Genomic DNA, 115343 nt, shown 5'->3' on the forward strand with positions numbered 1-115343 from the left:
CAGGAACATCTCATTCAGGTTATTACTTAATGCATCGGGCAACGGCAGCCACGGGGAAAGCAGCGCCGCGGCAATCACCACGATCAGCAAAGTCGAGCCGATCAGCGCATCGCCGTATATCAGGCGACGCGGACGGCGCTGCAGCACGGTGCCCGGAGAGATCATTTCAGCCTCAGATCAAACAGCGGGATGCGGGCATCGACGCGGCCTGTAAAGTTGAGCGAGGTGCTGTGCGCGTACAGCGTGTCTTCCCGATACAGCGGCAGCAGTGGCTGTTGTTCCGCCACACGCTGCTGAATCTGCGCTAACACTTTTTTGCGTTCAGCGGGATCGACAATCTGACGGCTGCGATCGAGCAACTTATCCAGCTCCGCATCATGCACGGTGGAGTAGGGTTCGCCGCTGCGCAGGATGGGGAACAGGGCGGCATCGGCATCCAGCGTTTGGGTTGAGCCCCACGCCAGCATGTACATCGGTGCCTGTTTTTGTGAGGCAACCTGTTGGGTATACACCGACCACTCCGGCACTTCCAGTTCGGCCTTCACGCCGATCGCCGCTAAATCCTGCACGATGGCTTGCGCTACATCGGCGCTGGCGATGTAGCGACGCGGTGCCTGAAAGCGCAGGGTAAAGCCCTTGGCGTAACCGGCTTCTGCCAGCAGCGATTTGGCTTTAGCCACATCCTGCACGGTGGCCGGAACCGCCAGATAACCAAAGTCATTAGCACCAGCCATGGTGCCGGTTGGTGTGCCGAACCCGTGCAGCAACTGCTGGGTATAAGCCTGACGGTTCAGCGCTAACGACAGCGCCTGACGCACGCGCACATCGTTCAGCGGTTTCTCATCATCTTTCAGGCCGAGATAAATGGTTAACCCGCCACCTTTAACCTGCTCAAGCGCAACATTCGGGCGATTTTTCAGCGCTGGTACCATGTCGGCCGGCACGCTTTCAATCAGCTGCACTTCGCCGGTCAGCAGCGCGGTAAGGCGCGCGGTGGCTTCAGGAATCGGGCGCCAGGTCACACGATCGATAGCAGGCTTGCCGCGCCAGTAGCTTTCATTGGCGACCATCACCACTTTTTCGTCGGGGATGAAGCTATCGAGCTTATACGCGCCGCTGCCGACCGGTTTCCGCGCGAATTCGCTGGCACCCACTTTTTTCACATAGGCTGGCGGCACAATATAGGCCGGATAGCGACTCATGCGCGTCGGCAGCAGCGGATCCGGGCCGTTAGTGTGGATCTGCACCTGATAATCGTTGATCACATCAACCGATTTGATGGTGCGAATATAAGAAATCGTCGGTGCGTGATTTGCCGGATCTAAAATACGATCGAGGGAGAATTTCACCGCTTCGGCATTTACTGGCTCACCATCGGTGAAGTTTACGCCCTGACGCAGGGTAAATTGCCAGGTTGTGTCGTTAATCGCTTTCCACTCGGTGGCTAAACCCAGCTGCAGTGACATGTCATCCGCGCGGCGCACTAAGGTATCGAAAATATTGTCTACCAGAGTGGCAGACTCTTTCAGGAAGCCGGGATCCATCGCCGTGGCAGACGTGGGCTGGCCAATGGTGAGTTCCGCTGCCTGGACAGATGGCAACAGAGCAAATAGCAACGCGGTGGTGGCAAACTTCACTGCAGGTAGTCTCATAACGTTTCCCAAAATTGCCAACGGCAAGGTAGTGAAAAGAGTGGATACTGCCAGAATCAAGACTGTGCTTATTTGTAATACATGATATATCCTATAATTCGTGATGTTGCCAATAAAACATTAAAAATAACTTACCATTTGCGAATTCCAGTAAAGGGCCTGCAACCTATGATCGAAATGGACAAAGCGCAGCGACTGAGTTTAACCGCTCAGGTGGAATCATCGCTGCGTAACGCGCTGATTGTTGGCAAGTTGAAACCCGGCGCGCGCCTAGTGACGCGCGATCTGGCCGCACAGCTCGGCACCAGCATTACGCCGGTGCGTGAAGCATTATTGCGTCTGGTTTCTGCCGGAGCTCTGGATGCCACGCCCGCAGCGGCCTTTCTGGTGCCGGAAATGTCGCGTCAGCGTTTTGAGGAGATCACCCTAATTCGTAAGCAGCTTGAAGGTTTAGCGGTGAAGGCAGCCACGCCGTTTGTGGGGAAAAAACAAATTGCTGAGCTAAAAAAACTCTGCGCGCGCTTCATGCAAGCGAAGCAGAGTGGCGTTGCGGAGGCCGCGCTGGAAGCTAACCGCGCGTTTCGTTTTACGCTGTATGGCTATGCGCAAATGCCGACGCTGGAAGCCTTGATTGAGCAGCTGTGGGTGCAGATTGGTCCATGCTTTAACTATCTCTACCCGCAGCCCACTGAGGTGGTGAACGGGCATCATAACTATGATCGTCTGCTGGATGCGTTACAGGCAGGCGACGCTATCAATAGCGAAAAGATTCTGCTGAAAGCCATTGATGATGGTGCCGAAATCCTCGTGCGCCACTACTTCAGCGGCGAAACGCAGGATTGATAGCCGGGTGATCTGCCGCCGGTTCTGCCGACGCTGTGCCAAAGAGCCGCTGACGTAGCGTGCTGTTCTGCGGCTGCGGCGTCAGCCGCCCGCGCTGCTGCAGCACCGGAACCACCCAACGCGCGAAATCGGCCAGGCTGCGCGGACTCAGCCATTGCGCCAGATTAATCCCGTCCGTTTCGCTGGCGCTCAGCCACGCTTCAATCTGATCGGCGACCTGTTCGCCACTGCCAACAAAGGTCTTTTGTCGGCCGAAGCCGATCTCCGGTTTGAACACTTCCCGCAGGGTCTTACGCGGTTCGCCCGGCGCACCGGTAATCATTTTTAGCAAGGATTGGTTGGCGTTGGTGTGCTGCCAGTCGAGTGGCGAATCAATATCATGTTTGGCAAGATCCACGCCGGTGCTGGCGGAGTAGTGCACCAGCGCGCCTTGCAGATCGTAGAGTTCGCGTAATTGCTGATAGTGAGCTTCGGCTTCCGCGGCATTTTCGCCGGTGATCACCGTTACCGCGCTGATAAATTTGATGGCATCAGGCGCACGGCCAGCCCGTTTAGCCTGTTGCTTAATCGCCTGAACCTGTTTTTTTACCCCTGCGGCATCCAGTCCGGCGACAAACACCACTTCCGCATGCTGTGCCGCGAAGTGAATACCTCGCGGCGATCCTCCCGCCTGAAACAGCACCGGCGTACGCTGCGGGCTTGGCTCACTTAAGTGGGCATCGGGCACGGTGAAGAAGCGGCCATGATGCTTTATCGCTTTCACCTGTGCCGGGTCGGTATAGATGCCGCGCAGCTTATCGCGCTGCAGCGCATGGCGTTGCCAGGAGTGCTGCCACAGCTGATAACACACCGCCAAAAACTCGTCGGCGCGTTCGTAACGCTGGTCATGTTCCATTTGTTGATCCAGTCCCAGATTGCGCGCTGCGCTATCAAGCTGTGAAGTGACGACATTCCAGGCAATACGACCGTCAGTGAGATGATCCAACGTGGTGAATTTGCGCGCCAGCAAATAGGGCTGCTCGTAGGTGGTGGAGACGGTGACGCCAAATCCTAAACGCTTGGTCACGCCAGCCATCGCTGACACCAGCAGTAAGGGATCAATCAGCGGGGACTGAATACCGTTTTTTAGCGATGCCGCGGGCGATCCATTCCAGGTATCTAATAAGCCCAACGCATCGGCAATAAATAAACAATCAAAATGATTCTCTTCCAGCAGCGTGGCAAGCGCCGTCCAGTATTCAATATCGGTATAGCGCCAGCCTTGTTCATCGGGATGACGCCACATACCGTAATTAATGTGAGAAACAGCGGCCATGGTAAAAGCACTTAAAATAATACGATTCGACGTGGACATTGTTTTTTCCTGCCGGAAGAGAGAGTGAGGAGAGTAATAAAAATAAACACGTTAGCAATGACAATATTCACACATCAACATGCACAAAACGGGATTAAATAATCCGCTAAAGCGGATAATGATTTGCTTAAAAGGCATTTAAATAATCTAAATCTGCGTGCTACCGTAATTTTACTATAAGAGATAATCAATCAATGCATTGATTATTAATGATTTATTGTTTAATTGCCTGCAACCAGTGGAAAACACCATGTCAAAAAATCAATCCGATCAGACGGTTAATCACGCGCGCCGTTTGCTGCTTAAGCTTTCTGCATTATCCTCCGCCGTTTTTATTGGCATGGGAACCTCGCTCCCGTTGCTGGCGGCTGATGAAGAGAGTCAACGCTATGGTAAAACCCTGGTAGTGGGGCAGGCTTTAGAACCCACTATTTATGACCCGAATCGCCAATATTCGTATGAAACCTACCGCGTAGATAAACATATTTATGAATCGTTGGTTGCCGAAGATTTATCGGTTCCTGCCGCTAAAGGTACGCCACCGATTATTCCTGCGCTGGCAACGCATTGGGAAGTGAATGAAAACGCCACTATTTACACGTTTCATCTGCGCAGCGACGTAGTATTTCATGATGGCACGGCGTTTGACGCTGAAGCAGTAAGATTTAATGTGCGCCGTTTTACCGATCCGCAATTTGAATATTTTGATCGTCAATCGCAGGCCACTATGGCACAGGTCTATAGCGACCTGAAAACTGTCGAAGTCATTGATGCCCACACGGTGGCCTATCATTTCAATCAACCCTTCCCGGATTTCCTGCGCTTCCTGCCGCAAGGTAACTGGGTTTCAGGCATCTTCAGCCCGGCCGCCCTGCAGAAATGGGGACAAGATGGCTTAGCTGAACATCCCACTGGCACCGGGCCGTATCAGTTTGTCTCTCGCGTACGTAACGATCATACCGAATTGCTGCGCAATGAACGCTGGTGGGGTAAAAAGCCCTATATGCAGCGCATTATCTTCCGGCCGATTCTGGATGGCAGCACCGGTATCAGCGCCTTGCAGTCTGGCCAGGTTGATATCTTGTCGCGTACCCCAACGGACGCGGTCGATCTGCTGGAACAGAGTGGATACACCGTGCATGACAGCGTGGAAGCCAATCAACTGTTCCTCGGCTGGAATTTTGCCAACAAATTTACCCGCCAGCTGGCCGTGCGCCAGGCCGTGATAAAAGCCATCGATCGCGAAGGCCTGGTAAAGAGCCTGCTTAACGGCCATGCCGTGGCGAGCTACAACATTCTTAATCGCTCCAATGAGGCGTTTCTCGCCAGCCAGAAAGATTATCCCTACGACCCCGACGGGGCAAAAAAGCTCCTGACAGACGCCGGTTTCCAGCCTGGCGAGGTCAGCTTCACCATCATTACCTACGATCAGAATCAGGCGGTGATCGAGTGGATCCAGCGCGATCTCAGCAAAGTGGGCATCAATGTGAAGGTTATCTCGCAGGAGTGGATCACTTACAGCTCGCACCTCGCCAACCTGGCTGATGAGACCGGCTTATTTACCATGGAGTGGGGCCTGATCTCACCGCAATGGCTGCGCGTGGCGTGGAAAAACTATGTGGTGAGCCGCGGCAAAGGCGAGGCGGTGATTACCGGGGTAGCACCACTCATCGATCGGGCTGCGGTAACGGTTGATCGCCAACAGGCGCTGGTGCTGTGGCAGCAGATTAACCAAAAGTTTCAGGAGCAGGCGGCTTTTGTTCCGTTGCTGGAGCTTAATCGCGTCTTCAGCAGTTCGCCGGCGGTACAAGGCTTCAACGTGCCGGCGCAGAACTTTTATGATTTAACCCGCGTGTGGTTAAAAGCATGATGCGATTGATCGCCATGCGCCTGTTGCAGGCGATACCGCTGGTGTTTTTGATCTCGCTGCTGGTCTTTCTGATTGCCAAGCTGGCGCCTGGTGATCCGATTACCAACGCCTTAGCGGGGCAGCTTTCGCAGGAATCGATCGAGCAAATCCGCCAGCTTTATGGCCTGGATAAACCGGCCGCGCTGCAATATCTGCTGTGGCTTAAAAATCTGTTTACCGGTAATTGGGGCATCTCGCTCACCATGCGTACGCCAGTGATTGAGGTGCTGAGCGGTGCCTTTGCCAATACAGCGATTCTGACCGGCGCAGCGGTGCTGCTGTGCCTGATCCCAGGTGTGATTATTGGTGTGCTGTGCGGTTTGTGGCACGGCACGCGACGCGATCGCGTGGTGATGCTGGTGGTCCAACTCGGCCACAATATCCCCATTTTCTGGTTAGGTGTGTTCGTTATCTGGCTGTTTGCCGTCAAATTGCGCTGGTTCCCGGTTTCCGGCATGTATGACATGCGTGGCGACCGGGGCCTGCTGGATCTGCTGCATCACCTTTGGCTACCGGCACTCTCCACCGCGCTGATCTCCATGCTGATCCTCGCCCGTCAGGTGCGTAACAGCGTCATCACCATTCTCAATGAAGATTATTTGCGCACCTATCGCGCGCTGGGTTATTCGCCAGCGGTGCTGCTGTGGCGCCACGTAGGCCGCAATCTGCTGGCGCCCATTGTTGGTATTACCGGCTTACAGATTGGCTATCTGCTGAGCGGGGTAATTTTTATCGAAAAAATTTTCGCCTGGCCCGGCATTGGCTCACAGCTCTATAACGCGGCGGCTGGCCAGGATTATCCCACCATTCAAACCGGCGTGATGCTGGTCGCCATCTGCTTTCTCACCGTCAATTTGCTGAGCGATCTGCTGCAGGATTGGCTCAATCCGCGTCAGCGAGGTCACCAATGAAGGCATTTTTCAAGCAACGCCTGGCGGCGGGCAGTTTACTCATTCTGCTGCTGATCGTGATGATTTCCGCGCTGGCACCGTGGCTGGCGCCTTACGATCCCCTGCAGTCGTTTACCGGTTTACGACTTGCACCGCCCGGCACCCCGGGGCATTGGCTTGGTGTTGACAATCAGGGACGCGACATGTTGAGTCGCCTGATCTGGGGCGGCCGCAGCGCGCTAGGCGCATCGATCTTACCGGTTATTGTTGCTGCGCTGCTCAGCCTGGCGTTTGGCATGCTGGCCGGTTATCGCGACTCGGCGTTCTCTGCTTTCATCATGCGCATCACCGATATGCTGTTTGCTTTTCCCATGGTGCTGCTGGCGATTGGTCTCTCCGCCGTGTTGGGCAGCGGCTATCTCACGGTGACGATCACTCTGATTTGTAGCGTGGTGCCATACCTGACGCGGGTGGTGTACAGCGACACGCGTGCAGAAGTGAGGAAGGAGTATGTCGAGGCGCTGCATGCCCAGGGCGCGAGCCATAGCGACATCCTGTTTCGTGAGCTGCTGCTCAATGTGGCCACGCCGCTGCTGGTGTACACCACCTCGCTGCTGGGCGGCATGGTGGTATTCCTGGCGGGATTGAGCTTTCTTGGCCTTGGCGTTCAGCCGCCGCAGGCGGATTGGGGGCGCATGGTGGGCGAAGGGACGCAATGGATGATCCTCGGCGCTCCGCACATCGCCACGCTTCCTGCGTGCGCCATTGTGGTGGTATCGCTGGCCTTTAACTGGCTCGGCGACGGTCTGCGCGACATGCTCGATCCACATCGTAAGGGGCTGTGATGAACCTATTAACCGTCTCGCAGCTCAAGGTGCAATTTGGCGATCAGGTTGCGGTCAAGGAGGTTTCGTTGACGCTGGCGCCGGGTGAAGTGCTGGCGCTGGCGGGGGAATCAGGATCGGGAAAAAGCCTGACCGCAGCGGCGATTCTGGGATTGCTGCCCGCGACGGCGCAGGCCAGCGGCGCGATCCACTTTAGCGGGCGTTCACTGCTCAATCAGCCTGAAAGCCTATTAAATCGGTTACGCGGCCACGACATCGCGATGGTGTTTCAGAATTCGCTATCCACGCTCGATCCCTCCTGGCGCGTGGGCAAACAGTTGCAACACAACCTGCGTCGGCTCAATCCCTCGCTGCGCGGTGCGGCTTTACGCGCGGAAGCGCTGCGCTGGCTGGAGCGCATGCATATTCGCGAAGCGCAGCACGTGTTTGATCTCTTTCCGCATGAGCTGAGCGGCGGCATGCGCCAGCGCGTGCTGATTGCGCTGGCAGTAATGTGCCAACCGTCGCTGTTAATCGCCGATGAACCGACCACCGCGCTGGATGCCAGCGTGCAATTTGAGGTGCTGTCGCTGCTACGCGAACTGCGCGGCCAGCACAATATGGCGATGCTGCTGATCACCCATGATTTTGGCGTCGTCGCCGCGCTGGCCGATCGGGTTGCCGTGATGCGTCAGGGCGTCATCGTTGAAACCGGCGTTACCCGCGACATCATTGCGCGCCCGCAGCATCCCTACACGCAAACGTTACTGGCGGCCGTGCCGCGCCCGGATTTGCAGCCGGTTAGCCCATCCGATAGCGCCATATTGTTGCAGGCCAGCGGTATCGGTCGCGACTACTGGCGACGGCAGCCCGCGCGCTGGTGGCCCCAGAAAAGCGCCTTTAGCGCGGTGGATGCCGTTGATGTGCAGATCGGGCAGGGCGAAGTGGTGGGCGTAATTGGCGAATCCGGCTCGGGAAAATCGACGCTGCTGCGCCTGCTTGCCCAGTTAATCGCCCCCACGCGTGGTTCGGTGCGCTTTGCCGGTCAGCCGCTCACGCTAGCCGATGCCGACGCACAGCGGGCGTTTCGCCGTCAGGTGCAGTGTGTTTTTCAGGATAGCCTGGCTTCCTTTAATCCCCGCCTAACGCTACGCGAGCAGCTGATCCGTCCGCAGCTACGGCTCAGCAGCGCCAGCAACCGAACGGAAGCCTTGCTGCGCGCGCAGCAGGTCTTTAGTGAAGTGGGGCTGAATCCGGCGCTGCTGGCACGCTATCCGCACCAGCTCTCCGGTGGTCAGCGTCAGCGCGCCAATATTGCGCGCGCGTTGGTGGTGAATCCGAGCTGCCTGCTGCTGGATGAGCCGACCTCTGCGCTCGATCTCTCCATTCAGGCGCAGGTAATGCGGCTGCTGACGCAGCTGCATCAGCAGCGTCAGCTCAGCTGTCTGTTTGTCAGCCATAACCTCGCGTTAGTCACCCAGTTTTGCCAGCGCATTGTGGTGATGGAGGGCGGCAAGGTGGTGGATGATTTTCCGCGTCATGCGCTGTATGCCCCGCAGCGGCACGCTGTCACGCAGCGTTTGCTGGCGGCCAATTTGTTACCGGATGCGGTTATCGATCGCGACCGGCAACGTGCTTAACCCTGATAAGGACCGATGATGAGTAACGTCAGCGCGAAAAAAACTCTGCTGTTTAACGGCTTCATAATGAATGTTGTGGGCCACGTCTCGGCCGGACTGTGGCGCCATCCTGATGACCGCGCCAGTGAATACACGTCGCTAGGCTACTGGACCCACATTGCCCGCGTGCTGGATGATGCCGGTTTTGATGCGATGTTCATTGCTGACGCGCTCGGGCAGATCGATGTCTATCAAGGCAAACCGGATGCTGCGCTGCGCACCGCCGCCCAGTCGCCGGTTAACGATCCGCTGCTGTTGGTCTCGGCGATGGCTGCGGTCACCACCCAGCTGGGGTTCGGCATTACCGTTTCCACTACTTATGAACACCCCTATCTGCTGGCGCGCAAGTTCACCACCCTCGATCATCTCACCAAAGGGCGCGTGGCATGGAATATCGTCACCTCGGTACTGGAATCAGCCGCCCGCAATCTTGGACTCGAACGCCAGATGGATCATGACGAACGTTATGAGCGCGCGCAGGAGTTTCTTGAGGTGACCTACAAGCTGTGGGAAGGATCGTGGGAAGAGGATGCGGTGCGGCGCGACAAACAAGCCCGTGTTTATACCGATCCGGCCAAAGTCCATCCTATCCGGCATAAAGGCCGCTGGTTCAGCGTGCCGGATGCGCATCTCAGTGAACCGAGCCCGCAGCGCACGCCGGTGTTATTTCAGGCGGGCACCTCCGATCGCGGCCGTCAGTTCGCCGCGCAAAATGCCGAAGTGGTGTTTCTCGGCGGCACCACGGCGCAGTCGATTCGTAACAATATCGATCGCATCCGCGCGGCGGCACGAGAAGAAGGGCGCGCCGATGAGGCCATCCGCTTTATCACGGCGGTTAGCGTCGTGGTCGATGAAACCGATGAGAAGGCGCACGCCAAATTCCAGGATTATCTCAGTTACACCAGCCAGGAAGCCGCGCTGGCGCTGTTCTCTGCCTGGACCGGCGTGGATTGGTCCGCCTGGCCGCTGGATGCCCCGTTGCAATATATCGAAACCAATGCGGGCCGTTCGGCATTGGCGGGATTAACGCGTATTGATGCTGAGCGGGTGTGGACGGTAGGCGACATCAGTGACTACATCGGCATTGGCGGCATTCATCCTACGCTGGTCGGGAGTGCGCAAACCGTGGCGGATGCGCTTGAGAAACTGGCGGATGAATCCGGCATTGATGGTTTCAATCTGGCCTATGCCATCAGCCCCGGTAGCTTTGAAGATTTTGCGCGCTGGGTTGCGCCGGAGCTGCAGGCACGCGGGCGCATGCGTCGTCCCGATGGGCGCGCACTGACGCTGCGCGAAAGATTGCAGGGCGAAGGTCAGCGCCGCCTGCGCGCCGACCACCCCGGTTTGCGTTTTAGTGATTTGCGTGCGCACCGCTACCCGGAGAGCGAGGCATGAGCCTTCATCTGCACTGGTATTTACCCACCAACGGCGACAGCCGCGAAATTGTCGGTGCCGGTGATGACTCGCAGCACATTGCCGGTATTGGTCAGGATTATCGCGCCGCCACGCTCGACTATCTGATTGATATCGCGCGCAGCGCTGAACGTCTGGGCTTCGAAGGTGTGCTAACGCCGACCGGCAGCTGGTGCGAAGATGCCTGGCTGAGCACCATGGCGATTAGCCAGCACACCGAGCGTCTTAAATTTATTGTTGCCTTCCGCCCTGGTTTTATCTCGCCGACGCTGGCAGCGCATCAGGCGGCCACGTTCCAGCGGCTCACACAGGGTCGGTTACTGATCAACGTGGTGACCGGCGGCGATCCGGTTGAACAGCGGCGCTATGGCGATCGCCTCAATCACGATCAGCGCTACGCGCGCAGCGGCGAATTTATTGCGGCGTTTAAGGGCGTCAGCGCCGCGCGCGCCAACGGGCAACCCTTCGATTTTCACGGTGAACATTATCAGCTGGATCAGGCGACGCTGCTGCCGTCACCCTGGGCGGTGCCGCCGGTCTTTTTTGGCGGCGCCAGTGCTGCGGCGCAGCAGGTTGCGGCCACCCATGCCGATACCTGGCTGACATGGGGAGAACCGTTGGATCAGGTCGCACCGCGGCTGGCCGAGGTCCGCGCGGCGGCGGCGGTACAGGGCCGCACGTTGTCACTGGGTATTCGTTTTCATGTCATCAGTCGCGACAGCGAAGAGGACGCCTGGCGTGAAGCCGCGCGCCTGCTGCAAAACGTCACGCCGCAGCGCATTCATAGCGCGCAAACGCTGCTCAGCCGCACGGAATCGGTGGGGCAGCAGCGCATGATTGCGTTGCTCAACACTATTCAGGCCGAACAGGTCACGCCGGAGAACGTGCGGGCGCTGGAAATCGCGCCGCATATCTGGAGCGGTTACGGGCTGGTACGCGGCGGCGTTGGCACCGCGCTGGTGGGCAGCCATCAGCAGGTTGCCGACCAGATTAAAGCCTATCACGCGTTAGGTATCGACCACTTTATTTTGTCCGGCCAGCCGCACCTGGAAGAAGCCTGGTGGTTTGGCGAGGGCGCCGGCGCAATTTTACGTCGCGAAGGTTTCGTTGTTTCTTCCACTTCATAACATCACCAGAGGCATATTATGAGTCACGCCAACGACATTTATCAGGGCGTCAGCGAGCAAGAATTCGCGCACTGGAAGCAGGTAGCACAGCAGGTGGCCGATCGTCTGGCCAGCACCTTACAGACGCGCGACCGGGCTAATCAGCATCCGTTTGAAGAGATCGACTGGCTGCGCCAAAGCGGGCTGTTAAAACTGGCGGTGCCGAAATCGCTGGGTGGCGGCGGCGTCGATCTGGTGCAGGCGCTGGAGATCAGCCGCATTATCTCGGCCGCCGACGGTTCGCTGGGGCAGCTCATCGCCTATCACTATTCGAACGGCGTCTGGAGCTACATCCTGGGCAATCGTACGCAGTGGGAATTCATTGCGCGCGGCATTGTTGAGCACGGCTGGTTCCAGTCCAGCATTAGTAATCCGCGCGATCCACGCCTGAAGCTGGAGTGGGATGGCGACGATGTCTTAGTCAGCGGCCGCCGCACCTTTGCCACCGGCGCGGCGGTGTCGCAAGTGATGACGATCGCCGTCTGGATTGATGACCAGCTGGTGCAGTATCAGGTGACGGCCGATCAACCCGGCATCCGCTTTAATGATGACTGGGATAACCTGGGACAACGCCTCACCGCCAGCGGCACGCTGGATTTTGACCGTGTTCGTCTACGTCCACAGGATCGTCTCACCGGGCTGGAACAGAACCCCGCCAGCGCGGTACTGCGTAATGCGTTACGTAATCAGTTCAGCCAGCTAATTTTCGTGCACTTCTATTTGGGCATCGCTGAAGGCGCGCTGAAGCACGCCGCCCACTATTTCCGTACCAGCGTAAGACCGTGGCCAGAGTCGGGCGTAGAACAGGCGCTGGATGATCCTTATCACCGCCTGAAGGCCGGTGAACTCGCCTCGGAACTTGCGGCGGGTATTGCGCTGGCGGAGAAGACGGCGCGCACCTACCAGGCCGCTTTCCATGCTGGCGATGCGTTAACGGAAGCACAGTGGGGCGAACTGGCGCTGTTAACCGATCAGGCCAAAGTGATTGCGAATAACGTGGCGCTGAAAATCAGTCATGAACTGTTTGAACTCACCGGTGGCCGCTCAACCGACAATCGCTACGGACTGGATGTTTACTGGCGTAACGTGCGCACGCACACGCTGCACGATCCGGTGAGCTACCGCATTCGTGAGGTGGGGGATTATGTGCTGACGGGCAAACTGCCCACCCCGCGCGTCTACGCGCCACCGAAAAAAGCGTAGAGCGTCGATCATGCCGCAAGTCCGTTTAATTGATGACGCGCCCACCTTATTGGCCGCCGCGCAGACGTTTCGTCATGCGATGTTTGGCCTGCCGGGCGGTGTCACGCCGCAGGAGCAGTGGGTTGAACGCTATCTGGAACCCCAGCGCGTATGGGGCGCCTGGCTGGAGGGTGAACTGGTGGGCACCACCAACAGTTTTAGCGGTGAACTGACGCTGCCGGGCGGCCAGCGCGTTTCACACAGCGCCGTCACTCATGTTGGCGTGCTGCCGCATTTTACCCGGCGCGGCGTGATGCGTGCGCTGCTGAGCGCTCAGCTGCACGAATTTCACCGGCGCGGCGTGGCGGTGGCGACGCTGCGCGCCTCGCAGGGCACGCTGTATCGTCGTCTGGGCTACGGCATCGCCAGTTGGTTAAGCAGCTATCAACTGGATAAGCGGGAGCTGCTGCAGCTGCCCGCCGTGCCGGGGCAGATACAGCTGCGACCGGCGGCGGATGCCTGGGCGCAGCAAATCGCCGTGGTGCAACGTTTTCCGTCATGGCGAGCAGGGACCTTAAGCCGCTGGCCGCAGTGGTGGGCGATGCAGCAGCATCGTCTGACGCACAGCAATCTTAACCATTATGTGGCGTTCGACGTGCAACACGGTGAAGCGCAAGCGTTTGTCCGCTATCACGCGCAACCGGATGACAACTGGCTTTACAGCCGCGATCGCACGTTGGTGGTAGACGATCTGCATGCGCCGGATGGCGACAGCTATCGCCGCTTAATCGCTTTTCTGTTGCAGCTGGATATCACCCGGCACCTGCATTTTCCTTCACGTCCTGTCGATGATCCGTTGCCGCTGCTGGTGGATAACCCGCGCGCCGTCACCGTCAGTGCGCAGCGCGATGAAAGCTGGCTGCGCATTGTTGATGTGCAGGCCGTATTACAGGCACGTACTTTTGCCACGGATGACGCGGTGATCCTCGACATTCGCGATCCGCTGCTGCCGCACAATCAGGGGCGCTGGCGCATCGCAGCGCAGGGCATCACGCGCAGTGAAGCGCAACCCGATGCCACCTTAAGCGTTGATGCGCTGGCCAGCTTAATACTGGGCGGCAGTCGCGTGTGGCAGTTGATTTATAGCCAAAACATTCACATTCATCGTCCGCACGTTGCGGAACACCTTGAACGGCTGTTTGCCGTGGCTGAGCAGCCATGGTCCGGGCTGTTTTTTTGATTGATACCAGGAGAAATGTCATGCGTAAAGCACGTTGGCCCCTCGCGGGCCAGAGTATGCTGTTGGCGTTGATGGCGACGGCCGCACTGAATGCCACGGCGGCAGAGGTGCCGCAGTCGGGTGGGACGCTGCGGATTGCCTCGCTGCAGTCCGATATCGATGCCTTTGATCCGCAAACCGGCTACTCGGTGGATTCATGGGAAATCATGCGCGCGGTAACCCGCCAGCTGGTGACCTATGCGGGATCGCCGCAAAGCCTGAAAGACGATACGGCGCTGGTGCCGGATTTAGCCAAATCCTGGGACGTCAGCGCCGATGGCAAAACCTATACCTTCCATCTGCGCGACGGCATTCACTTCGCGGGACCGACCACCCGGCCGATTGTGGCGAAGGACTTTGTCTACACCATCAAACGCTTCTGCGATCCCAATAAGCCGGTGGCCGCCGTGAACTATTTTAACCTCGCCTTCTCCGGTTTTGCTGCCTACTGCAAAGATTTTTCCAGGGTGCCGACCGGCGATTTAGCGGCCACCCAGGCCTTTATTGATTCCCATGAGATCGCCGGCGTCAGCGCGCCGGATGATAAAACGCTGGTGCTGCGCTCCGACAGCAAAAACTACGATTTCCTCAATATCCTGTCGATGAACTTCGTCACGCCGCTGCCGGAAGAGATTGTGGCGAAATACTATCCAGACTCGCCGGAGCTGCGTAAGCATTTCCCCTCCAGCGGACCTTATAGCGTGGCGGAGTATCAAAGTGGGCAGAAGCTATTGCTGAAAAAAGTGGCAGATTACAACCATGCGCAGGATCCGGCGCGCAAGGCCTATGTCGATAACATTGAGATTAGCTTCACCGGTAACAATGAAGACAGCGTCACGCAACGCATTCAGGCCGGTGATGCCGATTTGTCGCTCTATCTGGATGTGCCACCGCAGGCGGTGATCCGCCAGTACGCGATCAAAAACAGCCCTTATCTGCACGCTGCCAACAGCGGGGCCGCCAACTTCATCGCCATTAACGCCCAGCCGGAAGCGAAAAGCGCAGGCGCTACCGCACTGCGAAATCTGAAAGTGCGTCAGGCGCTGACCTATGCGGTGAATCGTGCACACCTGGTGCAGGCGCAGGGCGGGAAAATTGCGGCGCTACCGCTGGGGCAGATTATTACCAGCACGCTGTTAGGGCATGAGAACCTCGATCTCTATCCCACCGCCGATAACAAAGGCGACCCGGCGAAAGCCAAAGCGCTGTTGCAGGAGGCGGGCTTCCCCAATGGGCTGAGTTTTGATCTGGTGTATCGCGCCAACAATCAGTTCAGCACCCTGGCGGTTATTTTGAAGGAAGACCTGGCGAAAGCGGGGATCACCCTCAACCTCAATCCGGTTCCGCCACCGCAGTTTATGGCCTATCTGCAAAGTCCCGCTAATCGCTGGGATCTGGCACTGGCGCAGACCTCGCCTGATTGGCAAGGTCCGGCGACGCGCATGTTGCTGGGCGGCTGGCTGAACTCTGATGCCGCGCCGTGCGGCCGTGGCAATGTCTATGCCATTTGCTACAGCAATCCGCAGCTAAACGCGTTAGCGAAGCAGGCCTACGGCTCAGATAACCCAGGGCCAATTTGGGCGCAGGCCGATCGTTTAGTGTCCGCCGATCTGCCGTGGATTCCGCTGTTTGAGAAACGCCGCGTTGCTATCACCTCCGATCGCGTCACCCATTGGACGTGGTCATCACTGGCAACGCAGGCCGATATCACCAACATCGCCGTGAAGCCATAAGGGGAATCTATGCCGCTGCTGTGCGTTGACCAGTTAACGATTGGCTTTCATCAGCAATCACCACGTGTTCAACAGGTGAGCTTTGCCGTGGCGCCAGGGGAAACGCTGGCGATCGTCGGGGAATCAGGCTCAGGCAAGAGCCTGAGCCTGCTGGCAGTGTTGGGCCTGTTGCCGGCCAGTGCTGAGGTGAAGGGTGAACGGCTGTTTGATGGGATACGGCTTAACGATCTCAGCGCGGCGCACTACCGGCGGCTACGTGGGGCGCAGATTGGCTACATTTCGCAAGATCCGCTGAGTAATCTGCATCCGTTGAAAAGCATCGGCCAACAAATTGAAGAGGCGATTAGCGCGCATCAGCGGCTGCGTCGTAAAGCATTGCGCACGCGCGTGCTGGCGCTGCTGGAGGAGGTGGGCATACGTGATGCTGCTCAGCGCTATCACGATCGTCCTGCGCAGTTTTCTGGCGGGATGCGGCAACGCGTGATGATCGCCATGGCCATTGCGCTGAACCCTAAGCTGATCGTGGCCGATGAGCCGACCACGGCGCTGGACGTCACGGTACAGGCCAGCATCCTGCGGCTGTTAAAACGTCTGCAGCAGCAGCACGGCTGTGCCCTGATCTTTATCAGCCACGATTTACGCGTGGTGGCGGATATCGCCGATCGCGTGGTAGTGATGCAGCAAGGCCGCATCGTCGAGTCAGCGGAGAAAAACGTCCTGTTCGCCGCGCCGCAGCATTCGTATACCCGCGCGCTGCTGGCGGCGGGTTGGCATCAGTTTCCACCTCAGCCCGCGCATGTACCGGGTGAAGTGCTGTTGCAGGTTAAGGCGTTAGCCCGATCGTTTGTCCGACGCTCGCTGTGGGTGACACGGCAGCAGCAGGTGCTGCAAAACATCGCTTTTACCCTGCGCAAAGGTGAAATTCTTGGTCTGGTTGGCGAATCCGGCTCCGGTAAAACCACGCTGGGACGGATTATCGTGGGGCTCGATCGGCCGGATCAGGGCGAGATAGTGTTGAACGGTGAGATCTGGCAGCGGGCAGGGGACGCGCGCGGGCTGCATCAGCATCCTCTGCGTTACGCGGTGCAGATGGTGTTTCAGGATCCCTACAACAGTCTTAATGCCCGGCGACGCGTAGCGGATATCCTGCGCGATCCGCTGCAGCTTACCGCGCGGCGTGAAACCGGCCAGCCCCTGACGGCAAGCGCACTCCATACGGCAGTGAATCAGCTGCTGCACACCGTTGAGTTAGCCGCTGAACTGGCCACGCGCTATCCCGCGCAGCTTTCGGGTGGACAGCGTCAACGCGTGGCCATCGCCCGGGCGCTGGCGATGAAGCCGCAGCTGATTGTGGCTGATGAAGCGGTGTCGGCGCTGGATGTCACCACCCAGCATCGCATTATTCAACTGCTGATGCGTTTGCGCCGCGAGCAATCGCTGTCGCTGCTGTTTATCTCACACGATCTCTCCGCCGTGGCCGCGTTGTGCGACCGCGTGTTGGTACTCAGGGACGGTGAGATTATTGAGCAGGGCAGCAGTGAACAGATCTTCTCACGTCCACAGCAGCCGTGGACGCAACAGTTACTGGCGGCTATTCCGGGACAAGCGCGTGGAATAGCGATGGCAGAGGAGCAGTGACATGACGGAGCAATCACTTATCGATAGCCCGAGCGCGCCCGCCGCGCATCCGGCGAGGATATGGCGGCGGATCGTACAAGAAGGCAGTGCCCGCCGTGGCCTGATTATCGTGGTGCTGGTGGTGCTTGCCGCGCTGAGTGCGCCCTGGGTGGCGCACGAATTGGGGCATGGCGAAACTGAACAGTTTCGTGATACGGCGCTAAACGACATGGGGATTCCGCTTGGCCCCACGCGCGCGTTTCCGCTGGGGGCGGATGATAATGGCCGCGATGTGTTGGTCCGTACGCTATACGGCACGCGGGTGTCGCTGCTGGTGGCGATTCCTGCCACCACGTTAGCGATGATCATCGGCTTGCTGGTGGGACTGATTGGCGGCTATCGCGGTGGACGTATTGATCTGCTGTGCCAGCAGGTGATTAATCTGGTGCTGTCGTTTCCGTTTGTCGTCACTGCGTTAAGTTTGCTGGCGCTCAATCACAGTAGCGACGGCGGGGCCAAGGTCGATCCTGGCTGGGTGGTGGTGGCGGTGATTACCTTTTTCTCATGGGGCTATTTCGCGCGTCTTACGCGCGGACTGGTGCTGCATCTGCGTCATCAGGAGTTTGTTGCCGCCGCGCAGCTGATGGGTATGACGCGCTGGCACATTTTGTGGCGTGAAATTTTGCCAGCGGTATTGCCGACCGTGGGCGTCTACTGGGCGATTCAGCTGCCGACCAATATTATTGCCGAAGCCACGCTGTCATTTCTTGGCGTCGGTGTACCGGCACCGGCCGCCAGTCTGGGCAATATGATTGCCGATGTGCAACGTTCGGCGATGTATCAGGTACAACCGTGGTTTTTGGCGGCACCTGCGCTGGCGCTATTTTTTACCGTACTCGGCTTTAATTCGTTAAGCAGTGGCTTACGCAACGTGTTTGATCCTCATCTGGACCGCGCTCATGGCTAAATTTTTCGCTATTGTCTCACCAATTTTGCGTGCGGCTCTGACGTTGCTGCTGGTGCTGATTGCCGCCTTTATGCTGACACGCATTGCCTATCAGGATCCGGCGGTGATGCTGGCACCGCGTAACGCCACGCCTGAAACCATTGCGGCGGTGGCGCGCGCGCTGCATCTGAACGATCCCTGGTATCAGCAGCTTGGCTATTTCCTGTGGCGTGGCCCGGAAATTCAGGGGACAGCCGTGGGATTAATGCACTGGCCACCGGCGCTGGGCTACTCATTTCGATTCCAGATGCCGGTAACCGAGCTGATTCTGTCTAAAGCTCCGGTGACGTTGTCACTGGCATGCGGTGCGTTAGTGATATGGATGGCCATTTCTATGGTAACGGGCGTGCTCGCGGCACGCTATCGCGAGGGTTTTATCGATCGCGTCTTAGCGCTGTTTTCCTATGCGGCGCTGTCGCTGCCGACCTTTCTGAGCGGTATGCTGATTATCTTTTTTCTCTTCTATCAGCTCTCACTGCACGGGATCGACCTCTTTCCGGCGGGCGGCTATGTCGCGTTTAGCGAGGATGTCTGGCAATGGTTACGGCATTTGCTGTTGCCGTGGCTGACGCTGGCGCTGGCCGAGATCGGTATTTTTCAGCGCGTTATTCGTGCCAGCATGCTCGAAGTGCTGAATCACGATTATATTCGTACCGCGCGCGCCAAAGGCGTTAGCGAATGGCGCGTCTATTTTGATCACGCACTTAAGCCGGCGATGAGTCCGGTGCTGGTATTAACCGGCATGGAACTGGCGGCGATCATGGGCGGCGCGATCGTCACGGAGAAGATGTTCGGGCTGGATGGCGTAGGCCGGTTGGCGATTGATGCGGCGCTGGACGGGGATTTTCCGGTGGTGATTGGCACCACCATTTTCGCCGCCTGCGCCTTTATTCTGTGCAATACCCTGGTGGATATTATCCAAAAGGCGGTGTTCAGTAGCCATGTGCGTGAAGGGTGATGTCAGGGGGCATCACCGTAGCGTCATCTCAACGACATAAATCCTTCATTTCCTTCCGCTAGCTTACCGCCATTCTGATTTTTGGATTGCCGATGCATGAGCCACCTGTCGCTTCATCATATTACCAAGGCCTGGGGCGAGAAAATCGCCCTGAATGACATCAGCTTTGACGCCGCAGAAGGGAGCTTTGTCGCGCTGCTTGGCCCATCGGGCTGTGGCAAATCCACGCTGCTGCGCACCATTGCCGGACTGGAAACGGCGGAAGGCGGCACGATCCACTTCAAACATAGCGATATCACCCATCTGCCGCCGTCGCAGCGCAAGCTTTCAATGGTGTTTCAATCCTACGCGCTGTTCCCGCACCTTAACGTGCGCGAGAACCTACTGTTTGGCCTGAAAGCGCGCGGCGAAGATAAGCACACCTATGCCGCCCGGCTCGATAACGTCAGTCAATTGCTGGAGCTCGATACACTGCTCGCCCGTTTGCCTTCGCAGCTCTCTGGCGGACAGCAGCAGCGCGTGGCGCTGGGCAGAGCGGTCATCGCCAATAACACGCTGTGCTTGATGGATGAGCCATTGTCGAATCTGGATGCCAAACTGCGGCAAAGCATGCGCCGTGAAATCCGCGCCCTGCAGAAAAAGCTGGCGTTGACGCTGCTTTACGTGACGCACGATCAGACCGAGGCGATGAGCATGGCCGACAGCATTATTCTGCTCAACGATGGCCGCATTGAACAGCACGGCACGCCGGACGACCTCTATAACAATCCTGCCAGCATCTTCGCCGCGCAGTTTATTGGGGCGCCGCCAATGAACATTCTGCCGCTGCAGCAGCGGGATAATCATCACTACCTAAGTCATCTCTCGACGCCGGTGGTGGAATATCGCGCGGCGGCGCTCAGTCTGGGATTACGGGCTGAAGATATCCAACTGATTGCGCCGGAACACGCTGCACTGACCGCAACAGCGGTCGGCGCGGAATATATGGGCGCCGACACGCTGTTGGTGTGCATGCTTGCGGGAATAGCAGAACCGCTGACGGTCAAAGTACCGGGGATGCACCATTTCGCCGACGGCTGTGAAGTGGGATTGCAGTGGTCTGCCGCGCGCCAGTATCTGTTTTATAGCGCGAGCGGCAAGCGCTGCGCCCATGCAGAACCCAACATGTTTGCCTCACAGAAAAAATACGCCGTTTAACCGTTGTCATTTGCTTAAGGGAATATCATGTCTGCGATTCGTTATTCACGTTTGGCCTCTGTTTTCATGCTCTGTAGTGCGGCTTCTGCCTTCGCCGCCGATCCGGTCAAGCTGCAAATGTATTATCCGATCGCGGTAGGGGGCAAAGTGAGCCACACCGTGGATGCGCTGGTCGCTGATTTCCAAAAACAGCACCCGGAAGTGAGCATTCAGCCGGTGTATACCGGTGACTATGCCACCACCGTCACCAAAGCCTTGACGGCGTTTCGCGGTGGCAATGCGCCACAGCTGGCGGTTATCGGGGATATCGAAGCCTATTCGCTGATCGATGCCGGGGCCATCGTGGCGGCCAGCGATCTGGCAACCGGTGACGAAGGTAAAAAGTGGATCGACGGTTTCTATCCGGCGTTTCTGCGTCACATTGACGGCAAAGTGTGGGGCGTGCCGTTCCAGCGTTCTACCGTGGTGATGTACTGGAACAAACAGGCGTTTGAGAAAGCCGGCTTGAACGCCGATACGCCGCCGGCTAACTGGCAGCAGGTGGTGGCGTTCAGTAAGAAACTGACGATTAACGATGCCAACGGCGTCAGCCAGTGGGGCATCGAAATTCCCTCCACGCCAAACGGCTACTGGAACTTCCAGGGCTTGTCCGCCACCAACGGCGGTCGTCTGGATAACGGCGCAGGCACCGCCGTTAACTTCAACACGCCGGGCAACGTAGAAACCCTGCAGTGGTTGACCGATCTGGGGCAAAAAGAGCAGGTGTCGCCGAAGGGGGCGATTGCATGGGGCACCACGCCGCAGGATTTTATCAGCGGTAAAACCGCGATGATGATCACCACCACCGGTAATCTGACTAACGTACGCGACAACGCGACATTCCCGTTCGGCGTGGCGATGCTGCCAGAGAAGACCCAGCGCGGCAGCCCAACCGGCGGCGGCAACCTGTATGTATTCAAAAATGCCTCGCCAGAACAGCAGAAAGCCGCGATGGAATTTATCCGCTGGGTAACGTCGCCCGAGCAGGCGGCGCGCTGGAGTATCGCGACCGGTTATGTCGCCACTTCTCCAGCGGCCTGGGAAACCCCGGTGATGAAGGATTACGTGAAACAGGTGCCGCAGGCATTGGTGGCGCGTGAGCAGTTGAAGTACGCGCAGCCGGAACTCTCCACCTACAACAGCGTGCAGATTCAGGATGCACTGAACCACGCGGTTGAAGCAGCGGTGACTCAGGCGAAAACCCCCGCCGAGGCGCTGGAAGATGCGCAGCAGCAGGCCGATCGTCTGTTAAAGGCGTATCAATAACCATGAGTACGCCTCTCGCCGTCGCGCCGATTCGTCGTCCCCGCTTAGGGGTCAATGCAGCTGTATGGCTATCTGCTGATTTTACCGGCGCTGTGCTTTTTACTGCTGTTTACGCACTATCCGGCAGTGGCGACGGTGTGGCAGAGCCTGTTCAGTGCGGCACGTAATGGCCATCCCGCCCGTTTTGTTGGGGTGGATAACTATGTTGCGCTACTGGATGACGATATCTTCATTCAGTCGCTGTGGAATAATCTGCTGTATGCGGCGATCACCATTCCGCTGGCGGTGACGCTGGCGCTGTTGATGGCGCTGGCGGTCAATCGTCATATGCGCGCCAATGCGCTGGTGCGCACCGCGTTCTTTATCCCTTCGCTGTTGCCGATGATCGCCATCGCTAACCTTTGGCTGTTCTTCTATACGCCGCAGCTCGGTTTGCTGAATAAGCTGCTGGCGCTGTTTTCCCTGCCGGCGATTAACTGGCTTGGCGAACCAGGGAGCGCGCTCTATTGCCTGATGGCGGTATCCGTGTGGCGCGAAGCGGGCTTTTTTATGATCTTCTATCTTGCCGCGCTGCAGCAGATCGACCCACGACTCAGCGAGGCCGCTGCGATAGAGGGCGCGTCGCGCCGCTATTTCTTCCGTCGCGTGCAGTGGCCGCTGCTGATGCCGACCACGCTATTTGTGCTGATCAATGCGTCGATGAACGCGTTTCGTATTGTCGATCAGGTGATTGCCATGACCAATGGCGGGCCGAATAACAGCAGTAGCCTGCTGCTGTTTTATATTTATCGCACCGCCTTCAGCTTTTGGAATATGCCGGCTGCGGCTGCCATGACGGTGGTGCTGCTGGCGATCCTCGCCGCGCTTGCGCTGTTCAAATTTAACCTGCTGGATAAGCGAGCCCATTACCAATGAAGCCAAAGATGACGTTTGGCCGCCTGTGTTTGAATAGCGCCATTGGTTTGGCGGCGCTGCTGTGGTTTCTGCCTATTCTGGTGGCGCTGTGGGTGGCAATTCACCCAGCATCGGATCAGGCCAGCTTCGCGCTCTGGTCGCCGCTTACGCTGCAAAACTTCATTCATGCCTGGCACGCCGCGCCGTTTGCTCGCTACTTTCTCAATACCAGCCTGCTGGTGCTGATGATTGTGGTGGTACAGCTGATTCTGGCAACGATGGCCGCCTATGCGCTGGTGCGTTTCCAGCTGAAATTCTCAGGAGTGATCTTTGCGCTGATTCTGCTGCAGCTGATGATTAGCCCCGACGTACTGATTCTGAATAACTACCAGACCATCGGCGCCTTAGGGCTTCGCGATACGCTGATCGGCATTGCGCTGCCGTATTTCTCCTCGGCGTTTGCTATCTTTCTGCTGCGGCAAACCTTTAAAAGTATTCCACTGGTGCTGGAAGAGGCGGCGATTGTCGAAGGGGCCAGTCGATTCTACATTCTGCGCAAAATTTATATCCCGCTGGCGAAGCCGATTTATGTCGCGTTTGCGCTGGTGTCGATCAGTTTCCATTGGAATGATTTCCTTTGGCCGCTGGTGATTACCGATTCCGTTAACGTGCGGCCGCTCACCGTCGGCCTGCAGCTTTTTTCTGCGCCAGAGCAGGGCGTGCAGTGGGCGCTGATTGGCGCAGCGACGTTGATGACCACATTGCCGCTGCTGGTGCTGTTCCTGATTTTCCAGCGTCAGTTTATTCAATCATTTATGCGTGCCGGTATTCGCTAAGGAGTGCTTTCCGTGTCTTATCCGCATCCGCTAACCGCACTACAGCGTGAATTACTGGGTGATGTCGCTGAGCTGTATGCATTGCCAAACGTACGTTCAGCGCCGCTGAGCGACACGCTGCGTTTTGGACTGATTGCCGATCCGCAATATGCGGATATCGACCCCGACCGCGATAAACATCTCTACTATCGTCATGCGTTGCACAAGCTGCCGCAGGCGATTGATGCACTCAACCAGCAGCCGCTGGATTTTGTCGTAACGCTCGGCGATTTGGTGGATCGTCATTGGGAAAGTTATGCAGCGGTGCTGCCGCTTTATCAGCGTCTGGAACATCCGCATGCGGTGGTGTTGGGCAATCACGATGCCCAGACCATTACGCAGCATCTTAATGACGCCGCCGCGCTGCCAAAAAGCTATTACGCCTTCTCGCTGAAAGGGTGGCGCTTTATTGTCTATGACGGTAACGATATCAGTCTGTACTGTAACGCGATGAACGGCGACGATCGTGCAACAGCAGAAGCGATGCTGGTGGCATTGGCGGAGCAGCAGCAACCGCAGGCCAGGCCGTGGAATGGCGCGGTTGGAACCGCGCAAAGGGTATGGATCGAACAACAGCTACAACAGGCGCAGCAGCAGGGGGAGAACGTGGTGGTGTTTGGGCACTATCCGCTGGCACCGCATAACAGCCACAACTTATTAAACGGTAGTGAATTGGCAGAACTGCTTTCTAGTTACAACATACATGGGTGTTTTACCGGACACGATCATCGCGGCAGCTATGCGCGCATCGGTCAAACAGGCTTTTATACCCTAAAAGGGATGCTGGATGGAGCGGAATCAATCCCCTTTGCGGTGGTGGAAATCACCGGCGAGGAAGTGCGCGTCTTGGGTTATGGCGGTGAAATCAGCCATCATCATTCCCGCTGCACATAAATTGCAGGTTGTGGTGCCTGGCGTTAATTGACCAGCAATCAACACTCCCCATAACGCCCCAGGTTGCTGTATAGTCCGTTTTTTTTCGGAGGAACCATGCTGCCTACTTCATCCACACGCCTGAATAAATACATCAGCGAGAGCGGAATCTGCTCGCGCCGGGATGCCGATCGTTATATCGAACAAGGCAACGTTTTCATTAACGGCAAACGTGCCGCCGTCGGTGCACAGGTGTTTGTTGGGGATGAAGTCAAAGTTAATGGCCAGTTGATTGAGCCGCGTGATGAAGAGGATCTGGTGCTGATTGCGCTGAACAAGCCGGTAGGCATCATCACCACCATGGAAGAAGGCGAGCGCGATAACATCGGTGATTTTGTTAATCACAGTAAACGCGTGTTCCCGATTGGTCGCCTGGATAAAGATTCTCAGGGGCTGATCTTCCTCACCAACCATGGCGATTTGGTGAATAAGATCCTGCGCGCCGGTAACAATCACGAAAAAGAGTACGTGGTTACCGTTGATAAACCGATCACCGACGAATTTATTGCTGGAATGGCGGCGGGCGTGCCAATGCTGGGCACCGTCACGAAGAAATGCAAAGTTAAGAAAGAATCGACCTTTGTGTTCCGCATCATCCTCGTTCAGGGGCTAAACCGGCAGATTCGCCGCATGACCAAGCACTTCGGTTTTGAAGTCACCAGGCTTGAGCGTACGCGTATTATGAACGTCAGCCTGAAAGGCATTCCGCTGGGCGAGTGGCGTGATTTGACCGATGACGAACTGATCGATCTATTCAAACTGATTGAAGATTCATCTTCAGAAGATCAGAAAACGCAAAAAACGCAGGCGAAGAAGAAGCCGGTCACTGGCGCGAAAAAACCTGTGGCAGGTGGAGCGAAGACGGGCGAAAAAGCGGGTGCAAAGCCGGCCAATCGTCAGCGTTTTTCCCAGCCGGGCCGGAAGAAGAAAGGGCGCTGATGTTTTTGCCAAGCCGTGTGCTGAAAACACAAAGTAGAAATGGCCGGTGCTGAACGCACCGGCTAGGCAACCCGAGCCTCAGTAACAGCATGATGTACCGAGCGATCCGGTCCACTCAGCATGACAGCTTTACCGGCACGCAACCCGCGCTGGAACTGTGCCATCCGCTCTTCACTGATCCCCGCACCGCACCATAATAGATGGTGATCGTGACGGCTTTCCGAGCCATACCGCATCGGCTGTGATGTGCGATCAATTTCAACGCAAAATCCCTGACCGGAAAGACGAATCGCCTCGAGCCAAATCTCCGTTTCATCGCTCACGCTGACCACTTCGAGCAACAGCGGCATGCTTTTTTGGCGCGTTGATGCGCGTGTTACGCAATTGCTGTGGTGAGTAATGGCCTGGTGAAAACGTGCCAGGCGACGCGCTGCGCCGCGACGAGTATCGTCTCTCAGCCAGCGATTGAGAGGTTTCATCAGGATATTAATAAAGTCATCGCTACTGTAATCGCCCGCCAGATTACGTACGGTACGCGCCAGTTCGCGATCGGAACCCAATTCCAGCTGGCGCAACATATCACCACGTCGGGCAAGCCAGCCGGACGATGAACAATCCGCTTCGCCCTTTTTTTCCTGATGGATTTGCCACAGCGTCGCGCCACCGGCGGTTAATGACATCATGGCCAGCACTTCATCAACCTGATGCCTGCTCCAATCCTTGCTGATACTGTTTTCTGATATCAATCCACCGCGCAACCAGCGACGCAGATTTGCGCGGTTGGCACCGGTTAAGGCGCAGACGGTTTCAGTTGAGTAAAAATTCATAAAGAGCCCTCAGATAGAGGGTGAATTGCCGTGGACGTTAGTCCAGGATGAGCAACCATCCTGAACCTTATCTGTATGGATTACCAGTAATGAATGCGATTTCGCTAAAATAGATTGATAAGCGAAGCGCTAAATTTGCATGCTGCTCCCTCTATTCGCTTCCCGACTATTATCAATTGCGACTAGCTTAAGTTGAAAATAGCATTATGGATAAAAAATGGCTGTGATAATTTTTATTTCACGCGCCAGCAAACAGGTGCAACACAACATTTTATTATTTTTTCAGGGATATTAAGAATGAAAAAGCACCGTCTGGCTGGCCTGCTGTTGGCTTCGGCATCATTGTTATTAGGCGTCGCGCACGCCGAAGATAAGCCAATCCCATCACTCGCCGGAAAACGCATTGGTATCACCGTAGCCGGTACCGACCACTACTGGGATCTTAAAGCGTATCAGGGACAAATTGACGAGGTTAAACGCCTTGGCGGTACGCCGATTGCCTTAGACGGCGGTCGCAAGGAGTCGCAGCAAATTGCTCAAATTCAGACGCTTATTGCACAAAAGCCCGATGCAATCATTGAAACGCTTGGTACCGCCTCAGTACTTGAACCCTGGCTGAAAAAAATCCGCGATGCGGGTATTCCGTTATTTACCGTGGATACCGCCAGCCCATCCAGTATTAACGTCACCACCTCAGATAACTTTTATATTGGCGAGCAGCTAGCCTTAAAGCTGGTTAATGATTTGCGCGGCGAAGGCAATATTTTGGTATTTAACGGTTTCTATGGCGTACCGGTGGTTGCGATGCGTTATGACCAGTTAAAGGCCGTGCTGAAATGGTACCCAAAAATTAAAATTATTCAGCCGGAACTGCGCGATGTTATCCCGAATACGGTCCAGGATGCCTATGCGCAAATCAGCCAGTTACTGAATAAATATCCAAAAGGTTCGGTGCAGGCGATTTGGGCGGCATGGGATGTACCGCAAATTGGCGCCACTCAGGCTGTCGATGCCGCCGGACGTAACGAAATCAAAACCTATGCCGTTGACGGTAGCCCGGATGTGGTATCGCTGGTTAAAGATGCAAAATCCAGTGCGGCGGCGGTTGTCGCGCAGCAGCCGTACGTGATTGGTCAAACGGCAGTGCAAAATGTGGCGAAATATCTGGCGGGCGATCGCTCGCTGCCGCCAGCCACCTATGTTCCAGCGATTCTGGTGACCAAAGAGAACGCCGCCGACGCGCAGAAAACGCTGGGCCAAACGGATGGCAAATAACGCGCCGCTATTACACCTGCACGGCATCAGCAAAGCATTTGATGGCGTGCCCGCGCTGCAATCGGTGTCGCTCAGCGTACATGCCGGTGAAGTGCATGGCTTGATTGGTCACAACGGTGCCGGCAAATCGACATTAATCAAGGTGTTAGGCGGTATTCATGCCGCCGATCGCGGCAGCATTACGCTGGATGGTCAGCCGCTCACGTTGGCCTCACCCGCACAGGCGCAGCGGCAGGGGATTGCCATCGTGCATCAGGAGCGGTTACTGCCCGGTTCGTTGACGGTGGCGGAGGCGCTATGGCTCGGCAACGAACCGCGTTTGCTCGCCACGCCGTTTATCCAGCGGCGCCGTATGCGCCAGCAGGCACAGCAGCAGCTACAGCAGCACTTTGGTTTGCAGCTCGATCCCAATGCCTTGATTGCCACGTTAAGTGTGGCAGAGCAGCAGTTAGTCCAAATCTGCCGCGTATTGCAACATCAGCCACGCGTGGTGGTGCTGGATGAGCCTACCGCCGCGCTGGCACGACACGAAGTGCACGCGCTGTTTCGCGTGATTGAACGTATGCGGCAGCAGGGCATCGCGCTGATCTATGTGTCGCACTATCTCGATGAAATACAGACGTTGTGCCAGCGCGTTACCGTACTGCGCGATGGCAAAGATGTGGCGCATTTCACGGCTGAGCAGATATCGCCCAGCGCGCTAATCGGTGCAATGGTAGGGGATACGCAGCATGAACTTACGCCGCGTCAGACACGTCGTGCCGGACAGGAGGTGCTGCAGGTTGCCGCGCTTAGTGCGCCTGGTCGTTTCCATAATGTCTCCTTTACCGGCCGACAGGGCGAGATCATTGGCATTACCGGCCTGTTAGGATCGGGCGGTAAGGCGCTGATCCGAGCACTCTTTGGCCTGGAAACCGCAGTGAGCGGCTCGGTAAAACTGGCTAATGTGGCTGGCATTCCCTCATCACCCTATGCGGCCGTGAAGCGCGGTATCGCTTTTGTGCCGGAAGATCGCCGAGCCAACGGTATCGCACTGGATCTTAGCTTGCGTGACAATGTCACCTTAACCACGGTACAGCGTTTGCTGCGCTGGGGTGGTGTATCGCGTCGGGCCGAAAGCGAACTGGTGGCAAAGAATATTCAGCAGCTGGCGATTCGCACGCCTGGGCAGCTGGCGTCGTTACGCCAGCTCTCGGGCGGCAATCAGCAGAAAGCGGTGCTGGCCAAATGGCTTAACACTGGCGCGCGATTATATCTGCTGGATGAACCGACGGTGGGCGTCGACATTGCCGCGAAGGCCGCGATTTATCATACGCTGCAGCAGCTGGCCAATGATGGCGCACTCATTCTGGTGTTTTCCACCGATCTGCTGGAACTGCAAACGCTTGCTGACCGCATTATGGTACTGGCGCGCGGCGAACATGTCGCTAGCCTGGCGGCACAGCATACCAGCCATCAGGAGATTCTCTCCTGGGCTTCTGGCACTGGCGCGTTAACGGAGCATGCTTCATGAGCGATGTTACCCAATCTGGTCCTCTTGAATCCCCGCAACGTGCAAACGGTCAGCAGTGGCTGCAGCACGTTTCTTTACTGATTATTGTGCTGGTTTTGGCGGTGTTTGCCTGGCTGTCACCGATATTCCTGACGGTGATGAATCTGGGCAATGTGCTGCAACAAACCGCGGTGGTCGGTACTCTGGCGCTGGGGTTAACCCTGGTGTTAAGCGGCGGTGGTTTACAAGGCATCACCGGCGGCATCGATTTGTCGATCGCCGCCAATCTTGGCCTGAGCGCGGCGGTATTCGCCAGCCAGCTCAATGCCGGGCAGCCCATCGCTATTGCGCTGCTGTTGACGCTTTTCACTGGCGCTGCGGTGGGCCTGTTTAATGCGTTGGCGATTGTCTGGCTGGGGATCTTACCGCTGCTGGCAACGCTCACCAGTATGAATATCGCCATTGGGCTGGAAATGGTGCTAACCGGCAATGCATCGGTGCCGGCCAGCAGCAACCTGCAAAATCTGTTGCTGAGTAACGGGCCCTTAGCGGTGTCGTGGCTCGGCTGGTCATTTCTCATTCTGGCCTTTATCGCCATTGCCTTGAGCCGATTGACCTCATTTGGCCTGCGTTTGCAGGCCGTGGGCAGCCATCCACAGGCGGCTAATGCGGCGGGGATTGGCGTCAAACGCTATCAGGGGCTGAGCTATGTGTTGTGCGGTGTGAGTGCGGCCATTGCCGCGATTGCATCGGTGTCGCTGCTCAGCGGTAGCTCACCCGGCGCAAACGACAACCTGCTAATGGTGATCGCCGCTGCATTATTAGGCGTGGTGTTTTCCCGTCGTCTGGTGCCGACACTGGGCGGTGCGTTGATCAGCGCGCTGTTCCTGAGTTTAATCGCCAACGGCTTCCAGCTTATCAACGTCTCAAGTTACTGGATCAACGGCGTCGAAGGCGTATTGATTCTATTAGTAGTGGCGTTAACCGCGCTAATGCGTCGTCGCCAATCCCGGAGAACACAAGGTGTCTGACTCTCTCATATCGCCTGTCACTCAACGCCCGCGTCAGGCCGCTTTGCTGCGCGTCGCTATCGTGCTGCCCTTTATAGCGCTGCTGCTGTTCTTTGTTATTGCCGCGCCCGCTTTCGCCACGGCCTCTAACCTGCGCAGCGTGTTGCTGAATAACGTCGCGCCGCTCGCGATTGTCGCGCTGGCGATGACGCTGGTCACACGTATTGGCGCGATTGATCTGTCGGTTGGCACGGCCATCGATATTGCTTGTCTGGTATTGGTGACACTGATGCTGCATCAGGTCAGTTTGCCCGTGGCGCTGATTGCCGCGTTGGTTGCCGCGCTGTTGGTTGGTGTGTTTAACGCCTTTTTAGTCACGCAGCTGGGCGTGGAGCCGTTTCTCGCCACGCTGGGCACGCTGTTTATTGGACAAAGCGTGCAGCAGCTGTCATCAAACGGCGGGCAACCGATCTATCTGCTGAGCCAAAAGCTGCCCGAGGGCTTTTCCGCGATGGGACACGGTGCATTCCTCGCCATTCCGTTGCCGCTTTGGCTGTTATTTCTGGTTGCGCTGGCGCTTTATCAACTGCTACACCGCAGCGCTACCGGCCGATCGCTGCGGGTGATGGGTGAACAATACAGCGTGGCGCAGCACTCTGGCGTCGCGGTGAAACGGCTGACGGCAATGGCCTTTATTTTAGCCGCGTTGGTTGCGGGGATCGTCGGCTTGATTCTGGCGGCCAATGTCAAAGCCTGGGTGCCGCTGTCGGGTAATGCGTACCTGCTCAACGCCATCGGCGCCAGTTTTATTGGTGCCACGTTCGCGCCATCCCGTCGGCCCAATGTTGTAGGGACGCTGCTTGGCGTCGTGCTGCTGAGCTTTATTGCCAATGGATTACTGCTGGTCGGCTGGAATTTTTACTGGCAGCAGGTTGCCACCGGTGGATTGATTTTTATTGTGTTGGCGGTCGGCGCGTTACGCGCGCGACGTCATGCGTGATAGCGGCAAACAGGAACAGCCGGAATTTCGGCTGATCCTGTTGCTACCTTTAGCTCCAGGCATGCCGCGGCGGCGGGGTGCCGTTAAGGTAATAATTTCCTACATGGTAATACTTCCAACGCACCGGATCGTGTAGCGTGTGCGTGCGCGCGTTGCGCCAGTGCCGGTCAAGGTTGAACTCCTGCAACGTAGAACGGGTTCCCGCCAGTTCAAACAGCTTGTTGCCGGCCAAAATGGCGATTTCGGTGGTCAGCACTTTGGCTTCTGCGGTGGCGACTGTCGCCTCCGCGACCGTGGATTCGTCGGGCTGCTGCAGTGCCAGATCAATCGCTTGACCGGCGCGCCACAGTAGAGCTTCAGCTGCGTGAAGGCGGATTTTTAAATCACCCACCGCAGCCAGCGTAAAGTGATCATCGGATGCGCGCTCTTGACCACTATCAATCCAGGGCCGTGAACGCTCGCGGATAAAATGCAGCGTGTCTTCAATGGTGCCGCGCGCAATGCCGACATCAACGGCTGCCTGAATAATCTGCGAAATCGGACCGGCTGCAGTTGGGCGCTCAAAGGCTTGAAACACGGGGATCACGCGTGAAAGCGGGGCACGCACATTATGCAACAATACCGTGCCGGATGCCGTGGTGCGCTGGCCAAAGCTCGACCAGTTATTGATGATGGTGATGCCGGGCGAGCTGCGGTCGAGGACGATAAGATGGGCGCGATCCTGTTCATCAAGCGCTACCGCGTGAATGCGATGCGCGAGTAGCGCGCCGGTGGCGTAGAATTTTTCACCGTTGATCACCACTTCATCGCCATCCTGCTTAAAGCGCGTCTGAAAATCGGCAACGGTACGCGAGTTTTTCTCAGAGAAAGCATTACCCCAGCGCAACCCGGCCAGCACTTCGCTCAGTAGCTCGTGTTTCTGCGCTTCCGTGCCATCGGCAATGAGGTGCGCGACACCCGCCAGATGGTTTTGTGGCAGCTGCCCCAGCGCAGAATCCGCCGCCGAAATGATGGCGATCACTTTCGCTACCGTTACCCAGGATACACCTGCGCCGCCCAGGTTTTTCGGGATCGCCATCGCCCACAAACCACTTTGAGAGAATGCGTCTAACTCTTTAAGCGGCAGAATACCTTCGCGGTCACGCCGCGCGGCTTCACGGGCAAACTCGCTGGCCAGCCGCTGAGCAATCTCAATCGCCTCGGCATCATCACGAATGCGGTGAGCCGGCTCGGTAGGTAAGGGGACGGGCGCTTCGGCCTGTTGAGAATTAACCTTGAGGTTAGGGGTGGGACTGAGCGACATGAGAACTCCCGGTAATTACGCTATAGGGAAAAATATCATCTCATGCGCTCAGTTCACGCCATATCTCAATTGCAGCTATGCAAAGTGAAAAATGGCGTTAACACAACGGGTTACTGCGCTACTTTAACCACGGTTTTGCCGAAATTTTTGCCCTTCAGCATATCGAAAAAGGCCTGCGGCGCATTTTCTAAACCTTCAATCATGTGCTCGCGGTAGTGAATTTTTTGCTGCTCTACCAGCGGCGTCATCGCTTTGAGGAATTCAGGATAACGATCGCCGTAATCCTGGAAGATGATAAAGCCCTGCATACGAATGCGGCGCTTGAGGATGCCGCCCATGATCTGTGGTGTGCGATCCGGCCCTGGCGGTAATTCACGGCTGCTGTAACCGGAAACCAACCCGCATACCGGCACGCGTGCTGCGGTGTTTAGCAGGGGGAATACCGCATCAAAGACCTTGCCTCCGACATTCTCGAAATAGATATCGATGCCATCCGGGCAGGCCGCTGCCAATTGCTCAGCAAAGTCGTCGCGGTGATGATCGATGCAGGCGGAGAAACCCAGTTTCTCAATGGCGTAGCGACATTTCTCCTCGCCACCAGCCACACCCACCACGTGACAGCCCTTCAGTTTACCAAGTTGACCAACCGTAGCCCCAACCGGGCCGGTTGCCGCTGCAACCACCAGCGTTTCACCCGCTTTGGGCTGGCCGATATCCATCAATCCCATATAGGCAGTAAATCCTGGCATACCGAGAATACCCAGTGCCCAGGAAGGATGGGGCAAATCGCCCAGCTTCGCCACGCCGCTGCCGTCTGAAACCGCATAGCTTTGCCAGCCGCTTTGCGCCAGCACCACGTCACCTTGCTTAAAATCGGCATGTTTAGACTCAGCGACTTCGCTCACGGTGCCGCCGACCATAGGCTGATCGATCTGCGCCGGTGCGGCATAAGATTTGCTGTCATCCATGCGCCCGCGCATGTAGGGATCGAGCGATAAGTACAGAGTGCGCAGCAGGATCTCACCGTCCTTCAGTTCAGGAATGGGCTGTTCAACCAGGCGAAAATTCTCTTTTACCGGTTCGCCTTCAGGACGTGAAGCGAGCAGCCAAGCCTGGTTGCGTTGATTGGATTGCGACATTGATTTACCTCTATCAGCGTTTTTCACGTCAGGCAAGTGTAGACGAGGATACCTTTCGTAGGTTGTGTATTGATGCCGCGCTAACAGCCGCGCAGAGGATTTATCGAGTGAGCCAGCGCACAAACCTGCGCTAAAATTTTGTGCGGCGAGTTAACGTAACAACATGATTTTTATAACGTGCAGGGCATTTGCCCAATCGGTATCAGGCAATCTCCTATACCGGAGACGCTATTCAACTACCTATACCTATAGCGGTGCTTTTATCCCTACAGGTGACGCTATGACACGATATCAAGAAAAACCCACCCCCGATCAAGAGGCGCAGCGAGCAGCATGAAAAACCTATTCCGCGCGGCGACGCTCTTAGCCACCATGACCGCAAGTGTGCCCTTGCTGGCGCACACTTTCGTTTATGTTTCAGAAGCCGATGATGGCACCATTGCGCGCTACGCCCTCAACGAGCAAACCGGCGCGCTGCAACTGCTGGGCCACACCCACGCCGGTGGCAAAGTGATGCCGATGACGCTGAGCGCCGACCATAAACATCTGTATGCGGCAATTCGCAGTAAACCGCTGCAACTGGTGAGCTGGGACATTGACCGCAATAGCGGCGATCTACATCAATCTACCTCGGTGACGGCTGCGGCCAGTTATCCCTATATTAGTACTGACCGACAGGGGCGCTTTCTGCTTGGGGCATCCTATGATGGTGACGTAGTGCACGTTTATCGTCTGACAAGCGATGGCAAACTCACTGCGCCGCCGGTCGGCAGCTATAAAACCGGGCACGCGGCGCATTCGGTGATTGTGGATGCAAGCGGCGAAAACGCGTATGTCGGCAATCTCGGCACCGATCGCGTGTTACAGCTGAAACTGAGCAAAGAGGGTGACCTGACGGCGCTCGGCAACGGCTACGTCAAAACGGCTGCTGATAACGGGCCACGCCATTCAGTGCTATCACCGGATAATCGCTATCTCTATAACATTGGCGAAATGGGCGGCATCATCACGCAATTCCGCCGTGAGCCAGGCGGTGAGCTGGTTAAGGTGGCAGAAATGCCTAACGCCGTTGCCGCGCAATACAGACTTGCGCATGGACGCGAGCGTCCACCGGGCTATAGCGATACCACGCCACGCATCTGGTCTGCCGATATTCGTCTTACGCCAGATGGACGTTTTCTGTATGTCAGCGAACGCACCAGCAGCACCATTAGCGGTTATCGGGTGAGTAAAGCCGATGGGAAATTGTCGCTGATTGATAGCTGGCAGGTAGAGAAACAGCCGCGCGGGATAGCGATTACATCCGATGGTCGCTGGCTAATCGCCAGTGGTGAGAAGAGTGCGGTTATCGGCAGCTATGCCATTGAAGCAGGAAGCGGGGAGCTTAAGCGAGTGAGTGAAGCAGCCGCTGGCGGCGATGCTAATTGGGTGACGACGGTAACGTATAACTAGCCTCGTGAACGCTGCAGGTGCGCAGAAATGCGCACCCGACAGCCACTTCAGGACAACTGTTGATATTCATCATCCGTAACGGGCTCCAGCCATTCGTTGGAGGCGCCCTCGGCCGGAACAGCGATAGCAATGTGAGCAAACCAGCTATCTGCCGCCGCACCATGCCAATGCTTTAATCCTGCAGGAATGTTAACCACATCGCCCGCAACCAGCTGACGGGCTGGCTGATTCCACGCCTGATACCACCCGCGTCCCCCCGTGACCAATAAGATCTGGCCACCACCGTGATGAATATGCCAGTTATTACGGCAGGCGGGTTCAAATACCACATTACCAATGGTAACGCCTTCCGTTGTCAGCATGTTCAGGTAGCTTGTGCCGGTAAAATATTGCGCAAGCGCTTCATTTTTAGGCCCTTTTGGGAATATGCCATTGCCATCAAATTGTTCGTTCATCTTTATCTCCATTTGTGCAGCGTGGATAAAGTGTAGAGGTTGGCTGATTAAATGATAATGCGCTCAAAGCCGAATACACTTGTGAGCGCGATTCATTAATTCCTCAATGTGACAACGTCACGCAATGGGATAAATTGATTGTTTTAGGGTGCCACGACGATCAAACTTTTTCGCGCTTAGCCACAGCAGGGCTGTCACAAACCAACCGATAATCCAGGACACGTCATTACCCGCAAAAATCCAGGTTAATGAGCCATGATGTAGCGGGCTATCAATGAACGGCAACTGCACCAGCACGCCACAGAAGTAGACAATAATGCCTGCCCAATTCCAGCGAGCGTAACGGCCATGCGGTTGCGACAGCGCCGGTACATCCACTTTGCCTTTGGTAATAAGATAGAAATCGGTCAGGCTTATAGCACTCCACGGCACGAAAAAGGCCAGTAAAAACAGCAGAAAATGCGTGAAGGATTTGAGGAACGCCGGTTCGCTGATGAGGGCAATAACGCAGGAAACCGCTACCATCAGCACCACAAAGAGTATACGGCCGCCACGACTGAGCGATGTCTTCTGACGGAACCCCGAAACGATAGTCGTCAACGACATAAAACTGCCGTAAGCATTCAGCGTGGTGAAGGTAATTTTGCCGAAGCAGATGGCAAAATAGATCACCATCGCCATCGTCGCGCTACTGCCTAAACTCACGATATAGCCGACCTCATTCCCTGGAAACGCTTTGCCGGCAATGGCCGCGACGATGACGCCCAATGTCATGGATGCCTGAGTGCCCAATACGGTACCAAAGAACACCGAGCTGAAGAGTTTTTTCGCCGAGACATTGGTGGGTAAATAGCGAGAATAGTCAGAGACATAAGGACAGAACGCAATTTGCCACGATGATGATAGCGAAACGGCAAGCAGGAAATTAGCAATCGTGAAGTGCTGGTTTTGCCACACGGCGCTAAGGTCATGTGTGGAAAGCAGGGTGATAAACAGATATACAAAGGCCAGCACGCCGATAACGCTGGCCACTTTTCCCAGCTTGTGAATCACACGATAACCCAGCACCGCAATGACAACGATGATCGCGCTGAACAAGATCATACCGGTCGCATTGCTGGTATTGATGAGTTTGGCGAGTGCCTGACCCGCTAACACCGTGCCGCTGGCTGAAAAGCCGACGTACATAATACAAACCAGCACCAGGGGAATGACCGCGCCATATACCCCAAACTGCATGCGGCTGGTGATCATCTGCGGCAATCCCAGGCGCGGTCCCTGAATGGCATGCAATGACATGATCGCGGCGCCGACAACCTGGCCAACCAGTAAGCCAATAATCGACCACACAACATCGCCCCCCAAAACCACCGCCAGCGCACCCGTCACGATAGCGGTGATTTGCAAGTTGCCGCCGAACCATAACGTGAACTGGCTAAACGGATGTCCGTGGCGTTCGCTCGCGGGAATGTAATCGATAGAGCGTGTTTCTGACAGGCGCTGTTTGTCCGCGCCGCGGTAATCTGCTGCAGGTGATTCGGCTGACATAGTTTCCTCGCTGAAGCGTCAAAATGGGGTCATTTATTGTTGGTATGGTGTGAGTTATCCTGGCACTACATGTATATACATGTAGCGATATTGTCATGAGGATTGGAAACATACAACACCATCAACCATTGGAAAATGTGATGACGCGGGCAAGGTTAATAAGTTGTTAAGCGGGCAAGGTTGTGCGGAATAAGAGGGCGGAAATGTCCATGTTGAGATGACGTCGCTACGTGAATTCTGTGAAAAAAGCAGGGGGATTGTGACTGAGATTTCACGTAGCGCTGCCGACTACATCGGCAAAAATTAGCTGTTACGACCTGTTGTCCAGGGATTGGGGGCGACGTCACCTTCATTCTCCGATCTGAAATCATCCAATGAGTCCAGATAAAGCGCTTCAACTTCCGCGCGCGCCCAGGGCGTCCGTCGTAAAAATTTCAGGCTTGATTTGACGCTAGGATCGCTTTTGAAACAGTTGATATTGATAAGCTTGCCCAGCTTATCCCAGCCATAATGTGCGACCAGCGCGTTAATTTGCATCTCAAGCGTTACGCCGTGCAAGGGATCTTTGGAGCGATGATCGTTCATGGAAAATCCTTAAAAAGTTGACGGGGAAGGTTACAAGAAAGCCGGGCAAGCGGCAATCCTACGATCTTCATTACCGGTAAATCCACTTCAATGCTGTACACTTGTCGCTGTGATTTTACTAATGGACGATACGCTATGAACGACAAGAAAATGATTTCCATCGATCAGTTCACTCTTTCTGAACGTGTGGCGGTAGAAGAAGCCTATAAAGGTTTGCTTGAGAAGTATCGCCAGCGCACGGGCAAAGAGCCGGACGCGAAGAAAGAAAAAGAGTTCACGGCGGAAGCCAGACAACAGATCATGACGGCAAAGTTAGCAAAAGAGAAAGCACTGGCTGATAAAGCAAAGAAAACGCCAACGCGCAGGAAGAAACCTGAATCGCTCAAAGAGAGCGAAGTCAGTGATTTCAACTGGAAGGCATCCGTCATAAAAGGGCGCAGATAGCGCTATTGCTGCTGCACCGTTAACTGAGCAATCCGGCACCCACGTTAACCGATAATCCCAAAATCGCCAGATTGAAGATAAACGAGATGACAGATTGCAGCAGCGTAATCTTGCGCATTTCAGTGGTTCCCGTTGCAACATCAGCCGTTTGTGACGCGACGGCGATGGTGAAGGCGAAATAGAGAAAGTCCCAATAATCAGGATCGTCGGGCTTTTCCGGGAAGATCATCGGTGTGACATCTTTGCTGCGATGCAGATAGTGATGATGCGCATAATGCATCGCGAAGGAGCTGGGCAGCAGTGCCCATGAAACGACGAGCGTCATTGCTGTCAGTAATAAATGAAGCACGCGCGGCGTTCCAGTGAGATGGTGCAACGATGAGAGCTCACTCAGAATCGCCACAATGCTGACCATACAGGCAATGATAACCATGCCCAGCACTAGCGCAGCGCTTTGATCCTGCATTTTGGCGATATGCTGAATATCCTTCACTTCAGTACGCAACATGCGAAACCAGATAAAAATCAGGTACAACCACGCCAAAACATTCCAGCCAATCAACAGGCGTTGCAAAGTGCCAAGCTGAGCGGGAAGAACGTAATAGCAAATAACGCCGGCAATAATTGAGATCAGTAATCGCAGCCGAGCGAAGAGGTGAGTCGTTAGCGAAGAGCCCATGAGATAAGTTGTTCTGCGTGAGGTAGATGGGTTTAAATGTAGACGAAGGCGCTGCTAAGGTCTTGTTGTTAGCGCCAGGCTTAGCAATTATTCCGCCCGTTTGAGGCCGTTCATAGCGGGCGTTATTGAACCAATTCATGTAACTGTTATTGATGCATGAAATGCAGCGTGTTATATATCATCAAAAGATCTCTCATCGCCTGGGAGCATTCCTGTCGTGACATCCAACATCTGATCCAGCGAGGTTTCGCCTTGAATGACGATAAGATAACCATCGGCCTGAATGCCAATATCACACCGTTTATGCAATCAAGTACCGTTGCGGCTTATGTTCAGGACACGCCGAAAAAGGTACCCGGACTGTCCGATCTCCATCGGATGACAACCATTCTGCTGGGTGAAGGTGCGACAGAAGCAGCGCATATCCTTGTTGTGGGTGCCGGTGGCGGTTTGGAGCTGCTGGCCATGGCACAGGCACAGCCCGACTGGCGGTTTACCGGCGTAGATCCGTCGCCGGCTATGCTTGATATTGCACGTCAGACAACCGCATCTTATGCCGATCGAATTGAGCTCGTGACCGGCAAAGTAGACAACGCGCCACACATTCTTTTTGACGGCGCAACATGTTTACTCACGCTACATTTTCTTGATAGAAGCGAACGGCTGCACACACTGAGGCAGATTCGTCGCCGCATGAAGCAGGGCAGTCAAATCGTCATCGCTCACCATGCGGCACCAGACTCCAACTCGCTCCAGTGGTTGACGCGTTCTACCAGCTTTGCTGCCAACCCGGTAAAGGCTGCCTCGTCAGCTAAAACGATGGCTGAGCGTCTTGTGCTTTTATCTGCATCCGAGGAAGAAGCGCTTTTGCGGGAAGCTGGTTTTCTCGAACCATCGCTTTTTTATGCCGCTTTCTCATTTCGCGGTTGGGTAGCTATAGCCGGCTAGTTTCTCGTGAGAGTAGCGTGACGCACTTTATAGCGCGATAACTTGCGTCGCTACGAAACGGGCAGTGAAAGAATATAGGGCTTGTTGGCCAGCACCTGGGCGTGTGAGATAAAGATTGAGTCATTAGATTTAACATAATATACATTATGTGCACTTTGATGTAAGTGCTATTTGATAATGTCACCCAGATACGGCGCGTTTGCCACCTTTTCTGGGAGATCTCTGCTGATGCTGGTGACCATGTCGAACAAAGAACTTCACCGTCTTCCCGTCATTCAGGCTGTTATCGAAAAACGCCTGCGTCGTTGTGATGCTGCTTCACAGTTACAGCTTACTGAACGTCAGGTTCAGCGGCTTATGAACCGCTATCGCGAGTTTGGCGCTGCCGGGCTGACGAACGCGCGTCGTGGTAAACCCGGAACTCACAGGATTGATGATGCGCTGCGTTGCCAGATACTGGCGCTGCTACGTGAAAATTACGTCGGTTTCGGCCCCACACTTGCCGCAGAAAAGCTCCAGCAGCGTCACGGGATTGCGATCTCAGTTGAAACACTACGATGCTGGATGACTGCTGACGGACTCTGGATCCCGCACGCTCGCCGTCAGCCCCGAGTTTATCAGCCTCGTCACCGGCGTGACTGTCTCGGCGAACTTATTCAGATCGACGGCTCTCACCATGACTGGTTCGAAGGCCGCGCACCAAAATGCTGTCTGCTGGTTTACATCGATGACGCGACCGGTCGTCTGATGCACCTGCGCTTCTGCCAGAGTGAATCAGCCTTTGATTACATGATGGCCACGCGCGATTACATCGATAAACACGGCAAGCCGGTGGCGTTTTACAGCGATAAGCACGCAGTATTTCGCGTCAGCCAGGCCGAAACACGACGTACTGGCATGACGCAGTTCGGACGCGCGCTGCACGATCTGAACATTGATCTCATCTGTGCCAACAGCTCGCAGGCCAAGGGCCGCGTCGAGCGCGCCAACCTGACGCTGCAGGATCGGCTGGTTAAGGAAATGCGGCTGGAGAATATTACCGGCATTGATAACGCCAACGCCTGGATTGAAACGTTCATCAGCGACTTCAACCGCCGCTTTGCCAGGCCCGCCAAATACCCGAAAAACCTGCACCGCACCGTCTCGGAGAGTGGTCCGGAGCTGGACGATATCTTCGCCTGGCAGACACTGCGCACGCTCTCAAAATCACTGACTTTTCAGTACGATAAAATTATATATCTTGTTGAACCTACGGAGGAAAACTCACGCATTGCCGGAGAGAAAATCCTTGCTTTTGATTATCCGGACGGCACGCTCGCATTCCGCCACGACAACAGAATCCTGGAATATCAGATGTTCGACAAGCTGGAGTGCATCAGCCACGGGCGCATCGTTGAAAACAAAAGGCTGGGCGCAGTGCTGAAGCTCGCGCAGGAAAAGCAGGATGAGCTGGAGGCCGCAGGAAAAAGAAAGCGAAGCCAGAGTATGCCTAAGAGGCGGGCGCAGGTTCAGGCACAACTCAGAGCAATCAATCCTGTACTGGCTGAGCCGTCACTCTTTAAATCAAGCCTGAAAAAATGAGCTCACTGCCCTTTTCTCTTCATCTGAAAACAGCAAAAGTGACATTAACAAATGGGAAATGAGGGTGACATTATCAATAGGGATAGACATTGATGTTTAACGGCTAAATTCAGATGTCCGCCTCTGGATACATTGAGAAATCCGTTTAATCGTTATTTTTCCAGAGTACCCCGTCTGAGGACGCAACTAATGATGGCTTACCGTGAGCTGAAACCCGGACATTTAAAACTGATGCTCGTGAGTCAATAAGTGAATCGGTCACTATGAATGGTGACCCTACGTCGATATAGCCGGGTTTTTGTAGGGTGCGCATTCATGCGCACCTGCGTAAAAAAGCATTTTTGCTTAAGTGAGCGTCATTAGGACATTTTAGCACTGGCCTCAACGCGAATTATTAGTGCGAAGCGATAATGTTACTTTGAGACTGAGCACCTAAATCTTACCCATCAGGCTCATTAACTCCATAATTTCGTGGTTTATCCCCTACTTTTTCCCTTAACACCTGGAATGATGGATTTAAAAAAATTTACCCGCATTGTTTTTAATTCTATAATATTGGGTATTAACCGCATATTTGGATAATAAGACACAATATGATGGATTTAGCTCTTAGAAAACCCAGCGAAATTGTCAAGCTACTGTGTGAGCGACTGCGTAAAGAGCGCCTGACGCAGCAGATGACGCAGGCTGATATCGCCGCGCGGGCGGGAATTGGCGTCAATACCGTGTCAAATCTCGAATCCGGACGTAACGTGGGATTTGAAAATCTGGTGCGGGTGGCGATGGTGCTGGGACGCGGTAAAGAACTGGAGGCGCTGTTTATGCCGCAGATCGACAGTCTCGACGATCTGCTGCGCTACGAGAAGAACACCGATCGTCAGCGCGTAAAAAGGAGTGCTAACGATGGTCAGTAAAGTCGATGTTTACTACGAAGGCTGGGGTGAACGATGGCTTTGGGGAACGCTGGTCTCTTCTACCGCGCTCACCGGTCGTCCGCTGATCATGTTTGAATACAGCGCAGAAGCAGCGCGGCGCGGGCTAGAACTCTCGTCGCTTAGCCTGCCGCTAAAAGGACCGCGGCTGCGCAGGGATTTCCCCGCGCATCAGCTTGCTCTACCCGGCCCGGTTTACGATGCGTTACCCGATGGTTGGGGCATGCTGCTGATGGATCGCCTATTCCGCCAGCGCGGTCTGAATGCAGCGCGAATCGGACCGTTGGAACGTCTCACCTATATCGGCAGCAATGCGATGGGCGCAATGTCGTTTGTACCCTCCCAGCCTGAAGCGACTTCGCTGGCGGAAGATATTTCGCTGACAAAACTGGCGGCAGAAGTTCAGGAAGTGCTGGATGGCGAAGGCGGTGAATTCCTGCAGCGGCTGTTACAGATGGGCGGCTCACCTCAGGGAGCAAGGCCAAAAGCGCTGCTGTACCGCGATCCGCTTAGCGGTCATTTTACCACTGCCGCCGCCGCTGAAATGGATGCGTGGCTGATTAAATTCCCCGCCAGCAAGGAACATCCCGAAGTCTGCGCGATTGAAGCGGTGTATGCAGAGTGCCTGCGCGAATGCCAGATCGCAACGCCTGATACCGCCTACTTCTCTCTGCCAAATGGACAGGCGGCGTTCGCCTCTAAGCGGTTTGATCATCACAACGGAGTGCGGATACCGATGCAGAGTCTTGCGGCCTTTACCGGCGCAAACTATCAGATACCGGGTGCGCTGGATTACACCAGTTTCCTGCGCGCAACGCAGATCTGTACCAATGATGTCCGCCAGAAAGCATTGGCGTTTGAGCGCGTGGTGTTCAATGTCGTGTTCAACAACCGCGACGATCACCCGAAAAACTTTGCTTACATCATGACGCAAAATGGACAATGGCAGCTGGCTCCTTTCTACGATGTGACCTGGTGCGAAGGACCCGGTGGCTATCATCAAATGGATGTGATGGGCGAAGCGTTGCAAATTGGTCGTGAACATCTTTTCGCGTTGGCCGAGAAGGAAGCCGAGCTGAGTTCAGAACAGGCCAATAATGTTATCGCGAAGTGCTGTGACGTGGCGGCTCGCTTTGCGGCTAAGGCTGCCGATATGTTCCCCGGGCAAATCACCGCAGAAACATTGCGTATCATTCAGACGCGCATGGATGACAATATCAAGCGGTTACGTTATTAGCCCGCCGCTGATAAACCATCGCCGCCCTACTTGCTTCATTAATAAAAACGCGATGAATAAATCTGCCCCTTAAGGTGTTTACTCTCTATCTGCCACACTGGAGTAAAACCCATGATTCGCACCGCCTGTCTCGCTGCCGTTATATTACTGATATCTCCGGTCGCGCACGCCGAGACAAAAACGTATGCCATCAACACGCAGCAATCATCCATTGGGCTCTCCTGGCGCGCTTTTGGCCACAATTTTTCGCAGGCGCACCTGAATGGTGTGACGGGTTATATCACCCTCAATCCCAGCCAAGAGTGGCAGGATCATATAGAAGTGAAGATTCCCGTGAAAACGCTTGTGGCTTCGAATGCCTTATTAACCTATCAACTCAAGAGCGATCTTTTTTTTGACGCCCCGCACTACCCCAATATTGCTTTCAGCAGCAGTCGTGTTTCGTCACTGGGTGAAGGAAAATTTCAAATTATCGGCACGTTGTCTGTGAAAGATGTTAGCCGCCCTGTGATTCTCATCGCTAAGCTGGATAACGGCGAAATAGTAGCGCCAACCTCAAACACCATGGCTTTGCACGCCTCCACGGCGATCTCCCGCACCGCTTTTCGTGTTGATCGCTTGGTAGGTATTGTTGATGACCGGGTAGATATTGAACTCAGTATTCGTGCCCAGCGCAATTAACCAAGCCTGCCACCGCTAATGGGTGGCAGGCGCAAAGTCACTACGGTGTTATCGCCTCGCCCGTGGCAACCTGGGCTTGCTGTTTACTTTCTTCTTCCTCACGGAATTTGAGCCGATCCCATACGCGGAAGAATGGATAATAGATAACCAGTGAAAGCGTTAAATTAACCACTTGCAGCACGGTGCCGGAGATGTGCCCGCCCGTTGCCAGATAGCCGCTCACGAAAATCGGTGTGGTGAACGGCAGTGCAATCCCAGCCGGTGGCGCCACTAAACCGGTGCTCATCGCGGCCCACGACACAATCACCAATACCACGGGTGTCAGGATAAAAGGCAGGAAAAGATACGGATTCATCACCAGTGGAATACCAAACACTAACGGTTCGCTGATATTGAACAGCGCAGCAGGCGCGGCAATCTTGCCAAGCTGCTTCATCTGACGGCTGCGCGAACGAATCAGCATAAAGATCACCAGCCCCAGTAACGCACCGGTGCCACCGGGCGCAATCCACAAATCATAAAACTGCTGGGTGAAGATGTGGGGAATGGGTTGGTTATGCTGGAATGCCTCGAGATTTTCACTCATGTTCGATAGCCAAACGGGCTGAATAAACACCAACACAATCGCATCGCCATGCAGCCCGAGCGTCCACAAAATGCCAATCAACAACACCGAGAAGATCATGCCGGGTAATGTGCCGCCGACGTGGTGCATCGGTAAGCCAATCACGGTGGCGATCAGGTTGTTGATATCCCCGAACGGCGAGGCTTCTACCGCGAGGCGAATGACCAGGACCACCGCCAGCACGCAAAAGCCCGGCACCAACGCGAGGAAGGACTTTGCCACCGCTGGCGGTACGCCTTCAGGCATTTTGATCACCAGATTACGGTTATGAACAAAGCGGTAAATCTCCGTTGAGAGCAGCGCAATCACAATCGCCACGAACAATCCCTGGCTCCCGATCAGCGAAATCGGCAGTACGCCAGTGACCAGCTGCGTCGGCGCGCCTTCCACCGGGGCAAATAGCGTCTGCTGCGGAATCGTCATCACAAACGCCACTAAGGCCATGGCGCCGCTGGTCAGCGGATCGAGCGTGCGATACTTCTCTGCCAGTCGATAAGCGATGCCGAAACTGGAGATCAACGCCATGATGTCGTAGGTAGCGCGTACCGGATAAAGCAATTTGTTGCGCCACGTATCGCCAAACAGGTCCGCCATCAAATGGCCCCATGCCGGAATCGGCAGATAGGCAAAGATCAGGAAGAAACTGCCAATCAGCATAAACGGCATGTTGAGTATGATGCCGTCACGCACTGAGAGCACGTGCTTCTGACCGGCGACTTTCAGTGCAGCGGGCAAGACATAACGATCAATAAAAGTACGGTTGGACATAGGGCCTCCTCAGGCTCAATGGCGCAACAGATTAAGGAGTGGCAAACTGCGGCAGCCACGGCTGATTCAGAGTGAGGACTTCGTCAAGCAGCGCTTCAGCAGTGGTAACGTCACCAACCAACGGATTGCCAACCAGCGCCAGCAGCGCCTGCTGCCGATCGCCATGCACCGCGGCTTCGATAGTCAGGCGTTCAAAGGCTTTGATCTGCTGCGTCAGCCCATTCATCAGCGGCGGCAACGCACCAAACACCAGCGGATGCGCGCCTTGCGCGTCAACGAGGCAGTTCACTTCCACCACCGCATCATCCGGCAGGCCGTGGATTGCGCCTTGATTACGGCAGTTCACCACCAAATTTTTGCCGCTATTGTTATGGATAGCGCTGATCAGCTCGACGGCCACTTCCGAGTAGTACGCACCGCCGCGGAAGCTAAGCTGCTCCGGCTTGTGTGCCAGATGCGGATCGGCATATAACGCAAAGAGCTCAGCCTCGACTTTCATCACCTGCTCGGCGCGCGTCCCTTCATGGCCGCTCTGCGCTTTTTCCTGCTCTTCCGCCAGCATTTGTGGCGTTTGCCAGTAATAACGGTGGTACGGGCATGGAATGGCCTTCAGCGCGCGCAGGAACGACGGCGACCAGGGCATATCCTTGATGTTATTCATGGTCAGTGATTGCCCATCGCACAGCTGCTCAATCACCTGCTCAGTAACGTCTTTGCCGCGACATGTCACCTGATGTACCCACACCAGATGATTCAGCCCGGCGAAGCGCAGCTGCACATCATCCCACGGCGCATCAAGCATGCCGGCAATCATGTGATGCATGTTAACCGGCACGTTGCATAGCCCAATGATTTTCGCTTTGCTATAGCGCGACACGGCTTCAGTGACAATTCCGGCCGGGTTGGTGAAATTGATGATGAAGGCGTCCGGCGCCACCTCTTCCACTTTGCGCGCGATATTCAGCATCACCGGGATGGTGCGCAGCGCTTTGGCGAACCCGCCGACGCCGGTGGTTTCCTGGCCGAGACGTCCATACTTCAACCCGAGACGTTCATCTGCCGCTCGCGCGGCTAATTGTCCCACGCGTAGCTGCGTCAGTACGAAACGGGCACCGCGAATCGCCTCATCCAGCGCAAAATGTACGCTCACTTTGACCTGCTCTAATCCATTCTGCTGCAGCATACGCCGGGTCAGATCGGCGATAACGTTTACCTTTTCACGGCCCTGTTCAACATCTACCAGCGCCAGTTCAGTGACCGGCAGCTGTGCATAGCGGTTGATGATCCCTTCTACCAGTTCGGGTGAATAGCTGCTGCCACCACCAATAATCGCCATTTTAAGCATCGGTTGCTCCTGCCGCAGTGCGGCGATAGAGTTCAATAATTTCGCCTGCCAGATCCTGAATCAGCATGGCGTTCATCAGGTGATCCTGGGCATGCACCAGGATCAGCGTGACCGGCAGCTTGCCGCTGCCCTCATCGAGGCTGATCAATGCCGTTTGCTGCTGATGTGCCGCACTGATGCACTCTTTAGCCGCGGCCAGCTGCTGCTGCGCTTCGGTAAACTGCCCGTCACGCGCCAGACGTAACGCATCGATCGCTGCGCTGCGTGCTGCTCCGGCTTGCACCAGCAGCAGCATAATTTGCTCTTCAAACTCGAGAACCACGTTTTCAGGCATGCAGAATCCCCCACAGCATCGGGCTGTGTCATGTCGGTTAAATGAGGGTGTTCGGAGTATTACGCGGTGTGTAACGCCATCGCTTTTTCAAGCACCCGATCGCCACGCATCATGCCGTAATCCATCATGTCGATAACGGCGACGGTTTTGCCCTGCGGAGCGGCAATGGCGGTAAGCCGAGCGGCTTCAAACTGAACTTGCGGTCCAAGCAGTACCACGTCGGCATCCGGCAGTATGCGTTCGAACTCCGCCACCGGAACCGCTTTGATGTCGATCTTCAGTCCGCGCCCCAGCGCAGCACTCTGCATTCTTTCAACCAGCATGCTGGTTGACATCCCCGCAGCACAACAAAGTACGATGCGCATGATTTTTCCTCGTGTGATTTGACTTGGGCATTTAAGACCTGTCTCAGGGAAGCTGTAAAGTGGCTATGGGCAGACGATTTTCTGATGAATAATTATTTATTTGTTAATAATCAGATAATTATGTGAATATTTTGTATGAAAATATTTTTCATCAGTGTGATCTTACGCGTAATTATTTTGTCTTAATCATCACTTATCGCAAAAAACGCATAAAAAACGCTGAAAAAAAACTCAACATGAAAATTAATTTCATGCATGATGTACCTTCGCTATTGAGGATGTGATGAGCTAATGGATATTGTCTGGCAATTGCGACAGCAGAGTGAGCGCGCAGATGCGCAAGAGTCGAGGCTGGCGCGCTTTATTCTGGCGAACCTGGACGCCAATGTGCACACCACCATGGAAGGACTGGCCGCGCAGGCGGGCGTAAGCCAGGAGGTGCTACGCCGCTTTGCCGCTTCGGCAGGTTGCCGCGATCTTGATGACTTTTTGCATCAGGTGCGGAAAGCCGGCCAGCAGCAGGACGTGGCCTTTATCGATGTTATCCGCCAGCGGCAGGCATCACTGAGTCAGCAGGAAAAGCGCGTCGCGGAGGCTATTTTGAGTGACACAACGTTTGCTGCTTCCGCCACCATCGAGCAACTTGCCGGACGTGCTGAAGTCAGTGCGGCGACCATCACCCGCTTCGCTCGTTCAATGGGCTGCGAAGATATTCGCGATTTGCGCATGCGTTTAGCGCGCGCGCCACAGGTACGTCATCCCCCTGCTATTGCGCCCTTAGAGGCAATCAGCCAGGCGTTGACGCAGCAATTCGCGCTGGCAGAACGCGCAACCTGGACGCGAGCAGCAGAGACGTTACGCAAGGCAAGAAGCGTGCTGCTGATTGGCGCATCAGGCCCACAAACGCCAATGGTTGCTGAGGTCCACCAGCGTGTGCATCGTCTCGGATTAGCTATCGCCTGGATTCAGGATGACAATCTATTAAGCATGACGCTGAGTCGTTTGCAGCCAGATGATGTGTTGTTTATTCTCGCGCCGGATGCCGTAAACAGCCACGTCCTCAGCGCCGTACATCACGCAACTATCCAAAAAACCCCGGTGATTGCGCTCTGCCCAAGCACGCTGGACCTCGCCAGCCAGGCCGATATTTGGCTGCCGCTGCCGGTGGCGAAAAATACGCGGCGTTACGGTATTTTATTCGCACTCGATCAGCTGGAAACCACGCTGTTGGGTCAGCCTAACCCCTGATGCAACCAAGACTTTTCTGAGGCTAATTGCAGTATTTACTTAATTTAGCTGCCGTATTCGCTTAAGTTTTTCCCCTGCGTGCCCGATAATTCTCTTAGGCAACCCAGGGGATTTCGAATGCGCAACCTATTAGTTTTATTGTCAGGTCTGATTATGCTACCCACAGCGATAGCGGCAGATGGCACCATCACCTTTAATGGCTCAGTGGTTGAATCCGTTTGCGACACCAGCACACAGCTGCAGCAGGCTTCAATCAACTGCTACCGCAACGGTGTCAATCAGGTACAAACGATTGCTATGTCCCAGCACAAGCAGGCCATGCCCTATCAGCTGGGCACGGTCAGCATTGAAACAGTAAAAAATCACGCTAATCTGAAAATCGTAGAAGTGACTTATAAGTAAACCGTTGCTGACTCTACTGATGAGCAAAAGGCCTTAGTCGCAAGACTAAGGCCTTTCATCAATTGGAAGGAGGTGCTGATGAAAGTGTGTTTAAAGCGCGCCGAATCTCCGCCAGCAACGCCCGCCCCGCTTCCGCAATCTCTTTGCGCAGTGGCGAAGGTGCATGACAGCTAATTTCCAGTTCGACGCACCGTGCAACCAGCTCAGCGGAACCCGTCAACCGCGCGCTACCCTTCACTTTATGAGCCAGCTCCAGCAATGCGTCACGATCGTCGTCAGCTAACGCCGCGGTCAAGGCCAGCATATCTTGCTGATAACTCGCCAACATCTCCTGCATCAGCTCGCTCACCAGCGTGGCATCGCCCCCCGCGAGTTTACGCATCGCATCCGAAACGTCATCGTTTCCCGGTAACGCTTCGGGCACAGGCTGACGTGTCACCGGATCCAGCCAGCGCTGGAGATCCTCTAGCGTACTCGGCTTGAACATGCAGCCATCCATGCCCGCCTCGCGACAACGGATAATTTCTTCCGGCAACGCGTTCGCAGTAAACCCTAAAATGGTACAGGCAGAACCGTTGCGCAACGCCTCTTCCGCACGAATCGCCTGCGCCAGCGCATAGCCATCCATCTCCGGCATACGGCAATCCGTAATGACCACATCAAGCGGCTGCTGACGCCAGAGGTGCAGCGCCTGGCGACCATCGCTGGCTTCAAGTACCTGATGGCCCAGAAACTGGAGCTGTCGCGTGAGGAGTAAACGGTTAGCCCTGAAATCATCCGCAATAAGAATGCGCAAGCTCGAATGGCGCTGCGCGCTGGCGACAGAAACCGGCTCCTGCTGCGGCTCTCCCTGTGGCAGCCTGTCAGCAAACAGCTGCACGTCAATACGCGTACCGATTCCCGGCTGGCTCTCCAGCGAAATAGAACCGTCCATTTTCTCGCACAAGGTTTTACAGATAATCAGCCCCAGCCCGGTGCCACGCTGCGTTTGCTCACCGTGAGATCCCACCTGGCTAAACGGTGCGAAGAGCCTGGCCTGATCTTCTCGTGAAATGCCTTTACCGCTATCACTCACGCTGAGCGCGATGTGCCAGCGCGCCTGCTGCTCAATGCGCACGGCAACACTGACGCCGCCCTGAGCGGTAAATTTAAGGGCATTACCGATCAGATTAGAGAGGATCTGCTTAAAGCGGAGCGGGTCAATCAAAACATCCTCGCTGCAATCGGGTTGCATCTCCAGCGTTAAGCTCAGGGATTTTTGTTCCGCCATTCCCTGGAAAATACGCACCACGGATTTGCACAGCTGCTGCAGGTTGGCGCGCTCGGGCTGAAGCGTCAGCTTACCGGCTTCGATGCGTGCCACATCAAGAATATCCCCCAGCAGCTCTACCAGTTCGTTAGCCGCATCCGAGGCAACGTCCAGCGCCTGATGATCGACACGATTCTTATCGGCCGATTTGCGCGCCAGCTCCAGCATGCCGAGTACGGCATTGAGAGGCGTACGAATCTCGTGGCTCATGGTGGAGAGGAACTGGGTTTTGGCACGACTGGCGGCTTCGGCTTCCTCTTTCGCCAGATTTAACGCCTCCAGTAACTGCCGCCGTTCGCTGATATCAAGCCAGCCGCCAATCACGCCCTTTACCCGACCTTCCGCATCACGGTAAGGCAGAATCCAGTGGAAAATAGTTTTCAGTTGGCCTGAACCCAGATGCTGAAACGTGCGGTCCTTGAATAGCGGCTGTCCGCTACTCAACACCTGGTAGAAATCGTGGATATAACGCTGCGTCTGCTGTTCATCGGCGAAAAGATTGCTCGACAGCAGCGATTGATTGATCACCTGTTCGCGCGTGGCGCCCAGGTCCTGTAAAAAGCTGTCGTTACACTGGGTTAACCGCCCGCTGGCATCACGAATGTAAGTCGCATTCGGTGTGCCGTTGATCATGTCATGCATGAACTCGAGCTGATCGTTGAGCTCACGCTGAATGCGCGATTTGATGCGAATCTGGCGACGCAGCCAGATGGCCCAAAGCAATGAAACCATGATCAGTGCCGCCGCAAATGCACTGCCGGTGAGAATGGCGACGCGGTTCTCGCGCCAGAAATTTTCCGACGCCACCATGTTGTTGGGGCGCCAGAGATTGCCAATTACATCCATCTCATCGGGTGGAATGCTCAGCATGACCTTGTCGATAATCTGCTGCAGCTCATGTGACTGGGGCGGAATACCAAATGAAATAAACGCCGGAGATTCACCGAGCGTGGCGCTAATACGCATGCGATTACGGTAATAACGGGCTATTTGATATTCGGTATTGGCCAGCGTATTGATTGCGGCATCTACCTGACCACGACTCAGCATGGCTAATGCATCGTTGGCGTTACTGGCATTGACGATCTGAATGTCGGGATATTGGCTGCGCAGGGTATCAGCCATGCGCGTTCCGTTAATTACCGCCAGTTTTTTTCGCCCCAAATCGCTGAGATTGCGCGGTGCATTCGCCTGTTGTCGCACCACCATTACAAAGGCGCTGGTAAAGTAGGCGCGGCTGAAGTTAAGACCGTTTTTGCGCTGCGGGCTGGGTGTTAACGCGCCAATCATATCAACATCGCCCTGCTGGAGCAGGCTTTGCATTTCATCCACGCTGCCCGCGCTTTTGATTTCAAAATCCAGACCGGTGCGCAAGCGAATTTGCGACAGCACATCGATGGTGATGCCACGATAATTGCCGTCATCATCGGTAAACGTCAGCGGGGCAAAGCCGTCAATGGCTGCAACCCTGACCTTGCGGTGCTGCCGGATCCACTGCCTTTCGCTCTCGGTGAGTTCGAAAATCTGTTGATTAAGCACGCTAGCGCTTCGGCCAACATGCCAGCGCTGCAGAATGTTGAGGCGCTCTTCATTGCTAACCTCGGCCAGTGCAATATCCAGAATCTGTTTGAGCAGCACATTATCCGGGCGTGTGGCAAACGCCAGCGTTTTTGCCGGGAAGTCGGCTAAACCCACGACGCGGATATTGTTGAGGAAATTGCGGCTAATCGGATAAAGGTCGCCGAGAAAGACATCCGCATCACCGAAGGCCACGGCGCCAATCGCCTGTTGGTAGCTGGGATACGTTTGGATGCTGGCATGGGGAAACTGCTGCTGCACCCATGCCAACGGCAGATAGCCTGCCGCCATCGCAATATTTTCCCCGGCCAGATCGCTGCTCAGGGTGCGGCTGGCGTTACTGCGCATCGCCATAATGGCCTGTTCGGTAGCATAAGGCTGCGTAAGGGTAAAATGTTCATTCGGCTTTTCGAACTGCGTCATGCCGCCCAGCAAATCAACGTTACCGTTTTCTAACGCTTCATAGGCCGCATTTTGATTGGCATACACTTTAACCTTGATCGGCTTACCGATGAGGGTGGCCATCAAACCAATATAGTCAGCGGTGATACCCTCAAATTCAGATTTGTTATTGATGACGGTAAATGGCGGATATTGCGGCAACGCGATGCCTACTACCAGCTGCGTTTTGCTGGCCAGCCACTGTTGCTGTACGGCGTTCAAACTTTGCGTGGGCGGATGCTTCAGCTGAGGTGAGCGGCTGAGTAAGGTCAGATCCATGGGGCGTTCAGCAGCAGGTATCGCCTCATCATGCAGAATTAAAAGCGCCAGAAATACCATGACGGGCAGAGCCACTTTATACAGCAGAGACTTCACGGATATTCCTTAGTCGGTAAGATGATTGCGATGGGCAATACCGATTAAATCCACCAGCGTTTTGACACCCAGCTTTTGCAGCAAGCGCGTCTTATAGGTGCTAATGGTTTTGTTACTGAGGGTCAGCACCTCGGCAATTTCGATGTTGCTGTAGCCCTTAGCAAGATAAATCAGCACCATCATCTCCCGGTCAGAGAGCTGCGCGAGTTTGGCCGACTCTTCACCCGTGGCTGAACCCGCAGGATAGTCCGCAGGCATCTTTTCCGCCGGAAAAAACGTATAGCCTGACCGGATGGCGCGGATAGCATCCAGTAAATCATCCATCTCTTCCGTTTTCTCGACGAAACCGGAAGCACCGCCGAGACGGCAGCGTGAAACAAATGATGCCGCCGTTTGTGAGGTGAAAACGAGGATTTTTACGGGATACCCCATCGCGTGAACGCGTGAAATAACTTCCAGCCCGTTAAGCACCGGAATCGCAATATCCAGAATCATTAAATTCGGCGTCAGATTTTTCACCAACTGCAGCGCTTCGGCGCCATCGTGAGCTTTACCGGTCACGGCAATGTTTTCCCGCAGTAGCAGCATTTCAATTGCCATGCGAACCACCGGATGATCGTCGACGATAATTGCGCTGTAGGGTGAAGAGTTGTGCATATCCGTCCTGTGATTGAAATGAGCAATCAATAACTGATTTTTTTAAGCATAGCGCTATTTTGTTATGCCCATCAATGAGCTGTAAAAATGCCGGGCTAAACGGCCCGGCATCGCTAAACGTGGACAATGGTGATCAGAAGCTGACTTTTACCCCGAGCATTGCGCTGGTGTCGCGGTAATCATTGCTACCCATTTGCTGACCGACGCTGCCCCACAGGTTAACCCTTGAAGGAAGTTTGCTCTCCACGCCGACGCGCACTTCCGCGATGTTTTTTTGCCCTTCGCTGGTCATGCTGACACCATTCAGGGTGCTACCAAAGTCCTTACTGTTATTAATCCAGTTGGCTTCGAGGAACGGCTGATAAACCGCCTGATTCGGTTCACCCGCCGTTTTCAGTGAAGCACGCAAACCGACACGTGATTGCAGGTTGCCATCGCCCTGGCTGCTGACGCGAGTGCCATTGGCTTCGGTATGATCGTCTGCTTTCACATCCATCCAGATGAACTGCGCGTTAGGCTCAATGAAGTAGCTGTTTTTCGCCCGATCTTCGCCCACTTTCCAGCTGTATCCACTCTCCAGCGAGTAAGTAAAGCCGTTTGATTTATAGCGCTCGGCGGCGAGATGATCGCCATTCACGCTGTTGTTAAACCAGCTATATTGCAACCAGCTGTCCACATAGGCGCCAGTGTGCTGTTCAGGCTGCTGATACCAGGTGCCGTATACGCCCACGTTATAACCGTTGGTATGGCCCTGCGAACGATAACCGGTAACCGATGAATCGCTATTGCTGCGAGCGTTGCCGTAACCGGCCATCGCACCAAAATGCAGGCGATCGCTGCCGGTGAAACTCCCGGTTGCAAGGTCGCCGCCCAACTGCAGCACGTAGCGATTGGTTTCTGTCTTGATCTGTCCGCTGCTGTCACGCATCTGCTGATGGCCGCCGAGGTTGCGCATCCACAGACTGGTTGTTTTCTTTTCGCCGGTCAGCGCGTCCACATAGTGTGTTTCGCCGCCACGATCGCTCAGGCGCAAAGTGAATAAAGTGTTAGCCGCTGCGATATTGGCGTTATAGTTGCCCACCTCAGGACGCACAATCATCTGCGCAGGCTTGCCGGCACCCGGCTGCACCACTGGCTTTTCGATGGGATCTACGCCAGGGTCAACGACCGGATCCACCACCGGATCGATAACAGGGTCCACGGCATTGACATCGCTGGTCAGATACCAGTTTTTAGTGTCCGCGCCCCGCGACAAGGTATAGTCATAAGCACCTGCTGCAATACGCCCTTGCTGGCTAAACTCACCGGCAGACGTGCCGTCTACGGTAATTAACTCAATCCCATTCAACGTCTGCGCCCCGCTACCGCCGGCATTATTGATCACGACATGCGTGGTGCCGCTGGTGTTGCCCGTTACATGCAATTTATCGGTGTCTGAATCATCGCCAGCCAGCACCGTGTTCATGATCAGCGTGCCGCCCGTGCCGGTAAAGTCACCCTTCACCGTCAAGGTTGTTGAACGTCCATTGCTGTGATCGAAATTCAGCGTGCTGTCATTCAGCGCCAGCGTATGCAGAGTTGAGTTGTCGGTCATATTCCACAGGCTGCCGTTTTCCAGCGTCAGCGCCTGCAGGTTCGCCGCACTGCCGCTCCACTGTGAAGCATTCAGCGCCAGGCTGCTCGCAGCGGTAGCAGCAGGATCAACGGTGATATTACCCGCCATCACCGAGCCATTGCTGGCGGTGATCTGCGCGCGGGTATCGCTGGCCAATGCATCAAGCAGTGTTGCTCCGCCTAATGTGGATCCCTCCAACGAGAGAGTGAGCGAAGAGCCATTCTGCAGTGTGATGGCACTGCCCTCAGCCGCGCTCAGTTGTGTATTGGTCAGCGCAAGCTGATTGTTGCCGTTGATGCTGTTGATACCCATTGCGCTATTTCCCGTTACGCTGAGGGCAGAATTCGTCAGCGTAACGCTGTTGGCGGCACCGACAGCGCCATCAAAGGTGACCAGATTACCCGCATCGCCCACCTGCCCCTGAATGGCGGTTCCGGTAATTGTCGCACCGGCAGCGGCAGCGATCGCTGACGATCCTGCTGCGGTGTTTAGGGTAATATTGCTGGCATCCAGTGTTGCGCCGCTGGCCGAAAGAGCCACACCGCTGCTGTTAATGAAGAGATTATCTGCGTTAACAAGCGCACCGCCGCTCGAAAGAACGCCAGCAGCGCCTGCACCGGTGGTACTAAGCGAGCCGCCTGTGACATTCAGATTAGCCATTGAGCCAGTGGCATAGATCGCGTGAGCATTGATACCTGAGGTCGCTACATCGTTCTGTTCTGCAGTAAAAGTGCCATTGACCGTATACAAGCCGTTGGCATAATCGCCTAAAGTATTCACCCGACTGTTCTTCAGGCTGATAATGCCCGATGTGCCATTGGCAAACACGCCGTAACCGTTACGAGCGCTGGTATTGACGATTAAACGTTCGCCGTTAATAGTTGCGCCGTTCGCATACAGGCCCTGATTTACCGAATTAATCGTGGCATCGCTGGCGGTCAATGTTGACAGTCCACCCGCTACCAGCCCACGGTTGTTGCTGGTGACACTGCTATTGAGAAAATTCACCGTGCTGGTGCCGACCACATACACGCCATCGCCGCTGCTGGTTATGCTGCCGTTAAGGAAATCCATAGCGCTGTTGGTTGTCACATACGCACCATAGCCGTTGCTATTCACGGTTAAACCATCAGCATTTATTGTGCCGTTGCGTGTGGCATACAGGGCCTGAACGTCAGCACGGGTGGTGGTCACTTGGGTGCCGCTGATATTAACCATGCCTTGATCTGAAGCAACCACACCGTAGCCCGAAATGCCACTGGTGTTGATCGTGCCGCCGGTGAAATTCATCTCACCGCCGGCTAAAACAGCCTGAATGCCATAGTCATTACTGGCGCTGGTCACGATATCCTGGTCGGAATAGCTCTGGCTTACGCCACTCGCCACCAAACCGGCATGTGCCGTGCTCATACCGCTTGCAAATAATAAGGCCGCCGAAACGCCGTTAATTAAGGCACTATTGCGGGAACGGCTTGATTTACATTTTCCCCTCGCGAATTCGGAGGCGACAACAAACTGCCCGGTAACTTTATTCCAGATAATGCGGTAAACAATATTCATCAGACTCTCACTCAGCAACATATGCGATTTATATGCCGCAAGAGTAAGGATGCGTGTCTCAGGGTTAAATCATACCGTTCCCACAGGCGTGTAGGACGTTTCCGATCGCGTAGGAAAAGAGCCCTAACTTAGGCTCTTTTCACTCTGCAGCCTGGAATACGCTTTTATAGACCCATCAAATCTGCCAGCATTTTTTTATCGAATTCCGGAAACGCATCAAAAACAGCTTCGCCTTTCATCGCATATATTTGCTGGAAATAAGCTATCGCGCCGTCAATTGCCCCCATTCCATAGAGCGCACGTGCGAGGGTCATTCTTGCAAGTACCTGGCCTTTCGTTGCTTCCCATTCAAGCGCTTCATTAGCGGCTTCAATGGCCTCCTGATAGCGTTGACACTTAACTAATGAAGAACCATACCCGCTTAAGATCCAGTAATAAATTTCTTTATCCCGCAGATGTGTCTTTGCTAATTCCGCCGCAGCAGCCCATGAGAATGTCGCCGCGACGTTTTGGTCATCACTTTCAAGGGAGATACCTTGATTGGCTAAGTCGAATGCTTTTTCTTCCCAATTTTTATGATGAAACTCCATATATTGACTCTTATCCATGTTGATTAACTTATGAAAATTACGCTATTTCTTAGATGCCAGAGCGACCCTCCTTAGTATCGAAACGGGTGCGGGAATCACGTATTAACGCTGCATTATCGATGACCCAATGCCACAGTGGTAACATGTTGGTTAACATCCCCTTACCTAATTCCGTCAGGCTGTAATCAACCCGCGGATGAGGCTGTTTACGCTGATGATCGTAGCGGCTAATTAATCCCTCTCGTTCAAGCGATCGCAGCGTGCGCGTTAACATTCTTTGCGTAACGCCGGGCATCGCCTTGGCCAGTTCAGCATGTCGCAAGGTGCCGTTTACCCCCAGCGTATAAATAACATTTAGCGACCAGCGATTTCCTGCGTGCGTGAGAATTTCGCGTTTAAGCATATCGTCCTCATCGTTAAGGGCCGCGCAAATGGTGGCAAACACCGTTATTTGCTCATCGCTTAATTTCATGCTCTTCCCCGGTATCATTAATGTGCCTGATTGCAGCGCCACGTTCTTCTGGGCAACCTTAGCAGCAACCTAAGGAGAAAAGTATGAACCATTACGTGAATAATCATTGGCGCAATATATTGATCATTGGTGCCGGAGAATTGGGAATGGCGGTAATTAAGGGGTTTTATGCGCAGCGGGAATCCCATCCTGAAATCCGGTTAACCGTATTATTACGGCCACAAAGTGCCTCACAAAGCGCCCAACAACGCGCAGAACAACTTGCTCGGTGGGATATTGGCATCCTAACGGCTGATTTTAATGCAGTATCCATCGGGGAATTGGCCCAGCTGTTTACGCCCTATGATGCCATTATTAACTGCAGCGGCTTCGTGGGCGGTATGGGTACACAGATAAAAATAACCGAGGCAGTGCTGTTGGCCAAGGTGGCGCGTTATTTCCCCTGGCAGTTTGGTGTCGATTACGATCGAATTGGCGAAAATAGCGGGCAACCAGTATGGGATGAACAGCTCGCGGTGAGATCGCTATTACGTGCCCAGCAGCAAACGCAATGGGTCATTGTTTCGACGGGTATGTTTACCAGCTTTTTGTTTGAAGCCGATTTTGGCGTGGTTAATCTTGCATCACGCACGGTGCATGCACTGGGCGATGCTGAATTTGCGTTAACCCTGACCACGCCAGAAGATATTGGCCGATTAACGGCGAGCCTGTTTTTCCATACGCCGGCGATAAGTAATGAGGTTATTTATATTGCCGGCGACACCCTCACCTATACGCAGCTCACGGCATTACTTGGCCAGCATTTCGCCACAGATTTTACCTGTCAGGTGGAGCGTATTGCCACGCTAAAGGCCGCGAACATTAACGCACCCCACGATCGGTATGCTGCATATCGTTTGGCGTTTGCGCGGGAAGATGGCGTTTCATGGCAAATGGTAAATACCTATAATTACCGTGAAGGTATTGAGGTAACCAGTGTGAAACAATGGTTAGTTCAGGAGAAGATGAAATAAACGGGATGTCAGAAAAGAGTTGATTGCTGCTGGTCTGATTCGCTGCCGCTGAACGAGGCAGCGAATCAAATTGCAAACAGTTAACGGCTCACTTCGTGTCCGATCAAGCCGCCAATTGCTGCACCACCCAGCGTGCCGAACGTACTACCGCCGGTTAATACCGCACCACCTACGGCACCCACACCGGCACCAATGGCGGTATTTCTCCCGCGATGCGACATGCCGCAGGCGGTAACAGAAAACATAACCAACATAACAATAGCAATCTTACAGCTGCGTTTTAAAAGCATACAAAGCCTCACTGCCATTATTTTATGGCATGCAATAGTGTTTATTTGATTGTTGTTAAAATACCCAATCTGTTGCGACTGGCACTGCTCGTCGGCGTGAATTTAAGGGGTTTTACGCTTTTGTGAAAGGTAAAAATTCCTATTTGAGGATGGTACTAGCAAAGCGGTTAAAATGTGGTCGCTTTGCCAGCCGTCACCTCCGTTTATGCCGCCGTACGCTTCGCGCGTATTAATGTTCTGACCATCGCCAGCGTGGCCACCAGCACTAAAATGGCGCCTACCATTGCCATGGCTTTAAAACCCAGGTGTTTAAACATCATTAAACCGACAATCCCGCCGATCAGGAAAGAGAAAATCGTGGTCAGATGCGTCCACAACTGCCGCTTTTGCCCCGAAACATTTTTCGACGGATCGCGACGAAACAGTGCCGCCAGCACCGACGCCAGTGAGATCCCGGCATCCGTCAGCGTACCGGTGATATGGGTGGAACGTACCCGACCATTCGATAACTGTGTTGAGGTGGAATTATGCACGCCCATCAGAAAGCCCAGAATGACAATAACTTCCCGGTTATTAGCGGATGAAAAGAAGAACAACTCAAACAGCGATAACGCTATTAACGCCAATCCTTCAACCCACAGAATTTGGCAAAAGATAATGCGATTGCCATTCGCTAATCCGCCAATCACCACCATTCTGGCGGTAACCGCGCCGCAAACAAATGCAACGAGAATGGTGGCCAGAAAGGTGATATCGCGAAAATTAACGTTCGACACTTCACTGGATAATTGTGAGGTATTACCTGACATATGCGAGGGAAAAAAACCAAATGCGCCCAGGGCAATAGCATTGAGCACGCCGGCTGCCGTGGCTAACCACATTGCCAGATTTCTGTCCTCATCATGCGTACGCGTACGTTTAAGTTTTATCAGCATCAGATACCCCATTATTCTGAAATTTGGCCGAGTAGTAAACGTAGAGCAATTTGGACATTTAATTGCCAGGAAATCCCTGAATAATTAACGCCTGGGTTAAAGAAACTAAAAAAAGCAATGAAGTCTCAATATATTTAAATATACGTAAAGCGTTGGGCGCAATAACGCGCGTCTTATGATGACACGCTGCTGGATATTTTCATCGGAGCAACGACCACATTCACGCCCAGATCCTGCATGCGACGTAAAATAGGGATCGGTGTTCCCTGATTGACTATCACCACATCAAATTCACGCAGATGGGCAAAACGGTGCAGTGCACGCCGCTCAAATTTGGTGTTGTCCATCATCAGGATGCGTTTCTGTGCCGCATCAAACATCGCGCGTTTGGTCTCTACCGTTTCGGCCGATTGATGAAAGACGGCATCGTCGATAATCGCCGACATGCTGACGAAAAACACGTCGGCGCGCAGACTGGCAATCTCTTCGCGCGTCATGCGTCCCATAAAGGCATTGCACCAGTGATAAAACTGGCCGCCTAACCCCATCAAGGTGATATCCCGGCCGTTGCGCAGCTCGTTCATTAACGTGAGTGAATTGGTGATCACCGTCAGCGGCGCACGCGCTGATAATAGCCGCGCCATCTGCAACACCGTGGTGGAGTCATCGAGGAAAATGGCTTGTCCCGGCTCCAGATAGGTGGCGGCGACGTCAGCAATCGCCTGCTTCTCTTCCAGCTGGCGCGTGGCGCGGTAGATATCGCTGGATTCAACCAGGCTGGTTGGCGTAGCTGAGACCACACCGCGCGATTTATGCAGCAACCCCCGCTCTACCATCTCATCAATATCACGGTGTGCGGTCATCAAACTGATCCCGAAGCGATCGGTGATATCTTCAATGCGGATTGCCCCTTCTGCCATCACGGCTTCGGCAATCAGCTGCCGACGTGCCAGCTGGCGTGCCTGGCGGCTATCGCTGGGTAAGGTTTCGGCCATGAATACGCCAAGGGAAGAGTCCTGCGGGTTGTGCGCCATATTTCATCCGGGAAAAGAAGCAAAAGCGGGTTCGGCACTCATTACAGCGTTTAAACACGGTTTTGGCAAATTGTCCTGGTGCGCCAAAATCCGCACAGGTCCGTTGTAGGGTCGCCATTATGGCGACCCGATTTTACTTACTGCTTCAACACAAACGGCGAGGCGAAATTGCCGGCGTTCTCTTTGGTGATCAGAATGCAGTCAAACAGCTGTTTCTCAGAGGCTGCGCCCGTTTTACCGGTTTTCAGGAAGCTGTCCGCCTGCTCTACCGCTTTTTGCGCGAACTGCGCTACCGGCTGCATCACGGTATACGCCAGGGTACCGGCTTTTACCGCGTCAACCGCATCCGGCGAACCATCAAAACCGCCCACTTTAATCTGGTTCAGCTTGCCCGCCTCTTTCAGCGCCGCAATCGCGCCCAGCGCCATTTCATCGTTGCCGCTGATCACGCCTTTGATGTTGGGATTGGCCTGCAGCAGCGACTGCATCTTATTGAAGCCCTGGGTGCGATCCCAGTTAGCCACTTCCTGACCCACTTTCTTCAGCGTGGGATATTGCGTCAACACGGTATCGAAGCCGTTCGCGCGCGTTGCGGCGTTGTTATCGGACGGCGGGCCAACCAGCTCAACATAGTTGGCAGTATCACCCACCTGCTTCACCCACTCCATTGCGCCGACAGCCGCGCCCTGCGCGTTGTTTGAAACCAGCTGCGCTTTGGCGAGCCCGCTCTGGTTGAGCTCAGCATTGATGATAAACACCGGAATATTGGCGGCAATGGCCTTTTTCACCGACCCAACCGAGCCGTCGGCATTGGCTGGGTCAAGAATGATTGCTTTGGATTTATTGGTAATCGCCGTATCAATCAGCTGGCTTTCGGTATTCGTGTCGCCTTTGTGGGCGCTGACTTTAGCGCTATAGCCCAGCTTCTCGGCGGCTTTTTGCGCGACCTGGCCTTCCGTCAGCCAGTAAGGGTTGGAAGGATCGTTAACGATGATGGTCATTAGCCCGTTATCCGCCCAGGTTGGCGCAGCAAAGGTGGTGATGGCCATGGCCGCGGCCGCGATGAAGAGACGTTTGGTGAACATAGTAGGTGCTCCGTTATTATAGGGGTACAGGTTTTACGGATATCCGCGCGCTGCTCATACAGCACGCGCGGGTTAGCGAGCGCGCCGCCCGTATTGCAGGGTGTTAAGCAATACCGCCAGCACGATCACGGCACCAGTGAACACCGTCTGCCAGTAAGCAGAGACGCCGATAATCACCAGGCCATCAGAGAGAAATCCAATCACGAACGCGCCGAGCAGCGTACCGCGCACGTTACCGCGTCCTCCGGTCAGGGCCGCGCCACCAATCACCACCGCAGCAATTGCCGTCAGCTCGTAAGTGGTACCCGCCGTTGGGCCTGCCGAGGTGAGCTGTGAAGAGAGCACCAGCCCCGCCAGCGCGGCGCAGATACCCGACAACACATAAACGCTGATTTTGATGCGTTTCACCGGCACGCCAGAGAGATCGGCCGCGCGTTCGTTACCGCCCGAAGCATAAAGCCAGCGACCAAAGGCCGAGCGGCTAAGCAGAAAACCACAGGCCAGCGCCACAACGCCAAGCACCAGCACGCCAACCGGTATGTTGAAGAGGCGATTAAAGCCGAGCCAGTCGAACCCGCTGTTGCCCAGCGCTTCGCTACCCGAGAGCTTGTTGTAGGTCAGACCGTTAGTGATCAGCAGCGCAATACCGCGCGCCACATACATCGTGCCGAGGGTGGCAACGAACGCCGGTACGCGGAACCAGGCGATGAGGATACCGTTGACTAAGCCCACCAGCGCGCCGACCACCAGCGTCAAAATCGCTACCGCCCAAACCGGCAGATACAGCACCACGCCGAACGCTTCTAGATTGATCCCCTGCATCATAAAGCCGGCCATCACGCCCGCCAGACCGAGCGTTGAGCCCACCGACAAATCAATGCCACCGTTGAGGATCACCAGCAGCATGCCGATCGCCGGTAATCCGAAGATCGCCACATGCGACGCCATGGTGAGAAAATTGGCGCCGGTAAAGTAGTTAGGCGACAGGAAAGAGAAGGTGGCGATAATCACCAATAGCGCGATGAATGCGCGCCCTTCCAGCAGCAAACGCGCCAGATGGAGCTGTTTATCGCTGTTTTTTTTGGTGGCGATCGGCGGCGTGGCCAGCGTTTGTGTTCTGTCAGTCATCTGTTTTGCTCCGTTTTTCATGTCATGCCACCAGAGACTCGCCTGAAGCGGCCATAATGCGTTCTTTACTCACGTTTGCGTCGAAGATGGCGGAAATGCGCCCTTTGCTCATCACCACGATCCGATGCGCAATACTCAAACACTCACCCACTTCCGACGTGGTATACACCACCGCCAGCCCCTTTTTGGCACTCTCGGCCAGCAGGCGAAACACCTCGGCTTTGGCGCCGATATCGATGCCGCGACTCGGTTCATCCAGCAAAATCACTTTGGGACGCGTGGCGAGCATTTTGCCAATCACCACTTTTTGTTGATTGCCGCCAGAGAGCGAGCCAATCGCCGCTTCGCCACCGGATGTTTTCACCGTCACGTTACGAATACTGTCGTTAACCAGCTGTTTTTCACGGCTTCTGGAGAGCATCAGGCCGCGTACAAACTCACTGATACTGGCGAGTGACAGGTTTTCGCCCACCGACATGGTTTGCACCAGGCCATCGCGCTGCCGGTCTTCCGGCACCAGCGCCAGCCCAATTTGAATGCGTTGTGAAATGGTCAGCGCAGAGACATCGGTGTCCTGCAGCAGAATGTGGCCGCTGTTTTGGTGCAGTCGCCCGGCGATACACTCCAGCAGCTCGGTGCGTCCGGCGCCCATCAGGCCGTAAATACAGACGATCTCCCCGGCTTTCACCGCCAGCGACAGGTTATCCACCAGCCGAATGCCGGTTTTGCTTTTCAGCGTGAGATCGTTAACGGTTAATGCTGGCAGACCGAACTCATAGCCTGTGGGCGGCGATCCCAGATCAAAGTGATCGCCCACCATATTGCGCACGATCCATTCGAGATCGATCTCATCGCGTTTGGCGTAGGCCGTCATTACGCCGTCACGCAATACCACCGCGCGATCGGTAATCTCCAGCGCCTCTTCCAGATGATGGGAGATATAAACAATCGCCACGCCCTGACTGGTTAAATCGCGTATCACCTGAAATAACACGGCGACTTCTGCCGCGCTGAGCGCTGAGGTGGGCTCATCCATGATTAGAATCTGTGAATTTACCGATAGAGCACGAGCGATTTCGACGATCTGCTGCTGGCCGAGACGCAGGTTCTCTACCGGCGTCAGGGGATCAATCTCCTCTTCCAGCGCGGCCATCAGGTGCGCCGTGACGCGCGCCTCTTCGGCGTAATCCACGCCGCCCGGCTTCATGATTTCGCGCCCCATAAAGATGTTGTCGCGCACGTTCATATTCGGTGCGAGATTCAGTTCCTGATGGATAATTGAGATGCCGCAGTCTCGCGCTTCCGTAGCGGATCGAAATACTTTCTCCTCGCCGTTTAACAGAATTTCCCCGGTAGTTGGCGTCACTACGCCCGACAAAATTTTCATCAGCGTCGATTTACCCGCGCCGTTTTCACCAAATAGCGTGGTCACTTCGCCACGACGAATTTCGAAATTGACGCCCTTCAGCGCGTGCGTTGATCCGTAGACTTTGCTGATATTGCGCGCCTGTAGGATCACTTCACCTTTCAGCAAGGCAGGATTAACGTTGAACGGTTTCATTTCACCTCCATGCTAACCGGCGTCACCATCCAGTTCTTCGCGTTCAGCAGGCGGAATACGCCGACCACCTGCACGGTTTTGCCCGGTAGCGCATCGCGATCCAGCTTGTCGAGGACCGCCGTTTTCATCGCGCGATTGATCGCCGAACCGGCGTTTTGGTACTCAATCTGGTTGATAAAATCGCCGAACTGAATTTTGCCGTTGGCGTCACGCAGATCGGTGCCGGTTATCGCCGGGCCGGTTTGCAGTCGCACCTGCGTTCCTTCCGGCAATCCGGCAACCTGTAGCGGGAAGATGCCCATCTGACCCGCTTGCACCACGCCTTCCAGTTTCACCGCGAACACCGGCAGCGGCGTGCCCACGCCATATTTCCGCACCGCGTCCTGCTGATTCGCCTGCAGCGCGTCCGCCAGCGTTTTGGCCTCAACCGCACGAGATTCGACGTCGTGCTGGATGGTCGGGAAGGTTTTCTGGCCGTAGCTATCCGCTGCGAACCCTTGTTCCTGCGCATCATCCGCGGAGCCGATTTTGACCACTTTAGTATCCAGCGCCATCGCGGCGATGACGGCGACGACCACCAGCGCAATCGCCGCATAGCGCCTGGTACGCTTACGGGAGATCTGTTTCGCAAGTATTGAGACATCGGACATAACGTGACCTCTCACGGTTATCAGCTGCGATAATCGCGCCGATAATGTTATAAATGTGATAACTTGTGTGATGAGAATTGAGCTGATGTGACTAAATTGTCAACAGGTACGCCGCAATTTTTTCAGGAGAGCGATCTGGATCGCTTAATTGATGTCGGACGCGTCACAAACCGCATTAACAGCGCAATACAAGCATTTATCCCAAGGTTGCTCATCGCTTTGCCAGCGGTTTTAGCATCATTTTCGTGATCGACTTCGCTATCCCTACTGAAATTTATTTGTTTTAAAGAAAAATAATACAGAAGATATGTTATCTCAGTGAGAAGTGGTGTAAGACATTATTTAGCAAAATCATCACAGGCTGTTAACACAGCGGGCGACTGTAATGCGTCGGGTGATCACTCTTCTTCTCTCGGAGGTGTACGTGGATAGTGGCGATATCATTCTGGGTCTGGATTCCGGCACCTCGGTGGTTAAAGCGGTGGCATTTGATCTGGAAGGCACGCAGCTGGCATGCGCATCAGTGCGTAACAGTTATTACCGCAGTGAAGGCGGCGCGGCGCAGCAATCGATGACGCAAACCTGGCAAGATGCGGTGACGGCGATACGTAAATTAGGCGAGCGCGTCGACAATCTGGCCGCGCGCGTAGTGGCAGTGGCCGTCACTGCCCAGGGAGACGGTAGCTGGCTGGTGGGGGCGAATAATCAGCCGGTCGGCGATGCGTGGATCTGGCTGGATGCCCGTGCGGCTCCCACAGTAGAAAAACTCAATCAGCATCCCTTAGCGGCTCAGCGCTTCAACGCCACGGGCACCGGACTCAACACCTGCCAGCAGGGCGCGCAGCTCGCGCACATGGACCAGTTCTATCCCGAACTGCTGGCGCAAAGCGAAGTCGTGCTGCACTGCAAAGATTGGCTCTACCTGAACCTCACCGGCATACGCGCCACCGACCCCTCAGAAGCGAGTTTTACCTTCGGCAACTTCCGCCATCAGCGCTACGACGATCGGGTCATTGCCGCACTGGGCCTTGAGCATCGTCGCCATCTGCTGCCCGAGATCATTGAGGGTACGCAAACGACTCATCCTCTCACCGCCGACGCCGCGCAGGCTACCGGTTTGCGCGCTGGCACGCCTATCTGCCTCGGCTATGTCGATATGGCGATGACCGCGCTGGGTGCTGGCGTGCATACCGGAGAAGCTAATACCGCCTGCTCGATTGTTGGCTCAACCGGCGTGCACCTGCGCAGCGTGACCATTGATGAGGTGTGGCTGAATCCGGCGCAAACCGGTTACGTTATTCCGCTGCCGTGGCCGGGCTATGTCACGCAGGTGCAAACCAATATGGCATCCACGCTCAATCTCGACTGGCTGTTAAACCTCGCCAGTGACCTGCTCAGCAGCTTTGGTTGTGAAATCGATCATGCCCGTTTGGTCGGCCATATCGATCGCTGGCTCAACGACGCGAAGCCCGGCACCCTGCTCTATCACCCTTACATCTCCATCGCCGGTGAACGCGGGCCGTTTGTCAATGCCGAGGCGCGCGCCAGCTTTACCGGCCTGAGCTACACCCACAATTTTGGCGATTTGGTGCGTGCGGTGATCGAAGGCATCGGCATGGCGGCGCGCGATTGCTATCTGGCGATGGGCAGCCTGCCGGGCGAAATTCGTTTAACCGGCGGGGCCGTGCGCTCGCAGCCGTTACGCCAGATTCTCTCAGCCTGCCTTGGTGCGCCAGTGCGTATCAGCCAGCGCGATGAAGCCGGTGCGGCCGGTGCCGCGATGATGGCGGCGGTCGCGATTGGTGCTTATCCATCAATGGAGAGCTGCGTTAAAACCTGGGTCATGCCGCTGCTGGATGCACCCGAAGCGCCATCTACCGATCTGATGCAGCGCTATCACCCGCTTTTCGCCACCTATCAACAGATGCGTAACGATCTTCCTGCCGCCTGGCATGCGCTTAAACAGTTTTAAGGAGTAAATCATGAGTGAACACATGCTGGATCTGTTTGTGATTGGCGGCGGCATTAACGGCGCAGGCATTGCGCGCGACGCCGCCGGGCGCGGGTTATCGGTGATGATGTGTGAAAAAGATGACCTCGCCCAGGGCACGTCATCGCGCTCCGGCAAGCTGGTGCACGGCGGTTTGCGCTATCTGGAATATTATGAGTTTCGTCTGGTGCGTGAAGCGCTTATCGAGCGTGAAGTGTTGCTTAATGCGGCACCGCACATTATTTGGCCGATGCGTTTTGTTCTGCCCCACAGCCCGAGCGATCGCCCGGCGTGGCTGGTGCGATTGGGGCTGTTTCTCTATGACCACCTTGGGGGCCGCAAAAAATTACCGGGCACCCGTTCACTGGATTTAAGCCGCGATCCTGAGGGCGCGGCGCTGCTGGATAGCTATCACAAAGGATTCGAATACTCCGATTGCTGGGTCGATGACGCGCGACTGGTGACGCTGAATGCGCTGGATGCCGCCGAACGGGGAGCCACCATTCTGCCGCGCACCCGCTGCGTGGCAGCCACGCGCCATAGCGGCAAATGGGAAATCACCTTGCAGGATGCCAGCGGTGCGTCACGCACTGTGTTTGCCAAAGTGCTGGTAAATGCGGCAGGCCCGTGGGTGCTGGATATCGTCAATCAGGTGACGCACACCAAAAGCAATCGCAACGTGCGCCTGGTAAAAGGCTCGCACATTATTGTGCCGAAATTCTGGGAAGGTCAGCAGGCTTATCTGGTGCAAAACACGGATAAGCGCGTGATCTTTATTAACCCGTATGAAGGCGATAACGCGCTGATCGGCACCACCGATATTGCGTGGGAAGGCAAAGCGGAAGCGGTCACGGTCGATGATAGCGAGCAGCAATACTTGATCGATGTGGTTAATCGCTATTTTAAGGTGAAACTGCGCGCCAACGACGTGATAACGCGCTTTTCCGGCGTGCGTCCGCTGTTTGATGACGGCAAAGGCAATCCCTCTGCCGTCACGCGAGACTATGTTTTCGACCTCGACGATCGGCAAAACGCCCCGCTGCTGCACGTATTTGGCGGTAAAATCACCACCTTCCGTAAGCTCGCTGAGCACGCCATGCAAAAACTGGCGCCCTACTTCCCGAACATGGGTGCCGACTGGACGCGCGCCGCCACCTTACCGGGCGGCGATATGCCGCACGCCGATTTCGAGACGTTTTTAGAGCAGGTTAAATCACGCTGGCCGTGGCTGCCTCAGCCGCTGCGGAAACACTACGCGCGTCTGTACGGCACACGTATGGACAAGCTTATCGATCACGCCAATGCGTTGGGCGATCTGGGACGTCATTTCGGTGGGCAGCTGTATGAAGCTGAGGTGCGCTATCTGGTGGAATACGAATGGGCGCAGCAGGCAGACGATGTGCTCTGGCGCCGCACCAAGCATAAGCTGCATCTCGATGAGGCGCAGCAGCAGGCTTTCACGCAGTGGTTCAACGCCACCTATGCTGCCCCCGCACCGCTGCGTGCGCACGCCGGATAAGAGGTGAACCATGCCGTTAACGCTGTCACTCAATACCAACCCGCTGGTGAACCGCTTTGCCGATCCCCAGGATTTGATTCACACCGTGGCGCAGCAGATCCGCATTCGTGACGTGCAGCTGACCCACGAATTTATCAATCCCAGCTGGCCCGCTGCCACCATAAACCGCATGACGCGGCGCATGCAGCAGGCGCTGCGCGCAACCGGCGTGCGCATCACGTCGGGTATGACCGGACCTTATGGCCGCCTCAACCATTTTGGCCATCCTGACGTTGCGGTACGCCGTTACTACGTAGACTGGTTCAAAACCTTTGCCGACATTACCGCGGAACTGGGCGGTGCTGCAGTGGGTTCGCAGTTTGCCATTTTTACCCAGCAAGATTTCAACGATACGACGCGCCGCGCCGCGTTAATCGACATTGCCATTGATTGCTGGGCTGAGGTGGCCGAACACGCAAAATCCGCCGGGTTAACATACCTGTTCTGGGAACCGATGAGCGTGGGCCGCGAATTCGGTGAAACCATCCCGGCCTGTTTAGACCTGCAGCAGCGGCTGAGCCAGGCAGCAATGGCCGTACCGATGTGGATGATGGCGGATATCGATCACGGTGATGTTACCTCTGCCGATCCGCGCGACTTCGATCCTTACGCGTGGGCGGAAGCGGTGCCGCGCTACTCGCCGATTATCCACATCAAGCAGAGCATGCTGGATAAAGGCGGCCACAGACCGTTTACATTGCAGTACAATGCCGGCGGCCGCATTCAGCCCCAGCCGCTGCTGGACGCGCTGGCGCGTGGGGGAGCGCAGGATAATGAGATCTGTCTGGAGCTGAGCTTTAAAGAACGCGAGCCGACAGATAGCAACGTGGTCAATGAGATTGCCGAGAGCGTCGCCTTCTGGGCCGGGCATATCGATACCGGCGTGCAGGATCTGCATTTGTCTAACTAACAGGACGTAAACCATGAAACCGGCTCCAACCTCTACTGAACGCGACGAATCTCTGGCGCTGCGCGCCGCCTGGCTGCACTACGTTGGCGGTTTGACGCAGGCCGAAGTCGCGAAACGGCTTGGGCTGCCGTCGGTTAAAACGCACCGCATGATTGCGCGCGTGGTGGCGGAAGGCGCGGTAAAGGTATCCATTGATGGCGATATCGTGGCCTGCGTGGCGTTAGAAGATCGACTGCGCGCAAAGTTCGGCTTGAACTTTTGCCAGGTCGCGCCCGATCTCGGTGAAGAGGGATTGCCGGTGCGCGCATTGGGTATGGCGGGCGCGGACTATCTGCGCAATCTCCTGGCTTCATCGCCCTCCACCACGCTAGGTCTTGGGCATGGTCGCACCCTTTCCGCTGCCATCCACCAGCTGCCACGCATCGATGCGCCACACATGCGTTTTGTCTCGCTGCTTGGCTGTTTGACGCGTAACTACGCGCTGAATCCGCACGATGTTATGCATCGCATCGCGGAGAAAACCGGTGCACAAGCCTACATGATGCCGGTACCGTTTTTTGCTAATACCCAGGAAGATCGTGACGTCCTGCTGGCGCAGCGTGGCGTGAGTGAGGTGTTTGCCATGGCGGCGCAGAGCGAAGTCAAACTGGTGGGGATTGGCACGGTGGAACCGGCGGCGCAGCTGGTTGAGGCCGGTATGATTGATGAAGCAGAGATCAACGACATCTCCTCATCTGGCGCGGTTGGTGAATTACTCGGGCATTTCTTTGACGCTAACGGGCAGATGATTAACACCAATCTGACGTCGCGCACCTTGTCGGTGGAACTGGATCTGGCACATCGCGCAGAGATTGTGGCACTGGCAGGCGGCGTCAGCAAAGTGGAAGCGATCCGCGCGGTGCTGGCCAGCGGGCTGGTAACCGGTTTGATTACCGATGAAGTAACGGCGCAGGCGTTGGTAGGTTAACGGGATGGGGCGACATGGATGGCGTAGTGACGATCAGTTAAGCGCCGAATCAAATCACCGCACCTTCCGTAGCGGCGCGATTTATCGCGCAATGAATTGCGCCGCTACAATGTGTGCTCGCGGTCATCAGGGTTAACTGACAACCATTACGCCATCAATGGCGCCCTTACGTTTATTTTGCGAGGTTTCGTAGGGTACGCATTCATGCGTACCTGCTTCTACTACGAGACTAAATTCAGATCAACACCCTGCGCACGCAGCGTCTTTTGATAGGCGGCATCCAGTCCGTCATCGGTGATAAGCGTTTGAAACGGCTGTGTGGGGGCCAGCGCAAACGAATGAATCTGGCCAAACTTCGATGAATCGGTCAGCGCGATGGTGTGGGTGGGTTTTTCCATAATGGCATTCACCACGTCACAGCGCAGCATGTCGCGACTGGTAAAACCGGTCACCGCATCCCAGCCATCAATGCCGATAAAGGCTTTATGAAAATTAAGATGCTGAATGCATAAGCGCGTCAGCGGCCCCACCACCGATTCGCTGCTTTTTTGAAAAAGACCGCCGAGGATAATCACATCGCCGCCCTTTTCGCGCAGCAATCCGGCGATGTAATGACTCACGGTAATGATCGTGATATCGCTGCGATCGCTCAGTTCGCGTGCCAGCAACGCATTGGTGCTACCCCCTTCGATAAACACCGTTTCCCCGCTGTTCACCAACGACGCCGCATATTCCGCCAGCCGTTTTTTCACGGCAAAGCGGGTTTGCATGCGCGCACCAATGTCATCGCTCTCTGGCGCCACGGCAGAGCCGTGCACGCGGCGCAAAAAGCCGCCTTTCTCCAATAGATTGAGATCCTGACGCACGGTCACTTCCGAAACGCCGGTGGTTTGCGCCAGTTCAGTTACGCTGACGCTACCGCGCTCGCTAACCAATTGAATAATTTGCTGATGACGTGCGTTCATAACACCCGCTGCCGAAAGATTTTTGCCAAGCTTACCAGAAATTCAGTCCAATCCCAGACTGCGGCGACCGTTGGCATTCAGCGCCTCAGGCGTGAAACGGTTGCGCCAGTGTGTTTCGTAATCTTCTGGCGGGAAATCGCCCGGCGACGCACCGCTGGACAGCGCCTGCGCGACGTTGCTGGCATAAGCCGCATTTTTCTCACACAGCGGCGCGGCAGGAATGTACATCACATTGCCCCAACCTTGCTGATTTTCAACCGGTGCGACCGAATGGATCACATCACAGTGCCACCACACCGAATCGCCCGCCTGCAGCGCCGGAATCGAACATAAACCCTCAATCAGCTCGGGATGCCACTGCGCAGATACCGGCAGCACCTTGCCCGGCGCGACGCCGCACAGCTCATCTTCTGGTACATCATTCAGCAGCGGACGCAACAGCAAATAGGCCATCGCTTCCGGCACCGGCACCACATGCAGCAAACCTTGCCCAAGTTGCATATCCGATAGTGCCGTCCAGCCCTGGAAGGTACGGAATGCCGAGCACTTGGTGGTGGTGCCAGATTGATATTCATTCACTTCCGTGCGGTGCGCCGCATCCCACGGATCGTATTGATCAAACTGGTTGGTGAAGATTTTGCTGAACACCTGCTGATAAGCCGGCAGCAACCACCGCTCCAGCGCGCCGGAATCGGTATGCGCGCCGAGCCCTTTTGAGGTGGTGCCCGGTAAACGGCGGCGAATGCGGTCGGGATAGATAATGCTGACGTCCGGCTCAAACCAGCGCATACCGCGCGACTCAAACTTCCATAGGCGATTGAGGAAGGACTGCGTCTGCGCCATGGCTTCACTTTGGCGCGCAGACATTTGCGCATCGCTCCAGTAAATCGGATAGATTTCCGGGCGTGAGGCCTCAAGATTTCCGAAGAAGTTATCGCCTGGCCCTGTATAGACATTATCGAAATCATTGTCGTCGAGGTACTTGAGCATTGATTCATCCCACGCCAATGCCTGATCGCGCGCGAAAGTTTGTTTCACCACCACGCAGCCGCGCCGACGAATATGATCCTTCACTGCCTCGCTGATGCGTCCGGCAGCGATGTCCTGCTGAGTGACTTGTGGCCATGCCGATCCGTTTTGGGCTTCTTCGGCGCGGGCGGCGGCAATTTCGTTAACGATTTTGCTTCTGACTTGTTCAAACAGCCCTTCCACATCGCCAATCTGCTCTCTCAGCGCTTTTTTCATCAGGCGGACGTTCTGTTTGAAATCATCAGGTTGCTGTAAAGACGTGAAGGTTGTGTTCATGAGGTGCTCCGATTTGATTGCCTAAAATCTTCATTCGAAATAAATTACACTTCATTCATAACTAATGAAGAACAATTAACAATCACGCAACCTTATAATTGGGATATTTGTCACACATAAAGCTGATGACAGGTTTCATATGAAAGCATGAGCACACCAACGACGATCAACGCCGCTTGCACCCAGCCTAAGAGTGCAATTAGTGAACGCACTCACAACTACGAAACAATTCGTTAACCATAAATTGATCTTTTTCGCGCCAGCTTTTATACCTTGTGAAAATTATTTCATGCATGAGAAATAATTTTCACGATTAACCCCGGCTCGTTTTTCCGCGTTTTGTTGTCACGGCTGAGCCATACACATTCAGCGTCAGTTCCGGGGAAAAAACATGAAAAAAATCACCGCACTTCTCGCGAGTTTATTGCTGGCGGGCAGTTTCACCAGCACCGTAAGCGCCGCCGATGACGCGCCGCAATTTCGCTGTAAGCCCGGCGAAACCTATTATATGAACGTGATGGTAACCGGCGTGGAATACTGGTTCCCGGTCTATGAAATGTTCAAACAGGCGGCGCACCAGCTGGGCTGCAAAACCGTTTACGGCGGCACGCCAGCCTATGATGTTAACCAACAGCTCTCCAGCTTTGAGCAAATCCTGGCGCAAAAACCCGCCGGTATCTTTCTTCATCCGATGAATCCCGATCCGTTTATTGAACCAATTAATCGCGCCGCTGAAATGGGCATTCCGGTAGTGACCTTCGCCGCCGATTCTCCCAACAGCAAACGCGTCGCTTACATCACCTCGGACAACTTCCGTGAAGGCAAAGCCGCTGCCGATGAGCTTGGCAAAGCGATGGGTAAAGGCGCAGAGTTTGCCGTACTGGAAAACCCGGGGCAGGATAATCACGATCGTCGCGTCACCGCTTTTATCAACGAAATGAAAGCCGCCTTCCCGGATAGCAAACTGGTGGCGCGCGCCGCCACCAATCAGGATCCTTCAAAGGCGTATAACGCAGTGCTCTCAATGCTGCAGGCCAACCCTAACCTCAAAGGCATCTTCATGCCGGAAGCCAGCTCGGCGATCGGTGCCGCGCAGGCGGTGGCAGAAAATGGCGGCAAAGTAAAAGTGATGACCGTCGATGTTAACGCCAAGGTGCTGGATATGATTAAAAGCGGCCAGGTGTTTGGCGCCATCAATCCGAATCAGGGCATTCAGGGTTATATGGGCTTTATGACCTTATTCCTCGCCGCTCATCCGGAACTGATCGATCCCATGAACGATGCCAAACGCAACGGCACCAATCCTTTCGCCTTCCCCATCCTCGATAACGGCTATGCGGTGGTGACAAAAGACAATGCCGACGATTTCCGCTGGGATGCCTATCTGAAACGCCGTGGTACCAAAGGCATCAACGAGTAAGGTGACGATCATGACGGCACTTCTTGAATTGCGAGGCATCAGTAAAAGCTTTGGCGCGGTGCGGGCGTTACAGGGCGTAGATCTCACTCTGCGCGCCGGTGAAATCCATGCGCTGGCAGGCGAAAACGGCGCAGGCAAATCGACGTTGATGAATATTATCGATGGCATTCTGCGCCCGGATAGCGGTGAGGTGTTACTTGATGGCAAGCCTATCACCCTGCGCTCGCCGCGCGAGGCACAGCAGCTCGGTATAGGTTTAGTGCATCAGGAAATTGCGCTGTGCCCGGATATCAGCGTGTATGAAAACATCTGGATGGCGCACGCCGCCAGCCAGCGTGGCGTGCTGATGCCACATAAAGCGCTGCGTGAGAAAGCACAGACGGTGATGAACCGCTTGGCGCCGATCGCCGTGACCCGCAAGGTGGGCGAACTCTCACTGTCGCAGCAGCAGCTGGTGGAGATTGCCAAGGCGCTGACGCTGGATTGTCGCCTGCTGATTCTGGATGAACCGACTGCCGCACTGACCGAACCGGAAGCCCAGACGTTGTTTACCATTGTGCGTCAGCTACAGGCGCAAGGGATTGCGGTGGTGTATATCAGCCATCGCATGGCGGAAATTTTTGCGCTGTGTCAGCACATCACTATTTTGCGTGATGGCCGCACCGTGCACAGCGCGCCGCTGCGCAGCATGACGCCCGATGAAGTGATTACGCGCCTGGTAGGACGTGAGCTTTCACAGCTTTACCCCAATAAACGCCCGGTTAGCGCCGTGTCGCCGCTGTTGCAGGTGCGCGATCTCGGTGATGGCAAACACTTCCACGCTATTCATTTTGATCTGCGACCCGGTGAAATCCTCGGTATCGGCGGTTTAATGGGCGCGGGACGCAGTGAAATCGCGCAAGGGATTTGCGGTTTATTGCCGATTAAACGCGGCGCGATCCGCATTAAAGGCGAGGCGGTGACGCTGCGCAATTACGCGGCCAGCATTGCACAGCGCATGGTTTATTTATCTGAGGATCGCAAAGACGCCGGGTTGTTTCTATCGATGCCAATCGACTGGAATATTTCGGCACTGGATCTCCACGCCGTGAGTCATCATCGCCTGCTGCTGAGCCCGGGCCGCGAGCGCCAGCAAGCAGAAGCGCTGGCACAGCAGGTGAAACTGAAGCATGGCAAATTGAGCGATCCGGTGTCATCGCTGTCGGGCGGCAATCAGCAAAAAGTCGCGCTAGCCCGCGTGCTGTCGGTACAGCCGGAAATTGTCTTTCTTGACGAACCCACGCGCGGCGTGGACGTCAGCGCCAAGGCGGAAATCTACAGCATTCTCGCCAAACTGGCGGCAAACGGCGTGGGTTTAGTGGTGATTTCGTCGGAGTTGCCCGAGTTAATTGGCCTGTGCGATCGCATCATTGTGATTCATGAAGGGCGTATTAGCGGTGAAGTCACCGGTGATGCCATGACAGAAGAAAATCTGATGCGGCTCGCCGCCGGCATCAATCCTGAAGCGGAGGCCGTATGACCATGAATACCACCCTGCCCACCTTGCAAAAATCGCGCTGGTCGCTGTTCGGCGGCATACACAAGCAGCGCGAAGTGGGGCTGATCGTGATCATCGCGCTGATCTTCGTGGTGATGAGCTTTACCTCGCCCTACTTCCTCACCTGGGCCAACATGAAGGCGATGCTGCTGTCGTTTTCGATTGAAGGCATCGTGGTGATCGGCATGACCATTTTACTGATTGTCGGCGGTATCGATCTTTCAGTTGGCGCGGTGGTTTGTCTTTCCATGGTGGTGGCCGGGCAGCTGTTCCTGAGCGGCATGGATCCCTGGCTGGCGAGTTTGGCAGGCATTGGCGCGGCGGCGTTGGTGGGCTTACTCATGGGACTAACGGTAACCAAAATCGGCCTCAGCCATTTTATCGCCTCGCTGGCAGCGATGGTGATTGTGCGCGGCCTGTGCATGATCGTCACCCAGGGCACACCGCTGTCGCTGTTTACTCTGCCGGTGAATTTCAAGTTTATCGGCCAGGGCGCTATCTGGGGCATTCCCTTTGTCATCGTGCTGTTTTTTGTCCTGGTGGCGCTGTTCGACGTGCTGCTGCGTAAAGCAACCCTTTTCCGCAAAGTGTTTTATACCGGCAGCAACGAACGTGCCGCCGCCTACTCCGGCCTTAACATCAATCGCATCAAACTGTGGGTCACGGTGCTGACCTCAACGCTGGCTGGGCTGGCGGGCATTATCTACATGGCGCGTCTCGGCTCTGCTACCCCGACGTTTGGCGTGGGTATGGAGCTGAATGTGATTGCGGCGGCGGTGATTGGCGGTGCGAGTCTGAAAGGCGGCACCGGTTCGATTCTTGGCGCGGTGCTCGGTGTGGCGCTGTTGTCGATTGTTACCAGCTCGCTGATTTTGATTAACGTCTCCGTTTACTGGCAGGAGTTGATTAAAGGCTTGATCCTGCTGACCGCGGTGTCTATTGACCATTTGCTGAATAAATACCGAGCTGCATAAGGAATTATCGCCCATGGAATTCACTAGCGAACATCCCGCGTTTCACAGCGCACGTCAGATTTACCAGGTACTGGTGATGTATTACCTCGACGGCAAAAAGCAGTCGGATATTGCGGTTGAGACTGGTCTGTCTGTGGCTAGCGTCAATCGGCTGATTCGCCAGGGCAAAGAGAGCGGCATGGTGGAGATCACCATCAAATCGCCGTGGCTTTCAGCGCACCAGCTGGAGAGCGATCTGGCCGCTCTCGGCCAGCTGCAACAGGTGGTGGTCGCACCGAATGTGGCGCGCAGCGAGGATCAGAGCCTGCAAATGGTTGGCGCTGCGGCGGCAGAATATCTGCTCTCGCGCCTCAAAGATGGCGATGTGATTGCTATTACCGGCGGGAAAGGCGTTAGCGCGTTGGTTGATGCCTTACAGCCCACGCGTAAATACGATGTGCAGGTGGTGCCCGCCCTGGGCTGCGTACAAGGCAAGCATTACACCGATGTTAATCACGTGGCATCGGAAATGGCGGCGCGTCTCGGCGGACACGCCTGGCAGATTCATGCCCCGCTGTTTACCGATTCCGCCGAAGAACGCGACATGCTGATGGGCATCAGCGCCGTCGAGAATGTGCTGGATAAAGCACGCAACGCCACGTTGGCCGTGGTTGGCCTTGGATCGATTCATAGCGACAGCTCCAGCTACTATGACCTCAACCTGGCGGCGCGTCATGCCTCGGCGAGTATTGAAACCAGCGGCGCGCGCAGTGAACTGCTAGCCTGGCTGCTGGATGCTCGCGGTCAGCCTGCGCCGTTTGACGCCAACCGTCGGCTGGTCGCACTTACCTTGCCCGAGCTGCAGCGTATTCCATTCTCAATGGCGGTAGTCGCCGGACGGGACAAAGTGGATCCCATCCGCTGCGCGCTGCATGGTCAGTGGCTGAAAAGCATGGTCACGGATGAATCCACTGCGGCAGGCGTACTGGAACTGGACCTGAGCCGAGGAGTCACTCATGGATAATATTCAAACGCGCGAGCAGCGCCTGAACCTTTTACGCCAGCGCTCGTCCACCCCGGTGTTGATCGTCGGCGGTGGCATCAACGGCATCAGCACCTTTCGTGAACTGGCCTTGCAAGGTATTCCGGCGATTCTGGTGGAGAAAGGCGACTGGTGCCAGGCCGCCAGCGGCGCGCTCTCGCGCATGATCCACGGTGGATTGCGTTATCTGGAAACCGGTGAGTTCACGTTAGTGAAAGAGTCGGTCACCGAGCGCGATCGCCTGTTAAAAAACGCCTCGCATTATGTATTCCCTTTACGTACGACGGTGCCAATCGACAATCTCGCTGGCGGGCTGGTCAATGCGACGCGGCGCTTTCTACGCCTGAGCGATAAGCCCACGCGGCGCGGCGCGCTGCTGATTAAAACAGGCCTCAGCCTCTACGATATCTACACCCGCCAGTATGGCTCAATGCCGAAGCATCAGGTGCGCAGTGAAGCGGCCACGCGCGATCGCTGGCCGGGATTTGCGCCCTGGGTGAAGTACAGCGCCAGCTACTATGATGCGTGGATCAGCGCGCCGGAACGGCTGGGGTTTGAACTCATAGACGACGCGCAACAGGCGTGTCCGGAAGCGCTGGCGCTCAACTATCTGCAGCTGGTGAGCGCCGAGGGCGAAACCGTTATTCTGCAGGATGCGTTAAGTGGCGAGCGCTTTAGCCTGCAACCGCACGTGCTGGTGAATGCCGGAGGGGCGTGGATCGACCAGCTCAACCAGCGCATCTCTTCTCGCGACGACCTGCCAAAAATGATTGGCGGTACCAAAGGATCGCATCTGATCCTCAATCATCCCGAACTGCTGCATATGCTGGATGGCGAAATGGTCTACTTCGAAAATCAGGAAGGCCGCGTCTGCATCATGTTCCCGTGGTTCGGCAAGGTGCTGGTGGGTTCCACCGATATTCGCGTTGACGATCCCGATGCGGTGGTGTGCGAAGAGGATGAAAAAGTGTATATCCTGGAATCCCTGCGCTTCGTCTTTCCCCACATCGACGTGCCCGATGCCGCTATCGTCTATACCTTCTGCGGCGTGCGTCCGCTGCCGGCCAGCGATGCCAAACTCAACGGCCAGATTTCACGTAACCACTCATTGGTGATGCTGCCACCCGATGCCAATCGGGCGTGGAGCACACTGTGTTTAGTCGGCGGCAAATGGACCACATTTCGTCAGTTTGGTGAAGAGGCAGCCGATCGCGTGCTGCGCCTGCTCGGCGAAAAACGCCATCTTTCCAGCGGCGATGTGCCGATTGGCGGCGGACGCGATTTCCCTCCGCCTTCAGGGCAAACCGCGTGGCTGGCGCAGCTGGCGCAGCGTTATGCTGCGCCGCTGCCGCGCGTAATGCAGCTGGCAAAACGTTATGGCAGCCGCGCCGTGCCGCTGCTGGCGCTGATTCAGCAGCAAGGCGAACACCCGCTGCAGCATCACGCGGCGTACAGCGATATCGAACTACGCTATCTGATTGAGCATGAACAGGTGTGCCAGCTGGAAGATCTGCTGGTGCGCCGCACCTCGCTGGCGATCTGCGGTGAACTGACCGCGCCGCTGGTGCAGGAGATTGCCCAGATCATGGCGACCACGCTGGGCTGGAGCGACACCGAACGCGCGCAGCAGCTGCAACGTGGCTGTGACAATCTGGCGCGTTTACACGGCCTCACCGGTCTTTATCCCACGGTTTTTCAGGAGGAAACACGACATGTTAGTAACCAATAAAGTGCGCATGCATCGCCTGTTTCAGCACGGTAAATGTCTGGATGTGGCGATCGATCACGGCATCGCCAACGAGCCGGATTTTCTCATTGGGCTGGAGAACATCGCAGCGGTAATGGATAACCTGATTACCGCGCAGCCGGATGCGATTCAGGTGAATTACGGTCAGGCCGATCTGCTGCAGCGCGTCGCCGGGCGCAAACCGGCGCTGGTGATGCGCACCGATGTCGGCAACGCCTACAACGCCGCGCGACACCGTGAAATGTGGGCGGTGCTGCACAATCCCGATGAACCAATTCTCGCCGCGCTGCAGCTGGACGCCGCTGCGGTGGTGGTGAATCTCTATCTGATCCCCGATGAGCCGGGCATTTTCCGCATGTGCGTCGAGAATATTGGTCGTCTGCGCCAGGCGTGCGATCGCTATGGCATGCCGCTGATGATTGAACCGCTGGTGATGGCGCCCGCCGGACAAGGCGCGGCGTATGGATCCCTTGGCGATGTGGAGAAGATTGTGCCGCTGGTGCGGCTGGCGCGTGAGTTAGGTGCGGATATCATCAAAGCCGATCCCACCGAGCACGTGGAAGATTTTCATCGCGTGGTCGAAGCGGCGCGCTGCCCCACGCTGGTACGCGGTGGCGGCAAAGGCGAGCTGGCGGGCGTGCTCGCAAAAAGCGCCGCGCTAATGGCGCAGGGGGCTAGCGGCATGGTGTATGGCCGCAACGTTTATCAGCATGACAACCCTTCTCGCGTGGTGAAAGCGCTGATGGCGATTATTCATCAGGGCGCCAGCGGCCCCGACGCATTGGAAATTTATCAGCAGGGTTAAGCCTTACCTGCACCGGCGCTTAAGCGGTGCGCCGTCTTCGCTTGTAGAACGGAGTCGGATATGAAGATAGTGGGTATTGATGCCGGAAACACCATGATCAAAGCGGTGCTGTTTGATCTCTGCGGCCGCGTATTGTCGGTGGCCGAGTGCGCAGGAGAAACCCAGCGCCCGCAGGAAGGTTACGCCGAACGGCCGGTGGCGGATATTTGGCACGGCGTCAGCGATGCCGTAAGCCGCTGTTTGCACCAGGCGGGCACGCCGGCGAGTGATGTGATTGCGGTGGGCGCGGCCGGCCACGGCAACGGCTTGTACGCACTGGATAAACAGCAGCAGCCGCTGTTTGGCATTCAATCCATCGATCATCGCGCCAGTGAAACGGTGCAGGCGCTGGAGGCGAGCGGCGCGGATCGGCGCATTTACCAAATTTCACTGCAAAAACCCTGGCCTGCGGCGACGCCGGTGTTAATCAGCTGGATTAAGCAGCACCAGCCCGAACGCTGGGCGCAGGTGGGACATTTACTCTGCGCCAAAGACGTTATCGCCCATTTTCTCAGTGGCGCCATCAGCGCAGATTATTCGGATGCCGCCGGTGCCGGCCTGATTGATTATCGCCAACGGGGTTACAGCCAGGAGTTACTGGCGCTGTACGGCATTGAAGACGCCTTCACCCTGTTACCCGTGCTGCGGGAATCCTGCGAGGTAGTCGGCCATGTTACCCCACGAGCGGCTCAGCTCACCGGCTTACCGGCGGGCATTCCGGTGGTTGCCGGGATTTTTGATGTGGTGGCCAGCGCCATTGGTTCCGGCGTGGTTAACAGCGGCGAAGCCTCGATTGTCGCGGGGACCTGGAGCATCAATCAAGTGGTGGTGGATAAACCTGATTATCTGCGCCCGGTGTTTATGAACTCGATCATCGAAACCGATCGCTATATGGCGATTGAAGCCAGCGCCACCTCGGCGGCTAACCTCGACTGGTTCCTGCGCGAATTTGACGATGGCCGCGGCGGCCAGGGCGCGGCGCGCAGCAGCGACACGGTAGCCCATGTACAACCTAATGCACAGCTGCCGCTCTATCATCCTTATCTCTACTCCGGGCGCAAATCGGAACCGGCGAAAGCCGGATTTTACGGTCTTGGCGGCTGGCACACGCGTGCCGATATGCTGTTTGCGCTATTTGAAGGCGTGACCTTTGCGCATCGCGCGCATATCGATCGGTTACGCGCGGCCGGTATTCCCTTTACCCAAGCGATTTTGTCCGGCGGCGCAGCGCGCAGCTGCGTCTGGCCGCAGATGTTTGCTGATGTATTAGGCATTCCTATTCGCGTGGCCGAGTGTAAAGAGACCGGTGCGCTAGGCGCGGCATTGTGTGCCGGTGTGGGCGTTGGCGCGTGGCGTAACCTCTCCGAGGCGGTGCAGCAGGCGGTGCAGATCAATCCAGGCGAACTGCTGCCGCGTGCGGAGCGTTTTGCGTTCCATGACTCGCGTTACCGGGTGTTTAAAAAACTCGAACTGGCGATGCGCGAGATGTGGCAGGAAGCCAGTTGATTTTACTGGCTAATGGGCCCGCTGGCTGCTAATCATGGATGCCTCAACCTCATCAGGGTATCCGCATGCAAATCAATCAGCTTCCTTTTGGCATCACTACATGGGACCACATCGCGCCTGAAACGCATCCCGGCGAACAGGGTTTTGCGCTGTGGCGCACCCAGCGCTTCGGTGATATTCGCGTTCGCATGGTGGAGTATTCAGCGGGGTATCTGGCAGATCACTGGTGCAGTAAAGGACATATTTTGCTGTGCCTGCAAGGTGAAATGGTGACCGAGCTGGATGATGGACGCACCTTCACCTTAACCGCTGGCGTCAGTTACCAGGTTGCGGACAATGCGGAAGCACATCGCTCCTCAACAACGCTGGGCGCAACGTTATTTATTGTTGATTAACCGCCATTTGTTTTTACGCACGGACAAAAAATGACAACCTCTGCGTAGTGTTGTACACTTGAACTATCAAAATGTTCAAATGAACATTACACAGGAGGTTGTTATGACAACTGCATCCCCATTCAATCATGGCAATGCCGCACGCGTCTTCGATCCTACGCTGATGCAGCATGCGCATAAATCCTTCATGGACCAAATGGGATTGCCGCGTAATCCGCTCAAAGCGCACCAGCTGATCACCGAAGGATTGGACGTTGGCATCGTTGAGCGCGCTGCTACGGTGCTCAAAGCGACACCGCTGGACGTCGCGCAAATGGTCTCAATCGATCGCAATACCTATCGTCGTCGCGAGAAAGCCGGTTCACAGCTATCCGTGGAGCAAGGCGCACGTGTTTATCAGGTCTTCGAAATTCTGGATGCCGTGCTGCAATTATTTGGTGGTGACGTTGACGCCGCGATGCACTGGATGTATCAACCTGCGTTAGCACTGGATGATGCAGTGCCCATGGAGATGCTGAGCACGCCCGCGGGCTGTGATGCGGTGTTAACGCTGATTGGCCGTCTGGAACACGGAGTAATTGTGTAATGACGCAACGGAAGGAACCGGATGCTCCCTACCGCCTGTTTTATCGTTTAGTGAAAGAAGAGTACGCCAGCGATGCCTTTAGCGGCGCTGGCGCAGAAAAATGGGGCGGTCGCTGGAATCCGCCCGGTATTAAAACGGTTTATCTCAGCAGCTCAAAGGCGCTCGCCACGCTGGAACTGGTGGTGCATACGGGTAAAGCCATGCTGGAGAAAAGTCGCTTTGTGATCTTTACCGTGCCGGTTCCAGAAAGCGAAATTATGGCGCTGGACAGCAGCAAGCTGCCCAGCGACTGGCATAAATATCAGCAGCAGGAAGAGACGCAGGCGATTGGCGCGGCCTTTCTCAATCTGGAGAGTGAATTGCCTTTGCTGCTGACGGTGCCGAGCATTCTGACCGGTGAAGACAATGCCATTTTGCATCCCGATCATCCCGCCGCTGCCGCCCTTTTCGCCCAGGCCACTTCAGCGCCCTTCACGCTTGACCGGCGGATTAAGGAGTGATGCCGCGCGCAGGAATGGCGATCAACATATTAGCGCTGCGGTCTGGCCAACGCATATGCCGCCGTTAAATCCAGACGTTGCCAGAACGACTGCTCGGCGTTATTACCCGACAACGGATAACCGTTAGGTAATGCACTTTTCACCATCAGGCCGCGAATCTGCGCATCAGAAAGCTGCGGCAGCGCCGCCTTCAACAAGATCTCCGCGCCCTGCGGTACCTTAACCGGCGTATTTTTTACCGCGGCTTTCGGCAGGTTATAACTCATGGTGAAGCGATAGAACGGCAGCATAGCTGGCGAGCGATACGGATCGTTTTTGCCCTCACTGCGTGCACACTCTGCAAGCGTAGTACCACACTCTTTCTCCAATGCGGCTCGCAGCTGATCGCGCGCTTCACTGAACAGCGCCTGATAACGCGTATCGTTGAGGTAATTTGCCACGTTACGCTGCGCCACCATGCGAGAACCCATCACATCCAACGGATAATGCACGCCTAACACCACACGCGAATAACCGTACCGCGCTCCTCGTGTCACCAGCGCTTCAAAACGCTCCGGTACCATTTCGGCCAACAACAAGGCGTCGGTGTAACCGGTATTGGTGTGGCCACTTGGGAAGGAGCCGCCGTCGGCGGTATAACGTACATTGTCTTTCACTACCACATCGTCTGGCACCAGATGAATGCTGTTGCCCTCATGTAGAAAAGGTCGTGGGTAATTAAAGTGTTTCTTCGCCGCGCTGGTGCTGACTTCGCTAGCTTTAATCAGGGCTGCCGCTTTGCCGATTTCACCTTTGTCGTAAGCCGTGAGGAACGCTTTGCCAAGGCGCGGACCGAGCGCATCGGAGAGGAAATAGAGATAGCTAATCGCTTCCGCATCGGCCAGAGCCTGATGACGGACGTTTTGCGTGGCGTTCAGGTTGATGCTGCTGACGGTGGCGCGGCTGGCATCCAGTACGCTGCTGGGCAGTGCGCTAAAGCCGGAAAGCAACGCTATGCCCGCCTGCTGATTCTCTTTGCTTTTGAAGTCGTAACCGCTGTTTTTTAGCCACTGCGTGTCGGCCTGTTTCGCTGTCTGCCTGGCCTTTTCCAGCTGTTCACGCGTTAAGGCACTGGCATTGCCTTGCAGCGCCTGCCGTTCAGCCTGCAGTGATTGCTGTTCAAGTTGGGAGTAGCCGGGCGTGGAACCGGTAGACGTTAGATCGGCCAGCGCAGCAGCGTCGGGCAGTGAAACCGCATACGCCCGCTGTGCCAGCAGTAGAACCGTTGCAATCAGTGTGAAGCGGGTTTTCATTATTTTCCCCTGTTATCAAAATATTACCTTGCCGGGGAAACACGCTAGCACCCTGTTGTGACAGATTTATTTCACTTAACGACACTGACTGGAACAGTTTTGTACGCAAATTTGTGCCAGCGAGCCGCAGCCGCCTCCGTTGTCGTTCTTGCACTGCGATTGCTGCACGTAGCAGTTTTGCTGACACGCCGACACATCGCACTTCGCGGCAATTGGCGTTAGCTGCACTACCGGCGCTTTTCTCTCCGGCTGCCATTGCGGTTGCGCCAGCACGCTAGCGCTGAATAGCAGCGTAAAAGCCATTATCCACTTCATGAGTAAGTCCTCGCAGAAAGGTTCTATCAGTATGGCTGTTCCCAGGCCAATTACCATGCTGAAACCTTTGATTCACAAAAATGCGCAGCTTGCCCTGATAAGGTGCACCAGGCCGTTCCCTTACCGTGCAGCACGCCGAGATAAACACTGAATTATCATTTATAAATCAGAATGATATCGATAATTTTCTCCATAAACATAACTGGTACAAAAGTTGCAATCTCTAAGGCATAGCAAAGGAGATAAATATGAAAGCGATTGTCATTGGTGCGGGCATTGGTGGAATGAGTGCCGCTATTGCGCTGGAGAAAGCGGGTTTTGAGACAACGGTGTTTGAAGCAGTGAAAGAGATGAAACCGGTGGGCGCGGCAATCTCTATCTGGCCAAACGGCGTTAAATGCCTCAATGCATTAGGTATGAAAGCGTCGCTGCGCGTACTGGGCGGCAACATGGCGTTTATGGCCTACAACGATGCTTACAGCGGCCATACGCTCACCCGCTTCAGCATGACGCCGCTGGTGCAACAGGTTGGTGAATATCCTTACCCGGTGGCACGCGCCGAATTACAGGCAATGCTAATCGACACCTACGGTCGTTCGCGTATCAGCTTCGGCAAGCGCGTGACCCAGGTTGAGCAAACCGAGCAAGGCGTCACCGCCTGGTTTGATGATGGCAGCCAGGCCGAGGGCGATTTCCTGATTGCCGCTGACGGTGCGCATTCAGTGATCCGTCACTATGTGTTGGGCGAGAGCGTGGAGCGGCGTTATGCCGGCTACGTTAACTGGAACGGTCTGGTGACCATTGATGAAACCATCGCGCCTGCCGATCAGTGGACCACTTTTGTTGGGGAAGGTAAACGCGTGTCGCTGATGCCGGTTAGCGGCAATCGCTTCTACTTTTTCTTCGATGTCCCCCTGCCGAAAGGCTTACCGGAAGATCGTTCCACGCTGAAAAACGATCTTAAAGGCTACTTCAGCGGCTGGGCCGATCCGGTGCAACGCTTGATTGAAAGCCTCAATCCACAAACCACTAATCGGGTAGAAATTCACGATATCGAACCCTTCAGCCGTTTCGTCAAAGGTCGCGTGGCCTTGCTGGGCGATGCAGCGCACAGCACCACGCCGGATATCGGGCAAGGTGGCTGCGCGGCAATGGAAGATGCGGTGGTGCTGGCGCAGACGCTGGCAGCGCATTCGCTGGGGATTGAGGATGCGCTGCTACGCTACGAAGCACGGCGCGTGGATCGCACCAAAGATCTGGTCCTTAAGGCGCGCAAGCGCTGCGATGTGACGCATGCGAAAGATACTGAAGTGACCGCGGCGTGGTACGCGGATTTGAAAAACGAAACCGGCGAGCGCGTGCTGGCCGGAATGATCGAAACCATTGAAGGCGGGCCGTTCGGGTGAACCGGGTCGCCATGAATGGCGACCCTACAAACAATCGTTACGCGTCCTCCAGACCACGGTTTTTCAGCATCGGGCCGATCTCCGGCTCTCTGCCGCGCCAGGCCAGCCACAGATGCTGCAGGTCGGTGCTATTGCCGCGCGACAGAATATGGTCGCGGAACTGCTGGCCGTTTTCGCGTGTTAATCCACCTCGTTCAACAAAGGCCTGATAGCCATCATCGGCCAGCATCTGCGTCCAGATATAGGCGTAATAACCGGCCGCATAACCGCCGCCCCAAATGTGACGGAAATAGCTGGAACGATAACGCGGCGGAACCGCCGCCAGCGCGATGTTTTCCGCCGCCAGCGCTTGTAGTTCAAAGTGACTCACGTCCTGCGGATTATCTTGGGTCGTGAGCGAATGCCACTGCAAATCCAGCAGCGCCGCGGCCAGCAGCTCGGTCATGTCATAGCCTTTGTTGAACTTCGCGGCGCGCACCATCTTGTCACGCAATTCGCCAGGCATCGCCTCGCCGCTTTGGTAGTGACGCGCATAGTTAGCAAACACCGCTTCGTTGCTGGCCCAATGCTCGTTGATCTGCGACGGGAACTCGACAAAATCGCGCGGCGTGGCGGTGCCGGACAGGCTCGGATAACGCTGGTTCGCAAATAAACCGTGCAGCGCGTGACCAAATTCATGGAACAGCGTAATCACTTCGTCCCAGCTCAGCAGCGCCGGCTGGCCAGCCTGCGGCTTGGTGTAGTTGCAGACGTTGTAGATCACCGGCTTGCTGCCGAGCAGCGTGCTTTGGTCGACAAAATTGCTCATCCACGCGCCGCCGCTCTTGTTATCGCGCTTGAAGAAATCGGTGTAGAACAGCGCTAGCGGTGTATCGTCGGCATCGAAAATCTCATACACGTTGACGTCGGGATGATAAACCGGCAGATCGTGACGCTGGCTAAAACGGATACCAAACAGCTGGCTGGCGGACCAAAACACGCCCTTCTCCAGCACGTTGTTCAGCTCGAAATAAGGGCGGATTTGGCTCTCGTCCAGCGCGTATTTATCTTTGCGTACCTGCTCGGCATAGAAATTCCAGTCCCAGACGCGCAGCGGGAAACGGTGATGCGCTTGCTCAATGGCTCGCTGGATATCAGCGGCTTCGCGTTCTGCGCGTGCGCGCGCGGCAGGCACAATGTTACGCATAAAGGCAAACGCGGCATCTGGCGTTTTTGCCATCTGATCCTGCATGCTCCATTCGGCATAGGTTTTGAATCCGAGCAAGCTCGCCTGCTGAGCACGTAGCTGCGCCATGCGCAACACGATGGCGCGCGTGTCGTTATCATCGCCCTGCTCGCTGCGCGTTAGTGCCTGCTGGAACAACGCTTCACGCGTGGCGCGTACCTCCAGCGATTGTAAGGCCGGTTGCTGGGTGGTGTTTTGCAGGGCGATCAGCCATTCACCGTGTAAACCGCGCGCTTCGGCGGCGGCTTTGGCGTGCGCCAGATCTTCTTCACTTAATCCTGCCAACGCCCGCACATCGCTTACCACATAGGCGCCCGCTTTGGTGGCGGCTAAGAGCTTGTTGCCAAAGCGCGTGCTGAGGCTCGCCAGTTCCTGATTGCAGGCGCGCAGTTGGGTTTTATCGGCTTCGCTCAGACTGGCGCCCGCCAGCTGGAAATGCTGCCAGGTGACTTCCACCAGACGCATGGCTTCAGCGTCCGGGCACTGCGAACCGCGCTGTTGATACACGCTATCGAGGCGGGCAAACAGCTGGCTGTTGAGGCAGATTTCATCGTTCAGCGCGGTGAGCTGCGGCGTAATCTGTTCGTCGATTTCCTGCAGACGATCGCTGGTATTGGCAGAGGTCATCGCGCCAAACACCAGATTGACGCGTTTTAACAGCTGACCGCTGCGCTCCAGCGCCTCATAGGTGTTGGCAAAGTCTGGCGCATCCGGATTGTTGGCGATCGCCGCCACTTCGCGGCGTTTTTCTGCAATGCCCGCTTCTAGCGCAGGCAGAAAATCGTCTTCCTGAATCTGATCAAAGGGTGGCGTTTGATACGGCAAACGGCTGGCGGTGAAAAACGGATTGGCTCGTGAAGTCATTATCGCTCCTGATAATCAGCAACGCCGCACGGCGGCGGCGGGATGTTTCTATCCTGGCAGTTTCCACCTCTCTCAACAACTTATCGCCTGCTGCTGATAAACGCTGATGATTTCGCCCGCCACCGCCACCGCAATTTCAGCTGGCAACTTACCCTTCACATCCGCTAAACCAATCGGGCAGCGCAGGCGTGCAACGGATTCGGCAGCAATGCCTTTGCCCTCCAGCCGATAGCGAAAGCGCTGGGCTTTCGTCGCCGAGCCAATCACCCCGGCATAGCGGAAATCGCCGCGGCGCAGAATCGCCTCGCTGAGCGCCAGATCCAGCGGATGATCGTGGGTCATTACCACAAAGTAACTGTCGGGGGCGGCTTCCTGCACACAGTCGATTGGATCGTCGACCTGGCGCACCGTGACGCCAGCCGGTACCGTGCGAAACTGTGCGGCGCGGCTATCAATCCAGGTGATATGGCACGGTAAGGTTGCCAGTAAATTCACCAACGCCTGGCCAACATGACCGGCGCCAAACAGGTGAATTTCCGGCTGATGCTGCATCAGCGGCTCAAACAGCAACGTGGCGTGACCGCCGCAGCACTGGCCGAGACGTGCGGCCAGCGCGAACTCTTCACTGCGCGGTTGCGTGCACCGCTGCTGCAGCATGGCACGCGCTTGCGCAATGCACTGGTACTCAAGATGACCACCGCCAATTGTCAGAAACGTATCGCTGGCGCTTACCACCATCTTACTGCCGCGATCGCGCGGTACCGAGCCACGCTCGCTGAGCACGGTGATGAGCACGCAGCTTTCGCGCTTTTCGCGCAGGCTGTGCAGCACGCTGATCCAGTCATGATAAATCATGCTCTGCTCCTGATAAGCGCTGAATCCCCCAGAACACCCGCTCTGGCGTGGCGGGTGCATCCAGCTGCGGATGGCGGAGATAGTTGTCGACGCTGGCGACGGCATCCTGCAATGCACACCACACGGCAATGCCTAACATAAAGGGCGGCTCGCCAACGGCTTTCGAATGGAACACCGTGTCCTGCGGATTTTTGCGATTCTCCACCAGCGTGACGCGCAGATCGCTCGGCACATCGCTGATCGCCGGGATTTTGTAGCTGGCCGGACCGTCGGTGAGCAGTTTGCCCTTATCATTCCATACCAGCTCTTCGCAGGTGAGCCAGCCCATGCCCTGCACGAAGCCACCCTCCACTTGCCCGATATCGATAGCGGGATTCAGCGAGGCGCCCACATCATGCAGAATATCGGCGCGCAGCAGGCGGTATTCGCCGGTCAGGGTATCGACCAACACTTCGCAGCAGGCGGCGCCGTAAGAGAAGTAATAGAACGGTTTGCCGCGTCCGGCGGCACGATCGTAATGGATGCCCGGCACTTTATAGAAGCCGGTGGCAGAGAGCGGCACCTGGTTAAGCCAGGCAAGCTGTGCCACCTGCGCAAAAGTAAAGTGCTTCTCACCAACGCGCACAATGCCGTTGCTAAAGCTCACCGCGTCAGCAGCACATTGATGCTGCTGACACAGCATCTCGGTCATGCGATCGCGCAGGATTTGCGCGGCATTCTGCGCCGCTTTGCCGTTGAGATCGGCGCCGCTTGAGGCGGCAGTTGGCGAGGTATTCGGCACTTTACCGGTATCGGTGGCGGTGACCTGAATCTGGCTGATATCGATTTGCAGCACTTCCGCCACAATCTGCGCCACTTTGGTGTTTAACCCCTGACCCATTTCGGTACCACCATGATTGAGCTGCACCGTGCCATCGGTGTAGATCAAAATCAGCGCGCCCGCCTGATTAAGGAAGCTGGAGGTAAAGGAGATGCCAAATTTCACCGGCGTCAGCGCCAGCCCACGTTTCATCAAACGGTTGCTGGCGTTAAAGGCGCTTATTTCACGGCGACGTGCCGCATATTCGCTGCTGATTTCGAGCTGGGCGGTCATCTCATCCAGCAGATTGTCTTCCACCTGCTGGTAATAATGGGTGATGTTGCGATCGGTTTTGCCGTAATAGTTGCGTTTGCGCAGCTCAAGCGGGTCCAGTCCCATTTCCCGCGCGATGTGATCCATGATCTGCTCAATCGCCACCATGCCCTGCGGGCCGCCGAAGCCGCGATAAGCAGTGTTAGACGCGGTGTGAGTGCGGCAGCGATAGCCGGTGATCAGCGCATCGCCCAGGTAATAGGCGTTATCGGCGTGGAACATCGCGCGATCGACAATCGATCCGCTGAGATCGAGCGAATAGCCGCAATTGCCGGCCAAATCAATTTTCACGCCGCAGAAGCGCCCATCGTCATCAACGCCGACGTCGTAACGTACAAAAAACGGGTGGCGTTTGCCGGTGATTTGCATATCGTCGCGCCGCGCCAGACGCATCTTCACCGGTTTACGCAATTGCCGTGCGGCGATAGCACATAAACAGGCCACGCCTGCCGCCTGCGTCTCTTTGCCACCAAAGCCACCGCCCATGCGGCGCATATCGATGGTGACTTTGTTCATGGTGATGCCCATCACTTCCGCCACCAGTTTTTGCACTTCGGTGGGGTTTTGCGTGGAGGAGAACACCTGCAGGCTGTCGTCTTCGCCAGGAATCACCAGCGCCGTCTGGGTTTCCAGATAGAAGTGCTCCTGGCCGCCGATATGAAACTCGCCCTTGATTCGCCGAGGCGCGCGCGCCAGCGCGGCTTCCGCATCACCGCGCTGATGAACATGTGGCTGCTGCACAAAGAAGCGCTGTTCCAGTGCTTCACGCACGTCGAGTACCGCCGGAAGTGCTTCATATTCAATGACCGCTGCCGCAGCGCCGGCACGCGCCGCTTCCGGTGAGTCGGCCGCGACGGCAATCACAATTTGGCCGAAGTATTCGATTTTGTCCTGCGCCAGCAGCGGATCGCCCGGCTCCAGCGGCCCAACATCGTTGAGACCCGGCACATCGCGCCAGGTCAATACGCTGACCACGCCCGGCACCGCGTAACAGGGTTGCACATCCAGCTTGAGGATGCGCGCGTGCGCGTGCTCGCTGAGGCGCGGACAGAGATGCAGTAATCCCGGTAAATCCGGCTTATCGTCAATATACAGCGCTTCACCGGAGACGTGCTTGTCGGCACTTTCATGTTTGTTGCTGCGCCCCACGCCACTTTGCATGCCGGTGGCGAACTGCGTTTTCAGCAGGGTTTCATTCAGTTCCGGGCGGTTATGAGACATAGCGCGACACCTCGGTAATGGTCAGCTCGCCAGACGCTTGCGCGTAATAGCGGCGCAGCAGATTGCGTGCCACCTGCAGGCGATAATCAGCGCTAGCGCGGAAGTCGCTCAGCGGCTGGAAATCCACGCTCAGCGCGGTACAGGCTTTTTCGATGCTGGTGAGATTCAATGGCTGGCCAAGCAGCGCTGTTTCCGCTGCCAGCGCGCGTTTCGGTGTTGCCGCCATGCCGCCAAAGGCGATACGCGCTTCCACAATCACATCATTACTGATGTGCAGATTGATGGCGGCGAACACCGCGGAAATATCATCATCCAGTCGTTTCGCCACTTTCCATGCGGCAAAGTTGGGTGACACCGTCACTTTGGCAATAGTAATACTGTGAATGAACTCACCCGGCTGCATTACCGTTTGGCGATATGCGGTAAAGAATTGATCGAGCGGAACTTTTCGCTGCCGTTCGCCCTGCTGCAAAACCAGCTGCGCGTTCAACGCCAGCAGCATTGGCGCACAATCGCCAATTGGTGATGCATTGCCAATGTTGCCGCCCAGCGTGCCCTGATTGCGGATTTGCAGCGAGGCAAAACGCTCCAGCATGCGGCTAAACGCCGGGATGTGCTGCGCCAGAAACTGGTAGCACTGCTGCAAGGACGCGGCGGCACCGAGATAAATATGGTCATGATCCTCGTGGCAAACCTTCAGCTCGTTAACCTGCTCCAGCGCAATTAACAGCGGCAGGCGTTGATATTGCTGGGTGATTTGCAGTGTCAGATCGGTGCCGCCCGCCACTAAACGTGCCTCGGGATGCTGCTGATAAAGATCGGCGAGCTGCGCCACGGTTTTCGGCAGATAACAGCGGCTGCCATCGGCTTCAATAATCTGCACGTCATCGTTGCTGAGCGCCTGTAAACGCTGCACCAGCGAGGCGGCGTTGGCGGTGAACGCATCCGCATGTGCGTGTTCACATGCCTGCTGCGCGGCCTCCATGATCGGACGATAACCGGTGCAGCGGCAGAGATTGCCCGCTAATGCCTGTTCCGCCTGATGACGATTCCAGCCGCCACTGTTTTTTTGCAGGGTGAACAGCGACATCACAAAGCCCGGCGTGCAGTAACCGCACTGCGATCCGTGGCAATCCACCATCGCTTGCTGCACGCTGTGCAGTTCGCTGCCCTGTTTAAGATCTTCCACGGTGATCAGCTGCTTACCCTGCAGGCTGCTGACCAGTGTCAGGCAGCTGTTGACGGCCTGATAGTGCATCTGGCCATCGACGACCTTACCGAGCGTGACGGTGCAGGCACCGCAATCCCCTGAGGCGCAGCCCTCTTTGGTGCCGCGTCGCTGCTGCTGGCCACGCAGGTAGTTGAGCACGGTGAGGTTGGGATCCAGCGCGTGTTCGGTCACTAAACGATTGTTGAGTAAAAACTGAATCATGCGATTTGCTCCTCACTTTCACGCTGCCATACCGGTTTGCCGCTCACCCAGGTCTGCGCGATGTTGCGGTCATCGCCCAGCGTCATCAGCACAAACAGGCGCTCCCAGATATCTTTGCTATTGGCATGGCGCAGCTTCTGCAGCGGCGAAACCGCCGGATCGAGCACCACGAAATCGGCCTCTTTACCGGCATTAAAGTTGCCGATGACGTCATCCAGATCGAGCGCGTGCGCGCCGCCCAGGGTGGCATGATAGAACGCTTCGCAGGCGCTCAGTTTGTACTGCTGTAACTGGCCGACCTTATACGCTTCGCCCAACGTTTGCAGCAGGTTAAAGGTGGTGCCGGCGCCGACATCGGTGCCGATGCCCATGCGCACGCCCTGCTGCCAGCAGCGTTTGATATTGAACAGGCCGCTGCCGAGAAACAGGTTTGAGGTCGGGCAGAACGCAATCGATGAATCGGTGTCGTGCAGGCATTGCCACTCTTTATCTTCCAGATGCAAACAGTGGGCGAACACGCTGCGTTTACCGGTGAGGTGGTGATGATGGTAGACGTCGAGATATCCGTCACGCTCCGGGAACAGCGCTTTTACCCAGGCGATTTCCTGCTGGTTTTCACTCAGGTGCGTGTGCATCCACACGTCTGGATACGCTTCGCGCAGCTGACGCACTTTGTCCAGCAGTTCCGGTGAGGATGTCGGCGCGAAGCGCGGCGTGAGCGCGTAGCTCAGGCGACCACGTTGATGCCAGCGTTCAATCAGTTCTCGCGTGTGCTGGTAGCTCTGTTCGGGCGTTTCAGTCAGGTATTCCGGCGCATTGCGATCCATCATCACTTTGCCGGCAATCAGCCGCATATCCAATTGATGCGCCGCGCTAAATAGTGCATCCACCGACTGTTTGTGCACGGTGCCAAACACCAGCGCGGTGGTGGTGCCGTTTGATAACAGCTGTTGCAGGAAGAACGCCGACATTTTTGCTGAGTGATCGGGACAGTGATATTGGCTTTCCGCCGGGAAGGTGTAGTGATTCAGCCATTCGAGTAACTGCTCGCCGAAGGCACCAATCATCTCAGTTTGCGGGTAATGAATATGGGTATCGATAAAGCCCGGCACAATCAGTTTGCCGCGCAGATCGGTAACCTCTGCTGGATTGACGCGCCCTTCCGCGATCTGCCAGCTTTCGAGGCTGACCACTTTGCCGTCGCGCAGCGTTAATAAGCCATCTTCGAGATAGCGTGCGTTGGCGGCGATGTCGTCCGGCTGCGCGGCCAGAGCGGTGATATCAAAGAAGCTGGCGCGCAGCAGCGTTTCGGATGCGTAAGGCATAACGGTTCCTTGGTGCTTTTTAATGTGCAGGTAATGGCTTAAAGATAGTTTGCAAAGCGCATGCCAACGCAAAGAACAAAAAATACTGTTTAAATTCAATATAATAAGTTGATTAGACTGGTTTTTGTGTCAAGCTGATACTGCAATCGTATGCGCAACCGATTGCTTATGGTGGCAAACGGTTGCTATCTACCATTGCGCTGAGTTTTGCTTCATTGAGCGCGTACAAAGCTCGATGACATGCGTCTTTGTGGTGCGCGATTGCACTCTCAACGTGCAGGCAAAATCCTGCAACAGCTTGCTTTTGGTTTTCATGAGCATGGGTTCAAGGTTAATGCTAAGGTGTGGCTGATAACCTGAAATCGTTTAAGGAACAGTGAGATGATTATTTTTGTTACTGGCGCAACTGCTGGTTTTGGTCAAAGTATCACCCGCCGCTTCATTGCTACAGGTCACAAGGTGATCGCCAGCGGACGTCGCGCTGAGCGCTTAAAAGAGTTGAAAGAGGAGCTGGGCGACAATCTGTATACCGTGCAGCTGGACGTGCGCAATCGTGCCGCCATCGACGAAGTGATTGCTGCCCTGCCCGCCGAATGGCGCGATATTGATGTGCTGGTGAACAATGCCGGCCTGGCGCTGGGTGTAGAACCGGCGCATAAAGCCAATATTGAAGACTGGGAAAATATGATCGACACCAACAACAAAGGCTTGGTGTATATGACGCGCGCGGTGCTGCCAGCGATGGTTGAGCGCAACGTGGGGCATATTGTGAATATCGGTTCGATTGCCGGCAGCTGGCCCTATTTGGGCGGTAACGTTTATGGCGCGACCAAAGCGTTCGTGCGTCAGTTCAGCCTGAATCTGCGTACCGATCTGCACGGCACCGCGCTGCGCGTAACCGATATTGAGCCAGGTTTGGTTGGCGGCACCGAGTTTTCTAACGTGCGCTTTAAAGGCGATGATGGTAAAGCGGAACAGGTATATGAAGGCACCACCGCTCTAACGGCGGAAGATGTTACTGAAGCGGTCTATTGGGTGACCACGCTGCCAAAACACGTCAACATTAATACGCTGGAGATTATGCCCGTAACGCAAACCACCGCAGGTTTGAAGGTGCATAAAGGTTAATGTGATTTTGTTGGGTGCGCATTCATGCGCACCAGGTCGCCATAAATGGCGACCCTACCAAATTAAGCGCGTCCCCAACCGGCCACAATAATCAGCATACCGCTAAACGCCACCAGCGCGCCGACCCAATCCCAGGTACTCAGTTTCACGCCATCTACCACACGCAGCCAGATTAGCGCGGTCAACACATATACGCCGCCATAGGCCGCATAGACGCGTCCGCTTGCCGCTGGATGCAGCGTCAATAACCAAACGAACAGCGCCAGACTCGCCGCCGCTGGCAGCAATAGCCAGGCCGTCATGCCCTTCTTTAACCAGAGCCACGGCAGGAAGCACCCGACAATTTCCGCAATCGCTGTAATGAAAAACAGCAACGTGGTTTTCACCAGCATTGAAAATCTCTCTCTAACCTAAACAAATAGCTCACCGCTGGTGAGCAAAGAAGCAGCGATGATATACTAGCGTCCATGGTTGTTACAGCCATGATCCCGGCTGTGCTGGTGTTAAACTGAAGGAAATGAAGATGAAAAAACTGTATTCCACCCTGCTGGTAACCGTGCTGACCTCCAGCGCATTACTGGCCGCGCCGCTGGCTTCTGCAAATACCGATCGCCTGATTATTGAAAATGGCAACAGTGCGTCCAGCAATGAAGCAGCGCGTCAAAGCAAAGAGCAGTGGAACGACACAAAAAATCTGCGTAACAAGGTCAATACCCGCGTTGAGAAAGAGTTCGACAAAGCGGATAAAGCCTTTGATACGCGTGATTCGTGCGAGAAAAGTTACAACGTTAACGCCTATTGGGAACCTAACACGCTGCGTTGCCTTGATCGTCGTACCGGACGCCCCGTTGCGCCCTAATGCGTTATCGCTGCTATAGTTTGCAAAGGAATTCTTACCAAAGGAGTGAATGATGAAAAAACGTAATGCAGTTCTGCTGATGGCCATGCTGGCTCTTCCGGTGTTAGCACAGGCATCGTGTGAAAGTGTTAAAGCGGATATCAGCAAAAAAATTATCAATAACGGCGTCGCTGAAGCGGACTTCACGCTTGATATTGTCCCCAACGATCAAGCCGATCAGGCTGGTGGTCAGGTGGTTGGTCATTGTGAAAATGACACACAGAAGATTGTTTACAAGAAAAATGGCCATGATGCTGACAGCAGCGTGCCAGACAGCGCAGGCAGTTCTCAGGATAGCTCAGCGCAATAATCTTTCGGGCGGCATCCTGGCCGCCCTGCTTTTACTCTGCTTCCGGCCGCTGGCGCGGCATCAGCCATGCCACTCCCAACGTTAACAGCGCAATCAACAGCGACACGACAAACACCCAGTGTAATGAGGAGGCAATTTGCCCAGTCCAGGCATGCAACGTCGCCTCTGGTAGCGCCTGACGGCTTTCGTGCGACATGATTTTCTGCATCGGATCGTCTGCCTGCGGCAAACGCAGTGACAGATTGAGATTGAGCACCGCCCCCATCAAAGCGGTACCAATGGCCGACCCTATCATGCGGCTAAACATGATCGACGCGGTGCAAATGCCGCGAATGTCATAATGCGCGTGGTTCTGTACCGATACCAAAAAGGTCGTGCTGGTCATTCCCATGCCGGTCCCCATTACAAACGCGGTAAAACCGGCCTGCATAATGGAGCTATCACTGCGCAGCAGTAACAGTAACGCGCTGCCCGCAATCAGCAGCAGTGCACCCATTTGTGCGGTAAATCGATACGACGTCACCAGCATCAATCTGCCGCTCAAGGTGCTTGCCAGCGGCCAACCAATCGACATCATTGCTAATGCGCTGCCCGCCTGCAGCGGCGTGCCGCCGGTGATGCCCTGAATCCACGTGGGTAAAAATGCGCTAATGCCCATCATGGTGGCACCTATGATCAGGTTGCCCACGTTACCCGCGACGATGAGGCGACTGCGCCAAATTTCGAGCGGAAAAAGGGGCGCATCGGCGCGCTGTTCATGATGTTTTAAGCGCCATGCGGCAACGAGCGCCAGCGCCAGGAACGGCAATAACCAATAGCCAAGCACTTCCGCTTGCAGCAGCGCGACTAATAATGCCGTTACACATATCATCAGCCAGCAGCTGCCGGTGAGATTAAGTGCGGAATCCTGATGGTGCTCACGCGTTGGCAGGAACCGCGCCAGCAATAGCATCGAAAGCACGCCAATCGGCACGTTGACCCAAAAAATCACCGACCAGCTAAAGTGCTGGACCAGCCATGCGCCGCTTAGTGGTCCAATAATTGCGGCAATACCCCACACGCTGGAGAGCCAGCCCTGAACGCTGGCGCGTTCGCGCGGAGAATAGACATCGGCAACGATGGTCGATGTCAGCGGCATAATGGCGCCCGCGCCAAGGCCCTGAAAAGCACGGAACAGAATTAACCACGTCATGTTGTGGGCAAATCCGCAAAGAATGGAGCCAAGCAAAAACAGCGAAACACCAATAAACAGCAACCGTTTACGGCCCCACATGTCCGCCAGGCGGCCATACAGCGGCACGCTTACCGCCTGGGTGAGCAGATAGATGGAGAACACCCAACCAAACTGCGAAAAACCGCCGAGATCGGCAATGATCGTCGGCATCGCGGTGGCCACGATGGTGACCTCAATTGCCGCCATAAACATGGCCAGCATGCAGCCGATGAGAATCCAATGGCGATGTTCCGTATTCAATTCTGCAGTTTCAGTCATACGTCTCCCTAATTTCTAACAAGGCTAGCTGAAAATTTGTAATAGCAGTTTCCTCTGCGTGCGCCTGTTTGTGACGGCGTCACGCATTTCGATGAATTTTTTTTATTGTCGAATGATGCCTTATTCCACGCGGGTTCGCTGTGATTTCCTGTGATTTCTATCTGTCTGATTTTGCCGTAAAAACTGGCGCTATTCGACAAGCATTGCTATAGCTCTAAACGGTGCTTTCCAGTTATTCGCTGAAAAAGCATTAGCAAACAGTCATTTTAACTGCAATTTGACGGGGTGAAGGATTTTCGTGTGTGAGTATGGCTCACATCGCCACCATCCTGGGAATGACATAAGCATATCGAACGATTTTTCAAATCAGGGAGACACTGGCTATGCAAAATGCATCGCTCGCCCGCCGCGCGGGGCTGGCTCTGCTCGCGATTGTCGCGGTGATTGCTCTGCTGGTATGGGGGCTGGGTTTAAATACGCTGCGCGATCGCCGGGAAGATTTGGTTTATCTCGGACAGCAGCATCTGTTTTTAGTGTTTTGGTCGATGTTCTTTGCGCTGCTGGTCGGGATTCCCAGCGGTATCTTACTTAGTCGTCCGTTCGCCCGTCGCTGGGCTGAATATGTAATGCAAATCTTCAACGTAGGTAACACGCTGCCGCCGCTGGCCGTTCTGGCGCTGGCCATGGTGATTGTCGGTATCGGCGATCGCCCTGCGCTCATTGCCTTGTTCCTCGCTTCACTATTGCCGATTGTGCGTAATACTTTTGCCGGTTTAAGCGCGGTTCCGCCGTCGTTAATCGAAGCCGCCAATGGTATAGGTATGACCAAATTCCAGCGTTTGCGCCAGGTGGAGATCCCCAACGCGTTGCCGGTGATGTTAGCCGGTATCCGCATCGCTACCGCCATCAACGTAGGAACCGCGCCATTAGCGTTCTTGATTGGCGCCAGCAGCTTTGGCGAGCTGATCTTCCCCGGCATCTATCTCAATGATTTCCCCACGCTTATTCTTGGCGCAGTCGCTACCGCTCTGGTCGCGCTGATTCTCGATATGCTGCTGGCGGCATTGGGACGTTATCTCAGCCCGCACTCTGCGGCTTAAACACAAGGAGTTTTGTGATGGCTACTGCCAATAAGCTGGCGCGCTGGGTTAAACGTACGGCGCTGGCACTGACCGCGACGCTGGCAATCAGCCAAAGCGCCGCCGCCGCAACACCGATTACCATGGCGACCAAAAGCTTTACCGAGCAACACATCCTGTCCGCGATGACGGTGTTGTGGTTGCAGAAGAAAGGTTTTCAGGTGATCCCAAAGACCAATATCGCCACCACCATTGGTCGCAACGCGATGATCAATAAACAGATTGATATGACCTGGGAATACACCGGCACTTCGCTGATCATCTTTAATCACATCAATAAACCGATGTCGACGGAAGACGCCTATAAAACGGTCAAACAGCTGGACGCCAAACTGGGTTTGGTGTGGCTCAATCCTGCTCCGATGAACAACACCTATGCGTTCGCCATGCAGCGTGACCGCGCGGATAAAGAAGGCATCACCACCATGTCGCAGCTGGTGGCGAAGCTGGAAGAGGTGCGTAAAAACGATCCTAAACACAACTGGAAACTCGGTTTGGATCTCGAGTTCTCAGGACGCTCCGACGGCCTGAAGCCGCTGCAAAAAGCCTACAACATGCCGCTGGATCGACCGCAGATTCGCCAGATGGATCCGGGCCTGGTGTACAACGCGATTCGTGATGGTTTTGTGGATGCCGGCCTGATCTATACCACCGATGGGCGTGTGAAAGGTTTTGAACTCAAAGTGTTAGAGGACGACAAGCACTTCTTCCCAAGTTACAACGTCACGCCAGTGGTGCGCCAGGATGTGTTGCAAAGTCATCCGGGATTGGATAGCGCCCTTAATCAGCTGTCGGCGCTGATCAATGACGAAGCGATTACCGAGATGAATAAGCGTGTCGATATTGATCATCAGTCACCGCAACAGGTGGCGCGTGATTTCCTTCAATCTAAAAACATGCTGTAAGGAGGCGCTGTGGATACCTTGCATTACATCATGAATAACTGGCACACCCTGATGACGCTCACCTGGCAACATACGTGGCTGGTGCTGGTGGCGGTCGGTTTCGCGATTATTGTCGGCGTACCGCTGGGCATTTTGATTGTGCGCTTTAAGTGGCTGGCAACGCCGGTGCTCGGCATCGCCACCATCGTGTTAACCATTCCCACCATTGCGCTGTTCGGTCTGATGATTCCGCTGTTTTCGATGATCGGTCAAGGCATCGGTGCCCTTCCCGCGATCACTGCCGTGTTCCTTTACTCGCTGCTGCCCATCGTACGTAACACGCACACCGCACTGGAGAATCTTTCGCCGGGTCTGCGTGAAGCCGGGCGCGGGATTGGCATGACCTTCTGGCAACGCCTGCGTTGGGTAGAAATTCCAATGGCGCTGCCGGTGATTTTCGGCGGTATTCGTACTGCGGTAGTGATGAACGTCGGTGTAATGGCGATTGCTGCCGTGATTGGTGCCGGCGGCCTGGGCCTGCAGCTGCTCGACGGTATCAGCGGCAGCGATGTGCGTATGTTGATTGCTGGTGCCTTAATGATTTGTTTGCTCGCGATTGTGCTTGATTGGCTGCTGCACCGTTTGCAGTCGGCGCTGACTCCTAAGGGGATTCGATAATGATAAAACTGGAAAACCTGACGAAAACCTTTACACAAAAGAACGGCACTACGCTTAATGCCGTTGATAACGTCAGCCTTGAAGTGCCTGCCGGGGAAATGTGTGTGCTGCTCGGTCCATCGGGCTGTGGCAAAACCACCACCCTGAAGATGATTAATCGTCTGATCCCTTCCTCGAGCGGCCGGATTTTGATCAACGGCGAAGACACCAGCGGACAAGATACCGTGACCCTGCGCCGTAATATTGGTTATGTCATCCAGCAGATTGGTCTGTTCCCGAATATGACCATCGAAGAGAATATCACCGTAGTGCCGCGTATGCTGGGCTGGGATAAGAAGCGCTGCCGCGAACGTGCCACGGAATTGATGAGCATGGTGGCGCTCGATCCGACCAAATTCCTGCACCGCTATCCACGCGAAATGTCCGGTGGCCAACAGCAACGTATCGGCGTGATTCGTGCACTGGCCGCTGATCCGCCGGTATTACTGATGGATGAACCTTTCGGTGCGGTCGACCCCATCAACCGAGAAGTGATTCAGAACGAGTTTCTCGAGATGCAGCGTCAGCTGAAGAAGACCGTGATGCTGGTTAGTCATGATATCGATGAAGCGTTGAAACTGGGCGACCGCATTGCGGTATTTGGTCAGGGTAAAATCGTGCAGTGCGCCAGCCCGGATGAGCTGTTAGCCAAACCCGCTAACGATTTTGTTGGCTCTTTTGTCGGTCAGGACCGAACGCTGAAACGGTTACTGCTGGTGCAGGCAGGCGATGTAACCGATCAACAGCCCACCATTACCGTACAACGTAATACGCCCCTGCAGGAAGCGTTCGCCACCATGGACGATAACGATATGCGTTCGGTGACGGTAGTAGATGAAGATGGCAAGCCACTGGGATTTGTGAAGCGTCGTGAAGCGCGCGGAGCCACCGGTCGCTGCGAAGAGATGCTGCATACGTTTAAAGTGACGGGTAAAGCCGAAGAAAACCTGCGTGTGGTGCTCTCCAAACTGTATGAACACAACACGGTATGGATGCCGATTGTCGATGAAGAGGGACGCTACAGCGGCGAAATATCACAGGATTACATCGCCGATTATCTGAGTTCAGGGCGTACGCGTCGTCGGTTAAATCCGTAATAAACCAACGTTAATCGAGTAAGTGCCCCGCGCCTTTTACCGCGCGGGGCATGACTCAGCGTAGGGTGACGACAGCGAGAACACCAGAGCAAAATTCATCACTGCATTCACTTTCATCAGGCTGCCGGTTTGGCACTGTCATTGCGCGCAACTGCTTCATTCAATAGATTTACATCCAGATAGCGGCTGAGTTCGCGCTGTTCTGCGCGCGGTAAATAAGGCAATTCCCCTAACAAAGGGGCGTGCAGTTTTTCCCGCAGCACATCAATAATTTCAGCATAGTGGGCCAAACCTGGATTAATACGATTAGCAACCCAGCCCACTAATTTCAATCCATCAAGCGCAATGGCATCAGCGGTGAGTAATGCATGACTGATACAGCCTTCTTTAATCCCTACCACCAACAGCACGGGTAATTGCTCCTGCTGTACCCAGTTAGATAACGGTTGGAGATCGTTCATTAAACTGCGCCAACCACCCGTGCCCTCAACCACAACGCAGGCTGCGCGCGCTTGTAAATCATGAAGCCCGCGACTCAACAGTGAATAATCAATACGTTGCGAAGAGCTGGTGCTGATCTCATCCTCAATCAACGTAATAGGATTCACCGCGCTATAAGGCAGAGTGAGAGCGGAAGACTGCTGTAATAAAAGCGCATCTTTATTACGTAGCCCCTCAGGTGTGACCTGCGCGCTTTTGGCGACAGGTTTGTAACCTGCTGCGCATAAATCGGCTTTTGCGAAACACTGTAATAACGCGCGTGATACGACGGTTTTACCCACCGCGGTGTCGGTACCGGTGACAAAAAGTGTTTTCACCACTCTCCTCCTTCATTAAAGCGATGTGTAACGTGCGAAGGAGGCAGTTTAAGGAAATGTAGCGAGAAGCAGATTGCGTTAGCGCAAACTTAAGGTGAGCTTTAATTATCCCTGCAACAGTTTTACCAATAAAGAGCCGCTATAGAGCGCGTCTTTGATCAGCGCCGCGCCGCCAAAGGTGCCAGGATCGTCGAAAGCCGTTGGCGTGAGCTGGATTTCACGGCTGTACGCGGGCAATGCCTGCTGACGAATGGTACTACTCACCGCCGGAAACAGAACGTCAGAAGCCTGGTTGAGCGGAGAACCGATAAGTATTTGTTGAGGATTAAAGATGTTGACCATCATTGCTAGCATGCGGCCTATATGATGGCCCACTCCGGCAATGACATCGCGCGCCAGACGATCGCCCTGCTGGGCTGCCGAGCACAGGCTTGCGATGGTCAAAGGTGCATCATGCAACAAACTTTCTGGCTGCGACGGCAAACGCTGCGCCGTCAGGTTCAGCAGACTTCCGGTGCTGGCCACCGTTTCGAGGCAACCATTATTCCCGCAATAGCACTGTTGGCCGTAGGGATCGATTTGCGTATGTCCAATTTCCACTAAGGTGCGGCCATTCTTATGCAACAACTGTCCGCCGCTAATGACGCCCGCGCCAACCGTTTCATCAATAACTATCTGAATCACGTTTTGCGCGCCGCCCGATGCGCCAAATAGCGCTTCTGCGAGCGTCCATGCGGAAATATCATGCTGCACAAACACCGGTAGCCCGGTGCGCTGAGCCAGGGTTTCTCCCAGAGGCATCTCCTCCACATCATATCCTGGCATGCGATGCACCACGCCCGAAGCGGCGTTGATTAACCCCGGTAGCGTAATGGCGATAGCGGTTAGCCGCTCCAGCTTACTTTGATGTCGAATGAAGAAATCATTGACGATGTCTTGCAAGGTTTGTAGCAATGGCTTTTCAGGCGTGGCGAGCAGCGGTAAGCGATCTTCCTGGATTGCTCGCGTGCTGAGATCGCGCAGCGTTAGCGTAATCTGTCCGGGTTGGATGCGAATAGCGAGAAAGTGCCATGCAAGGGTATCGAGGATCAGACCAATCGCCGGACGCCCGCGACTGCCCGGATCCTGAAACTCCGTTTCCTGCACCAGGTGGGCATCAAGCATTTCACGTACGATTTTGGTAATACTGGCGGGTGCTAACTGGGCACGTTTAGACAGCTCAATACGCGAAATCGGGCCGTAAAGGTCAATCAGTCGGTAAACCACACCTGCGTTGGTCTGTTTTATCTGGTCAATATGGCCAGGTTGACTGTACAGATTCACGCCCCTGCTCCCATTATTTTCGCGCTTCTAAATAAACAGCAGCTATGGTGATGCAGATTGACCGGCAGCGTCAAATATTTGATTAGAAATGTGATTTATCGCACATAAAGAGAGTATGTCGTGACAGCAGCTGGTTCAATTCTCGGCATTTTTGAGCATCAGCGTCATCATATTTGCCATCTGCGCGGTGGGTTCACGCGTCGCCGACCAGACCAGCCAAACCTCAGAAATAGCATCGCTCTCCTGCAAGGGAATCCATACCACATCCGCCAGACGCGCTCGACGGAAAGACGCCGGTAAGATCGAGACACCAAGACCGGTTGCCACCAGGCCAAGAATAGTCATCGCTTCACCGACTTCCTGGGTAATAAAGGGTTGGATTTGATAACGATGCAGCAGCGCCAGAATTTCTCCGTACAGCGCCGTCCCCCCTTGCGGATCAAAAAACACAAATGGCTCGTTAGCTAATAGCTGGATGGAAATTGATTCCGCATCAGCCAGCGGATGTGCCCAGTGCACCACGGCACAGAGCGGTTCACGCAGTAACACCCGATGTTGCAGGTCGTTGGGTAGCGGCGTATTGCGCATAACGCCAAGATCGAGCCGCGCTTCATGCAGAGGCGCAAGCTGCTGGCGCGTATTGTTCTCCTGCATCTGAATATGCACCTCTGGCCAGCGCTGCCGGAACTGATAAAGCGCATCGGATACCAGACCGGTGAACGGAGCGGACGACGTAAAACCGATGCGTAACTCACCCTCCTGGCCGCTATGTACTCGCGCCGCACGGCCCGTTGCCTGCTCAACCTGCAGCATAATAGCGCGCGCATCCTGGAGAAAAAGGCGCCCTGCGGGCGTGAGCTGCACGCTACGATTGGTACGCGTAAAAAGTTGAGCGTTAATTTCCTGTTCCAGATGCTGAATCTGCTGACTGAGCGGCGGTTGCGAAATATTCAGGCGCTGTGCTGCGCGGCCAAAATGCAACTCTTCCGCCACGGCGATGAAATAGCGTAAATGGCGCAACTCAACATTCATATTTAAAACGTCTTATTTGAGATTATTAATATATTGTACAACCTATTGGCGCTTTCCTACAGTAACGTCATTATTCACCAACCGAGGATGTTCCGTGAGTCGCTCTTCCCAGGCGGGGATACTTGATGAAGACGAGTTGTCCGTAGAGCCTGCACCCGCTGTACCCCCTTCAGAATGGATTGAGCGCGGATCGCCGCAGTTTATGCGCGTGACCCTTGCGCTGTTTTCCGCCGGCCTTGCCACTTTTGCTTTGTTATATTGCGTACAGCCCATCCTCCCAGTGCTATCACAGCAATTTGGCGTGTCGCCCGCAGAGAGCAGCATTTCGCTCTCACTTTCGACCGGGTTAATGGCGTTGGGATTGCTGTTTACCGGCCCGTTATCGGACGCAATTGGACGCAAATCGGTAATGGTAACGGCACTATTGCTCGCGGCCATTTGCACGTTGATATCAGCCACCATGAGCAGTTGGCAGGGGATTTTGCTGATGCGCGCGTTGATAGGTTTATCGCTTAGCGGCGTCGCGGCTGTGGGCATGACGTATCTGAGCGAAGAGATTCATCCGCGGGTTATCGCCTTTTCGATGGGACTGTATATTAGCGGCAACTCGATTGGCGGTATGAGTGGACGATTGCTTACCGGCGTTCTCACTGACTTTTTCTCATGGCGCATTGCTGTTGGCGTAATCGGCTGCTTTGCGCTTGCCGGTGCGCTGATGTTTTGGAAAATTTTGCCAGCATCGCGCCATTTCCGTCCGGCATCGCTGCGACCGCGCAGTTTGTTCATCAACTTCCGCCTGCACTGGCGCGATAAAGGACTGCCGTTGCTGTTTGCGGAAGGCTTTCTGCTGATGGGCGCATTCGTGACGCTGTTTAACTACATCGGTTATCGCCTTCTGAACGCACCGTGGTCGCTAAGCCAGGCGGTGGTGGGTTTGCTTTCAATTGTTTATCTTACCGGCTCCTGGAGCTCGCCGAAGGCCGGGGCCATGACCAGCCGCTTTGGGCGTGGTCCAGTGATGATTAGCGCCACGGCGATCATGCTCGCGGGACTGTTGCTTACCGCCTTTGACTCACTGTGGGCAATTTTACCTGGCATGATGTTGTTCACCGCTGGATTCTTTGCCGCTCACTCGGTTGCAAGCGGCTGGATTGGTCCACGCGCGCGCCGCGCTAAAGGCCAGGCCTCTTCACTTTATCTATTCAGCTACTATGTGGGCTCAAGTGTGGCAGGAACGCTAGGTGGCGTGTTCTGGCATAGCTATGGTTGGATAGGCGTCACCGTCTTCATTACGCTTTTATTATTAATGGCTTTGTTGGTCGGATGGCGCTTACAGTGCCGAAAACTGTAATACTTTTCACCTTTCTCTCGGGGCCTGTGCGCCCCGCTTCTTTTATCACGTTACGCCATCCGCCGTTCTGACAGTTCCAGATAAAACAAAATGGCGATTCATCGCTATAATAATTCCATTCCAACAATAGTTAGACTTTTATTATTTCACAGCAATGAGGACGTTAGATGGAACTCTATTATTACGTCGATAAGCATGCCGGCTATAACGACAATCATGTGGTACATGCAACGGGCTGCCCGTTCCTTCCTTCCGATAATGCACGCCGTTTTCTAGGTACTTTTTATACGCCGAACGCCGCCATCCAACAGGCGCGTAAGTTTTATACCAGCGCGATGGGCTGCGAGCACTGTTGTCCGGTCGGTGTAAAAAAAAACCTGACAACCCAGAATAGTGTGGCACTAAAACACATGGTGAGACTCTGATAATACTGGTCTGACAATGGCTTAAGCGGTTAAACCATTTTGTTAAGCGAAACTAAGGGATTTCATAATAATTATAAATTTCAGCTTAATATTGACTGGACCTTAGTGTAAGGAATGCGCCCAAGGTCCAGATCGCCCCGAACTCGTCTTAGCATTTTACTTCACTCTTTCGCGCTGTTTATTTATCGAGCAGAAAACAATAATAACCTCAGGCTATTAACCACGCCTGAGGTGATAAAAAATATTCAGCGATAAAAGCCCGACAAACGGTTTCCCTCGGCGCATTAATGCTCCACAATAGCCGCAATTTTGTGACAAAGGTCACCTTTATGGGGTGCAATTTGGCCCTGACATTCGCCGCCTGACTGATTTGAACTCCATGCAATCTACAACCGTCTCCCGTAAGACAGCCTGGCTGCGCGTCGTGCTGCTGGCTATCGCTGCTTTTGTCTTTAACACCACGGAATTCGTTCCGGTTGGTCTGCTGTCGGATATCGCCGCCAGTTATGCCATGAAGACCGCCGACGTTGGCATCATGCTCACCATCTATGCATGGGTGGTGGCACTATTGTCGCTGCCGTTGATGTTGCTGACGCGTAACATTGAACGCCGCTTACTCCTGTCGGTACTATTTATTCTGTTTATTGCCAGCCACGTGCTCTCTTCTGTGGCGTGGGATTTCACTTCTCTGGTTATCTCCCGTATCGGCATTGCGCTGGCGCATGCGGTGTTCTGGTCAATTACCGCTTCGCTGGCAATTCGTGTGGCGCCTGCCGGTAAGAAAACACAGGCATTAAGTATGCTGGCTACCGGGACGGCGCTGGCGATGGTATTGGGTGTGCCCATTGGCCGCATCGTGGGTCAATATCTCGGCTGGCGTACAACTTTCGGTATGATTGGATTGTCGGCTTTGGTATTGCTCATCCTGCTGATGCGCGTACTTCCTCGCCTGCCTAGTGAACACACCGGTTCGCTGAGCAGCGTACCGATGTTATTCCGTCGTCCTGCTTTGGTCGCCATGTACATTCTGGTAACGGTGGTGGTGACGGCGCATTACACCGCTTACAGCTATATCGAACCGTTTATGCAGGTTGTGGCCAATGCCGATGAAAACTTCACCACCCTGCTTTTGCTGCTGTTTGGATCGGCTGGCATTATCGGCAGCGTGTTGTTCAGCACGCTAGGTAATAAATTTCCCTCAGCGATGCTGATCGCGGCCATTGCTATCATCACGTTGAGCATGGGGCTATTGGTCTTTGCCGCCGCGCGTCCCGCCGCAATCACCGTGCTATGCATCGCCTGGGGCATGGCAATGATGATGATCGGATTGGCTATGCAGGTGCGCGTGTTGGCACTGGCACCGGATGCAACTGATGTCGCAATGTCGCTGTTCTCAGGGATTTACAATATCGGCATTGGTGCAGGCGCGCTGCTGGGCAACCAGGTTAGCCTGCATATGAAAATGTCAGATGTGGGTAACGTTGGTGGCATTATTGGGCTTGCCGCCCTGTTCTGGTGTATCGCTATCTTCCGTCGCTATCCTCAGTTACGTTCTAACGGATAATAAAAAAGGCTTCAGCAGACATACGCTGCTGAAGCCTTTTATTCATTTCTCACAGCATGCTTCGGGGCACGCTGCACAATTCTCTTAGTTATAAATGACTGCTGTGCCATTTAGCTTGTTGTTGCCAGAGGTCGAAGTTATGCGGAAAGACTTTGCTCCCGCAGCATTGGCCTTCTCCGATAGTTGGTTCTCCAGCGAGGTCAGGTTAGTGCTACCTGAAGCGCTAATCACGCCAACCTGTTGTTGATTCATTGGCGCTTCGTTCACCAGATCGGCAGCCATGCTACCAAACGCGATGGAGGACAGTGCCACAGCGGCCAGGGTCAGTTTAATGCTTTTCATAATTTTCTCTCTTATACACAGATGAATTGGGGTCGGATGCGATTAACTTAACAACCGTTAATTAAATGCTAACGCCGAATGGGCATGCTCGTCAATCATTTTATTAACGGTCATTATTTTAATCGGGAGTGGCGTGATTATGGGCTTTCAGCGCTTTTTTGACTTATCCATTCGGGTGCTTTTAGCCAGCGAAAGCACAAACGGGCAAAGCCTAACGCAGGTAAGATGAAGTCGACTTGCATATTTATTTAATGATCGGTAATTTAATTGGGTGTTTTTATGCAATGAGGTGCCCAATGACAGACATTACCGCAGCGGTAAACCGTAAAACTCGCGGTCGACCAAAAGTCTTTGATCGTAACGATGCGCTAGATAAAGCATTGATGCTGTTCTGGGCCCATGGTTACGAAGGCACTTCGCTGTCAGATTTGGTTAACGCAACCGGCGCTAAAGCACCTACGCTCTATGCTGAGTTTGAAAACAAAGAGGGTTTGTTTCGTGCGGCAATGCAGCGCTACATCGAAACATTCAGTGCACAGCGTAATGCGGTATTGAATGATGATGCGCTGGATGTGAAAACCGCAATTGAAGCCTATTTTCGCGCCACCGCGGCTTGCTTTACCGAGTGCGATAAACCCGCAGGCTGCTTTTTTATCTGTACGTCCAGCGCGTTATCGTCTGGCTCAGAAGAGGTGGCACAGATGCTTGCGCAGCAGCATCATGCGCAAGAGTCTGCGTTAAAAGCGTTTCTCGATAAGCGGCAGCAACGTAATGAACTGCCGCAGTGCGCTAACAGCAGCACATTAGCCAGTTATCTCGCCTGCTTGCTGCAGGGAATGTCGGTACGGGCTCGCGAAGGTGCCAATCGCGCCGATCTTGACCAGATCGTCGATACGCAGATGGCAATTTGGCCTGCGCTGGCAGGTTATTGTGAGCTGAGCTAGATAAAAATGCAGGCCAACATGAATGCTGGCCTGCTTAACTTCTTTTACCGCGCGATTCTAGGGCAAGAAAAACATCGGTTTGAGAGCCGCACTCAGCGGGCTGTTATCAGGATTTGCTGGCATTAACTCCTTCATCGATGCCCACCAGCGCTGACACACATCCGTTTTCGCCACCGCATCCCAACGCGCTTCAGACTCAACCTCCACACTTGCAAAGAGTAGATTGCGCTCTTCGTCTAACCAAATAGCATAATTGTGTGCACCATGGGCTTTCAGCGTTTCGGCCAGCTCTGGCCATATAGGCGAATGGCGACGCAAATACTCATCGTGGCAGTGTGCATGAACCTGCATCACAAACGCCTTACGCAACATCACTGCGCTCCGCCTGTAAAGCTGCTTGCCATGGCTTGACGTTGAAACGCTCACCCAATGCAATCAACTGCTCGGTGGTGATACTTTGACGAATGCCGCCCATCGACAGCGCTTTTACCACCACTTCTGATGATTTTTCGGCGGTATCGATTAAGCCAAACGTCTCATCAAGATTGGGGCCAGCACCAAAAATGCCGTGGAACGGCCACATCACAATGCTGTGGTTTGCCATCGCATCCGCTGTCGCTTGCCCAATGCCATCGGTGCCAGGCACCATCCACGGCAGAATGCCAACGCCATCGGGGAACACTACCAGACATTCAGTACTGCCTTCCCATAGCAAGCGCGTAAAGCGCGCTGAGTCCAGATCCACCACATAGCTCAGCGCCATGAAGTTGGTGGCGTGACAATGCATGATGACGCGGTCAACGCCGTTGGAGATCTGCTTACGCACGCTGTGCGACTGAAAGTGCGCAGCTAATTCTGACGTTGGCAAGCCACCATGACTCAATCCCCAATGGATTTTGTATGACAACCCTTTGTCATCCACCTGCAACAGCGCGAGGCAATCGGCCGGATCGATCTGGACATTGCGGAAAAATTTGCCCGAACCGGTTACCAGAAACCAGTCATTGGCCAGGGCCGGTGCGGGTTGCGTCAACTCAATGCAGCGCGGCTCCGTATAAAAATCACTGGCGTAAGCTTTAACTTCCTCAGGTAACAAGCGCAGGGTAACGTTACCGCCGTTACGCTCATCCCAGCCCTTCAACCACATGTCGCTGGTCGCTTTAACCATTCCCTGAACAAAAGCGGAAGAGAGAATATTTTGCATGATGTGTCCCTTAACGTTAACGCAGTGTTTGTTGTTCATAATGACGGACTTCGCTCAGCCAGCTGGCGTCAGCAGGAACATCGTGGCGCAGGCACCATGCTTCCCATACCGCTTGCCACGGCAAGGATTTCTGTTCTTCCAGCATGGCCAGACGGCCGGTGTAATCCCCTGCTATTTCCAGCTTACGTAACTGATCGGTTGGCTCAAGCAGCGCACGTAACAGCGCTTTTTTGGCATTGCGCGTCCCAATCACCCATGCCGCGATGCGGTTGATCGAAGCATCGAAGAAGTCGAGGCCGATATGCACTTTGTCGAACAGCTTGTGGCGGGCAATTTCAGTGGCGATGGCTTGCGTTTCATCGTCGAGAATGACCACGTGATCGCTGTCCCAACGCACTGGGCGGCTCACATGCAGCAGCAGACGCGGCACGTAAAGCATGGCGGTGGATATTTTGTCCGAAATCACTTCGGTAGGATGGAAGTGCCCGGCATCGAGCGTTAATGCGGTTTGGCGGCTGCTGGCATACCCGAGGCAGAACTCATTGGAGCCCACGGTGTAGCTCTCTGCCCCAATGCCAAATAGTTTGCTCTCTACGGCATCGATATGATGCGCTGGGTTGAGTTTTTCACTGATAACTTCATCAAGTGCGCTGGCCAGTCGTTGACGTGGCGCTAATCGATCGACGGTGAGATCTTTCATTCCGTCCGGTACCCAAATATTCATGACCGAAGGCGTACCTAGCTGCTCGCCAAAGTGGGCAGAAATGCGGCGGCTGGCTTTGCAGTGATCGATCCAGAACTGGCGAATACCTTTATCTGCATGCGACAGCGTGAAACCATCAGCGCTCAGCGGATGCGAGAAGCAGCTTGGATTGAAGTCGAGACCTAACTTATGCGTTTTAGCCCATTCCACCCAGTTGCTGAAATGTTGTGGCTCAATTGCATCACGATCAACCGGCTTATCGCTCTCCAGATAAATCGCGTGCAGATTGAGGCGTTTGGCGCCGGGAATAAGCGACATCGCCTTTTCTACATCAGCGCGCAGCTCGTCCGCATTGCGGGCGCGGCCGGGATAGTTGCCCGTCGCCTGAATGCCGCCGGTTAACTCGCCGTTCGGATTTTCAAAACCGCGTACATCATCGCCCTGCCAGCAGTGCATTGAGACAGGAATGCCATCCAGTTGCGCCATCACCTGTTCCACATCTATGCCCATCGCGGCATAGCGTTGTTTAGCCAGTTCATAGGCTTGTTCAATCAGCTTAGTCATATGCAAGTTCCTTAGCAGGTTGGCTCAGCGCCGCAAAGCGTGCCTGATGGGCAGCAAAGGCACTGTTTTTTAGCGGTTCAAATGTTTTCAACGGGAAGTTTTGGCTGATGCAGCGGCGTAAATCGTTAACGTCACGCAATTCCCCCAGCGCAATTAACTGGCAACCGACGTTGCCGAGCGTTGAGGCTTCAATAGGGCCGGCCAATACGGGTAACTGACAAGCATCGGCACACAGTTGGTTCAGGAGCGGGTTTTGGCTGCCACCGCCCACCACATGCAGCTGCCGCAGCGGCGTGGCGCGGAGCTGGTCGAGTTCACTGATTGACTGGCGATATAACAGTGCCAGGCTGTCAAAAATGGTGCGCGCTAGCGCGGCAGGCGTTTGCGGCACCGGCATATTCTGCTCGGCGCAGGCGTTTTGGATCTCCTGGACCATGCTGATAGGGTTGATAAAGCGGCTGTGGTTGGGATTGATCAGGGCGTGGCACAGCGGTTCTTGTGCAGCATCATCGATCAGTGAGCAGAGATCGGTAATGTGCAGTTCCGTGCACATCCGTTGCAGCAGCCACAGGCCCATGATGTTTTTCAACACACGATAGCCTTCTGCTCCGCCTTCGTTAGTCACGTTGGCGTTAAGCGCAGCGCTGCTGACACAAGGCTGCAAACTCTCAATGCCTATCAGTGACCAGGTGCCTGAACTGAGGTAGGCAGCATCATCCTGCATCAATGGTGTCGCCAGAACCGCACTGGCGGTGTCGTGAGTGGCGACAGCAATCACGGGAATATGGTTGCCACTGGCGCTGGTCCAGTATCCCACGGTATTTCCCGGTGCCGTCGGTTTACCAAACCACTCAGCAGGGACACCCGCCCACGCCAGTAAATCGTGGTCCCACTCACCGCTCTGGATATTGAGCAATTGCGTCGTTGTGGCGTTGGTATATTCCCAGTTCATCTGGCCGGTAAGGCGATAATGCAGGTAGTCCGGAATCATTAAGGCATGGCGCACTCGTGCCTGCCAATCGGGCTGCTGTTGATGCAGCGCACGCAGTTGATAGAGCGTATTGATGGGGAGAAACTGAATGCCCGTACGTTGATAGATGGCTTCTTTGCCAAGGTCGTTGATGGCCTGCGCCATTTGCCCTTCCGTGCGCTTGTCACGATAGCTAACCGCCTCTCCGACACGCTCGCCGTTGGCATCCAGCAGCACCAGATCGACGCCCCAGGTATCAATGCCGATGCTGTCTGGCACGATGCCTTCGTCGTCTAGCTGGGCGAGTCCGAGACGTATCTCCTGCTCCAGTCGGTCCAGATCCCAACAATCATAGTCGGCACGGCGTACGCGCTGATTGGTAAAGCGGCGGACTTCGCGCAGGCTAATGTGCTGCTTTGCTGAACTCCATTGTGCGAGCATCACGCGCCCGCTGGATGCGCCTAAATCAATGGCAACAATGTTACGCATACTCATGGCGTGTTCTTCCTGTAATGAGATGACTACAGATTAGAAACCTCTGCTTTTGGCCACCTTCCCCTTACTGCCAGGCCGTAATATCTGCTGGCAGACGGACAAAGAAGTTCGTGAGAAAGCTCACATAACCCGATAAGTAGAGAGTTGTGAGCCTTGCCGCATTTCCGTCATTCGCCGATGAGATCTTGAAAAATTAGCCATTTTCCTGCGTCACACAGTTCAAAATTCAAGGTAAGCTGCGGGGCGCCTGCGTAGACTCGGCTGCAGTTGAGTCAAATGAGAGGCGAACCATGACTGTTCTACATAGCGCAGATTTCTTCCCAGCCGGGGATTACGCCATCGCCATTGAGCCACGCGTGCCACAGCAGGCGTTTCCTGAACATCATCATGATTTCCATGAAATTGTGCTGGTGGAGCAAGGTTCAGGTATTCATGTGTTTAACGGTCAGCCGCAGGCGTTATCTGCCGGATGCGTATGCTTTATTCGCGATCACGACCGCCACCTGTATGAGCAAACCGAAAATTTGTGCCTGACCAATGTGCTTTACCGTAGCCCGGCCTCATTTCGATTTCTTTCCGGGTTGCAGGCGTTGCTGCCTCGTGAGGAAGAGGATAACTACGCTTCGCATTGGCGCATTAATCACAAAGTCATGGCGCAAGCGTTGCACATTGTGACGCAGATGAAGCAGCAGGGTGGCTGGTCGCTGGAACGCCACGCACACCAGGAACAGCTCTTTCTGCAACTGCTGGTGCTGCTGCGCGAAGCGGCTCACAACGATCACTCTCAGGACCAGGAAGCACGCTTGCACCGGTTGCTTGACTGGCTCAATGAACACTACAGTGAAGATATTGTGTGGGATGCGTTGGCCGATCGTTTTTCGTTGTCGCTGCGTACCCTGCACCGTCAGATGAAGCAGCAAACCGGCAATACGCCACAGCGTTACCTTAATCGGCTACGCCTGTTACAGGCGCGGCATTTACTGCGTCATAGCGATATGCGCATTACCGACATCGCCTATCAGTGTGGGTTTGGTG

105 protein-coding genes (2 of these 105 cut by a window edge) are annotated in these 115343 nt (G+C 55.1%); 60 read left to right on the forward strand and 45 right to left on the reverse strand.

The window, feature by feature from the left end:
* Both AAGR08_RS09030 and AAGR08_RS09035 read right to left on the reverse strand, forming a co-directional pair.
* A protein-coding gene (locus AAGR08_RS09030; protein WP_345829690.1) for an ABC transporter permease crosses the window boundary here: on the reverse strand, window positions 1-165 show its 5' portion. 696 nt of this gene lie to the left of the window's left edge; the window shows 165 of its 861 coding nt (coding positions 1-165); the start codon lies at window positions 163-165; the stop codon falls past the left edge of the window.
* Window positions 162-1652, reverse strand: a complete 1491-nt coding sequence (locus AAGR08_RS09035; RefSeq protein WP_345829692.1) for an ABC transporter substrate-binding protein — start codon at window positions 1650-1652, stop codon at window positions 162-164. The genes AAGR08_RS09030 and AAGR08_RS09035 overlap by 4 nt, the downstream gene beginning before the upstream one ends.
* Window positions 1653-1820: 168 nt before the next feature.
* Between AAGR08_RS09035 and AAGR08_RS09040 the strand changes: the two genes are divergently transcribed.
* On the forward strand, window positions 1821-2495 hold the full coding sequence (locus AAGR08_RS09040) for a GntR family transcriptional regulator (protein WP_345829694.1): 675 nt from the start codon (window positions 1821-1823) through the stop codon (window positions 2493-2495).
* Here the strand turns inward: AAGR08_RS09040 and AAGR08_RS09045 are convergent.
* Window positions 2473-3849, reverse strand: a complete 1377-nt coding sequence (locus AAGR08_RS09045) for an LLM class flavin-dependent oxidoreductase (protein ID WP_345829696.1) — start codon at window positions 3847-3849, stop codon at window positions 2473-2475. The genes AAGR08_RS09040 and AAGR08_RS09045 overlap by 23 nt on opposite strands.
* 250 nt (window positions 3850-4099) lie before the next feature.
* On the opposite strand from AAGR08_RS09045, the gene AAGR08_RS09050 reads away from it, so the two are divergent.
* The 18 genes from AAGR08_RS09050 to rluF all read left to right on the forward strand — a co-directional run bounded on the left by AAGR08_RS09050 (window position 4100) and on the right by rluF (window position 25648).
* The gene (locus AAGR08_RS09050) at window positions 4100-5719 is read left to right on the forward strand and encodes an ABC transporter substrate-binding protein (RefSeq protein WP_097097288.1); all 1620 of its coding nucleotides are present in this window, start codon (window positions 4100-4102) and stop codon (window positions 5717-5719) included.
* The gene (locus AAGR08_RS09055; RefSeq protein WP_345829698.1) at window positions 5716-6669 is read left to right on the forward strand and encodes an ABC transporter permease; all 954 of its coding nucleotides are present in this window, start codon (window positions 5716-5718) and stop codon (window positions 6667-6669) included. Before AAGR08_RS09050 ends, AAGR08_RS09055 begins: the two co-directional genes overlap by 4 nt.
* Window positions 6666-7493 (forward strand): ABC transporter permease, encoded by an 828-nt coding sequence (locus AAGR08_RS09060; protein WP_345829699.1) that lies wholly within the window; start codon window positions 6666-6668, stop codon window positions 7491-7493. The genes AAGR08_RS09055 and AAGR08_RS09060 overlap by 4 nt, the downstream gene beginning before the upstream one ends.
* Entirely contained in the window at window positions 7493-9112 is a 1620-nt protein-coding gene (locus AAGR08_RS09065) for a dipeptide ABC transporter ATP-binding protein (protein ID WP_097097291.1), read from the forward strand. Before AAGR08_RS09060 ends, AAGR08_RS09065 begins: the two co-directional genes overlap by 1 nt.
* Before the next feature lie 18 nt (window positions 9113-9130).
* Window positions 9131-10546 (forward strand): LLM class flavin-dependent oxidoreductase, encoded by a 1416-nt coding sequence (locus tag AAGR08_RS09070; RefSeq protein WP_097097292.1) that lies wholly within the window; start codon window positions 9131-9133, stop codon window positions 10544-10546.
* On the forward strand, window positions 10543-11691 hold the full coding sequence (locus AAGR08_RS09075; protein WP_345829701.1) for an LLM class flavin-dependent oxidoreductase: 1149 nt from the start codon (window positions 10543-10545) through the stop codon (window positions 11689-11691). The genes AAGR08_RS09070 and AAGR08_RS09075 overlap by 4 nt, the downstream gene beginning before the upstream one ends.
* 18 nt (window positions 11692-11709) lie before the next feature.
* Entirely contained in the window at window positions 11710-12933 is a 1224-nt protein-coding gene (locus tag AAGR08_RS09080) for an acyl-CoA dehydrogenase family protein (RefSeq protein ID WP_345829702.1), read from the forward strand.
* A gap of 10 nt (window positions 12934-12943) precedes the next feature.
* Window positions 12944-14152, forward strand: a complete 1209-nt coding sequence (locus tag AAGR08_RS09085) for a GNAT family N-acetyltransferase (RefSeq protein ID WP_345829704.1) — start codon at window positions 12944-12946, stop codon at window positions 14150-14152.
* Between the two features lie 20 nt (window positions 14153-14172).
* Complete coding sequence (locus AAGR08_RS09090; protein ID WP_345829705.1) at window positions 14173-15924, forward strand: ABC transporter substrate-binding protein; 1752 nt, start codon at window positions 14173-14175, stop codon at window positions 15922-15924.
* A gap of 9 nt (window positions 15925-15933) precedes the next feature.
* Entirely contained in the window at window positions 15934-17562 is a 1629-nt protein-coding gene (locus tag AAGR08_RS09095) for an ABC transporter ATP-binding protein (protein ID WP_345829706.1), read from the forward strand.
* 1 nt (window position 17563) lies between these two features.
* Window positions 17564-18508, forward strand: a complete 945-nt coding sequence (locus tag AAGR08_RS09100) for an ABC transporter permease (protein WP_345829707.1) — start codon at window positions 17564-17566, stop codon at window positions 18506-18508.
* The gene (locus AAGR08_RS09105; RefSeq protein ID WP_097097298.1) at window positions 18501-19505 is read left to right on the forward strand and encodes an ABC transporter permease; all 1005 of its coding nucleotides are present in this window, start codon (window positions 18501-18503) and stop codon (window positions 19503-19505) included. Before AAGR08_RS09100 ends, AAGR08_RS09105 begins: the two co-directional genes overlap by 8 nt.
* Before the next feature lie 96 nt (window positions 19506-19601).
* On the forward strand, window positions 19602-20702 hold the full coding sequence (locus AAGR08_RS09110) for an ABC transporter ATP-binding protein (RefSeq protein ID WP_345829709.1): 1101 nt from the start codon (window positions 19602-19604) through the stop codon (window positions 20700-20702).
* Between the two features lie 27 nt (window positions 20703-20729).
* Window positions 20730-22007 carry an ABC transporter substrate-binding protein gene (locus tag AAGR08_RS09115; protein ID WP_345829710.1) on the forward strand — a complete coding sequence of 426 codons (1278 nt, stop codon included), beginning with the start codon at window positions 20730-20732 and terminating at the stop codon, window positions 22005-22007.
* A 54-nt stretch (window positions 22008-22061) separates the two neighbouring features.
* The gene (locus AAGR08_RS09120; protein ID WP_345829711.1) at window positions 22062-22922 is read left to right on the forward strand and encodes a sugar ABC transporter permease; all 861 of its coding nucleotides are present in this window, start codon (window positions 22062-22064) and stop codon (window positions 22920-22922) included.
* Window positions 22919-23737: a carbohydrate ABC transporter permease gene (locus tag AAGR08_RS09125; RefSeq protein WP_345829713.1), complete on the forward strand. Its 819-nt coding sequence runs from the start codon at window positions 22919-22921 to the stop codon at window positions 23735-23737. Before AAGR08_RS09120 ends, AAGR08_RS09125 begins: the two co-directional genes overlap by 4 nt.
* A gap of 12 nt (window positions 23738-23749) precedes the next feature.
* Complete coding sequence (locus AAGR08_RS09130; RefSeq protein WP_345829714.1) at window positions 23750-24670, forward strand: metallophosphoesterase; 921 nt, start codon at window positions 23750-23752, stop codon at window positions 24668-24670.
* A 96-nt stretch (window positions 24671-24766) separates the two neighbouring features.
* Window positions 24767-25648: a 23S rRNA pseudouridine(2604) synthase RluF gene (gene rluF, locus AAGR08_RS09135; protein ID WP_345829715.1), complete on the forward strand. Its 882-nt coding sequence runs from the start codon at window positions 24767-24769 to the stop codon at window positions 25646-25648.
* 62 nt (window positions 25649-25710) lie between these two features.
* Here the strand turns inward: rluF and AAGR08_RS09140 are convergent, their stop codons facing one another.
* Entirely contained in the window at window positions 25711-26475 is a 765-nt protein-coding gene (locus AAGR08_RS09140) for a hypothetical protein (protein ID WP_345829716.1), read from the reverse strand.
* Between the two features lie 297 nt (window positions 26476-26772).
* Between AAGR08_RS09140 and AAGR08_RS09145 the strand changes: the two genes are divergently transcribed.
* From AAGR08_RS09145 to AAGR08_RS09160, 4 genes are read left to right on the forward strand one after another with little or no spacing between them, the layout of a single operon-like run.
* On the forward strand, window positions 26773-27750 hold the full coding sequence (locus AAGR08_RS09145; RefSeq protein ID WP_097097306.1) for a sugar ABC transporter substrate-binding protein: 978 nt from the start codon (window positions 26773-26775) through the stop codon (window positions 27748-27750).
* Window positions 27740-29263: a sugar ABC transporter ATP-binding protein gene (locus tag AAGR08_RS09150; RefSeq protein ID WP_345829717.1), complete on the forward strand. Its 1524-nt coding sequence runs from the start codon at window positions 27740-27742 to the stop codon at window positions 29261-29263. Before AAGR08_RS09145 ends, AAGR08_RS09150 begins: the two co-directional genes overlap by 11 nt.
* Window positions 29260-30273, forward strand: coding sequence for an ABC transporter permease (locus AAGR08_RS09155; RefSeq protein ID WP_345829718.1), 1014 nt, complete (start codon window positions 29260-29262; stop codon window positions 30271-30273). Before AAGR08_RS09150 ends, AAGR08_RS09155 begins: the two co-directional genes overlap by 4 nt.
* Complete coding sequence (locus AAGR08_RS09160) at window positions 30266-31252, forward strand: ABC transporter permease (protein WP_345829719.1); 987 nt, start codon at window positions 30266-30268, stop codon at window positions 31250-31252. The genes AAGR08_RS09155 and AAGR08_RS09160 overlap by 8 nt, the downstream gene beginning before the upstream one ends.
* A 49-nt stretch (window positions 31253-31301) precedes the next feature.
* Here the strand turns inward: AAGR08_RS09160 and AAGR08_RS09165 are convergent, their stop codons facing one another.
* Together AAGR08_RS09165 and AAGR08_RS09170 are read right to left on the reverse strand one after the other, a co-directional pair.
* The gene (locus tag AAGR08_RS09165; protein WP_345829720.1) at window positions 31302-32555 is read right to left on the reverse strand and encodes an SfnB family sulfur acquisition oxidoreductase; all 1254 of its coding nucleotides are present in this window, start codon (window positions 32553-32555) and stop codon (window positions 31302-31304) included.
* Between the two features lie 110 nt (window positions 32556-32665).
* Complete coding sequence (locus AAGR08_RS09170; protein WP_345829721.1) at window positions 32666-33694, reverse strand: NADP-dependent oxidoreductase; 1029 nt, start codon at window positions 33692-33694, stop codon at window positions 32666-32668.
* A gap of 333 nt (window positions 33695-34027) precedes the next feature.
* Between AAGR08_RS09170 and AAGR08_RS09175 the strand changes: the two genes are divergently transcribed.
* Window positions 34028-35146: a beta-propeller fold lactonase family protein gene (locus AAGR08_RS09175; protein ID WP_345829722.1), complete on the forward strand. Its 1119-nt coding sequence runs from the start codon at window positions 34028-34030 to the stop codon at window positions 35144-35146.
* 47 nt (window positions 35147-35193) lie between these two features.
* On the opposite strand, the gene AAGR08_RS09180 is transcribed toward AAGR08_RS09175, so the two are convergent.
* From AAGR08_RS09180 to AAGR08_RS09190, 3 genes are all read right to left on the reverse strand, one after another.
* A complete protein-coding gene (locus tag AAGR08_RS09180; protein ID WP_345829723.1) occupies window positions 35194-35601 on the reverse strand; it encodes a cupin domain-containing protein in 408 nt (135 codons plus the stop codon).
* A 117-nt stretch (window positions 35602-35718) separates the two neighbouring features.
* Complete coding sequence (locus AAGR08_RS09185; RefSeq protein ID WP_345829724.1) at window positions 35719-37149, reverse strand: cytosine permease; 1431 nt, start codon at window positions 37147-37149, stop codon at window positions 35719-35721.
* Window positions 37150-37452: 303 nt separating this feature from the next.
* Complete coding sequence (locus tag AAGR08_RS09190; RefSeq protein WP_345829725.1) at window positions 37453-37734, reverse strand: VF530 family protein; 282 nt, start codon at window positions 37732-37734, stop codon at window positions 37453-37455.
* A gap of 135 nt (window positions 37735-37869) precedes the next feature.
* Between AAGR08_RS09190 and AAGR08_RS09195 the strand changes: the two genes are divergently transcribed.
* Window positions 37870-38178 carry a hypothetical protein gene (locus AAGR08_RS09195; RefSeq protein WP_345829726.1) on the forward strand — a complete coding sequence of 103 codons (309 nt, stop codon included), beginning with the start codon at window positions 37870-37872 and terminating at the stop codon, window positions 38176-38178.
* A gap of 19 nt (window positions 38179-38197) precedes the next feature.
* Here AAGR08_RS09195 and AAGR08_RS09200 read toward each other — a convergent pair whose 3' ends face one another.
* Entirely contained in the window at window positions 38198-38857 is a 660-nt protein-coding gene (locus AAGR08_RS09200) for a DUF1345 domain-containing protein (RefSeq protein ID WP_345829727.1), read from the reverse strand.
* A 168-nt stretch (window positions 38858-39025) separates the two neighbouring features.
* On the opposite strand from AAGR08_RS09200, the gene AAGR08_RS09205 reads away from it, so the two are divergent.
* The 5 genes from AAGR08_RS09205 (at window position 39026) to AAGR08_RS09225 (ending at window position 44236) form a co-directional block, all read left to right on the forward strand.
* Window positions 39026-39805 carry a class I SAM-dependent methyltransferase gene (locus AAGR08_RS09205; protein ID WP_345829728.1) on the forward strand — a complete coding sequence of 260 codons (780 nt, stop codon included), beginning with the start codon at window positions 39026-39028 and terminating at the stop codon, window positions 39803-39805.
* 240 nt (window positions 39806-40045) lie between these two features.
* Complete coding sequence (locus AAGR08_RS09210; RefSeq protein ID WP_345829883.1) at window positions 40046-41386, forward strand: ISNCY family transposase; 1341 nt, start codon at window positions 40046-40048, stop codon at window positions 41384-41386.
* Window positions 41387-41982: 596 nt separating this feature from the next.
* On the forward strand, window positions 41983-42300 hold the full coding sequence (locus tag AAGR08_RS09215; protein ID WP_345829885.1) for a helix-turn-helix transcriptional regulator: 318 nt from the start codon (window positions 41983-41985) through the stop codon (window positions 42298-42300).
* Entirely contained in the window at window positions 42290-43555 is a 1266-nt protein-coding gene (locus tag AAGR08_RS09220) for a type II toxin-antitoxin system HipA family toxin (protein WP_345829729.1), read from the forward strand. Before AAGR08_RS09215 ends, AAGR08_RS09220 begins: the two co-directional genes overlap by 11 nt.
* A gap of 111 nt (window positions 43556-43666) precedes the next feature.
* On the forward strand, window positions 43667-44236 hold the full coding sequence (locus tag AAGR08_RS09225; RefSeq protein WP_097097318.1) for a YceI family protein: 570 nt from the start codon (window positions 43667-43669) through the stop codon (window positions 44234-44236).
* Window positions 44237-44276: 40 nt separating this feature from the next.
* On the opposite strand, the gene celB is transcribed toward AAGR08_RS09225, so the two are convergent.
* Genes celB through AAGR08_RS09245 form a run of 4 tightly spaced genes read right to left on the reverse strand, consistent with a single transcriptional unit; the run spans window position 44277 to window position 47676 of the window.
* Window positions 44277-45629, reverse strand: coding sequence for a PTS cellobiose transporter subunit IIC (gene celB, locus AAGR08_RS09230; RefSeq protein ID WP_097097319.1), 1353 nt, complete (start codon window positions 45627-45629; stop codon window positions 44277-44279).
* A gap of 31 nt (window positions 45630-45660) precedes the next feature.
* Complete coding sequence (locus AAGR08_RS09235) at window positions 45661-46974, reverse strand: 6-phospho-beta-glucosidase (RefSeq protein WP_345829731.1); 1314 nt, start codon at window positions 46972-46974, stop codon at window positions 45661-45663.
* A complete protein-coding gene (locus AAGR08_RS09240) occupies window positions 46967-47308 on the reverse strand; it encodes a PTS lactose/cellobiose transporter subunit IIA (RefSeq protein WP_345829733.1) in 342 nt (113 codons plus the stop codon). The genes AAGR08_RS09235 and AAGR08_RS09240 overlap by 8 nt, the downstream gene beginning before the upstream one ends.
* 59 nt (window positions 47309-47367) lie before the next feature.
* On the reverse strand, window positions 47368-47676 hold the full coding sequence (locus AAGR08_RS09245) for a PTS sugar transporter subunit IIB (RefSeq protein WP_097097322.1): 309 nt from the start codon (window positions 47674-47676) through the stop codon (window positions 47368-47370).
* Between the two features lie 288 nt (window positions 47677-47964).
* Here AAGR08_RS09245 and AAGR08_RS09250 point away from each other — a divergent pair, with 288 nt between their 5' ends.
* Both AAGR08_RS09250 and AAGR08_RS09255 read left to right on the forward strand, forming a co-directional pair.
* A complete protein-coding gene (locus AAGR08_RS09250; RefSeq protein WP_345829734.1) occupies window positions 47965-48921 on the forward strand; it encodes a hypothetical protein in 957 nt (318 codons plus the stop codon).
* A 117-nt stretch (window positions 48922-49038) separates the two neighbouring features.
* Window positions 49039-49323: a hypothetical protein gene (locus AAGR08_RS09255; RefSeq protein WP_097097324.1), complete on the forward strand. Its 285-nt coding sequence runs from the start codon at window positions 49039-49041 to the stop codon at window positions 49321-49323.
* 58 nt (window positions 49324-49381) lie between these two features.
* Here AAGR08_RS09255 and AAGR08_RS09260 read toward each other — a convergent pair whose 3' ends face one another.
* The 5 genes from AAGR08_RS09260 to AAGR08_RS09280 form a co-directional block, all read right to left on the reverse strand.
* Window positions 49382-53026, reverse strand: coding sequence for a transporter substrate-binding domain-containing protein (locus tag AAGR08_RS09260; RefSeq protein ID WP_345829736.1), 3645 nt, complete (start codon window positions 53024-53026; stop codon window positions 49382-49384).
* 9 nt (window positions 53027-53035) lie between these two features.
* Window positions 53036-53683 carry a response regulator transcription factor gene (locus tag AAGR08_RS09265; protein ID WP_345829738.1) on the reverse strand — a complete coding sequence of 216 codons (648 nt, stop codon included), beginning with the start codon at window positions 53681-53683 and terminating at the stop codon, window positions 53036-53038.
* 133 nt (window positions 53684-53816) lie between these two features.
* On the reverse strand, window positions 53817-56708 hold the full coding sequence (locus AAGR08_RS09270; RefSeq protein ID WP_345829739.1) for an autotransporter outer membrane beta-barrel domain-containing protein: 2892 nt from the start codon (window positions 56706-56708) through the stop codon (window positions 53817-53819).
* Between the two features lie 314 nt (window positions 56709-57022).
* The gene (locus AAGR08_RS09275) at window positions 57023-57466 is read right to left on the reverse strand and encodes a tetratricopeptide repeat protein (RefSeq protein WP_345829740.1); all 444 of its coding nucleotides are present in this window, start codon (window positions 57464-57466) and stop codon (window positions 57023-57025) included.
* Window positions 57467-57497: 31 nt separating this feature from the next.
* Entirely contained in the window at window positions 57498-57920 is a 423-nt protein-coding gene (locus AAGR08_RS09280; RefSeq protein ID WP_097097329.1) for a helix-turn-helix domain-containing protein, read from the reverse strand.
* Window positions 57921-58003: 83 nt separating this feature from the next.
* On the opposite strand from AAGR08_RS09280, the gene AAGR08_RS09285 reads away from it, so the two are divergent.
* A complete protein-coding gene (locus AAGR08_RS09285; RefSeq protein ID WP_345829741.1) occupies window positions 58004-58933 on the forward strand; it encodes an aromatic alcohol reductase in 930 nt (309 codons plus the stop codon).
* An 80-nt stretch (window positions 58934-59013) separates the two neighbouring features.
* Here the strand turns inward: AAGR08_RS09285 and AAGR08_RS09290 are convergent, their stop codons facing one another.
* The 7 genes from AAGR08_RS09290 to AAGR08_RS09320 all read right to left on the reverse strand — a co-directional run bounded on the left by AAGR08_RS09290 (window position 59014) and on the right by AAGR08_RS09320 (window position 65616).
* Window positions 59014-59223 (reverse strand): glycine zipper 2TM domain-containing protein, encoded by a 210-nt coding sequence (locus tag AAGR08_RS09290; RefSeq protein ID WP_064738688.1) that lies wholly within the window; start codon window positions 59221-59223, stop codon window positions 59014-59016.
* A 203-nt stretch (window positions 59224-59426) separates the two neighbouring features.
* Window positions 59427-60158 (reverse strand): YoaK family protein, encoded by a 732-nt coding sequence (locus AAGR08_RS09295; protein WP_097097331.1) that lies wholly within the window; start codon window positions 60156-60158, stop codon window positions 59427-59429.
* A 173-nt stretch (window positions 60159-60331) separates the two neighbouring features.
* Window positions 60332-61192: a DeoR/GlpR family DNA-binding transcription regulator gene (locus AAGR08_RS09300; protein ID WP_097097332.1), complete on the reverse strand. Its 861-nt coding sequence runs from the start codon at window positions 61190-61192 to the stop codon at window positions 60332-60334.
* Between the two features lie 137 nt (window positions 61193-61329).
* A complete protein-coding gene (locus tag AAGR08_RS09305) occupies window positions 61330-62277 on the reverse strand; it encodes a D-ribose ABC transporter substrate-binding protein (protein ID WP_007888383.1) in 948 nt (315 codons plus the stop codon).
* 72 nt (window positions 62278-62349) lie between these two features.
* Window positions 62350-63405, reverse strand: coding sequence for an ABC transporter permease (locus AAGR08_RS09310; RefSeq protein ID WP_176519175.1), 1056 nt, complete (start codon window positions 63403-63405; stop codon window positions 62350-62352).
* 22 nt (window positions 63406-63427) lie between these two features.
* The gene (locus AAGR08_RS09315) at window positions 63428-64966 is read right to left on the reverse strand and encodes a sugar ABC transporter ATP-binding protein (protein ID WP_097097334.1); all 1539 of its coding nucleotides are present in this window, start codon (window positions 64964-64966) and stop codon (window positions 63428-63430) included.
* Entirely contained in the window at window positions 64963-65616 is a 654-nt protein-coding gene (locus AAGR08_RS09320) for a DUF2291 domain-containing protein (RefSeq protein WP_345829747.1), read from the reverse strand. The genes AAGR08_RS09315 and AAGR08_RS09320 overlap by 4 nt, the downstream gene beginning before the upstream one ends.
* A gap of 424 nt (window positions 65617-66040) precedes the next feature.
* Here AAGR08_RS09320 and AAGR08_RS09325 point away from each other — a divergent pair, with 424 nt between their 5' ends.
* From AAGR08_RS09325 to AAGR08_RS09340, 4 genes are read left to right on the forward strand one after another with little or no spacing between them, the layout of a single operon-like run.
* Window positions 66041-67588, forward strand: a complete 1548-nt coding sequence (locus tag AAGR08_RS09325; RefSeq protein WP_345829749.1) for an FGGY-family carbohydrate kinase — start codon at window positions 66041-66043, stop codon at window positions 67586-67588.
* Between the two features lie 10 nt (window positions 67589-67598).
* Complete coding sequence (locus tag AAGR08_RS09330) at window positions 67599-69125, forward strand: glycerol-3-phosphate dehydrogenase (RefSeq protein ID WP_345829751.1); 1527 nt, start codon at window positions 67599-67601, stop codon at window positions 69123-69125.
* Between the two features lie 10 nt (window positions 69126-69135).
* Window positions 69136-70074: a TIM barrel protein gene (locus AAGR08_RS09335; protein WP_345829753.1), complete on the forward strand. Its 939-nt coding sequence runs from the start codon at window positions 69136-69138 to the stop codon at window positions 70072-70074.
* A gap of 13 nt (window positions 70075-70087) precedes the next feature.
* Window positions 70088-71041, forward strand: a complete 954-nt coding sequence (locus tag AAGR08_RS09340) for a sugar-binding transcriptional regulator (RefSeq protein ID WP_345829754.1) — start codon at window positions 70088-70090, stop codon at window positions 71039-71041.
* A 221-nt stretch (window positions 71042-71262) separates the two neighbouring features.
* Here AAGR08_RS09340 and AAGR08_RS09345 read toward each other — a convergent pair whose 3' ends face one another.
* Window positions 71263-72006 (reverse strand): DNA-binding transcriptional regulator YciT, encoded by a 744-nt coding sequence (locus AAGR08_RS09345; RefSeq protein WP_345829755.1) that lies wholly within the window; start codon window positions 72004-72006, stop codon window positions 71263-71265.
* A gap of 42 nt (window positions 72007-72048) precedes the next feature.
* Window positions 72049-73311 (reverse strand): DUF1479 domain-containing protein, encoded by a 1263-nt coding sequence (locus AAGR08_RS09350; protein ID WP_345829757.1) that lies wholly within the window; start codon window positions 73309-73311, stop codon window positions 72049-72051.
* Between the two features lie 391 nt (window positions 73312-73702).
* Between AAGR08_RS09350 and AAGR08_RS09355 the strand changes: the two genes are divergently transcribed.
* From AAGR08_RS09355 to AAGR08_RS09400, 10 genes are all read left to right on the forward strand, one after another.
* Window positions 73703-74731, forward strand: a complete 1029-nt coding sequence (locus AAGR08_RS09355) for a substrate-binding domain-containing protein (RefSeq protein WP_097097344.1) — start codon at window positions 73703-73705, stop codon at window positions 74729-74731.
* Window positions 74732-74741: 10 nt separating this feature from the next.
* The gene (locus AAGR08_RS09360) at window positions 74742-76250 is read left to right on the forward strand and encodes a sugar ABC transporter ATP-binding protein (protein ID WP_345829758.1); all 1509 of its coding nucleotides are present in this window, start codon (window positions 74742-74744) and stop codon (window positions 76248-76250) included.
* Window positions 76247-77242 (forward strand): ABC transporter permease, encoded by a 996-nt coding sequence (locus tag AAGR08_RS09365; protein WP_345829760.1) that lies wholly within the window; start codon window positions 76247-76249, stop codon window positions 77240-77242. Before AAGR08_RS09360 ends, AAGR08_RS09365 begins: the two co-directional genes overlap by 4 nt.
* A gap of 13 nt (window positions 77243-77255) precedes the next feature.
* On the forward strand, window positions 77256-78245 hold the full coding sequence (locus AAGR08_RS09370) for a sugar-binding transcriptional regulator (protein WP_097097347.1): 990 nt from the start codon (window positions 77256-77258) through the stop codon (window positions 78243-78245).
* Window positions 78238-79992: a glycerol-3-phosphate dehydrogenase/oxidase gene (locus tag AAGR08_RS09375; RefSeq protein ID WP_345829762.1), complete on the forward strand. Its 1755-nt coding sequence runs from the start codon at window positions 78238-78240 to the stop codon at window positions 79990-79992. The genes AAGR08_RS09370 and AAGR08_RS09375 overlap by 8 nt, the downstream gene beginning before the upstream one ends.
* Window positions 79976-80815 carry an aldolase gene (locus AAGR08_RS09380; protein WP_097097349.1) on the forward strand — a complete coding sequence of 280 codons (840 nt, stop codon included), beginning with the start codon at window positions 79976-79978 and terminating at the stop codon, window positions 80813-80815. Before AAGR08_RS09375 ends, AAGR08_RS09380 begins: the two co-directional genes overlap by 17 nt.
* A gap of 60 nt (window positions 80816-80875) precedes the next feature.
* Window positions 80876-82360 carry an FGGY-family carbohydrate kinase gene (locus AAGR08_RS09385; RefSeq protein ID WP_345829763.1) on the forward strand — a complete coding sequence of 495 codons (1485 nt, stop codon included), beginning with the start codon at window positions 80876-80878 and terminating at the stop codon, window positions 82358-82360.
* 65 nt (window positions 82361-82425) lie between these two features.
* Window positions 82426-82755, forward strand: a complete 330-nt coding sequence (locus tag AAGR08_RS09390) for a DHCW motif cupin fold protein (RefSeq protein ID WP_097097351.1) — start codon at window positions 82426-82428, stop codon at window positions 82753-82755.
* Window positions 82756-82858: 103 nt separating this feature from the next.
* A complete protein-coding gene (locus AAGR08_RS09395) occupies window positions 82859-83341 on the forward strand; it encodes an antitoxin Xre/MbcA/ParS toxin-binding domain-containing protein (RefSeq protein WP_345829766.1) in 483 nt (160 codons plus the stop codon).
* Window positions 83341-83841, forward strand: coding sequence for an RES family NAD+ phosphorylase (locus AAGR08_RS09400; protein WP_097097353.1), 501 nt, complete (start codon window positions 83341-83343; stop codon window positions 83839-83841). The genes AAGR08_RS09395 and AAGR08_RS09400 overlap by 1 nt, the downstream gene beginning before the upstream one ends.
* A gap of 29 nt (window positions 83842-83870) precedes the next feature.
* On the opposite strand, the gene AAGR08_RS09405 is transcribed toward AAGR08_RS09400, so the two are convergent.
* Window positions 83871-85133: a phosphatase PAP2 family protein gene (locus AAGR08_RS09405; protein ID WP_345829767.1), complete on the reverse strand. Its 1263-nt coding sequence runs from the start codon at window positions 85131-85133 to the stop codon at window positions 83871-83873.
* 75 nt (window positions 85134-85208) lie between these two features.
* Complete coding sequence (locus AAGR08_RS09410) at window positions 85209-85448, reverse strand: hypothetical protein (RefSeq protein ID WP_097097355.1); 240 nt, start codon at window positions 85446-85448, stop codon at window positions 85209-85211.
* 248 nt (window positions 85449-85696) lie between these two features.
* On the opposite strand from AAGR08_RS09410, the gene hpxO reads away from it, so the two are divergent.
* Window positions 85697-86854, forward strand: a complete 1158-nt coding sequence (hpxO, locus tag AAGR08_RS09415) for an FAD-dependent urate hydroxylase HpxO (RefSeq protein WP_345829768.1) — start codon at window positions 85697-85699, stop codon at window positions 86852-86854.
* Window positions 86855-86891: 37 nt separating this feature from the next.
* Here hpxO and dcp read toward each other — a convergent pair whose 3' ends face one another.
* From dcp to guaD, 5 genes are all read right to left on the reverse strand, one after another.
* Window positions 86892-88943: a peptidyl-dipeptidase Dcp gene (gene dcp, locus AAGR08_RS09420; protein WP_345829769.1), complete on the reverse strand. Its 2052-nt coding sequence runs from the start codon at window positions 88941-88943 to the stop codon at window positions 86892-86894.
* A gap of 72 nt (window positions 88944-89015) precedes the next feature.
* Complete coding sequence (gene xdhC, locus AAGR08_RS09425) at window positions 89016-89798, reverse strand: xanthine dehydrogenase accessory protein XdhC (RefSeq protein WP_097097358.1); 783 nt, start codon at window positions 89796-89798, stop codon at window positions 89016-89018.
* Window positions 89785-92151: a xanthine dehydrogenase molybdopterin binding subunit gene (gene xdhB, locus AAGR08_RS09430; protein ID WP_345829770.1), complete on the reverse strand. Its 2367-nt coding sequence runs from the start codon at window positions 92149-92151 to the stop codon at window positions 89785-89787. Before xdhB ends, xdhC begins: the two co-directional genes overlap by 14 nt.
* Complete coding sequence (gene xdhA / locus AAGR08_RS09435) at window positions 92141-93583, reverse strand: xanthine dehydrogenase small subunit (protein WP_345829771.1); 1443 nt, start codon at window positions 93581-93583, stop codon at window positions 92141-92143. The genes xdhB and xdhA overlap by 11 nt, the downstream gene beginning before the upstream one ends.
* Window positions 93580-94908, reverse strand: a complete 1329-nt coding sequence (gene guaD, locus AAGR08_RS09440) for a guanine deaminase (protein ID WP_345829772.1) — start codon at window positions 94906-94908, stop codon at window positions 93580-93582. Before guaD ends, xdhA begins: the two co-directional genes overlap by 4 nt.
* A 381-nt stretch (window positions 94909-95289) precedes the next feature.
* Here guaD and ydfG point away from each other — a divergent pair, with 381 nt between their 5' ends.
* Window positions 95290-96036, forward strand: a complete 747-nt coding sequence (gene ydfG, locus AAGR08_RS09445) for a bifunctional NADP-dependent 3-hydroxy acid dehydrogenase/3-hydroxypropionate dehydrogenase YdfG (protein ID WP_049852249.1) — start codon at window positions 95290-95292, stop codon at window positions 96034-96036.
* 62 nt (window positions 96037-96098) lie between these two features.
* Here ydfG and AAGR08_RS09450 read toward each other — a convergent pair whose 3' ends face one another.
* Window positions 96099-96428, reverse strand: coding sequence for a YnfA family protein (locus AAGR08_RS09450; RefSeq protein ID WP_176519176.1), 330 nt, complete (start codon window positions 96426-96428; stop codon window positions 96099-96101).
* Between the two features lie 131 nt (window positions 96429-96559).
* Between AAGR08_RS09450 and AAGR08_RS09455 the strand changes: the two genes are divergently transcribed.
* Both AAGR08_RS09455 and AAGR08_RS09460 read left to right on the forward strand, forming a co-directional pair.
* Window positions 96560-96895, forward strand: a complete 336-nt coding sequence (locus tag AAGR08_RS09455; protein WP_097097362.1) for a DUF1283 family protein — start codon at window positions 96560-96562, stop codon at window positions 96893-96895.
* 52 nt (window positions 96896-96947) lie between these two features.
* Entirely contained in the window at window positions 96948-97244 is a 297-nt protein-coding gene (locus tag AAGR08_RS09460; protein ID WP_097097363.1) for a DUF1161 domain-containing protein, read from the forward strand.
* Between the two features lie 31 nt (window positions 97245-97275).
* Here AAGR08_RS09460 and AAGR08_RS09465 read toward each other — a convergent pair whose 3' ends face one another.
* Window positions 97276-98736, reverse strand: coding sequence for an MDR family MFS transporter (locus tag AAGR08_RS09465; RefSeq protein WP_345829776.1), 1461 nt, complete (start codon window positions 98734-98736; stop codon window positions 97276-97278).
* A 383-nt stretch (window positions 98737-99119) separates the two neighbouring features.
* Here AAGR08_RS09465 and AAGR08_RS09470 point away from each other — a divergent pair, with 383 nt between their 5' ends.
* The 4 genes from AAGR08_RS09470 to osmV are packed head-to-tail and all read left to right on the forward strand — an operon-like array spanning window position 99120 to window position 102573.
* Complete coding sequence (locus AAGR08_RS09470; protein WP_097097365.1) at window positions 99120-99836, forward strand: ABC transporter permease; 717 nt, start codon at window positions 99120-99122, stop codon at window positions 99834-99836.
* A 17-nt stretch (window positions 99837-99853) separates the two neighbouring features.
* Complete coding sequence (locus AAGR08_RS09475) at window positions 99854-100780, forward strand: glycine betaine ABC transporter substrate-binding protein (protein WP_097097366.1); 927 nt, start codon at window positions 99854-99856, stop codon at window positions 100778-100780.
* 9 nt (window positions 100781-100789) lie between these two features.
* On the forward strand, window positions 100790-101437 hold the full coding sequence (gene osmW, locus AAGR08_RS09480) for an osmoprotectant ABC transporter permease OsmW (protein ID WP_064738719.1): 648 nt from the start codon (window positions 100790-100792) through the stop codon (window positions 101435-101437).
* Window positions 101437-102573: an osmoprotectant ABC transporter ATP-binding protein OsmV gene (gene osmV, locus AAGR08_RS09485; protein WP_097097367.1), complete on the forward strand. Its 1137-nt coding sequence runs from the start codon at window positions 101437-101439 to the stop codon at window positions 102571-102573. The genes osmW and osmV overlap by 1 nt, the downstream gene beginning before the upstream one ends.
* A 116-nt stretch (window positions 102574-102689) precedes the next feature.
* Here osmV and bioD read toward each other — a convergent pair whose 3' ends face one another.
* The 3 genes from bioD to AAGR08_RS09500 form a co-directional block, all read right to left on the reverse strand.
* Window positions 102690-103394 (reverse strand): dethiobiotin synthase, encoded by a 705-nt coding sequence (bioD, locus tag AAGR08_RS09490; protein ID WP_097097368.1) that lies wholly within the window; start codon window positions 103392-103394, stop codon window positions 102690-102692.
* A gap of 102 nt (window positions 103395-103496) precedes the next feature.
* Complete coding sequence (locus AAGR08_RS09495; protein WP_345829779.1) at window positions 103497-104714, reverse strand: ROK family protein; 1218 nt, start codon at window positions 104712-104714, stop codon at window positions 103497-103499.
* 135 nt (window positions 104715-104849) lie between these two features.
* Window positions 104850-105746: a LysR family transcriptional regulator gene (locus tag AAGR08_RS09500; protein WP_345829780.1), complete on the reverse strand. Its 897-nt coding sequence runs from the start codon at window positions 105744-105746 to the stop codon at window positions 104850-104852.
* A gap of 94 nt (window positions 105747-105840) precedes the next feature.
* On the opposite strand from AAGR08_RS09500, the gene AAGR08_RS09505 reads away from it, so the two are divergent.
* From AAGR08_RS09505 to AAGR08_RS09515, 3 genes are all read left to right on the forward strand, one after another.
* Window positions 105841-107097, forward strand: coding sequence for an MFS transporter (locus AAGR08_RS09505; RefSeq protein ID WP_097097371.1), 1257 nt, complete (start codon window positions 105841-105843; stop codon window positions 107095-107097).
* Between the two features lie 167 nt (window positions 107098-107264).
* Window positions 107265-107522, forward strand: coding sequence for a hypothetical protein (locus AAGR08_RS09510; RefSeq protein WP_097097372.1), 258 nt, complete (start codon window positions 107265-107267; stop codon window positions 107520-107522).
* A gap of 379 nt (window positions 107523-107901) precedes the next feature.
* Complete coding sequence (locus AAGR08_RS09515; RefSeq protein WP_097097373.1) at window positions 107902-109086, forward strand: sugar transporter; 1185 nt, start codon at window positions 107902-107904, stop codon at window positions 109084-109086.
* A gap of 84 nt (window positions 109087-109170) precedes the next feature.
* On the opposite strand, the gene AAGR08_RS09520 is transcribed toward AAGR08_RS09515, so the two are convergent.
* Window positions 109171-109428, reverse strand: coding sequence for a YdgH/BhsA/McbA-like domain containing protein (locus AAGR08_RS09520; protein ID WP_345829783.1), 258 nt, complete (start codon window positions 109426-109428; stop codon window positions 109171-109173).
* 296 nt (window positions 109429-109724) lie between these two features.
* Here AAGR08_RS09520 and AAGR08_RS09525 point away from each other — a divergent pair, with 296 nt between their 5' ends.
* Window positions 109725-110372: a TetR/AcrR family transcriptional regulator gene (locus AAGR08_RS09525; protein WP_345829785.1), complete on the forward strand. Its 648-nt coding sequence runs from the start codon at window positions 109725-109727 to the stop codon at window positions 110370-110372.
* 57 nt (window positions 110373-110429) lie between these two features.
* On the opposite strand, the gene rhaM is transcribed toward AAGR08_RS09525, so the two are convergent.
* Genes rhaM through rhaB form a run of 4 tightly spaced genes read right to left on the reverse strand, consistent with a single transcriptional unit; the run spans window position 110430 to window position 114308 of the window.
* Window positions 110430-110744 carry an L-rhamnose mutarotase gene (gene rhaM / locus AAGR08_RS09530; RefSeq protein WP_097097376.1) on the reverse strand — a complete coding sequence of 105 codons (315 nt, stop codon included), beginning with the start codon at window positions 110742-110744 and terminating at the stop codon, window positions 110430-110432.
* Window positions 110734-111576, reverse strand: a complete 843-nt coding sequence (gene rhaD, locus AAGR08_RS09535) for a rhamnulose-1-phosphate aldolase (protein ID WP_097097377.1) — start codon at window positions 111574-111576, stop codon at window positions 110734-110736. The genes rhaM and rhaD overlap by 11 nt, the downstream gene beginning before the upstream one ends.
* 16 nt (window positions 111577-111592) lie before the next feature.
* On the reverse strand, window positions 111593-112843 hold the full coding sequence (locus tag AAGR08_RS09540; protein ID WP_345829786.1) for an L-rhamnose isomerase: 1251 nt from the start codon (window positions 112841-112843) through the stop codon (window positions 111593-111595).
* A complete protein-coding gene (gene rhaB, locus AAGR08_RS09545; RefSeq protein WP_345829787.1) occupies window positions 112836-114308 on the reverse strand; it encodes a rhamnulokinase in 1473 nt (490 codons plus the stop codon). Before rhaB ends, AAGR08_RS09540 begins: the two co-directional genes overlap by 8 nt.
* Before the next feature lie 290 nt (window positions 114309-114598).
* On the opposite strand from rhaB, the gene rhaS reads away from it, so the two are divergent.
* Window positions 114599-115343, forward strand: partial view of an HTH-type transcriptional activator RhaS gene (gene rhaS / locus AAGR08_RS09550; RefSeq protein WP_097097380.1) — the 5' portion only. The gene runs 77 nt beyond the window's last position; only the first 745 of its 822 coding nucleotides appear in the window; the start codon lies at window positions 114599-114601; its stop codon lies beyond the right edge, outside the window.

Source organism: Pantoea sp. BRR-3P, from assembly GCF_039621635.1.
Taxonomy (GTDB): domain Bacteria; phylum Pseudomonadota; class Gammaproteobacteria; order Enterobacterales; family Enterobacteriaceae; genus Pantoea; species Pantoea floridensis.

Bases quoted from the DNA above. Each gene is read 5' to 3' on its own strand.
- AAGR08_RS09035 (WP_345829692.1), bottom strand. From the start codon at position 1,652: ATGAGACTACCTGCAGTGAAGTTTGCCACCACCGCGTTGCTATTTGCT.
- AAGR08_RS09040 (WP_345829694.1), top strand. From the start codon at position 1,821: ATGATCGAAATGGACAAAGCGCAGCGACTGAGTTTAACCGCTCAGGTG.
- AAGR08_RS09045 (WP_345829696.1), bottom strand. From the start codon at position 3,849: ATGTCCACGTCGAATCGTATTATTTTAAGTGCTTTTACCATGGCCGCT.
- AAGR08_RS09050 (WP_097097288.1), top strand. From the start codon at position 4,100: ATGTCAAAAAATCAATCCGATCAGACGGTTAATCACGCGCGCCGTTTG.
- AAGR08_RS09055 (WP_345829698.1), top strand. From the start codon at position 5,716: ATGATGCGATTGATCGCCATGCGCCTGTTGCAGGCGATACCGCTGGTG.
- AAGR08_RS09060 (WP_345829699.1), top strand. From the start codon at position 6,666: ATGAAGGCATTTTTCAAGCAACGCCTGGCGGCGGGCAGTTTACTCATT.
- AAGR08_RS09065 (WP_097097291.1), top strand. From the start codon at position 7,493: ATGAACCTATTAACCGTCTCGCAGCTCAAGGTGCAATTTGGCGATCAG.
- AAGR08_RS09070 (WP_097097292.1), top strand. From the start codon at position 9,131: ATGAGTAACGTCAGCGCGAAAAAAACTCTGCTGTTTAACGGCTTCATA.
- AAGR08_RS09075 (WP_345829701.1), top strand. From the start codon at position 10,543: ATGAGCCTTCATCTGCACTGGTATTTACCCACCAACGGCGACAGCCGC.
- AAGR08_RS09080 (WP_345829702.1), top strand. From the start codon at position 11,710: ATGAGTCACGCCAACGACATTTATCAGGGCGTCAGCGAGCAAGAATTC.
- AAGR08_RS09085 (WP_345829704.1), top strand. From the start codon at position 12,944: ATGCCGCAAGTCCGTTTAATTGATGACGCGCCCACCTTATTGGCCGCC.
- AAGR08_RS09090 (WP_345829705.1), top strand. From the start codon at position 14,173: ATGCGTAAAGCACGTTGGCCCCTCGCGGGCCAGAGTATGCTGTTGGCG.
- AAGR08_RS09095 (WP_345829706.1), top strand. From the start codon at position 15,934: ATGCCGCTGCTGTGCGTTGACCAGTTAACGATTGGCTTTCATCAGCAA.
- AAGR08_RS09100 (WP_345829707.1), top strand. From the start codon at position 17,564: ATGACGGAGCAATCACTTATCGATAGCCCGAGCGCGCCCGCCGCGCAT.
- AAGR08_RS09105 (WP_097097298.1), top strand. From the start codon at position 18,501: ATGGCTAAATTTTTCGCTATTGTCTCACCAATTTTGCGTGCGGCTCTG.
- AAGR08_RS09110 (WP_345829709.1), top strand. From the start codon at position 19,602: ATGAGCCACCTGTCGCTTCATCATATTACCAAGGCCTGGGGCGAGAAA.
- AAGR08_RS09115 (WP_345829710.1), top strand. From the start codon at position 20,730: ATGTCTGCGATTCGTTATTCACGTTTGGCCTCTGTTTTCATGCTCTGT.
- AAGR08_RS09120 (WP_345829711.1), top strand. From the start codon at position 22,062: ATGCAGCTGTATGGCTATCTGCTGATTTTACCGGCGCTGTGCTTTTTA.
- AAGR08_RS09125 (WP_345829713.1), top strand. From the start codon at position 22,919: ATGAAGCCAAAGATGACGTTTGGCCGCCTGTGTTTGAATAGCGCCATT.
- rluF (WP_345829715.1), top strand. From the start codon at position 24,767: ATGCTGCCTACTTCATCCACACGCCTGAATAAATACATCAGCGAGAGC.
- AAGR08_RS09140 (WP_345829716.1), bottom strand. From the start codon at position 26,475: ATGAATTTTTACTCAACTGAAACCGTCTGCGCCTTAACCGGTGCCAAC.
- AAGR08_RS09145 (WP_097097306.1), top strand. From the start codon at position 26,773: ATGAAAAAGCACCGTCTGGCTGGCCTGCTGTTGGCTTCGGCATCATTG.
- AAGR08_RS09150 (WP_345829717.1), top strand. From the start codon at position 27,740: ATGGCAAATAACGCGCCGCTATTACACCTGCACGGCATCAGCAAAGCA.
- AAGR08_RS09155 (WP_345829718.1), top strand. From the start codon at position 29,260: ATGAGCGATGTTACCCAATCTGGTCCTCTTGAATCCCCGCAACGTGCA.
- AAGR08_RS09165 (WP_345829720.1), bottom strand. From the start codon at position 32,555: ATGTCGCTCAGTCCCACCCCTAACCTCAAGGTTAATTCTCAACAGGCC.
- AAGR08_RS09170 (WP_345829721.1), bottom strand. From the start codon at position 33,694: ATGTCGCAATCCAATCAACGCAACCAGGCTTGGCTGCTCGCTTCACGT.
- AAGR08_RS09175 (WP_345829722.1), top strand. From the start codon at position 34,028: ATGAAAAACCTATTCCGCGCGGCGACGCTCTTAGCCACCATGACCGCA.
- AAGR08_RS09180 (WP_345829723.1), bottom strand. From the start codon at position 35,601: ATGAACGAACAATTTGATGGCAATGGCATATTCCCAAAAGGGCCTAAA.
- AAGR08_RS09185 (WP_345829724.1), bottom strand. From the start codon at position 37,149: ATGTCAGCCGAATCACCTGCAGCAGATTACCGCGGCGCGGACAAACAG.
- AAGR08_RS09190 (WP_345829725.1), bottom strand. From the start codon at position 37,734: ATGAACGATCATCGCTCCAAAGATCCCTTGCACGGCGTAACGCTTGAG.
- AAGR08_RS09195 (WP_345829726.1), top strand. From the start codon at position 37,870: ATGAACGACAAGAAAATGATTTCCATCGATCAGTTCACTCTTTCTGAA.
- AAGR08_RS09200 (WP_345829727.1), bottom strand. From the start codon at position 38,857: ATGGGCTCTTCGCTAACGACTCACCTCTTCGCTCGGCTGCGATTACTG.
- AAGR08_RS09210 (WP_345829883.1), top strand. From the start codon at position 40,046: ATGTCGAACAAAGAACTTCACCGTCTTCCCGTCATTCAGGCTGTTATC.
- AAGR08_RS09215 (WP_345829885.1), top strand. From the start codon at position 41,983: ATGGATTTAGCTCTTAGAAAACCCAGCGAAATTGTCAAGCTACTGTGT.
- AAGR08_RS09220 (WP_345829729.1), top strand. From the start codon at position 42,290: ATGGTCAGTAAAGTCGATGTTTACTACGAAGGCTGGGGTGAACGATGG.
- AAGR08_RS09225 (WP_097097318.1), top strand. From the start codon at position 43,667: ATGATTCGCACCGCCTGTCTCGCTGCCGTTATATTACTGATATCTCCG.
- celB (WP_097097319.1), bottom strand. From the start codon at position 45,629: ATGTCCAACCGTACTTTTATTGATCGTTATGTCTTGCCCGCTGCACTG.
- AAGR08_RS09235 (WP_345829731.1), bottom strand. From the start codon at position 46,974: ATGCTTAAAATGGCGATTATTGGTGGTGGCAGCAGCTATTCACCCGAA.
- AAGR08_RS09240 (WP_345829733.1), bottom strand. From the start codon at position 47,308: ATGCCTGAAAACGTGGTTCTCGAGTTTGAAGAGCAAATTATGCTGCTG.
- AAGR08_RS09250 (WP_345829734.1), top strand. From the start codon at position 47,965: ATGGATATTGTCTGGCAATTGCGACAGCAGAGTGAGCGCGCAGATGCG.
- AAGR08_RS09255 (WP_097097324.1), top strand. From the start codon at position 49,039: ATGCGCAACCTATTAGTTTTATTGTCAGGTCTGATTATGCTACCCACA.
- AAGR08_RS09265 (WP_345829738.1), bottom strand. From the start codon at position 53,683: ATGCACAACTCTTCACCCTACAGCGCAATTATCGTCGACGATCATCCG.
- AAGR08_RS09270 (WP_345829739.1), bottom strand. From the start codon at position 56,708: ATGAGCACGGCACATGCCGGTTTGGTGGCGAGTGGCGTAAGCCAGAGC.
- AAGR08_RS09275 (WP_345829740.1), bottom strand. From the start codon at position 57,466: ATGGATAAGAGTCAATATATGGAGTTTCATCATAAAAATTGGGAAGAA.
- AAGR08_RS09280 (WP_097097329.1), bottom strand. From the start codon at position 57,920: ATGAAATTAAGCGATGAGCAAATAACGGTGTTTGCCACCATTTGCGCG.
- AAGR08_RS09285 (WP_345829741.1), top strand. From the start codon at position 58,004: ATGAACCATTACGTGAATAATCATTGGCGCAATATATTGATCATTGGT.
- AAGR08_RS09290 (WP_064738688.1), bottom strand. From the start codon at position 59,223: ATGCTTTTAAAACGCAGCTGTAAGATTGCTATTGTTATGTTGGTTATG.
- AAGR08_RS09295 (WP_097097331.1), bottom strand. From the start codon at position 60,158: ATGCTGATAAAACTTAAACGTACGCGTACGCATGATGAGGACAGAAAT.
- AAGR08_RS09300 (WP_097097332.1), bottom strand. From the start codon at position 61,192: ATGGCGCACAACCCGCAGGACTCTTCCCTTGGCGTATTCATGGCCGAA.
- AAGR08_RS09305 (WP_007888383.1), bottom strand. From the start codon at position 62,277: ATGTTCACCAAACGTCTCTTCATCGCGGCCGCGGCCATGGCCATCACC.
- AAGR08_RS09310 (WP_176519175.1), bottom strand. From the start codon at position 63,405: ATGACTGACAGAACACAAACGCTGGCCACGCCGCCGATCGCCACCAAA.
- AAGR08_RS09315 (WP_097097334.1), bottom strand. From the start codon at position 64,966: ATGAAACCGTTCAACGTTAATCCTGCCTTGCTGAAAGGTGAAGTGATC.
- AAGR08_RS09320 (WP_345829747.1), bottom strand. From the start codon at position 65,616: ATGTCCGATGTCTCAATACTTGCGAAACAGATCTCCCGTAAGCGTACC.
- AAGR08_RS09330 (WP_345829751.1), top strand. From the start codon at position 67,599: ATGAGTGAACACATGCTGGATCTGTTTGTGATTGGCGGCGGCATTAAC.
- AAGR08_RS09335 (WP_345829753.1), top strand. From the start codon at position 69,136: ATGCCGTTAACGCTGTCACTCAATACCAACCCGCTGGTGAACCGCTTT.
- AAGR08_RS09340 (WP_345829754.1), top strand. From the start codon at position 70,088: ATGAAACCGGCTCCAACCTCTACTGAACGCGACGAATCTCTGGCGCTG.
- AAGR08_RS09345 (WP_345829755.1), bottom strand. From the start codon at position 72,006: ATGAACGCACGTCATCAGCAAATTATTCAATTGGTTAGCGAGCGCGGT.
- AAGR08_RS09350 (WP_345829757.1), bottom strand. From the start codon at position 73,311: ATGAACACAACCTTCACGTCTTTACAGCAACCTGATGATTTCAAACAG.
- AAGR08_RS09355 (WP_097097344.1), top strand. From the start codon at position 73,703: ATGAAAAAAATCACCGCACTTCTCGCGAGTTTATTGCTGGCGGGCAGT.
- AAGR08_RS09360 (WP_345829758.1), top strand. From the start codon at position 74,742: ATGACGGCACTTCTTGAATTGCGAGGCATCAGTAAAAGCTTTGGCGCG.
- AAGR08_RS09365 (WP_345829760.1), top strand. From the start codon at position 76,247: ATGACCATGAATACCACCCTGCCCACCTTGCAAAAATCGCGCTGGTCG.
- AAGR08_RS09370 (WP_097097347.1), top strand. From the start codon at position 77,256: ATGGAATTCACTAGCGAACATCCCGCGTTTCACAGCGCACGTCAGATT.
- AAGR08_RS09375 (WP_345829762.1), top strand. From the start codon at position 78,238: ATGGATAATATTCAAACGCGCGAGCAGCGCCTGAACCTTTTACGCCAG.
- AAGR08_RS09380 (WP_097097349.1), top strand. From the start codon at position 79,976: ATGTTAGTAACCAATAAAGTGCGCATGCATCGCCTGTTTCAGCACGGT.
- AAGR08_RS09385 (WP_345829763.1), top strand. From the start codon at position 80,876: ATGAAGATAGTGGGTATTGATGCCGGAAACACCATGATCAAAGCGGTG.
- AAGR08_RS09390 (WP_097097351.1), top strand. From the start codon at position 82,426: ATGCAAATCAATCAGCTTCCTTTTGGCATCACTACATGGGACCACATC.
- AAGR08_RS09395 (WP_345829766.1), top strand. From the start codon at position 82,859: ATGACAACTGCATCCCCATTCAATCATGGCAATGCCGCACGCGTCTTC.
- AAGR08_RS09400 (WP_097097353.1), top strand. From the start codon at position 83,341: ATGACGCAACGGAAGGAACCGGATGCTCCCTACCGCCTGTTTTATCGT.
- AAGR08_RS09405 (WP_345829767.1), bottom strand. From the start codon at position 85,133: ATGAAAACCCGCTTCACACTGATTGCAACGGTTCTACTGCTGGCACAG.
- AAGR08_RS09410 (WP_097097355.1), bottom strand. From the start codon at position 85,448: ATGAAGTGGATAATGGCTTTTACGCTGCTATTCAGCGCTAGCGTGCTG.
- hpxO (WP_345829768.1), top strand. From the start codon at position 85,697: ATGAAAGCGATTGTCATTGGTGCGGGCATTGGTGGAATGAGTGCCGCT.
- dcp (WP_345829769.1), bottom strand. From the start codon at position 88,943: ATGACTTCACGAGCCAATCCGTTTTTCACCGCCAGCCGTTTGCCGTAT.
- xdhC (WP_097097358.1), bottom strand. From the start codon at position 89,798: ATGATTTATCATGACTGGATCAGCGTGCTGCACAGCCTGCGCGAAAAG.
- xdhB (WP_345829770.1), bottom strand. From the start codon at position 92,151: ATGTCTCATAACCGCCCGGAACTGAATGAAACCCTGCTGAAAACGCAG.
- xdhA (WP_345829771.1), bottom strand. From the start codon at position 93,583: ATGATTCAGTTTTTACTCAACAATCGTTTAGTGACCGAACACGCGCTG.
- guaD (WP_345829772.1), bottom strand. From the start codon at position 94,908: ATGCCTTACGCATCCGAAACGCTGCTGCGCGCCAGCTTCTTTGATATC.
- ydfG (WP_049852249.1), top strand. From the start codon at position 95,290: ATGATTATTTTTGTTACTGGCGCAACTGCTGGTTTTGGTCAAAGTATC.
- AAGR08_RS09450 (WP_176519176.1), bottom strand. From the start codon at position 96,428: ATGCTGGTGAAAACCACGTTGCTGTTTTTCATTACAGCGATTGCGGAA.
- AAGR08_RS09455 (WP_097097362.1), top strand. From the start codon at position 96,560: ATGAAAAAACTGTATTCCACCCTGCTGGTAACCGTGCTGACCTCCAGC.
- AAGR08_RS09460 (WP_097097363.1), top strand. From the start codon at position 96,948: ATGAAAAAACGTAATGCAGTTCTGCTGATGGCCATGCTGGCTCTTCCG.
- AAGR08_RS09465 (WP_345829776.1), bottom strand. From the start codon at position 98,736: ATGACTGAAACTGCAGAATTGAATACGGAACATCGCCATTGGATTCTC.
- AAGR08_RS09470 (WP_097097365.1), top strand. From the start codon at position 99,120: ATGCAAAATGCATCGCTCGCCCGCCGCGCGGGGCTGGCTCTGCTCGCG.
- AAGR08_RS09475 (WP_097097366.1), top strand. From the start codon at position 99,854: ATGGCTACTGCCAATAAGCTGGCGCGCTGGGTTAAACGTACGGCGCTG.
- osmV (WP_097097367.1), top strand. From the start codon at position 101,437: ATGATAAAACTGGAAAACCTGACGAAAACCTTTACACAAAAGAACGGC.
- AAGR08_RS09500 (WP_345829780.1), bottom strand. From the start codon at position 105,746: ATGAATGTTGAGTTGCGCCATTTACGCTATTTCATCGCCGTGGCGGAA.
- AAGR08_RS09510 (WP_097097372.1), top strand. From the start codon at position 107,265: ATGGAACTCTATTATTACGTCGATAAGCATGCCGGCTATAACGACAAT.
- AAGR08_RS09515 (WP_097097373.1), top strand. From the start codon at position 107,902: ATGCAATCTACAACCGTCTCCCGTAAGACAGCCTGGCTGCGCGTCGTG.
- AAGR08_RS09520 (WP_345829783.1), bottom strand. From the start codon at position 109,428: ATGAAAAGCATTAAACTGACCCTGGCCGCTGTGGCACTGTCCTCCATC.
- AAGR08_RS09525 (WP_345829785.1), top strand. From the start codon at position 109,725: ATGACAGACATTACCGCAGCGGTAAACCGTAAAACTCGCGGTCGACCA.
- rhaM (WP_097097376.1), bottom strand. From the start codon at position 110,744: ATGTTGCGTAAGGCGTTTGTGATGCAGGTTCATGCACACTGCCACGAT.
- rhaD (WP_097097377.1), bottom strand. From the start codon at position 111,576: ATGCAAAATATTCTCTCTTCCGCTTTTGTTCAGGGAATGGTTAAAGCG.
- AAGR08_RS09540 (WP_345829786.1), bottom strand. From the start codon at position 112,843: ATGACTAAGCTGATTGAACAAGCCTATGAACTGGCTAAACAACGCTAT.
- rhaB (WP_345829787.1), bottom strand. From the start codon at position 114,308: ATGAGTATGCGTAACATTGTTGCCATTGATTTAGGCGCATCCAGCGGG.